Raw genomic sequence first — 105,844 nt, forward strand, 5'->3', positions numbered from 1 at the left:
AATCAGCCAGGACGGCCGGGGCAAGACTGTATCTGAGGATGGCGTCTGACTCGGCAGTCTCATCGGTGATGAGCTATTATAACCGAAATTTATGGGATCGCTATCAGCTCCTGTTTCTGGAATATGACTCGGAGGCGGCGATCCAGGAGACATTCGGGCGTTATCTTGATTTTTATCTGGAACAGACCAATATGTATCCGGCAAGACGGGAAAAGGTTTCTCTCTCCGGGGTACTCCGCATGACTGATGAGAATGGACGGTGGCTGGAGGAAGAGATCGCGGATTACATGAAGTACCGGGTCCCGGAACTTTTTGCATCCGGCAGCGGGCTCTTAAAAGAGGCGGAACAGGTAAAGAAAGCGGGAGATTTCCGAAATCTGTATGATTCCTGCAGAAAGTCCGGACGGGCAGTACGGAGACTGGAGAAGGCGGCCCGGGAGGTTGAAAATTCTTTGCTGGAAATGGAAACTTGTAAGAACCGATTCAGCAATGCAGCATCTGATGAGAGTGCGTCTGCGCTGAAAAGGAGTGCCAGGAAATTAAAGAAGGAATTCCAGGATTTCCCAAATCTTGTGGAACAGTTTGAACAGGAGATCAGACGGCTGGAGAAAGAGAATGAAGAATCAGGGTTCAAGACTGTGGAGGATGAAACAGCAGCGGAGACTCTCGGGCAGGAAATTTCCGCATGCGGGGAGGTCATAAAAAGCGCGAAGGAGCGTCTGCAAAGGTATCGGGAAGCAGAAACACAGGTGGAACGAAATCTGGAACTTTTAGAGGAAGCCTGTGGGTATCTCGAGATGGAGCCGGACACGGATGAAGAGGACGACGTGGACTGGGATGCGATCAGCCAGTGTGCTGATGAAATGGAGATCCCGGAGTCAGAGAACTCCGGACCGAAAGACGCGAAAAAAGTGGCTGCCCTGGAGAGACTGGAGGAGCTTTTTGACAAAGAGCTTTTTGAACAGCTGCTCCCGGCGGGAACGGAAGTTTCCGGGTGGGCAGTATCCTTAAACGGGATCCCATCTGCGGGAAAACATGAGACAGGATCTGAAAATACTGGATCAGGAGCGATGGGAATCCTGGAGACGGCAGAAAAGGAACTGCTTGTCAGCAAATATATTCCGCTTTATTTTGGATCATTTACGGACGGAACAGGGGAGGCGGATGCTGCTCTTGATTATGAGATGGAATATCTTCTCTCAGGGAAAAAATCAGACCGTGAAAACTTAAAAGAAGCGGTAAACAAGGTGCTTATGCTGCGCGGATCGATGAACCTTCTGTATCTGCTCAATTCTCCTGATAAAAAGGCGGAAGCAGAAGCGCTGGCAGCAGCAGTGACAGCGGGGATCATCCCGGCTCAGATGGCAGTCTCATTCCTGATCCTGACGCTATGGGCATTTGGGGAAGCAGTGCTGGATGTAAAGACACTTCTGGCCGGAGGCAGGGTCTCGTTCTGGAAAACGGATGCGACATGGAAAACAGGACTTTCCGGTCTGCTGGATCAGTCGTTTTTGGGAGAAACGGCAGAGAGCGGACAGGACGGGAGAAATTATACGGAATATTTGAGCTGCATGATGTTCTTTATGGACCGCGGGGTACGAAATTTCCGCATGATGGATCTCATCCAGTGGAATATCCGGATGGGACAGGCTGATTTTTCCGTAGCGAGCTGTGCGTATCAGATCGAGATCGAGGCGGAGGTCATGCAAAAGCATATGTTTTTTCAAAAAGAGGAATACAGAGGAACAGTACATGCGGCGGGATCATATTGACGGCTGGAACAGAATGCCGGGATCATGCTGCCGGAGCAGATCTGGAGTGAGGTTTGCGGGTTGCTGTAAAAATGCTGAGAAATTAAAGAAAGGAGGTGTGTGGACGTGCTCTTCTTTGCCGGTTTCTTTATGAAAATCAATATACGAAAACTCTTCTTTCATCAAAAAGTGTCTCTCCAGGTACACGAATATACGTTTTTAACCCCGCCGGCAAGGAGAGTACATCCATGCGCCTCCGGATTTCAGGCATCTATGACGGCAGAGGCAGCCATTGCGCTTCCGCTCGCGATATTTTTCTTCCTGGCACTTCTGCAGCCGGTATCCTGGCTTGACCGGCAGAGAAAAGTGCAGACCTGCACCGAGCGGATAGGGGAGGAGATCAGCCAGTATGGTCTTCTGATGGATACGGATCCTGAAGAAGAAAATAGCGGACTTCCCGCATTCTGTACAGACGCGGCAGCAGCACTCTGGATCAGGGGAAGAGTCGGGCAGTATGCGGATCATGTACTGGTAAAACAGGCAGAGGTGTATGGAGAAAATGGGGATATCACATTTGAGGTGGAGTACCGGGAAGATGTTCCTTTTTATGGGAGAATTCTTGGAAAACAACAGAGAAATGCAGCTGTAAAAAGGCGGACATGGATCGGATTGAGGGGAAAACTGAGAGAAAATGGGACCGGATTGGAGACGGACCGCGATTCGGACGAAGAGATCGTCTATGTGGGGGCCGGGATGGGGCGTTATCATCTTTTTCGTGACTGCCATTATATTTCCAATGAGTACCAGAGCGTGACGCAGATGGAAGCGGAAAAAGGCGGGAGCTATGGGAAAAAGCGAACGCCCTGCGCAGTGTGTGCGGGAAAGGAAAACGGATCCGGGATCGTCTATGTCACAGCAGCGGGGGAACATTACCATTTCGATAAAAACTGTGCATCTATGATCTCTTATGTCCGTGAAATGCCGCGCGGGGAAGCGGAACATATGGGACTATGTTCCTATTGTGCGAGAAAAAAGGGGGAATTGGAATGAGTCTGTTTTTTCTGTTTTTGGGGATCGCTGCGTGGCAGGATCTCAGAACAAGAAGTATCAGCCTGGAGGTATTGACTGCGGGTGCGGCAGCAGGGATGGCTGTTTGTGTGCTGGAAGGCCGTGTACTTGAAGAAATTGTTCCGGCGATGATCCCGGGGATTGCACTTTTGCTCATAAACCGGTTTGCGGATGGAATTATCGGGGAGGGAGATGGATTATTTTTTCTTGTGGCCGGTTTTTTCCTTGAATGGAAGGAGATAGTCTTGCTGTTGATCTCCGGACAGTTCTTTTGCGGTATTTTCGGACTTGCGATGGCGGTAAGTGTAATGACGATAGGAGGCGGAAACGGGAATCTGCGGAAAATGCGGCTTCCATTTTTGCCATTTCTGCTTCCGACTGCGTTGTGGATGGCGGTGATGAGAGTTTTATGAGGGAAAAAAGGCAAAAGAATCAAAAATACGATGGAAGTATGACTGTTGAGGCATCCATAGTCATGTCGGTGGTCATCCTGTCGCTGGCCTCATTGATCCGGTATGCCTATACCGTTCATGATACTGTGACAGGGGGTATGATCCTGGAAGAGACGATCGAGAGGGTGAGAAATAATGTTGATAAGAAAAAAACGCCAGATATGTTCGAAGCGGAAGGAACCCGGATGGGAAATCCGAGACTTTTTCTTGGAGAGTACACGATCGGCCTGAAAACGGGGATAACCGGGATTACAGGAGACGCATCGGCAGGAGACTGGCATCTGAGTATGGAGCGGACCGATTTTCAGCCGGCAACTTTCCTAAGAAAACAAGATGCCGCAAAGAAGATCATGGACAGGCTGGAGGACTGATGAGGACGGAATTTAAGAGAGAAATGAACCGGAATTATATGGTCCTGCATCCGGAAACGGAAATGAATGAAACATATTCGCTGCGCATGCTGTCAGAAAACCGGATCACAGGACTGCTTCCTTTCCGGGAAAAACGGGTCGATGGGGAAAGCTATCTTTATTTTAACATTACTTCAAAACAGGCACTTTCCAGGATGATGGAGTACCGCTTTTTTACAGCGAAAGAGATCCGGCAGATCATGGAAGATCTGCTCATGGCAATGGCATCTTTAGAAAAGTTTTTGATGGATGGAGACCAGCTTGCCCTGGATCCCGATCTGATCTATGTGGATCCGGATGATCTCAAGGCAAATTTTTGTTTTATTCCGGGAACGGAAGGATCGTTTGAAATAAATTTCCGCAAACTCTCCAGATATATTCTGGACCATGTGGATCATACGGACGGTGATGCGGTGATCCTTGCGTTTGCGTTGTTCAAAGCAGGAGAAAAGGAGAACTTTGGGATCGCGGATCTGGAATCATGTCTGAGGGCGGGTGGAAAAAACGACAGGGAAGCAGGAAAAATGGAAACATATGAGAGAAAAATTCAGGGAGGATGTATAGATGATAAGAGAGAATTACGGGCAGATCAGGAAGAAAAGCAACCAGTTCCGGGAGAATTTTATGTGGGAAAGCAGGAACGCAGAGAAGGAAAGAAATCGGGAAAATATATGGAACAGGTCCGGAAATCAGAGCAGGAAAAACAGGAGGACGCCGATGACACGGAAGAGCCGGGCATAAAATGGAGAATTTTGCAAGTTTTGCTGGGAATATTGCTGCCTGCAGTTCCGGCGGCTGTATTTCTTGCCGGTGGAATGGAACTGGTGATCCGTTTAAAATGGGGCATCTTAGCTGCATGGGGAATTCTTCTTGCCGGGATCTTTGCTGTGGAAAAAGAAACGGGCGGGAAGAAAGGAGAAGATGAGGAGGAGAACGGAGAGGACTGGGAGATCATGTTCCGGGAGGAAGAGGAGCTGGAGCGGGGAGAAATCCCGGAAGCGGGATATTCAGGCGCAGCAAAACACTTTTTTCAGGAAGAACGGGATCAGAATGATCGCGGGTCACAAACCGAGGAAAAGACCGGGCGGGAAAAAGACGCGGATGAGATGCATACGGTCCTTCTTACCGGGCGGCAGATCTATCCGGTGACAAGGCGGCTCGTACCGGAGAACGGAGGCGAAGATGTTCAGGTCGGATATTTTCCCTTTTTGATCGGGAAGAACCGGGAAATCTCGGACCTCTGCCTGAATCTTCCCCAGATCAGCAGGATCCATGCGAAGATCGAGGAAAGCGGGGACGGATATATCATCACGGATCTCAACTCCACGAATGGAACGAGTGTGAACGGTCATTTTCTGGAAACAAATGAAAGCATGACGATCTCTCCGGGGGATCAGTTATCTTTTGCGGATCAGAGATATCGTTTCTTATAGAAAACGGACAAGCATATATTGAGCCATCGTGGATTTTGCCGGTTCGGAATGGGAAGCATCGGAAGAATCCTGTTATAGTGAGGAGATATGGAGTGCCCGTGTACTGTAACAGTGGAAAAATAAAAACAGGGGTGGTGTTTTTCTGACATTTGGTCTATGATAAATCCATCAATAATGAAAGGAGGGGGTATCATGGCATTTCAGATACCGGAATATCATCATCCCGATTTTTCACAGGAACAATTTTTGAAGGCTCCTGACGCAAGATGGGAAGTTGTGGAGATGGATGGGGTAGCTCCTGAATATTTTCACAGCACATCCATGTTCCCAGAATATTTTAAGATCCAGGGGAAATGGGTTTTGGCGGAAGAAAGCCGCATGGATTCCAGCGTAGTGATCTGTCCGGATGGACATCTGGAAGTGGTTGAAAACCGGAATCTCAAAAAAGGAGATAAGGTGATCCTGGGACGGAGTGAAGGCTGTGAAGAGGGCATTTATGTCCACAGCACCGGATTTCAGACAGAGGAAGAGGCAGCACTTGCGGATAAGTTTGTGTTTCGCCAGGGCCGGAGCAGAGAGACCTCCTATGCGAGAGACTATGACCGCCTGATGGATCTCTTGCGGTATGAGAAAGAACATGGAAAGATCGTCTGGGTCATGGGACCGGCGTTCTCCTTCGACTATGACGCGAGAAACGCGATGCAGTCGCTGATCGAGAATGGATACGCACATGGTCTGATGGCCGGAAATGCGCTTGCGACTCATGATCTGGAAGGTGCATTGTTACATACTGCGCTGGGACAGGATATTTATACACAGGTTTCCCAGCCAAACGGACATTATAACCATCTGGATGTGCTGAACAAGGTGCGGAGAAGCGGATCGATCCCAAAGTTTATCGAGGAAAATCATATTGACAATGGGATTATCTACGGATGCGTAAAAAATCATATTCCATTTGTTCTGACCGGTTCGATCCGTGACGATGGTCCGATGCCGGAGGTGATCGGAGACGCGTACCAGGGGCAGAGTGCAATGCGGGATATGGTCAGGGACGCAACCTGCGTGATCTGCCTGGCAACTATGCTCCATACGATCGCGACGGGAAATATGACACCGTCATTCCGCGTGATGAAGGACGGAACGATCCGACCGGTCTATCTGTACACGGTCGATGCAGATGAATTTGTTGTGAACAAGCTCATGGATCGGGGAAGTCTTTCGGCGACGACCATCGTGACGAATGTACAGGACTTCATCACGATTATCGCAAAAGGACTTGGCGTCATGAAATAACAGCATGGAAAGGATGGAACCCATGGGAAGCCAATATGGAAAAAAGGCTTATGTAAATGGACTCCTGATCGCTCTGAATGTGCTGTTTTTCCTGTATCTTGAGATCACAGGTTCGTCGGAGGACGCGTATTTCATGTATACAAAAGGCGCAATGTACGCGCCGGCGGTCCTGGAGGACGGTGAGTATTACCGGCTTTTGACGGCAATGTTCATGCATTTCGGGATCCGGCACATCATGAATAATATGCTGGTCCTGTTTGTTCTTGGAGATAATCTGGAACGGGCACTTGGGCATGTGAAGTATCTGATCTTTTACCTGCTCTGTGGGATTGGCTCGAACTGGGTGTCGATGATGGCGCATACAGCTGATACAATGACAGTATCAGCAGGAGCGTCCGGTGCAATTTTTGGAGTGGTCGGTGGGCTGCTTTACGTGGTCACGATCAATAAAGGAAGATTGGAGGATCTGAATACAAGACAGCTTGTGGTCATGATCTTCTTTTCCCTGTATCTGGGCTATACAAGTACCGGTGTGGACAACATTGCACACCTGTCTGGCCTTGTAATCGGCATTATTCTTGCTATAATTTTATATCATAGGCCTAAGGGAGACCGATGGCCGAACGGAGGTATCATATAATGAAAGACTGTAATTGTATTTTCTGTAAGATCGCAAATGGTGAGATCCCATCTTCAACGGTATATGAGGATGAGGATTTTCGTGTAATCCTGGACCTTGGTCCGGCTTCAAAAGGTCACGCCCTGATCCTTCCGAAAGAACATTTTAAGGACGTTACCGAACTGGATCCGAAGATTGCCGCAAAAGTACTTCCTCTCGGGGCAAAACTTGGAACAGCAATGAAGAAATCTCTCGGCTGTGCCGGTTTTAACCTGGTTCAGAATAACGGTGAGGCAGCCGGCCAGACGGTATTTCATTTCCATGTACATGTAATTCCGCGTTATGAGGGTGGTCCGGTCATTGCCGGTTGGACACCGGGAGAGGAAAAACCGGAAGTGCTCGCTGAAACTGCAGAAAAGATCAAGAGTGCACTGTAAACGGTAATCAGAAAAGAGTTGAAGGAGATCATATGCCGCAGGACAAAGATGAACTGCTGCAAGTACTGATTACGCAATATACTCAAATGTATATGAAGCTGGCGTATGCGATCGGAGTGCCGTTTGACGATGTAGAAGATATTGTCATGGAGGCATTCTGGTCGTTCTACCGGGCGGATTATGGTGGGAAGCTGGAGAATAAAAAAGTCGTAAAGGCAATGTTGGCCCGTATTGTTGAAAATAAATGCATCGATTATTTCAGAAAAGAGAAACGAAGTATCAGGCCGAATGAGGATGAAGATCTGAGCGAGCTGGAGATCATCGCGGACTTTTCTGCACATGACCCGCTTCAGGCTGTGATCAGCAGAGAAAGCTGTGGTCAGATTTATGAGATCCTGGATGGATTACGAGAATCGTGGAAAGACGTTACGATCATGTATTTCATTCAGGGGCTGACGACTGAAGAAATTTGTGAGCGTCTTGAAATCACGAACGACATGTGTCGTTCGCGAATTTCAAGAGCGAGAAAATACTTAAGAGAAGAACTGCAAAGCCGTATTGACAAAGGTCATTTGTGATCCGCACAGTCGTTGATCAGTTTCATGATCGTATCGATCGCGTTATTTAAATGACTCTTTTCCATATTTTCAATAAATGTCCGGCGATTTTCATAAGTATCATGGATCGCGTCAAAAAGAGTATCATCCGTTACTTTCTCTTCTTCCAGGACTGTGGAATACCCCTGTTTTGCAAAAGAATTTGCATTCAAGATCTGATCTCCACGGCTGGCAGCGGCGGAGAGCGGGATCAGGACGTTTGGCTTTCTGAGCGCAAGAATTTCACAGATGGAATTTGCGCCCGCCCTGGAGACGATCAGATCAGCTGCTGCGAATAAGTGCTTCAGCGGACTGTCAACATATTCATACTGAACATAACCGGAAGTCCCGATCAGGGATTCATCCAGGTTTCCCTTTCCGCAGATGTGGATGACCTGGAACTGCTCTAAGAGCTTTGGAAGAATGCTGCGGACTGCGCCATTTACCTTGACGGAGCCGAGACTTCCACCGATAACCAGGATGATCGGTTTTGCAGCGGAGAGGTTGGTGTATTGGAGACCGGCAAGTCTGTCTCCCTGAAGAAGCTCCGCACGGATCGGGGATCCTGTGAGAACTGCCTTTCCCGCCGGAAGATATTTTAGAGTTTCCGGGAAGTTGCAGCACACCCACTTAGCAGATGGGATACAGAGTTTGTTTGCCAGACCCGGGGTCATATCTGATTCATGAATGATCGTCGGGATATGGTAGTGTTTAGCGGCGAGAACAACCGGAACCGCTACAAAGCCGCCTTTTGAAAAGAGAACATCTGGTTTGTATTTTCTTAAGATTTTTAACGCCTCCGCGTAACCTTTTAAGACGCGGAATGGGTCGGAAAAATTTTTAAGATCGAAATATCTGCGCAGTTTTCCAGAAGAAATTCCGTCATAAGGAATCCCTGCGTTTTCAATCAGTTTGCGTTCCATACCATTGTAGGAACCAATGTATCGAATATCGTAACCGGCTGCCTTGAGGGACGGGATCAGGGCGAGGTTCGGTGTAACGTGGCCGGCTGTGCCGCCGCCGGTGAGAATAATTGTTTTCATAAATGCCTCCATGGAATTTCCGGACAATTGTCCGGAGTTTCGGCTCCGGCAGGTTATGCGGGAACCCATGTGCGGTGATCAAGATACACGAGATTACCGATATTTTAATAGTAACGGCTGAAAAAGAAATGTCAACCCCTAAAAGAAACGAAGGAAGAAAAGAAGTGAGGTGCTGAATCATGGCAGACATGGAAAATCAGGAAGATCAGAAAATAAGTGAATGCCTTCAGGAAGCATTTGGATACTCCGATGAGCAGCTGTTAAAACAGCTGGATCATGTGAATGAAAATTTTAAGGATGTTTCTTTTGCCGGAGCCGAGGAGCGCCTTATGAAGCGGTTCATGGAGCGGAAAGCTGAAATGGAGCGGAAAGCCACTGAAGCAAAACCGGAAACGACGAAGTCAGATGCACGGACTGGAGCAATCCCGGAAATAACGGCAGGTGCTGAAGAATGTACATTGGTAGAAGAAAATAGACCGGAACTGTTGGAGCTGGAGAAAAAGCAGGATGAAAAGCAGAATAAAAAGAAGATTGTCCGGTTTGGGAAAAAGAAGGTCCTGGCTACGGCGGCGCTGGTTGCAGTGATCGCGGGGATGCTTGGGGGGACGGCGATTGAGAAGAAGAGTTATTTCTTTAGGAAATCTGGTAGTGCTGCAGAGATTTCATTAGATAATGATAAAAATTTACTAAAAGATTCCAAGTTGGAATCAATATACAAAGAGATAGAAGAAAAATTAGATATTCCAATACTGTTGTTTGGTTATTATCCATCAGGAATGAAATTTGATGGATATGATATGTATGAAGATGGCGTTGAAATCCGTTTTAGTTATAACGACAAATTTATTTACTTTATACAACGAAAAAAGGAGACTACATCATCGACGAGAATAGTATCAGATAGGGAGAATAAAAAAGTTGTTATAAACAAATGGATTAATCAAAAAATAGAATATTCTGTAAATTCTTTGGATGATGGATCTCAAGAATGTGGAGCAATTTTTCCCATTAAGAATTATTACTATTGTATTTATGGATCTATTCCGGAAGAAAAATTTAAAGAGATATTAGAATATTTATATTTTTCCTAAAAAACGGTCACATTTCTTTTTTGCATACGTTTATATTAATAAATAAAGTAAAGGAGAAATGAGCTATGAAAAAAGTTAGAAGATGTATCTATGGTGTGTTGGTGGGTATGGTAATGATGACGAATACGGCATACGCAATGCCAAATGTAACCTGGGGAGAATTGGCGCGCACAAATATGCAGAGTACTGTGTTGACTAATGGAGAAAGGACATCAACGAATATAACGGATAATATTACCAGAGGCAAAGTGTTTTCGACAGGAATGTTGGAAATCACTAATCAGCAGGATGGTACATTACATATTTCCGTAGATACATATGCACATGTAGTTGTTGACAAAATATATCAGACGGTATTTTTAGAGGTATGGGATGAAAAGAAAGAAGATTGGGTAAATGTTAATCACTGGGATTTTGTAAAAAGTATAGAAGAAGAACCGAGGTTATCATCCTACCATGTAGGTTTCACTGTATCAGGCTGTGAAGTCAACAAATATTACCGTGCACGGGCAATGCATCTTGTTGAGTGGGGAGATAACATGGAAGGAAAAGCCACTCAGACTGATGGCGTCCTTCTCACCGACCACGAGGTATAACTCGTAAATTTCGTATATTATTTCGGCCGAATAATATAAATACATGTTTGATAAAGGGAGATGGTTGATGGGAGGATACCTTAGATAAGGCCGACCGAGGTCGGTAAGAACAATGATTCCAAATTTATAAACTGAATGAAAGAGATAGCCCCGCGCAACACAACCTCTTGCGGGGCTATTTTTAAGCTTTATATCAGGCTCTATGTCAATAGTTGGCGGGATTCCTTAGAATCCTGCTGCATGGTTGATATAGAGCCTTTACTATTTCTGCGTATAAAATCGGTCAGATCAATAATATTCGGACTGATCAATATGTTCGAAGATGGATTACGCCTGCTGCTCTTTATACTGCTTTAAAGCTTTTGCAAGCTGGTCTGGACATGAAGTTGGGCGGCCGTTGCAGCTTACGCCTTCGACTCTTTTGATCACTTCGTCGATATCCATGCCCTCAACAAGAAGGCCGATACCCTTTAAGTTGCCGTTGCATCCGCCAACGAAGCTTACGTTTTTGAGTTTGTTGTTCTCTACGTCAAAATGGATTTCTCTGGAGCAGGTGCCCTGTGTCTTGTATACCATATAAAAACCTCCGTTTGTAAAAGTCTGGCCGTATGGCCGAATTGAAAGTATCCTTATTATACTCACAGCAGAGAATCATTGTCAAGAGAAGCACTGAAGTCCATTTTGTTGGAGACTCTGCCCGTACTATTCGCGGGACGGAAATTCGTTAAATGAACAATCCGCATCATACAGCTGCGGATGCGGATTTTGCCGATCCCTGATTCGGTGTATCGGAAAATTCCCGTTACAGTGTGAAGGCAGGGTGTATCAGCGACTTATATTAGTTCGCCAAAGATAACGATGAAAAGGAACTTTATTTGACCTGCGCCCCATTATCCCGTATAATGAAAACGATAAAGATGGTGAGAATCTGTCTGAAACTCAAACAGGATCGATATTTTGGTAAAATAATGTTATAACACGGAGGAATTCAAATGCTTGGTATTATCGGAGCAATGGAAGTAGAAGTTGAGAAACTTCGCGCAAAAATGACAGAGACAGAAATGAAGACAGTGGCCGGAATGAACTTTTGCAAGGGAAAACTGGAAGGAAAAGACGTTGTCATTGTTCGTTCCGGTATCGGTAAGGTAAACGCTGGTATCTGCAGTCAGATCCTTGTGGATCTCTATCAGGTTGATGGGATCGTGAATACAGGAATCGCGGGATCCCTGAGAAATGAGATCAACATCGGGGATCTCGTTCTCTCCACAGTGGCAGTACAGCATGATGTGGACGCAGGCGGATTCGGATATCCGGTCGGTGAGATCCCACAGCTCGGTGTAAAGGAATTTCCGGCTGATGAGAGACTTTTAACTCTTGCGGAAGAGGCGTGCAGAGAGGCAAACCCGGACATCAGCACCTTCAAAGGACGCGTTGCCAGCGGTGACCAGTTTATTGACAGTAAGGAAAAGAAAAAATGGATCTGTGACACATTTGACGCGTACTGCGCAGAGATGGAAGGCGCAGCTGTTGCACAGGCGGCATACTTAAATAAGATTCCGTACCTGATCGTCCGCGCGATCTCTGATAAAGCAGATGACAGTGCCCATATGGATTACGGTGAGTTCGAGGCAAAGGCGGTTGAACATTCTGTAAATCTCATGCTTGCTTTAGTAAAAAGACTTTGATCTTGTCATTACCTTAAGAACTCGTTTCCTGTCCACATTTGACGAACGATTCTTCCGTTCTCAATCTTCTCAAAATCATTCTAGCCCGCTATAATTAGTGGCATCATCTGGAATGATCCGGACGGAGAAAGGGGAACTGATTATGCTGGAATTTTTACAGACAGGGAGAATGCTCTATGTTCTGGCGGCAATCTGTGCGCTCGGGACACTCAGCAAGCTCGCAACAGGAAGCCTCTACAAAAGATTGATCAAAGAAACCGGAAATATGGCGCTGACGAAAGATAAGAACTTAAAGACGCTGAAACAGCGCATGGAAAATGTGTTCCTTATCAACCACGGGATCCGAAATGTAAACGCATACATAGAAAAACAGCTCTACGGATTCCGATTCCTCCATGTAAGTCTCGATGGCTGGGACAAACTGTCCGTGCAGGCGATGATCCTCTGCTTTATGGTCGGAGGAGTAACGGCATTTGGCGCATACTGGTATCGATGTGACAATTCCTACATCGTATTATATGGTGCGGCAGGCGTCTTTAGCGGATTGTTTCTTGCATTTGTGGACAATTGGATCGGGACGGGAATGAAACGGAAACAGCTTGCGGATCATTTGGTGGATTATGTGGAAAACTCACCGCATTTCTATAAAAGTGTGGATAACATCGTTTATGCCGGACAGGAGCGGAAAAAGGCGGTGGGAGCTTCTCCGGCTGGAGATTTTTCCGACAATGGTACAGGCTATGGGAGAACTCAGGAAAGTGTGAGAAATGGCAGAGGAAATGGACGTTTTTCTGTTCTCAGAAGGAAAAAAGACGCACAGATTTCTGATGAAAGCGATGAAACAGAGAATCTGGAAAATGAAAACCTTACAAGAACCGGGGATGCCGTGAAGCTGTCGCGGCTGGACGGAAAAACATCTGTGTCTGAAGGGAATGGAACCGGTCCGGCCGTAAATGGAAATAGTATCGGCAGTTCATCAAAAAAGCCAACAGGAAAAACCGACTATAATAGAAGCACGGGCCAGAATGCCCGGGATGCCGGCTCAAAAAGCATGGGGACGGGTGGAAAGGTATTGACGAGTGAGACGGAACTTGCCCAGAGCATCAACCACCTGAGCGAAAGCCTGAGGCAGATCGCCGCAAGCCGGGAACAGCCGGGAGAAAGTCAGAAAATGCCGGATGATCTTGAGCTGATACGGAACTCGATCCCGGCGGAAGAAATGGCGCTGCTGAAAACATTATTTAACACACTGATTTAGAATGCGAAGCATTGTCAAGGGTTTCACGAAGTGGTATAATAACGGACAGAGATTGTGAATTTCACACAAGAAAAGGAGACAGGGTTATGGGTAAAGAAATCGTATTTGATTATTCCAAGACAGCCGGATTTATCAGTGAAGAGGAAATGAAGAACATGAAGAGCATCGTTATGGGTGCAAAAGATGTCCTGACAGCAAAATCCGGTGCAGGCAATGATTATCTTGGATGGATCGACCTCCCGGTTGATTATGATAAAGAGGAGTTTGCAAGGATCAAGAAAGCGGCAGAGAAGATTCAGAACGATTCAGATGTACTTCTTGTGATCGGTATCGGCGGATCTTATCTCGGTGCCCGCGCTGCGATCGAATTCTTATCCCACAGCTTCTACAATGTGCTGCCGAAGGGAAAGAGAAAAACTCCGGAGATCTATTTCGTAGGAAACAGCATCAGCAGCAAATACATTCATGATCTTCAGGATGTACTGGAAGGAAAAGATTTCTCCATTAATATTATATCCAAGTCCGGTACGACAACAGAACCGGCGATCGCATTCCGCGTATTCAAGGAAATGCTGATCAGCAAGTATGGTAAGGAAGAGGCCAACAAGAGGATCTATGCGACCACAGACAAGGCAAAGGGAGCTTTAAAGAATCTGGCAAACGAAGAGGGATACGAGAGCTTCGTTGTTCCGGATGACGTTGGAGGACGTTTCTCCGTGCTCACAGCCGTAGGTCTTTTACCGATCGCAGTCAGCGGTGCGGATATCGATGCCCTGATGACGGGGGCAGCAGATGCGAGAAAGGTTGCTCTTGAGACAGAATATGAGAAGAACCCGGCTCTTTTATATGCCGCAGTCCGCAATATCCTGTTAAGAAAAGGAAAACAGGTGGAGATCGTAGCAAACTACGAACCGAGCCTTCATTATGTATCTGAGTGGTGGAAACAGCTCTTCGGCGAGAGCGAAGGAAAAGACCAGAGAGGTATCTTCCCGGCAGCCGTAGATCTGACAACAGACCTTCACTCTATGGGGCAGTTCATCCAGGATGGTGCCCGCATCATGTTTGAGACAGTTCTGAACGTGGAAGAATCCCCGGCGGAGATTGTTCTCCAGAAAGAGGACGTCGATACAGACAGCATGAACTATCTGGCAGGAAAGACCGTTGATTTTGTAAATAAGAGTGCCATGAACGGAACAATCCTTGCGCATACAGACGGCAGTGTGCCGAACCTTATGGTAAAGATCCCGGCGCAGGATGCTTACAGCCTTGGTCAGCTGTTTTACTTCTTCGAGTTCGCATGCGGCGTCAGCGGCTACATTCTCGGAGTCAACCCGTTCAACCAGCCGGGTGTTGAGAGCTATAAGAAGAACATGTTCGCGCTGCTCGGAAAACCGGGTTATGAGGAGGCAAGAGAGGCGCTTCTCAAGAGATTATAATAAAGAAATATAATATTAGACGTATTCGGCAAAATGTTGCCGGATAGGATGAGAAACGATAAAATAAAAACGGCTGATCTCCATGTGTCAGGGCAGAAATGACACAACGGGCAGATCAGTCGTTTTTTGATCACTCCTCGATCACCTGAAACTCCAGATAATCAAAGTCGATGGATTCGATAAAACTGTCTTTTGTAAACCGCGTCTTATCATGCAGCTGAAAATCGCGGATATTGGAATCGAGCCAGATCGGCTGGCTTAAGTCGAATTCGTGACAGATCTCATCCAGAGCCTGAAATACCATGGCGGTTCTCGACATGGAATAGTCGTTGTTGCAGGACACCATATCTTTGATCAGATGATTATCTTTCCATATTTTTCCCCAGATTCGGAACATAAAACAGTCCTCCATTCTTTTTCGTTCACGGTCATGATTTGAAAAACAGTATAACGGATTTTTTTAAGAAAGTAAAGCCACGTGAACAGCGGCAGCGCATTTTTGAAATTACAAAAGCACGTTTTGGCATCACACGGGACGGACATGCGAATTTTACTGAAAATGCCTTGTATCGCCTGAAAAATTGTAGTAATCTATACCTATATGGACATTTGATGACATACTTGAACCAAAGCCAGGAGGACAAAAGATGGGACAGCCAATTACAGATCATGCTGCCTTTTTTGCCAGCGCAGGACAGGCAGTTGAGGAACTGGAAGCTCTGAATACAGAGGTGGAGCAGCTCGAAGCGGATGAGAAGAAGTTAGAGAGTTCCCTCAAGGGAAAACAGCGTTCTGTTACAGAAACCATCAGCCAGACGGTGAAGCAGCGGAAAGAGGAGATCACAAAAAGCTACGATGCGGAGCTCGGGAAGGTGCAGGATCGCCTGAAAAAAGTAAGAGCGAAGCGTGAAAAAGCGAAAAACCAGGGTGTCAAAGAGCGGATCGAGGAAGATACCAGGGGGCTTGTGCGGGAAAATAAAGAACTTGCGGACCAGATGAAAACTTTGTTTAAAGCAAACCATGTTCCGGGATTCTGCCGTGGAAGTTACTATTACGCGCTCTATTTTACGAGAACATTTAAGGATTTTCTGGCACTTCTCATGACGATCATGACCTGCTTCCTCGCGATCCCGTGCGGAGCATATTTCCTGATCCCGGAGAGACGGACTATGTATCTCGTGGGAATCTATGTGGCGGCGATCCTGATCTTTGGCGGGATCTATGTAACGATCGGAAACATGACCAAGGTGCGCTATATGGAAGTGCTGAAAGAAGGACTTGGGATCCGGGCGAAGATCCGCGCGAATAAAAAAGAGATGAAGGTCATCGCGAAGACGATCCGACGGGATAAGAACGAGACGGTCTACAATCTCCAGAAATTTGACGATGAGATCGCCCAGCTCGACCAGGATGCGGCGGAGATCAACCGGAAAAAGAAGGAAGCACTTACGACCTTCGATACCGTGACACGGACGATCATCTCTGATGAGATCACGGCAAACAACAAAGAGGAGATCAACCGGATGGAGGACGAGCTTTCTTCTCTGGCAGAAAAACTTCGTAGTACGCGGACGGCTGCGAAGGAAAAAGCATTGTTCATTACGGATCACTACGAGGTTTATATAGGAAAAGAATATATGACGCCGGAGAAACTCGCGGCGCTTGCGGATATCGTGAGAAGCGGTGCGGCATCCAATATCAGTGATGCGATCTCGGTCTATAAGAGTCAGGGAGATACGGCAAAATAACAGCTGATGCACTGGCCGCAATAAAATATGGTCAGGAAATACTGAGCAGTTACAAAAAGGACAGAATTACAGGGAAAGGGACAAAAGATGACAAAGTATGGAATAAAACTTGCGCTTGCTGCCGCTGTATTTTGCATGGCGATGCCGTTCGCATCGTTTGCCGGGACATGGAAATCGGATGCAAACGGAATGTGGTATCAGTTTGACGATGGAACATATCCCAAGGGAAGATGGGCATGGATCGATACCGATAATGATGGAATGGCGGAGAGCTTTTACTTTGACTCCAACGGATATGTTCTTAGAAATACCACCACACCGGATGGTTACCAGGTAAACAGGATCGGTGCCTGGGTCGTTGGAGGCGAGGTAAAGCAGAAAGCCGGCGGCGAGACAAAGAACAGTACGTCAGGGAACGGCAGCAGTTCAGAAAATCAGAAGAATTCTAACAATAGCTACAGTAATGACCCGGAATGGTATTTGAAAGCAGATGGATTAAGCGAAATAGACATAGCGCAGTATCGTTATTACGAAAAATACTTTATTCTGGGCGCTCATAGTACAGATCTGGAGACAAAAGTAAAAGAACAGGTTGAACGGATCTCAACAAATCCAAATGATGCCACGGCATCCATGGAGATGGTCAGTGTAGAGATTCCTGTCTGGAGATTGAAGAATAATCAGAAAGTTGCCGGAACCGCCCATGTACAGGTTTTGAGTTCTATTGCAAACGACGTAAAAGAGATTTTTGCAGAAATCTATAATGGACCGGAGAAGTTCCCGATTGAGAGTGTCGGTGGATATAACTGGAGAAGCAACGGTGTGAAAAGTAAACATAGCTTTGGGCTGGCCATTGATATCAATCCGGACGCGAATCCGCAGATCGATACAGACGGTACGACTGTACTTGTCGGAAAAAAGTGGGAGCCGGGCGTAAATCCGTATTCTATTGGTCGTGACAGTGATGTTGTGAAAGCATTTGGAAAACATGGATGGAGATGGGGGATCGGAGCCAGCAGAGCAGATATGATGCATTTTGAGTATTAAATTAAATATGGGATGTTATGAAGGATCGGGTATCTGAGATACCTGGTCCTTTTTTGACATGTATAAATTGCTTGAATCCCGCCTATAATGTCTCATAGAAACCAACCAGGAAACGGAGTGTTCACGATGAGATTCGGGAGGCGGAAGATCACTTATTATGATACGGAAGCGGGATTTGAGGCGGAGAAATTTGCGGCGAGACTTCTGCTTCTTCTGATGAATGAGATGCGGGCATCCGGGCGCCGCAGGATCGTATTTTTATGCATCGGGACAGACCGGTCCACGGGGGACAGTCTGGGACCGCTCATCGGTTCAAAGCTGGCGGCGGAGGTGACCGGCGATGTGACGGTGATCGGGACGCTGGAACATCCGGTCCATGCGGTGAACCTTGACCGGACGATCGAGGAGATGGAAGAACATTACCCGGATGCGATCATTGTAGCTGTGGACGCCGCCGTGGGCCGTTGGGATCATGTGGGGCTTGTGACGCTGGAAAAAGGGCCGCTGCGTCCGGGACTCGGCGTGCGAAAGGAACTTACCGCCGTTGGCGACATTTCCATCACCGGGATCGTCGGCGGGGCGGAGAGCGGAGACCCATTATTTTTACAGAGCATACGCCTGTCCCAGGTCATGCGGCTTGCGGACTGCATCAGCCGCAGCATCTGCCTTGGATTGCGGATCATCGGGAGACGTGTCGAAAACTTTTCCGGTCAGACTGTGCCGTTTTGACATGTTTTGCAGATCTCCCATGCTATACTTCGGAAAGAATTCGACGAAGCGCGTTTACGTGGTTCGCGTAAATAAAGAGGCGGCCGGCCGCTGTCTGGACATGCCGGCTGCCTGAAGATAGAACGAGGTGGCAGCATGGGAGAATTATACAATCCGTTTCCGAAACTTCCGAAAAATATCCGCCAGATCGGTGATACGGACCAGGTGGTCCGGCTGTATGTGGAGGACTATGTAAATACATATTTGAAACGCCTGTATCCGGCAGGAAATCAGACGCTGCGTGTGGGACTTTTGCTGGGAAATACGGAAAACTATGACGGGACTCCGTATATCTTTATCGATGGCGCCATCGAGATGGAGGACGTGGAAGTATCCGGGGAGAAGGTGGAATTTTCCGAAAATGCCTGGAAAAAGGCGTATCGTGGGATCGAGGAGTCGTTTCCGAAGCGGACCGTTCAGGGATGGTTTATCTGCGGCACTCCGTCGAGCCAGCTGAGTCCCCTGAATTACTGGAAACTGCACAACCAGTACTTTAATGGGAAAAACAAGCTGATGTATTTAAATCATGGTCTGGAAGGTGAGGAAGCAGTCTATATCACTTCGGAGGACGGCTTTTACCGGCTGAAAGGACATTGCATCTATTACGAGAGAAATCAGATGATGCAGGATTACATGGTGACCAGGAAAGACGTGCGCCGGGTGGAATCCGGCTCGCATGAGAAGGTCATCAAAGATTTCCGGCAGCGGATGACGGTCAGGAAAGAACAGGCGGACGCAGGGCGGCATATGTCCGGGATCCTGGGGACGGCGTGCGGAGTCCTCACGGTGGCGGTCCTGGCAGGAGGTGTTGTGCTCGTCAATAATTATCACAAGATGCGGCAGATGGAGACGGTGCTGACTTCCGTGGTGCCTGCCGGGACGGCAAACTGGAGCGATTATCTGGACAAGCTGAATCAGGAACCGGATTTTGTCATTGAAGAGCGGCCGGGAAATGTATTTCCGACGGATGAGAGCAGGGAGACCGGGGAAAGTTACGCGGCGGAGACGATGGAAGCGACAGAGGCAGGCACGAACAGCAAATCTTCAGAAGTATCAGAGAGTACAGGAAATCCGGAGACAACCGGCGTGTTGGGGCAATCCGCTGCTTCAAGCCAGCCAGACAATCCAGATACAGCTGCTTCAACAGGAAAGCCCGGTACTGACGGGACCGAGACCGCTGCAGCGTCCGGAGCCGTGGAGGAAGCAGTTCCACCCACCAGTGCTGAAGCTCCGACCTCGCCACGTGTCGGTATGGGAAAAGAGGAAGGACAGGGCGACGCATCCGGTCAGGGAAAAGAGCCGGTGGACTACGCCGCCGCGGCCGCGAACGGCTATCGGATCTATGAAATCGGTGACGGTGAGACGTTATATGGGATCTGCTGGAAAGAGTACGGAAATTTAAAGCGGTTGTCCGAAATCTGCGCGCTCAATCACCTGGACGATGTGAACCATATCGTAGCGGGGCAGAAGCTGGTTCTGCCATAGAAATCGGGTATTTCCGCCTGCCGGAATGAACTGGAATAAAAACAAAGAATTTAATGCGCATCTCCTGAAAATGGTGTATACTAATCTATATATGTCCATTTTTCAGGAGATTTTTTATGAGTGATATGCAATCTATGGACAGAGAGAACAAAAAGAGGCAGCTCAGACAAAATATCGTACAGATGCCGGACGCCGTATCGGATGAACCGATGGATGACGAACGGCTTGCCAGATATAAAAAGAAAAAGCGGATCATCGCAGTTGCAGCCGCATGTTTCCTTGCAGCATTGGGATTTACCGGATACAGATATATGAATGAGTATGAATATACCAGCTACAGTGTTCAGTGGGAGCGCTCCATGCGGTATACTGATACGTCCAACGCGGATAAAGAAACACAGGCGCCGGAAACAAGTGCGGCGGCCGATGAGGGAACAGATGGGACCGATGAGACCGCTGCGGCAGAAAGCGCTGCCGGTACGGACACCGGAAACTCCGACTCTGCGGCAACTTCCGCGGCCGAAGTCTCAAAGACAGTCAGCGACAGCAGTTTTATCCGATTTGCCGTGTTCGGCGACAATATGATCAAGTACACAAAAGACGGTGCTTCCTACATTGATGCCTCCGGCAAGACGATCTGGACACAGAGCTATGAGATGAAGACCCCGATTATCAATATCAACGGGGATTATGCCGTGATCGCGGATCAGCAGGGAAATGAGATGTACATCTGCAACAAAGAGGGATGTACCGGAACCGCGAAGACACAGCTTCCGATCACGAAAGCGGCGGTATCGGCCCGCGGCGTTGCGGCGGCCGTAGTCGAGGACAGCACGGCGAGCTACATATTCTACTTCAAGAAGGACGGCGAGTCGCTCGGGATCAACATCAAGATGCTCCTTTCCGGTGACGGTTATCCGGTGGACATCGCACTTTCCCCCGACGGAAAACAGATCGTCATGTCCATCATGTACATGAAAAACGGCGCGTTAAAGAACAAGGTCGCGTTCTACGATTTCTCTGAGATCGGAAAGAATGTCAACAACCGTTTCATCGCCGCGTTTGAGGAAGAATTTGATGATAAGATGGTGGGGCGCGTCCGATACTTAAATGACCAGACCGTCTGTGCCTTTTCCGATAAAGGACTGACCTTTATCTCTGTAAAAAATGTGATACCGGACACAAATGTGATCTATGTTCCGGTAGAAGAAGAGATCCGAAGTATCTGCTACTCGGATAAATACGCGGCTGTCATTGTTGACAGCACATCCGGAAGTCCGTACCGGCTTGATGTATACAACACGGATGGAAAGAAAGTTACAAGCATTGATTTCGACTACGCCTACACGGGCGCTCTCATTGACGGGGACAGGCTTATCCTGTATAATGAGGAATCATGCAGGGTCTACAACCTGGACGGGCACGAAAAGTTTAACGGACAGTTCGATTATTCTGTATCGCTCGTCAGGGCTGGAAAAAATCGTACCAATTCTCTGATCACCGCAGGCAGCGAGGTGATGAAAGAGATTAATTTAAGGTAAATGGAACTGTGAAACTTCAACAGTTCCCAACACTTATGGATTATCAGGAGGAATGAAACAATGAACACAATCGACAATCTGGCGATCAATTCCATCAGAATTTTATCCGCAGATGCGATCCAGAAGGCAAATTCCGGACATCCGGGACTTCCGCTTGGCAGCGCACCGGCTGCTTATGAGCTCTGGGCACACCATATGAACCACAATCCGGCAAATCCGGAGTGGGCGAACCGTGACCGTTTTATCTTATCCGGCGGCCATGGCTCCATGCTGTTATATTCCCTGCTTCATCTGTTCGGCTATGGTCTGACAAAGGAAGATTTAATGAACTTCCGTCAGGTTGGTTCCCTGACTCCGGGACATCCGGAATACGGTCACACCGTAGGCGTTGAGGCGACAACAGGACCGCTCGGCGCAGGTATGGGAATGGCAGTTGGTATGGCGATGGCTGAGAAACATCTGGCAGCTGTATTCAACAAGGAAAACTATCCGGTTGTCGATCACTTCACATATGTACTCGGCGGAGACGGATGCATGATGGAGGGAATCTCCTCTGAAGCATTCTCCCTTGCAGGTACACTTGGACTTGGAAAACTCATCGTTCTCTACGACTCCAACCGTATTTCCATCGAAGGAAGCACGGACATCGCATTCCGCGAGAACGTGGAAGAGCGCATGAAAGCATTCGGCTTCCAGACGATCACAGTCGAAGACGGAACAGATATCGATGCGATCGGCGCTGCGATCGAAGTTGCAAAGGCTGATACGGAGCATCCGTCCTTCATCACGATCAAGACAGAGATCGGCTTCGGCTGCCCGGCAAAACAGGGAAAAGCCAGCGCGCACGGCGAGCCGTTAGGTGTTGACAATATCAAGGCAATGAGAGAGAACCTCGGCTGGAAGTATGAGGAGCCGTTCTTCGTACCGGAAGAGGTTTATGAGCATTATTCCCGTCTTGCAGAGGAAAAAGCAGACACAGAGGCAGAGTGGAACGCAATGTTCGCTGCATACTGTGATGAGTACCCGGAGATGGAGAAGCTCTGGGAGCAGTACCATACAGCTCCGGATGCGAAGGCACTGATCGAGAACGAGGCACTCTGGCTCACAAAAGACAAGGCAGAGGCAACACGTTCCCTGTCCGGCAAGATGATCAACATCTTAAAGGATGTTATGCCGAACATGATCGGCGGTTCCGCTGACCTCGCACCGTCGAACAAGACAGCAATGAAGGATGCAGGAGATTTCTCCGCAGAGAATCCGGCAGGCAGAAACCTTCACTTCGGCGTAAGAGAGCTTGCGATGACAGCGATCGGAAACGGCATCATGCTTCACGGCGGTCTCCGCGCTTACGTTGCGACATTCTTCGTATTCAGTGATTATGTAAAACCGATGGCAAGACTTTCCGCTCTGATGGGAGTTCCGCTGACCTTCGTTCTGACTCACGACAGCATCGGAGTTGGTGAGGACGGACCGACCCACGAGCCGATCGAGCAGCTTGCAATGTTCCGCGCAATGCCGAACTTCCATGTATTCCGTCCGTGTGACGCGACAGAGACATCTGCAGCATGGCTCTCCGCAGCAACATCCAAAAAGACACCGACAGCGCTTGTTCTTTCCAGACAGAATCTCAATCCGATCCCGGGAAGCAGCAAGGAAGCGTTAAAGGGCGGCTATGTCATCGACGACTGCGAAGGAACACCGGATGCGATCCTCATCGCAAGCGGTTCTGAGGTTGATCTTGCGGTCAAGGCAAAAGCAGAGCTTGCAAACGAAGGAAAGAAGATCCGTGTCGTATCCATGCCGTGTATGGATATCTTTGAGGAGCAGAGTGCGGAGTATAAAGAGTCCGTACTTCCGAAAGAGGTCAGAAAGAGAGTTGTCGTTGAGGCACTTTCCGACTTCGGCTGGGGCAAGTATGTCGGCCTCGACGGCGCTTATGTGACAATGAAGTCCTTTGGCGCAAGCGGCCCGGCAGCGAAGCTGTTCGAGAAATTCGGATTTACAGTTGAGAACGTTGTAAATACAGTAAAGACACTGTTCTAAATAACCCGAACGTGACGGTTCAGTCATGCAGCGATCCACATCGGAAGGCAGCATGGCTGAACTGACACGGTTTTAAGGGCACGCGGGATCTGAAAACGTGTTTGAAATGGATCCGGCAGATTCAGGAAAAAGGGGAACACACATGAGCTTAAAGTGTATTGGGATCGATATCGGCGGAACAAGCGTGAAGCTTGGTATCTTTGAGGAAGATGGGACTCTTGTAAAAAAATGGGAGGTCCCGACAAGAAAAGAAGAGGACGGAAAGTACATCCTGGGCGATATTGCGGCTTCGATCCGCAGAACAGTGAAGGAGAGCAGACTTGAACTCTCTGATTTTTCCGGCGCGGGAATGGGATTCCCGGGACCGGTTCTTCCGGACGGACACTGCGAAGTGTGTGTAAACCTTGGCTGGAAAGCCGGAAATCCGCAGCAGGAATTAAGCAGACTGCTGGACGGAATGCCTGTAAAGAGCGGTAACGACGCAAACGTGGCGGCTCTCGGTGAGATGTGGCAGGGCGGCGGAAAAGGATATAAGAACCTCGTCATGGTGACACTCGGAACAGGTGTCGGCGGCGGCATTATCCTGAACGAAAAGATCTGGACCGGCGAGCAGGGCGTTGGCGGCGAGATCGGTCATATCCATGTGATGGAAGGCGAGAAAGAGGCCTGCAACTGCGGCGGCCATGGCTGCCTGGAGCAGGTTGCTTCCGCGACAGGGATCGCGAGAACTGCAAGAAGAATGCTGGCGGCGGACAGCCGTCCATCCAGCCTCAGAAGCTTAAAGAATATCAGCGCGAAGAATGTGCTGGATGCAGCAAAAGCGGGGGATGAGCTTGCGCTCGATTCCCTCAACAAGTCCTGCTATTATCTTGGCTGGGTCCTTGCAACACTGTCCATGGTCCTGGATCCGCAGGCTTATATTATTGGAGGCGGCGTTTCCAAAGCCGGGACATTTCTGACTGACATGATCAAGAAATATCACGATGAATTATCTCCGATGGCGACAAAGAAAGCGGACATCGTCCTTGCAAAGCTTGGAAACGATGCCGGGATCTACGGAGCTGCGAAGCTGATCCTCGGATAAAAGAAGAGAGAGTCCGGTAAAACGGGCTCCCTTTTTACTGCCGGAAAAGGATACGAAGCGTGCCTGATGTGCATAGGCCTTGACTGTATGGGAGATAAAGAAAAATGTCCGCCATAAACGGACATATAAAATCCCTAAACATGAGGAGACCCCGGTCGCGACAACCGGGGCAATTATGAAAAATCTATGTGCAATTTGTCTAGTTAGCAAAGTCGAATGACTTTTTGTTTATGCAATAAGTATAAAAAACAAATATGAATAAATTATGAACGCACTATGAAGTTATTGTAACACATTCTCATTTGTGCGTCTGAGAAAAACGCATAAAGCTCCAGAAAAGGATATAAAGGGAAAACCTGCGAAAGGAATGCGACAGAGAAACTTTCTGGGGATATGCGCATGGAATGGAGAGGAGAAGATCAATGGCAGTTGAGGGACTGAAAAAAACACTTGTCCTTGGACACAGAAATCCGGATACGGATTCCATCTGCTCAGCCATCTGCTATGCAGGTTTCAAGCATCAGCTTACCGGCGAGAACTATGAGCCGTGCCGTGCCGGAAATGTAAACCCGGAGACACAGTATGTACTGGATTATTTTAATTTAAAGGCGCCGCGCCTTGTCGAGAACGTAAAGACGCAGGTCAAGGATATCGAGATCCGCAAGACAAAAGGCGTATCCCGCGGAATTTCATTAAAGAATGCATGGGGACTCATGCAGGAGAACAACGTCGTAACACTTCCGTGTGTGACGGAGGAAGGTCTCCTGGAGGGCGTTATCACTATCGGCGATATCACCAAGTCCTACATGAACTTATATGACAGCAGCATCATTTCCAAAGCATGCACAAAATATGCGAACATCCTGGATACGCTGGAAGGCAGCATGGTAGTCGGCGACTCCGAAACATATTTTGATCAGGGAAAAGTCCTGATCGCGGCTGCAAACCCGGATCTGATGGAAAACTACATCGAGAAACATGACCTTGTCATCCTCGGAAACCGTTATGAGTCCCAGCTCTGCGCGATCGAGATGGAGGCAGGCTGTATCATCGTTTGTGAGGGTGCGGGCGTTTCCTTAACGATCCGCAAACTGGCACAGGAGCGCGGCTGCGCGGTCATCACGACACCGTATGACACATACACGACCGCCCGTCTGATCAACCAGTCCATGCCGATCAGCTATTTCATGACGAAAGAGAATATCATCGAGTTCTCCGAGGAAGATTATCTCGACGATATCCGCGAGATCATGGCGAGCAAGAGACACCGTGATTTCCCGGTCCTGGATTCTGATGGAAAGTATATCGGTATGATTTCCAGACGTAACCTCTTAGGTGCAAAGGGAAAGAGCATCATCCTTGTGGACCACAATGAGAAGAGTCAGGCGGTAGAAGGTATGGAGAGCGCCGATATCCGTGAGATCATCGACCATCATCGTCTCGGAACAGTTGAGACCATGTCCCCGGTATTCTTCAGAAACCAGCCGTTAGGCTGTACCGCGACCATCATCTATCAGATGTATCAGGAAAATCATATGGAGATCGATAAGACAACTGCAGGTCTGTTATGCAGTGCGATCATTTCCGATACATTGTTATTCCGTTCCCCGACCTGTACAGCAGTCGATAAGGCAGCCGGCCTTGCACTTGCACAGATCGCCGGACTTGACATTGAAAAGTATGCGATCGACATGTTCTCTGCGGGAAGCAACCTGAAAGGAAAGTCTGACGGCGATATCTTCTATCAGGATTTCAAGCGCTTTACGGTAGGAAATTCCGTATTCGGAATTGGACAGATCACATCCTTAAACGCAGTGGAGCTGAAGGATCTGAGATCAAGAATGTCCGTATACACGGAAAAAGAACGAGAGCAGCATGAGATCGACATGATGTTCTTCATGCTCACCAACATCCTGACCGAGTCCACAGATCTGATCTGCACCGGACAGGGCGCGGAGCAGCTGATCACCACAGCGTTCCATGTGGCAGATGAGGATGTGGAAAATGTGAGTGCGCAGACCGGAATCGTGAAGCTGCCGGGCGTTGTTTCCAGAAAGAAACAGCTTGCACCGCAGATCATGATGGCATTGCAGCAGTAAAAGTTGAATAAAGGCGGGATCTGCAAATGGAAAAACGACAGTTTAAACCAGGAAATATGCTCTATCCGGTTCCGGCGGTCCTTGTGACAGCGGCCGACCGGGAAGGAAATTCGAATATTTTTACGGTGGCATGGGCGGGAACCATCTGCACAAACCCGCCGATGCTGTCGATCAGCGTTCGGCCGGAACGCCACTCTTACCATATGATCAGAGAGACCGGAGAGTTCGTGGTCAATTTGACGACCGAGTCCATGGTGTGGGCGACCGATTACTGCGGCGTGCGCTCCGGGCGCGATACAGATAAGTGGAAAGACACGGGACTGACGCCGGAGAAGGCAAATGTTGTCAATGTGCCGGTGATCAAAGAAAGCCCGGTAAACATTGAGTGCCGTGTTGTGAAAGTCGAGGAGCTCGGAAGCCATCACATGTTTATCGCTGATGTTGTGGCGGTGGATGTGGACGAAGCGTACATGGATGAGAAAGATACGTTCCATCTCTCTATGGCAAAGCCGCTTGCCTATTCCCATGGAAGATATTACGGGATGGGCGAGGAGCTGGGAAGCTTCGGCTACAGCGTGAGAAAGGCGGAGAAAAAGAAGATTCTGATCGGAAAGACCGCAGGAAAACAGGCTGGAAGAAAAGCGCCGGAAACGGGAAAGAAGACTGCGGAAAAAGAACTGCAGCCGCGCAGGAAAGCCGGAAATAAGGCCGGAGGAAAGACACCGGAAACCGGAAAAAAGACCTCGTCCGAAAGGAAAAACATCGGAAATCCAGGACGGAAGGCCGGATCAGGAGCCGGAAAACCGCGCAGACAGTAAAGATCTGGTGATCGGATCATGATGCGTGAACCGGAAAAATGACAGGATGTGTGACAGCAGAAAGGACTTTAGTGATGAAGAAGAAAAATATTCTGATGATCGGAATGCCGGCATCCGGAAAGAGCACCATCGGCGTGCTGCTTGCAAAGCGCCTTGGCTATTCCTTCGTGGATGTGGATCTTGTGATCCAGGAGAAGACCGGAAAACTTTTGAAGGAGATCATCGCGGAAGAAGGAGATGACGGTTTCCTTCGCGTTGAGGAGCAGGCGAACCTTGATCTGGATGTCGAAAAGTCTGTCATCGCGCCGGGCGGCAGTGTGATCTATGAGGCGAAAGCCATGGAGCACTATAAAGAGACCGCAACGATCGTGTATCTGAAATTAAATTACGAAGATCTGGAATCACGTCTCGGAAATCTTGTGGATCGCGGGGTTGTCTTAAAAGACGGAATGACACTCAGGGATCTCTACAATGAGCGCCTTCCGTACTATGAGAAATATGCGGATATCACGCTTGATGAGACCGGAAAAGAGTTCGGTGAGCTTGTAGACGAGCTGAGAGCCTATTTTGAAGGTCTGGAAAAATAAAAGGCGGATTTTTATGCATAGGCGGGGTCTGTATGATCCAATAGAAAAAGAGCCTGTATTGAGATTTGGCGAATAAATGGAGAAGCTCCGGTAAAAAGGCAGAAAGTGTTGATGCCTTTCTTTACCGGAGCTTTTACTTACGCGAACAACGAGCCAAAGTCCGCGCTTGCGCGAGACCTTGGCGACTGTCGCGATGTTTTGGCTCATTCGCACAGAAATCATGCAGAGCAGTCATAAAAACAGAAGAGCATGGAGACTGCGCTCAGAGTCCGAGACACTCGACACTTCTCTCCAAAATCCCTTTCATATATGCGATCGCGATCCCGTAATTTGTCATCGGGATCTCCTGGTCGGCGGCATTCCTTAAGCGGCTTCGCATTTCCCGTTCATTTAACATACAGCCGCCGCAGTGGATAATGAGCTTATAATGACAGAGAAAAGAAATAAGCCCGTACAAGTGTATGATACAGACCGAGTGTTAAATATGAAAGACTCCATGCAGTTCAAGAAGCTGCAGCGAGGGGATCAGACTTTCTTTTGCAGGGCATATATGTATGCCGGATAACAATTTCTTCCCTGTCAGAACATTCTTAAGGTCAGTAATAGCGAATTCGACTCTTTCCCGAAAGAATAGGAAACTTCTCGCAGGTCAGAGAACATAGAACTATCGTAACATATCAGAAAATAAAAATCAATTCCAGCCGAGCGAACAGGAAAAGATGTGGGAGTGATACTTTTTAAAGACAGAAATTTCCTGAATAAAAATCCCCGCCGCAAGAGAGAGGAAGTGCGGCGGGGCTGGTGCTGGTCCGGAGCAGGATTGGAGCCCTGGATCCAGTATTACAAAATAAAGGGAAAAATCATAACGATCAAGCAGGCGTGAACAGATATTAAATATCTTTGCCGATACTCTTCATATATTCCACGAAATCATCCCCGAATTTCAGCTTCATGCAGTCGAGTGTGAGCTTCACGCAGCGCTCATCCCCGAGTCTCGCATTGTTGAACGTCAGGTCGTAGTTGACCGGGTTAGTCCAGTAGTTGCCGCCGGTGTAATACTTGTAGTAATCCGCGCGGTACTTGTCTGTCTTCGTGATCAGGTGATGCGCCTCCTCGACCGTGATATCATCCATCCGTTCCATGACGCGCCGCAGTGTGTAGCTTCTCGGCGCCTCCACGTAGATGCTGACGACATTGTCATAATCCTTCAGGATATAATCGGCACATTTTCCGACGATGACGCAGGACTCGGAGGCGGCAAGTTTTTCGATGATGATCTTCTGATAGTCGAAAAGCCGGTCATCGGAAGTAAACTTTGAGAGCTCTCCGGTCGGTGCATGATGTTTCGGCAGTGCCTGAAGCTGTTTGGTGATCAGACTGCCGTTTAAAGTCTCGTCAGCTTCCCGGAAAAAGTGTTCCGGATAGCCGCTGTACTGGGACGCAAGTGTCAGGATCCGTTTATCATAGCTGTGGACGCCCAGCTCGTCAGCAAGCATAGCGGCGATGTCACGCCCGCCGGATCCAAATCCCCTGGCAACCGTGATAACAAAGTTTTTCATACAAGATCTCCCGTCCTTTCTGAATGGTGCATTAGTGAGACACATTATTTTGTGAAATTCAGAGTGATCGTTCCATCATCATTATATACAACAGCATCCTGATCCATCGTGATCGCGTCGATGGCAGCCAGATACTCTTCTTTTGACTTGAAGTACGGTTTTGCTTCCGCGATTACTTTCTTTCCGAGAGCAGCATCATCGGAGAGCAGCTTTGCAGCAGTCAGAACAAGGCATTCTGCCGGGTAGAGGCAGCCGAGCTTCTTATCCTGCACATAGTAATCTTTTCCATGACCGGTTCCGACAGACCCACCTGCGTGCGGGTGAACGACCGGCATGATTGCGGACACATCGCCCATATCGGTGCTGCCGGTTCCCCAGCCGCCCTCAACGACACTGTCAGGGCCTGCAACGGTCTCCATCGCCTCTTTCATGACAGCGGCCATATTTTTATCGTTGTTTAACGGGAAATAGCCCGGATGGTCATCCAGCTCCACGTTGCAGCCGATCGCGGCAGCGGAAGCGGCAAGTGCCTGGTTGACCTTGATATTGTATTTGCGGATCGCGTCGAAGGAAGCGCCGCGCACATAGGACTCCACTTTTGCAGTCTCCGGGATCGCGTTGACGGCGAGACCGGCTTCCGTGATGATCGGATGGAAACGGATGTGGTCATTGTCGGTAAAGGTCTCGCGGAGTGCATTGACGGCGTTTAAGGCGCAGGTTGCCGCGTAGAGTGCATTCCGGCCATTTTCCGGAGATCCGCCCGCATGTGAGGAAACGCCTTTGAATGTAATGTTCTTTGTGACGCAGCCATTGCAGCCGTCGCTGATGGAAAGTGCTTTTCCTTCCGCAAGCTTTCCGGAGTGGATCATCATCGCCATGTCCACACCGTCGAAATATCCGCGGTGAATGAACTCGACCTTGCCGCCGAAATATTTGATGATGCCCTGTTTCCTTAAACCTTCACGGAATCCGAGCTCGATCAGCTCCTCCGCCGGAACGGAGATAAAGCGGATCGATCCGCAGAGACCGTCGAGAGCGCCCGGCTCCTTCAAGGCAGCGGCTGTTCCGAGAAGAACCGCACACTGGGCATGATGGCCGCAGGCATGAACATAATGGGTTTCCGGATCGCAGCACGGGTGGTTTGCGACGATCAGGGAGTCGAGCTCTCCGAGGATCGCGATCTTCGGACCCGGTTTTCCGGTGTCGAGATCTGCGTAGAATCCCGGGATATTTCCGGCCTTTGTCAGGGTGTATCCGAGCTCTTCAAAGTGTTTTTCCATGTAAGCGGAAGTGTTCCACTCGCGGAATCCCGTCTCCGGGTGTGCCCAGATATAGTCTGCCGTGTCATAGATCAGTTTTTCATATTTTTCGACCATTGCGATCAGTTTTTTAGAATCGATCATCTTACATTACTCCTTTATGAAAGTATTCAGCCGTAAAGCTGTTTGGCAGTTGTTTTTCACGGATAGGAATTTTCTGAACTGAAAATTCCGCATGAGATGGCAGCAGGCAGGTTATTCGTATAAGAAACATGCCACCATATGTCCGTCTCCGGTGTCGACGAGTTTCGGGATCTCCTTTTTGCAGCGCTCCGTGCAGTGCGGGCAGCGGCCTGCGAGCGGGCAGCCGACCTGATCCCCGATCGGGCTCGGGATATCGCCGGTGAGCGGCAGGCGCTCTTTTTTCTCAAACGGGCTTTCCGGCGGGATCGCGGAGAGCAGAGCCTGCGTGTACGGGTGCTTCGGATCTGCGTAGATGCCTTCGGAGGTGTAGAACTCCATGACGCGCCCGAGGTACATGATCATGATCCGGTCACTGATATATTTGATGATGCCGAGGTCATGGGAGATGAACACATAGGTCAGGTTGAACTGCTTCTGCAGACGGCGGAAGAGGTTGATGACCTGTGCCTGGATCGAAACGTCCAGGGCGGATACCGGCTCGTCACAGACGATGATCTTCGGCTCCATCGAGAGGGCGCGCGCGATGTTCACACGCTGCCTCTGGCCGCCGGAGAACTCGTGCGGGTAGCGTTCCATGTGCTGGATGTCGAGTCCGACTTCCTGGAGATATTCTAACGCTTTCTGGCGGCGTTCCCTTGCAGTGTCACCGATGTGGTGGACCTTCATCGCCTCCTCGATCGAGTAGGAAGCCGTTTTTCTGGGATCCAGGGAGGAATACGGATCCTGGAAGATCATCTGGATATCCCTGCGGGCCGCTTCCCGGTCGTAGACAGGCATGTTCCAGAGATCCTTTCCGTTATAGGTGATCGTTCCGCCGGACGGCTTGTGGAGCTTTACAAGGCAGCGGCCCAGTGTGGACTTTCCGCATCCGGACTCACCGATGATCCCTAATGTTTCCCCTTCATAGATATCAAAAGACACATCGCTCAACGCGTGGAGAAGTTTATTCTTTTCCCCTAACTTTTTTCCGCGGATCACAAAATCCTTACTGAGATGATCGACGCTCATGATTACATTTTTCTGCATGTCTCATTCACTTCCCCTCGTGTTAATCTGTGCTCTCCGTCCTGTCTGTGGCACGCCACGAAATGTCCGGGAGCGACCTCCTTCAGCGGCGGTACCTGATTTTTACAGATCTCCGTGGCATAAGGACAGCGGTTATAAAAGTTGCAGCAGTAACCGGTAAGACGGAGATCCGGCGGTGTTCCGGGGATCGTCTTCAAATCCTCTTTCGCGGAGCTGCTGAGTTTCGGCATGGAGTCCAAAAGACCCCAGGTGTACGGGTGAAGCGGCTCTTGATAAAGAGTCTTTGTGTCCGCATATTCTACGGTATTTCCTGCATACATGACCATGACGGTGTCACACATCTCCCAGACAACGCCGAGGTTGTGGGTGATGAGCAGGATCGCGGTATTGAGCTTCTTCTGGAGGTCCTTTAAGAGCTCAAGAACCTGTGCCTGTACGGTCACATCCAGAGCGGTCGTCGGCTCGTCGGCGATGATGAGCTTCGGATGTCCGCAGACGGCCATCGCGATGATGACACGCTGGCACATGCCGCCGGAGAGCTCATGCGGATACGCGTCCATTCGTTTCTCAGCCTCCGGGATGCCGACAAGCTTTAATGCCTCAACGGCTTTGTTCCAGGCGTCCTTTTTGCTGATCTTTTCGTGTTCTCGGATCATCTCGACCATCTGGTGGCCGATCTTGAATACCGGATCTAAGGAGGTCATCGGGTTCTGGAAGATCATGCAGCACTCATCGCCTCGGAATTTTTCCATCTGGGATTCAGAAAGACTCCGGATATCAACTCCGTCGAAGATGATGGAGCCGTCCACGATCTTTCCTGTTTTTGCCGGCATGAGCCGCATGACGGAGGCGCTGGTGACGCTTTTTCCGGAACCTGATTCGCCGACGATCCCCATGGTCGTTCCTTCTTTCAGTGTAAAGCTGACGCCATCGACCGCTTTGGAAACGCCGCTCGCCTGGTAGAAATATGTTTTTAATCCATTTACTTTTAAGATTGCATCGTTTTCACTCATAGCCTGCACCTCCTACTGTTTCATTTTCGGATCCATGACATCGCGGATCCCGTCGCCCAACAGGTTGAAACCGATGACGGTCACAAGAATGAAGGCGCCTGCAGTTCCGGCTACATGGGGAGCTGTTGTCAGACAGTCACGGCCGACACGGAGAATGCTGCCCCAGGATGCGGTCGGAAGCGCGATGCCGAGTCCGAGGAAGCTTAAGGAAGCTTCGGAAATGATCGCACTTGCGATACGGAGTGTTGCGTACACGATGATCTGGGATACGCAGTTCGGTAAAATATGTAAGAATAAGAGTCTCACCGGGGAGACTCCGACAACGCGGCAGGCGTTGCAGTATTCCTCTTCCTTTACGATCAGGACCTGACCTCTCGTGACACGGGCAAATCCCGGAACACTCGCGATACCGATGGCCAGAATGACGTTCATGACGCCGTTTCCGAGAACGGTGATCAGGATCATGGCTAACAGGATAAATGGGAAAGAGAACATGCCGTCCATGACTCTCATGAGAACGGAATCGATCCATCCACCGAAATATCCGGCAGTGAGTCCGATGAGCACGCCGATGATGGCGCCGACGATCGTGGCACCGACTGCGACGATCATGGATACGCGGGAGCCGTAGATGATACGGGATAAGATGTCACGCCCGAGATCGTCCGTTCCGAAGAGATGTCCCGGCGTTCCGATCCCCTTAAACGGCAGAACAGGATTGATCGCATTCGGGTCATACGGCGCGATGAGAGGAGCAAACACGGCGAGGATGACCATGAAGGCAACGATGAAGAAGCCTACGAGAGCGGTCTTATTTCTGGCTAACTTATGCCATGCATTGTTGGCATTTCGTTCTTTTAAGAGCATTGCGATGTTGGCGTCTTTTCCAAGAGCATCGCCGGATGTGGAAGAAGCTGCGGCAGCAGCAGGTTTTTTCTTGAAGAATGTCATGGCATATCACCCCTTTTCCAGTTTTACTTTCGGATTCAGGATCGCATAAGCGATATCGACTAACATGTTGCAGAAGACGAACATGATCGCGGAGAAGAGAACGGTTCCCTGGATCAGGGAATAATCGCGGTTGTTGATCGCGGTGTTGATCATGGTTCCCATGCCCGGCCAGGAGAAGATTCCCTCTGTGATGATCGCACCGGTAAAGGTTCCGGCGATCTGAAGTCCGAGAACGGTGATCAGCGGCGGGAGTGCGTTCTTTAATCCGTGGATCAGGATGACTTTCATTTTCCGGATGCCGCGGGCTCTGAGACATCGGATGTAGTCACTGCTCATGATGTCGATCATGCTGGAACGCATGGTTCTCGCGAAAGTCGCCATCGGGATCGTCGCGAGACAGAAACCTGGCAGGATCATGTGGCTCACCACATCCCCGATGCCTTTGGAGATGTCGCCCATGCCCATGACAGGCAGGAGATTCATTTTAACGGAAAACTGGAGGACCAGCATAAGAGCCAGCCAGAAGATTGGCATGGACACGCCGACGAGCGTGATGACCATGACAATGTAATCGAAGATCGTATTCTGCTTTAAAGCAGCGATGATGCCGACGCTGGTTCCGATGATGAAAGCGAAGAAAAGTGCTGTCAGCGTCAGAGTCAGTGTATTCGGGATCCTGGAAGTGATGAGCGGAAGAACGTCCTGGCGGTAACTGTAGGAGTAACCGAAATCACCGTGGACGAGTCCGTTTAAATAGAGTGCGTACTGTTCCGGGAGCGGTTTATCGAGGTTCATCTCGGCTCTCATGGCTTCGATGTCCTCCGCATTTGCCTCAATGCCCAGGATCGCCACAGCCGGATCGCCGGGCAGCATTCTTGTCAGGCAGAAGGTCAGTGTAACGACGACCAGAAGTGTGGGGATCGTCTGCAATAATCGTTTGATGATGATCTTTCCCATAAAAATCCAATCCTTTCATGACTGTCCGGATCCATCATCGGGACTGTGAATGGGGGAACAGTCGATTTTTGCGAACATTTCTACAGAAAAAGGGAAACAAATCAGATTTGCTTCCCCTTTCTGCAGATTTTGTAATAGTTTTATTCTTCGATCCAGATATTGTTGAACGGTGTTGCGACTAACATCTGGTTATCAGCACGGAGAACCGCGTTATGTACTTTCGGGGATACTGCCCAGTTCCGGCACTCGTATGCGTAGTAGATACCGGTGTATTCGTTCATAACTTTCTCAATTGCTTCCTTGTAGTATTTGGCACGCTCAGCAGTGTCAGTGGAGCCAAAGCCTTTGTTGAGGAGGTCATCCATCTCCGGATCATTGTAGCCGCCTGCGTTGGAGGAAGCGTGGATGGTCTGGGAACTGAAGAACTTTCCAAGGAAACCGTAAGGATCCGGGTTGCTGTTCCAGCTTACGCCGTAGCTGTTTACGGTATCAGCCTGCCAGGAATCGACAACGGTTGCGGACCAGTCGGCCATCGTGGAGGACTTGATATCAAGTGTGACTCCGATCTGGCTCCAGTAGTACTGTAACATCTGCGCCATCTTCTCACGGTATGTAGTGGATCCGATGTAAAGGCTCATGGTGAAGCCATCCGGATAACCGGCCTCCGCGAGGAGTTTCTTTGCACCTTCCGGATCGTAGGAAGGTACGAGGTCATTGTAGGCAGTGTCATATGCGAAGGAGTATACCGGTAACGGCTGGTAAGCTCTCGTGCCCTCACCGTACTGATAAATGCCGGCTACCATGGAATCGATGTCGACTGCCATTGTGAGAGCTTTTCTGACATCTGCATTTGCAGTCGGACCATTCTGCATATTAAAGCGGACGTAGGTGACAGCGGAGCTTGCGGTCTGGAGTAAGAGACCTGCATCCTGGGCACGCTTGATCGCTTCGCCCTGGAGATACATCGCGATATCGACCTCACCGGTCTGTACTGCGTTGATCGCCTGATTGGAGTCGGAGATGATGCGGAATTCAATTCCATCGACGTTCGGCTCGGTCCCCCAGTAATTGTCATTCTTCTTTAAAACAACCTTTTCATCGGTTACCATCTCTTCGAGGGTGAATGGACCGGTACCAACGATATGGGAACCAAACTCATCTCCCCAGCCTTCGACTTCCTCTTTCGGAAGAATGACGTTTCCGATCTCAGCTAACTGGTTGATGAACGGTCCTGCAACGGACTTCATATGGATCACGACCTGAGTCGGACTTGTCACTTCGCAGTAATCGAAGAAGTCACGGCAGATACGGTCTGTGGTACTTTCATTTTTGCTTCGTTCGAGAGAGTACTTGACGTCCTCTGCAGTCATCTTTCTTCCGTCCTGGAACTTTCCTTTCTGGAAATAGACATCGTCTCTTAAGTTGATGGTGTAGGTGAGACCATCATCGCTGGCGGTGTAATCCGTCGCAAGACATGGAAGAAGTTCTTTGTAATCCTGATCCCAGATAAATAAAGTCTCCATGACGTTGTACATGATGTGGTTTTCATACATCGTGGAGTAGGATTTCGGATCGAGAGTCAGCGGGGAAGATGGCATGGACACTACCAGTGTTCCGCCCTTTACGGCTTCTCCGTCGGAAGAACCAACTGCGATACCGGAAGCAAGTGTCTGATCTGTGGATTTGGCATCCGGAGACACTGCGTTGGATGAGGCAGCAGCCGTCTCAGCGGTGGAACCGGCTGTTGTCTGGGAGGTCGTCTGGGAACCGCCGCATCCTGCCAGGGAAGATGCTGCCATAACGGCTGCGGCTGCAAGTGCGATCAATCGTCTTTTCTTCATAAGAATCTCTCCTCTCTCTTTTTTTACGAACGATCCGCCGGATCCTGGTACCGGTGAAATAAAACCGGCAGTCGCTTTGGAAGATCCGGGTAAAAAAGAAAGGCGCACTTCTGACAGAAGTTATCGCCTTTGATAAATGGGGGGATCGTTAATAAAATTATGTGCCTAAGAATAAAACCAGAACTTAAAAAAGTCAAGTATTTTTTACTTTTGCTTTACTTAATTCGGCGAAATGTTCAAAAAATAATAATTTTGTAACTTATGTATGTACATAATTGGAAAAGTCAGAATATTTTTTAGCATATAGTGCGATATGGTTACTTTTTACGGGGAGGAATTTTCTGAACTGAAAACTCCGTATGACACATATATTCCTACCAACGAAATGGGGAATAATATTATAAAGACAGTGACTGAAAACGTCCAATTAAAAATAATAGGGACTGGATATAAGAAATTCTAATGTAAATATTCTGAAAATGAAATTGACAGATGCAGAGAAGTGTGCTAATCTTGGAACCATAAAAATTAAAAACAAAAAGTCGATGAGCAAAGAGAGTACATTCGGAATGAAATCACAGAGAGCTGTCGGTGGTGGAAGACAGTATGGAGTTCCCTATGGAATGGGTTTGTGAGACGCCAGGTGAAAGAATTTCGAGTAGCTGCGGCCGTGATTCCTGCGTTAAAGGATAAGAGTATCGAAAGAGATTTCCGTACTCTGAAACGAGACAGATTGGTGGCAGATATTCCGATGTGGGATAGCTGCTTTTTTTGTTCTAAAGGATCGGATCGTCAAGGCAGGTGCAGATTAAGAATCGCTGTGGGCAATGACAGCCGGCTTTCAGAATGATCCAGGATCTGTAAAATCGGGTGGCACCACGAAAAATTTCGTCCCGGCATAGTGAGAACTATGTCCGGGATTTTTTGTTTCAAAAAAAGCCCCACCTTACTTATCCCTGCAGGAAGCAGTCGACAAAAACGAGGAGGAAATGATTATGAGAAAAATGACAGCGATCATGAACCTTGCTGCAGCCGCAGCTCTTGCAGGGATCCTGCTTACCGGGTGTTCCACAGAGGCGGACGAGACAACGGCGGCAACGACAGCAGCTGAAGCAGAAACAACGACAGCTGCAGTCGGAGAATCTGCAGAAACGACAGAGGGCGGTACCCTTTCCGGAAAGAAGATCTCCGTCATGACCCCGTACCTCACCTCCGTCACGACAAATCAGATGGCGGGATACATTAAGGAAGATCTGGAAGCGGAAGGCGCAGAAGTCTTTGTGATCGACACGGCGAACGACTTTGCAGAGCTTGCGAGCCGCATCGAGGATGTTGTTTCTTCCGGAACAGACGGGATCGTTCTTGTGAGCGCTGATCCGAACCAGGTTGCAAACCAGCTTCAGGACGCTTTTGACGCGGACATCCCGGTATTCGGATGCGACAGTGGATTTATCGATGGAATGCAGATCAATGCGACAAGTGACAATTACCAGATGGGCGAGCTTATTGTGAGATATTTATTTGACGATCTGATGGGCGGAAAGGGAACCGTGATCGCCCTGACCCACAGACCGCATCCGGGTGTTGTAAAGCGCTGTGAGGCATTTGATGACATTATCAAAGAGTATCCGGACATCAAGCTCATCACAGAGCAGCATGTACCGGCGGAACAGCCGATCAATGATGCACAGGACATCGTCGCAAACCTTTTAACCGCGAATTCGGAGAAAGATTCCATCACAGCCGTATTCGCGGCATGGGATGAACCGGCGATCGGTGCAACAAAGGCACTCCAGGAGGCAGGACGTGACGAAGTCATTGTCACAGGCGTTGACGGAAATGAGCAGGCGATCGAGATGATCAAGGACGGCACAAACTTAAAGGCGACCGTAAAACAGAACTTTGAAGGCATGGCTGATATCGTTTGTGAGCAGATGGATCAGTATTTTAACGGTGAGGAGATCGAAAAAGGCGAGATGTACGCGCCGGCGGAGCTGATTACACAGGAGAATGCACAGTAGGCCCGGGCGAATACACATGAGACTTACGCGTGAAAAGCAAGTGATCCCGGTCAGTAAAAGCAAAGAGGGAAAGGCAGTTGCTGAAAGCTTTTGCAGGTACTCAGAAAAATATGATCAAGGCAGGTGATACAGGATGTTGCTGGATGTAAGAAATACAGACAAGAAATTTAACGGCGTATATGCGCTGAAAGATCTCAACTTTTCTCTGGATGCCGGGGAGATCCACGGACTTGTCGGTGAGAACGGTGCCGGAAAGTCCACGTTTATCAAGATCCTCGGCGGAGTCTACAAAAGAGACGGCGGCAGCATCCTGTGGGACGGAAAGGAACTTCCGGAGGAGATCCGGCCGGAGGAGAGCAGGAATCTCGGGATCAATATCATCTTCCAGGATAATGTCCTGATCCCGGCATTCACGGGAGCGGAAAATATCTGTCTCGGAAGACCGTATCCGGTAAAAGGCGGGCTGATCCGGTGGAAGGAAATGGAGCGGGAAGCGGAGGAAAAAGCCGCGGAACTCGGGATCCGGCTGGATCTGAAGAAACCGGTCTCTGCGATGACTCCGGCACAGAAAAAATGCGTGGAGATCGTCCGGGCGATGATGAGCGACTGTAAGCTCCTGATCCTGGATGAGCCGACGGCATCGCTTTCCGATAAGGAGACGAAGCTTCTGTTTTCCATTGTGAGAAACTTAAAGGCGAAAGGAACCTCGGTCCTTTACGTGACGCACCGGCTGGAGGAGATCATGGAGCTGACTGACCGGGTGACAGTCCTGAGGAACGGGATGCTGGTATCTACTGTGAAGACGGAGGAGACGAGCCGGAAAGAACTGGTGCGGCTGATGAGCGGAAATGAGGCCGCGGACGGTGTTGACGGATCGGAAGAGCATGGGATTACAGAAAGAGAGGATTCGGCAGAAAAGAACGCAGGGCAGTCTGTGAGAGCGGGAGAAGCTTATCGCGGAGAAGGTAGAAACGCAGATGGGTGTGATGCGCAGGACATTGGAAAAACGGAAAAACAAGTTGGAAATGGGACTGTGACTGCACCGGGAAAAACTGCGTTGGAAGTCCACGGAATCCGCTCCGGGGACGGGATCGTCCGGGGCGTTGACCTGGAAGTAAAAACAGGACGGATCACCGGAATGTTCGGACTCTGTGGAAGCGGGCGGACGGAATTCCTCGAATGCATCTACGGAACGAGAAAGCTGGCGGGCGGCACGATCGCGGTAAATGGAAAGACGACCGCGCATCCGACCCCATCGGGATCCATTCGGCAGGGAATGGCGTTCATCTGCGAGGACCGGAGAGGAAAAGCAATGATCCCGTCCTTTTCGATCAAGGAAAATATGATGCTCTCTTCGATCGACCGTTATACGAAAAACGGGTGGTTCCGGAAGCAGGACGCAGGAATAAAAGCGGCGGAGATGATCGGGGCGCTAAAGATCAAATGCACGGGTGCCGGGCAGCCGGCAAAAGAGCTCTCGGGCGGAAACCAGCAGAAAGTCGTCTTTGCGAAGGCACTCCTCACGGAACCGTCGATCTGGATCTGTGATGAGCCGACCCAGGCGGTGGATGTGGCGACGAGACAGGAGATCCACAGACTGCTGAGAAAAGAAGCAGAAAAAGGGAAAGCTGTTCTCTACGTCTCATCGGATCTCACGGAGCTTCTGGAGATCGCCGACGAGGTTGCCGTCATGGCATATGGGAAAGTCCGGAAGACATTTGAAAATAAAGACCTGAAGCCGGCGGATGTGCTGGCTTGCTGTTATGAGGCGGAGAGAGAGGAAAACGACAGATGAGAGGAAAAGCATTAAAGAATTACGGAACGGTCGCTGCGCTGGTGGTGATCATCGGGATTTTTGGACTTTTAAGACCTGCGTCGTTTTTTACACTGAAAAACTTCCTTAATATAACTCGTCAGGCTGCACCGCTTGCGATCATTGCGCTCGGAGCAACCTTCGTCATGACGGTCAACGAATTTGATCTTTCAATCGGAAATATCGTGAGTCTTGGCGGCGTCATTGCTGCGCTTTTATCGATCCGGGGCGTTCCGGTCCCGGTCTGCTTCCTCGCGGCGGTCGCTGTGGGGATCGTGGTCGGAGGCGTGAACGGAGTGATCGTCGCGAAGTTCGGGATCCTTTCTTTTATCACAACACTTGGGATGGGAACGGTCCTGGACGGCGTGATTTACGGACTTACCGGTGGAACGACCGTATTTAACGGGATCCCGAAGAGCTTCACGATCCCAGGGATCTTAAAGATCGCAGACATCCCGTTCATCACGATCGTGGCGGTCGTGCTCTATCTGGTATTTCATATTTTTATGAACCACATGGCGGCAGGAAGAAAGCTCTATGCGATCGGCGGAAGTGAGGAGGCGGCGAAAGTTGCCGGGATCCGGATCTCCCGATACCGTGTCCTCGCGTTTACGCTGTGCGCTGCGCTTGCAGGACTTGCGGGATCCCTCGTGGCGTCCCGCGTCGGATCCGCGAATACGACAGCCGGGCAGGGATATTTCCTGCAGGCGTATGCAGCCGTATTTATCGGCTGTACGGTCTCAAAGAGCGGTGTCCCGTGCGTCGTCGGAACGTTAGTCGGAACGATCATCCTGGCAGTTCTGGCAAACGGACTTACGATCTTGCAGATGCCGAGTTTCATGCAGAACATCATCACCGGCGGGATCATCATTCTCGCGGTTGTGGTCCAGAAGCTTGGAGCGGGGAGGTAGATCATGTTAGCAGCAACCTTTGATATCGGAACGACGGCAGTCAAGGCTGTCGTTGTAAATGAAAACGGGGAAGCGGTTTTTACCGGAAGCTCCGTGATCCATACGATCGAGACAGAAAATTTTAAAGAGCAGGACCCGGATGAGTGGTATGAGGCATTCTGCGGACTCTCAAAAGAATTGTTTGAGATCATCCCCGCCGCGGAGATCGGTGCCGTCATCTTTTCCGGTCAGATGCAGGATGTGATCCCGGTCGGTGCGGACGGAAAGGCACTTGGAAACGCGATCCTCTATTCGGACGGACGTGCGGATGAACAGGCGCGGGCGATCATAAGGGAGGCGGCAAAGCGGAATGTGGTGCCGCTAGGAGATGCGTATATCGCGGAGATCACGGGAAACCACTTCGACGGATCGATGCCACTCGCAAAAATCCTGTGGCTAAAGGAAAACAAACCGGAGATCTATGAAAAAACCGCATGTTTCCTCATCAGTTCGAAGGATTATGTGATCACAAGACTGACCGGAGTGTTTGCCGGGGACATGACAGCGTGTTCCACGGCCGGGGCCATGGACCTCGATCGGAAGGAATGGTCGGAAGAGCTGATCGAAGCCGCCGGACTCGACAGGGACCGGTTCCCGAAGCTTTTTTGCGCACACGAATGTGTCGGGACTGTCACGGAGGCGGGCGCTCTTGAAAGTGGGTACGCCGTGGGGACAAAAGTTTACGCGGGAACCGGAGATGCGGGCGCGACGACACTCGCGAGCGGGATCCTGTCTCCGGGAGAGTATAATATCAACCTCGGAACATCCGGCTGGGTGGCAGCCGTCTCGGACCGGCGGATGGAGAGCGAAGGCGGCGGATTCAACCTGGCGGCGATGCAGAAAGATCTTCTGATCAACGTGGTTCCGTTCTTAAACGGCGGAAATGTCCACCGGCTGATCGCGAAGATCCTGTCCAGAGATCCGGACGGGACGCCGGATTTCGAATATATCTCAGAACTCCTGGAACAAGCGGAGCCGGGAAGTCACGGACTTTTCTTTCTCCCGTATGTGACGGGCGAGCGGTTCCCGATCATGGACAGCAGCGTCCGGGGAAGTTTCTTAGGACTTTCGCAGGAGACAACGGCGGCGGATCTGGCGCAGAGCGTCCTGGAAGGTGTGGCATTTTCCATCCGCCAGGGATTGGAGCTCTTTGACCAGCCCGCGAAAAAGATCACGCTGATCGGCGGCGGCGCGCGAGAGCGGCGATGGTGCTGGATCCTGAGCAATGTCATGGGACAAAAGATTTTTGTATACAAAGATCCGGACCTTCTTCCGGCGCTGGCGATCGCTTCGGCGGTATTCGTTGCGGAGGGCGTGATCCCGGACTATCAGGCATTTATCAGCACGCTGGAGAGCCGCGGACATTGCGATACCGTGGAACCGGATCCGGAGATCTCGGCGAGGTATCATGGGATTTACCAGAGATATAAGGGGATCTACCCGCTGGTGCGAGAGTTTTACTCGGAGAAATACTAATCAGAACGCAAAAAATGATCGACAAAGTCGATCTGAAACAATATCAGGCTACAAGAGGAGGAAACATCTATGTCAAAAGGCAGATTTGGCGCACATGGCGGTCAGTATATTCCTGAGACGCTCATGAATGCGGTACTGGAACTCGAAGAGGCATACAACCATTACAAAAATGACCCGGAATTCCAGAAAGAACTTACAATACTTTTAAATGAGTACGCAGGCAGACCGTCAAGACTCTACTATGCGGAGCACATGACAAAGGATCTCGGCGGAGCAAAGATCTATTTAAAGAGAGAAGATCTGAATCACACCGGCGCCCACAAGATCAACAACGTACTCGGTCAGATGCTTCTCGCGAAGAAGATGGGAAAGACCCGTGTCATCGCCGAGACAGGCGCAGGCCAGCACGGCGTAGCGACAGCGACGGCGGCGGCGCTCTTTGGCATGGAGTGCGAGATCTACATGGGCGTGGAGGATACGAAGCGACAGGCACTCAATGTATACAAGATGCGCCTTCTCGGAGCAAAAGTCCATGCGGTGACGACAGGAACCGGCACATTAAAGGATGCTGTTTCCGAGGCGATGAGAGAGTGGACGAACCGGATCGAGGACACCCATTACGTTCTCGGCTCCTGCATGGGACCGCACCCGTTCCCGACGATCGTCCGTGATTTCCAGGCAGTTATCTCCAAGGAGATCAAGGAGCAGATGTTAGAGAAAGAGGGACGTCTTCCGGACGCAGTTCTCGCCTGTGTCGGCGGCGGATCCAACGCTATCGGCGCATTCTACAACTTCATCGAGGATAAGGACGTTCAGCTTATCGGCTGCGAGGCAGCAGGACGCGGCGTGAACACAGCAGAGACAGCGGCGACCATCGCGACAGGACGTCTCGGAATTTTCCATGGCATGAAGTCCTATTTCTGCCAGGATGAATATGGCCAGATCGCCCCGGTATATTCCATCTCCGCAGGTCTTGACTATCCGGGAATCGGACCGGAACACGCAAATCTTTACGATACAGGACGGGCCCAATATGTGGCAGTTACCGATGATGAGGCGGTCGATGCATTCGAGTATCTCTCCAGAATCGAGGGAATCATCCCGGCGATCGAGAGCGCTCATGCCATCGCATACGCAATGAAGCTTGCACCGACGATGGGAAAGGATAAGATCATTGTCGTCAATGTTTCCGGAAGAGGAGACAAGGACTGTGCAGCAATCGCAAGATACAGAGGGGAGGATATTCATGAGTAAGATCGCAAACGCCTTCAAAGGCGGAAATGGAAAGGCATTTATCCCGTTTATCACCTGCGGTGACCCGTCCTTAGAGGTTACAGAGCAGCTTGTATACGCAATGGAGGAGGCAGGAGCAAACCTTATCGAGCTTGGAATTCCGTTCTCCGATCCGACGGCAGAGGGACCGGTGATTCAGGCGGCCAATACCCGCGCTTTGTCCGGCGGCGTGACCACCGACAAAATTTTTGCAATGGTTGAAAAAATTCGGAAAAATACACAAATTCCGATGGTATTCATGACATACGCGAACGTTGTGTTCTCCTACGGAACAGAGCGCTTTATTAAGAAGGCGTCTGAGCTCGGCATGGACGGACTGATCCTGCCGGATGTGCCGTATGAGGAGAAAGAAGAGTTTGATTCGGTATGCAAAAAGTACGATATGGATCTGATCTCCCTCATTGCCCCGACCTCCCGCGAGCGTATCAGTATGATCGCGAAAGAGGCGTCCGGCTTTGTATACTGCGTATCTTCGCTTGGCGTTACCGGAACGAGAAGTGAGATCACAACGGATATCGGCGCGATGGTAGAACTTGTGAAGAAAGCGAAGGACATTCCGTGTGCGGTCGGCTTCGGAATCTCCACACCGGAGCAGGCAAAGAAGATGGCAGGGCTTTCCGACGGTGCTATCGTTGGTTCCGCGATTGTGAAGCTCTGCGGAACGTATGGAAAAGATGCGGTTCCGTATGTGAAAGAGTATGTGAAGTCTATGTGTGACGCGGTGCATGGGATCTAAGAATCGTCCGGGAAACGCTCCGCGAGGATGTACAGTGATTTTGATAGGAATAAGCCAGTTTCGCTGACCAGAATCACACGCCAAGTCTCACGGTCGTTCGACTTAAATGCAGAAGAATGTTGTCGAAATGGTAATTGGGAACATGCACTTTTGCGAGGTAAAGTGTTTGCGCTATACCGTACTTTGTGCTAAAATTAAATAACGAACTGTCAATTCTGCGGTGCAGGGACTCCCTTGCACCGCAGTTACTTGTGCAAAGGAGAATGATGCATGCCAGTAGGAATTATCATCAACGCCCTGTCCGTCGCCATCGGTGGTGTGGTCGGGGCTTTATTTGGGCATAAGCTGCCCACAAGGATCAATTCGGAGCTCACGAAGATCTTCGGCGTCTGCTCTATGGGAATGGGCGTAAGTTCCATCGGCCTTATGAAAAATATGCCCACCGTTATTTTTGCGGTGATCATTGGAACCGCGTTTGGACTGGCGGTGAATCTCGGCGGGATCATCAACTACGGCGCGGCGTGCATGGAGAAGCCGGTCGGAAAGATTTTCCCGAATAAGAATACGTCCATGTCCAGAGAAGAGTACATGACGATGCTCGTGACGATCATCGTGCTGTTCTGTGCCAGCGGAACGGGAATTTATGGTTCCCTGGACTCCGGAATGAGCGGTGACCACACGATCCTGATCTCCAAGTCCATCCTGGACTTCTTTACTGCGATGATCTTTGGAGGAACCCTGGGAATGGTGGTTGCGGCTGTTGCGATCCCACAGTGCATGATCTTTCTCGCGATCTTCGCTGCGGCGAAGTTCATCTTTCCGCTTACCACACCGGATATGATCGCGGACTTCAAGGCCTGCGGCGGTTTCCTTCTTCTGGCCACAGGTTTCCGCATCGCAAAGATCCACAACTTCCCGGTTGCTGATATGATCCCCGCCATGGTGCTCGTCATGCCGGTGAGCTGGTTCTGGGGGAATGTGGTGGTGCCGATGCTGTAAATAAAAAAGCTTTTTCAGTACATGTTTTAGAGGAATAAAACTGATGCTGAAAAAGCTTTTTTGTTTGCGTGGAAGTTCAAATAGAACTTCCTATGTATGAGAAAATGATATAAAAATGGGAGGACTCAATCGACCGGAAGAAATTCTGCTGGGAGTATGATTCTTTGAATCGGCATATCAGGATGGGAAAGGCGTTCCAGAAGCTGCTTTCCTGTTGCGCGCCCCATTTCGGCAACTGGCTGCTTGATCAGGCTCATATGCTGAAGACCATACTGTGCCTGTTCACTGTCTTTGTAACCGATCAGATCAATATCATGGTGGGGGCGGATTCCACGCTGATTTAAGATCATCATAGTCTCAATCGCCATAATATTATTGGAAATAACCAGAGCAGTACAGCCAAGCGCCAGAAGCGCATCGAGATTCTCAACTACCAGAGAAGTCATAGACGTTCCAGTACGGATCAGGGCTTCAGAAAAGATTCCATGTTTTTCCATCGTATCGCGATAGGCATCAAGACGTTCTTTTGTTGTGGAAATGCGGGGAATCCCGGTGATGAATCCGATTTTAGAATGTCCTTTCTTTATAAGGTATTCCACTCCATCGGACATGGCCTGATAGTTTGCGGAGATCACGGAATCATAGGGAGCGCCTAAAGGGGAGCGGTCAACTAAGACAACAGGAATACTGGGAGGAACGATTCCTGAAATATCAGAGTAGTTTTCAACCGTAGAGGCCAGAACAAAACCATCGACAATACCGCTGGATAAAATTCTCAGGTTGTCGATCTCGCGCTCTTTCGTTTCCTTTGTATTAATAACGAGCAGCTTGAAGCCTTCTTTGGAGATAACGTTTTCAACTTCCTCGATCATTGTCGCAAAGAAGGGATTTGAAATATCAGGTACAATAAATGCAATTAAATTTCTCTTTCCCGTCTTAAAACTTCGTGCAGTCGCATCAGGACTGTAGTGAAGTTCTTCGATACTTTTTAGAACGAGCCGTTTCGTTTCTTCTTTTACATAACGGGTATTATTGATGACATGGCTGACGGTGGCAGTAGATACGCCGGCAAGGGCAGCGACATCACGAATACTAACTTTTGACATATGCATTTATTCCCCCTTCACAACACTGTAAAACGTTTAACATAAGTATATCACCCAAAAATATTGATGTCAATTAAATAAAACAAGACAAATTAACCATAACGCAAAACTGAAGAATATGTAAAAAGTACACAAAAAAGCGAAAAAGTATTTGTAAATTAGTAATAATTGACAATACATATATGGCGGGGGTATAATGAAGCCACAGAACAAGTTAAACGTTTACGCAAACGTTTGACAGAACGAGTAATGGTCCATCGGGGACTATATAACAAAAAAGGAGAGGACGATATGAAGAAGAGTGCGAAACGAATTTTTGCAGGCGCTATGGCAGCGGCAATGATGCTTTCGTTGACAGCATGCGGCGGAGGCAGTTCAACGGAAACAACGGCGGCGGCAACAACGGCAGCAGCTGGAACTGAGACAGCAGCACCGGCAGGTGATCAGGAGAAGGTTGTTAAAATTGCATATACTTCAGACCCGGGTTCCCTTGGAACATTCGATGAGGGATCTTCCAGCGGACGTTGGACAGTTCTGGCGTATACATATGAGAACCTGATCTATATGGGTGGTGATGGTGAGTACTACGGAATACTTGCGAAAAACTGGGCAAAGAACGAAGCGGAATCTACTCCGACAAACGCGGTATGGGATATCGAACTTTACGATTATATTAAAGATACAGCGGGAAACAATATTACCGCAGACGATGTAGTATTCAGCTTTAACGAGTGTCTTGAAAATGGTAAGGGAAACCAGCATACAGCATTGACCGGTTCCCTTGTATCAATTGAAAAGACCGGCGATTATACAGTAAAACTTGTGTGCAATAGTGAGGCAGCAGGAGAAGTTGAGAATATGCTGACTCAGGTTATGATCGTTTCAGAGAAAGCATACAAGGACAGCGGAGACTGCATGAGAACCATGCCGGTTGCAACCGGTCCATACAAGGTTGAGTCCTGGGTAACAGGTTCTTCCCTCACTCTTGTAAAGAATGAAGACTATTGGCAGAAGGAAGATCTTCGTGCTGAGTGTCAGGAGCAGAATGTCGATAAGATCGAATATTATTTCGTTACAGAGTCCTCTCAGATCGCAATCGGACTTGAGACCGGTATTTATGATGTTGCGACCTCTCTGAACTATTCAAATGCAAGCCGCTTTATGGAGGGCGGAGAGAGTGCTGCGAACTTTAATGTAGAAGAAGCCCGCGATAACTATATTCAGCAGATGTGGATCAACCGTTCTACAGAAAGTCCGTTAAACGATCTTAAAATTGCGCAGGCTGTTCTTTACGCGATTGACCAGCAGGGACTGATCAATGTGGTTATGGAAGGCCATGGTGAGCCGGTTTACTGCTATGGCAGTGATTTAAACATTGGATTCCAGGAAAAATGGAAAACAGAGGATTATTATAACTATAATCCGGAAAAAGCAAAAGAACTCTTAAAGGAAGCCGGAGTTGCTGATGGAAGTCTGAAACTTACAATTCTTTGCGATACAGATGAGGTTCGTGTAAAGACTGCACAGATCATTCAGGCATACTTAAAAGAAGTTGGAATTGACAGTGAGGTTACATCCTTTGAACAGGCTCTCTGGAATACATACCAGACAGACCCGGCTAAGTTCGATCTTAATATTTCCTATAACGGGGCAACCGGTTATATTACCCGTATCTGGAACCAGTTAAACAGCACACGTTACGCAGAGCATAACATGGCAATGGTAAGAGATGACAAACTGGACAATCTCCTGATGACAGCGGCTGTTTCTCAGGACGATGCGGACATTGATGCTGCAAAGCAGTACATGGTTGAAGAAGCTTATCATTATGGTCTCTTCCATAAAGACAACTACTATATTACAAACAAGAATAAGATTACAAGTGCAAAATACAGCATCCGTTCCAACTTCCTTCCGGGCGCATCTACTTACGTTTGGAACTAAGCTTATGGAATAAAAATGAATGAAAATTGCAATGCAGTTTTTATAGTTACATGACAACAATCATCGGCGTGCAGGAACCATATAGTTGGATTCGGCACGCCGATTCCTAAAAACAGAGGTATTTGGGAGGAAGAAGAATGATCAGATTTATTGGCAAACGAATTCTGCAGATGATACCTGTAGTACTGCTCGTTGCGACATTGATCTTCGGTATTCTGTACCTGGTTCCCGGTGATCCGGCGCAGATCATGCTGGGGAGTACAGCGTCGGAATATGAACTTGCGGAGATGAGAGAACAGCTTGGTTTAAACAGACCATTTATTGTGCAGCTTGGAGAGTTCTTATCAGACGTATTTCTTCATTTTGATCTGGGTGAATCTTATCTGACAGGTGCTCCGGTTGCGGGAGAAATTATGCAGAGACTTCCAAGAACACTGATTCTGGGAATTGCCTCAATGGTATTAGCGTTTGGTATCGGAATCCCGCTTGGCGTAACGGCAGCGGTTCACCAGAATGGCTGGGGAGACAGAATCAGCATGATCATTGCGCTTCTCGGCGTTTCTATTCCGACATTCTGGCTTGCAATGCTGTTTGTACTCTTATTTTCATTAAAACTTGGCTGGTTCCCGGCAAGCGGAATCGGCGGTTGGGAGTATTATGTACTTCCGACAGTTTCACTTTGTTTCGGTGGTCTTGCCACTCAGGCACGACAGGCGAGATCAAGTATGCTTGAGGTCATCCGTGCGGATTATGTTGTCACAGCACGTTCAAAGGGACTGACCCAGCGAGAAGTTATCTTAAAGCATGCACTCCCGAATGCATTGAACCCGATCATTACACTGGCAGGAACTAACCTTGCGGTTATTTTCGGCGGTTCCATTGTTATCGAAAACGTATTCTCATTTCCGGGAATCGGCCAGTATATGATTACGGCGATCAATCAGCGTGACTATCCGATCGTTCGTGGCTGCGTTGTCATGCTTGCAGTAGTATTCGCGGTAATTATGCTGTTAGTTGATCTCTGTTACGCGTTTAATGATCCGCGAATTAAGGCGCGTTACGAGAATCAGGGCAAAAAGAAGAAACCGAGCAAGGAGGGAAAATGATGGCGAAGGACAATACATATAAAAAAGAAAATGCGTTTCTGGTCCTCGCAAAACGGATGTCCAGAAACAAAAACGCAATGTTTGGTCTGACATTATTTGTGATCCTGGTTCTGGCGATTATCATTGTCCCGATCGTTTCTCCGTATCAGTATGATAAGATGGACGTCATGGCAATCAAGCAGGGACCGTCATCTGCGCACCTGTTTGGCACAGATGATCTCGGAAGAGATATTTTTACCAGAGTCTTTTACGGCGGAAGATATTCCTTAAGTATCAGTATTGCGGCAGTATTATTTTCAACCGCTATCGGTACAGTCGTTGGAGCGATCGCAGGATATTTCGGTGGTGCAGCCGATACGGTCATTATGAGACTTCTGGATGTTATCCAGGCAATTCCGTCGATGCTTTTAACGATCATTATTTCCGCGGCTCTCGGTGTTGGAATTGATAAAACAATTATTGCGATTGCAGTCGGAACGATTCCTGGCAATGTCCGCCTCTTAAGAGGAACGGTTATGCAGACACGTGAAAACCAGTATCTGGAAGCTGCAGAAGCAATCGGCTGCAGTACCGCAAGAAGAATTATGAAGTATGTTATTCCCAACAGCTGGTCTCCGTTGATTGTCTCTGCGACAATGGGCGTTGCAAAAGCGATCCTGGAACTGGCAGCTTTGAGTTACATAGGTCTTGGCGTACAGCCGCCGACTCCTGAATGGGGAGCAATGCTGGCAGGCGCAAGAGGATTCCTTCGTGATTATCCGTACATGCTGATTTTCCCTGGATTATTTATCGCAATTTCAGTTCTCTGCCTGAACATGTTTGGTGATGGACTGCGCGATGCACTTGATCCGAAGTTAAAGGACTAAAGAGGGGGACATGTTATGAGCGAAAAATTTTTAAAGGTGGAGAATCTCGTTGTTGAGTATCGTACAGGTGGAAAAGTTGTACATGCGGTCAACAATGTTTCCTTTGAATTGGAAAGAGGAAAAACTTTAGGACTTGTGGGCGAGACCGGCGCAGGAAAGACAACCATTGCGAAAACGATTCTTCGTGTTCTTCCGGACGCTCAGGCGAAGGTCAAGAGTGGAAAGGTCATTCTGGATGGTGTGGATCTTTTATCTCTCAGCGAGGCAGCAATGAGAAAGGTCCGCGGCGGACAGGTCACGATGGTATTTCAGGATCCGATGACAGCGTTAAACCCAATCATGAAGGTTGGAGAGCAGATTGCGGAAGTAATTCGAAAACATCAGACAAGAGAAGATAAAACCGCAAGAGAGATGGCCGAAGATATGCTTGCTATGGTTGGTATTCCGAGAGAACGTTATGGAGAATACCCGCATCAGTTTTCAGGTGGAATGAAGCAGCGAGTTGTTATCGCAATGGCACTGGCCTGCAATCCACATCTTCTTCTGGCTGATGAACCGACGACCGCGTTGGATGTAACGATTCAGGCTCAGGTTCTCGATATGATGGATGACCTGAAGAAGAAATACAATACAGCCATGATCCTGATCACCCATGATCTCGGTGTTGTTGGAAGAATGTGCGACAATGTGGCAGTGATCTATGCCGGTGAAGTTTTGGAATATGGTTCAAAAGAGGAGATATTCCTTCACCCGCAGCATCCATACACCATCGGCCTTTTCGGAGCAATTCCGGATCTTTCTGTAGATACGCGGAGACTTGCCAATATTGAAGGACTCCCACCGGATCCGACAGATCTTCCGACAGGATGCTGTTTTAATCCGAGATGTCCGCATGCGACGGATAAATGCAGAACGATAAAATTCCCGTTGACAGAAGTAAGACCGGGGCATTTCTGCAGCTGCCCATATTGTGAAGCAGCAGAAAAGGAGGATTAGTATGGCACTTGTAGAGGTAAAAAACTTAAAAAAATATTTCTATGGTCCCAAAGGTGCTGTTCATGCGGTAGATGACGTAACGATGAATATTGATGCCGGAGAGACAATGGGTGTTGTAGGAGAATCCGGCTGTGGAAAGTCAACGCTTGGAAGAACGATCATCCATCTTCAGAAGAGTACGGGGGGATCTGTTCATTTTAATGGAAAAGATATTACAAATCCGACACCGCAGGAACTGAAAAAATTGAGAAGTGATGTTCAGATCATTTTCCAGGATCCGTATTCATCCCTGAATCCTCGAATGACAGTCGAGGATACGATTAAGGAACCGCTCTTAATTAGTGGAAAATGCGACAAGCAGAATGTAGACGCAGAGACAGAACGTCTGATGGATATGGTGGGTATTGCGAGACGAATCAAGATGAGCTACCCGCACGAACTGGATGGCGGAAGAAGACAGAGAGTAGGAATTGCGAGAGCGTTGGCTCTGGATCCAAAGTTCATCGTATGTGATGAGCCAGTATCCGCACTGGACGTTTCCATTCAGGCACAAATTTTAAATCTTTTGATGGATCTGCAGGAAGAACATGGACTTGCATATATGTTTATTACGCATAATATGTCTGTAGTACGCCATATTTCACATAATATTTCTGTTATGTATCTTGGACAGCTGGTAGAGACAAGTCCGACAAAAGAATTGTTTGCGGAGCCGCTTCATCCGTATACAAAAGCTCTTTTGTCTGCGATTCCGACAACAGATATTCTGCATCCAAAGGAAAGAATCGTATTAAAGGGAGAGATCACATCTCCGATCGACCCGCCGCCGGGATGCCGGTTTGCAGATCGCTGCGTTTATGCGACAGAAAACTGCAGAAAGCCACAGAAACTTGAGGAGATCAAACCGGGCCATTTTGTATCCTGCTGCAGAGTTCGTGAGATCAATTCTCTTTAAAAGTTGTGAGTTGGATAAACAGGGAGGTCATCATGGAAAAATATCAGAGCTTTCATTTCAGTCCGCTTAATAACCGTTCGATGCTGATGCCCAGAATTCCAAAAGGAACAGAGTATCATGTGGACAGCAGCAGGCTTGTAAACCCGTTTGAACCGATTCCGGAGGAAGTACTGAAGGGAAGAGCTCCATATAGCCTGTTGAATTCCGGATTTTTCAAGAAGGAGATAGAACTGGAAGGCGCAAAACGGCCGTATGGACTTTATGCACCGCAGAATCTTTGGTCAAAAGGTGCCTGCGCAGTGATCTTTGCGGAAAGTGGTGTTACAGCAGAAGAATTTATAAAGACAGGAAACTGGAAACAACTAGCAGATAAATATCTTGTCTCGCTGCTGATCCTGGAGAGCCCGAAGTGGGAAAAAGAACAGATTGAAAGAGAATTTGACTATGCATGGACGACTGTTTATCACGAATTCAGTAAGAGACCAACGGTCGATATCTGTGAGTCGTTTTTCTATCCGATCGGTTTGGGGGACGCCGCTGGCATAGCTGCCGCGTTTGCGCTTACATATAGTGCGACATTTCCGGCATTTGCGGTATGCGGAGACTGCAGCGTGGATCCAGAACTCCTTAATGTGTTGAGAAAATTACCGTCCGATGGAATTGATACATGGAAGAAAACAGAAATTGCAATGCCGGGATTTCTCATTGATAAGAAGGGAAATGCTGAAGCTGTATTCGAGTATATAAAAGAGATCAACCGCGTGAAAGAAGAAAATCTGATCAATCAGTATGGAAGCGTATATCTGGAGCAGCCGAGACGCGGAGCTTATTATGTAAACGAGCAGCCGATTTCGCAGGTATGGCTTGCGGATGAAAATAGTACAAAGAAATTTGACCAGAATGAAATAAATGAAGCAATGCTTCGGTTTGTCCTTCGTTTTTCCCTGTGGGGCGGATCTGGAAATAACCATCTGCGGCCGAAGAGAAGCTGGGAGGAAATCGGAGTAATAAGAGTAGAGAAAGAAATCGCAGGACTGCCAAGGTACTGGGATATCTATGTACCTTCCTGCTATAGGCCGGATGACAAAAAGGAATATCCGCTTGTTGTAGCAATTCATGGATTTTCCTGCAGCCCGGAATATTTTGAACAGACAAGTGACTGGCACCGGCTTGCCGAGGAACGTGGATTTTTTGTAGTTTATCCAGCCGCGTATCCGAGAAATGTAGGGAGAAGCAGATTTCCACTTCCAGGCTGGTGTGTTTGGCCGATCGATCAGGAAGGTGTGGACGAATCCGAATATTTCAAGGTAATGCTGGATGATATGGAAGAAAAGTATCCGATCGATAAGAAACGGATTTATGCGGTCGGACATTCTAATGGCGGACGGATGACACAGAGGCTTTCAAGGACAATGCCGGAACGATTTGCGGCATTTGGGCCGACGGGTGCACTGGGCGGCAAGTCGGCGGACGCAATCGAACCGATCGATGATCATATGAAATGCCCAATTGCGTTTATGATGGGCGAGTATGATATGGCTTCTCCGTCAGTGGAGGAAGGAAGTATTGCCCGAGAGACTTTGAAAGCATACTGCCGTGCAAACCATATGACGCCGCAATTTGAAAACTGGTATGATAATGGAATTTATCATACGTTGGTGATGTATGATAAGGATCATGTTCCTATGATCCGATATACGATCATGAAAGGCTGCCCGCATACATATACCGGAGAGATGGCACAGCTTACCTGGGATACATTCTTATGCCATTTTACAAGAGAGGCTGACGGAAGTATTCAATATCATGGATAATGACTGCTGCAATGCAGGAAGAGGTAAAGATTATGGGAAAATATGAGAGCTTTCATTTTAGCCCGGAAAATAACCGATCGATCTTAATGCCACGGGCACCAAGAGGAACAGAATATCACCCGCCGAAACGGAACAGACACAGAGAATTGTTTCCGCCGATCCCGGAAGATAAATTAAATCATAGCAGCCCGTATTATCAGTGTAATCTTGGAATTACAGAAAAAACGATCGTGATAAATGGTCAGGAGCGGAAATATGCAATCTATGTGCCGGATGGAATGATCTCAAAGGGAGCAGGGATTTTTGTATTCCCGGAAAATGGGACGAACGCGGAAGCATTTATTCATTCTGATAACTGGATCGCGCTGGCGGAAAAATATCATACAGCTTTGGTAGTATTTGAAAGCAGCCAATGGGACAGAGAACAGATTGATAAAGAATTTGATTATGCGTGGGAGATCATCACATTAGAGTTTGTGCAGCGGCTGACAGTCGATATCTGTGAATCCTATATGTATGTTATGGGATTCGGTGCCGGTGCGGAAATTGCCGCGGCATTTGCACTGACGTACAGTGCGACGTTTGCAGCTTTTGCGGCTGATGGAAACTGTGCGGTAGATCCTGAATTGCTGGAGATACTCGGAAAACTTCCATCGGATGGAGATTTGACATTAAAGAAAACAGATATTGCGATTCCCGGATTCCTGATTGACCGAAGTGGAAAAGCAAAGGAAACATTCGAATATATGAAGACGATTCTTCGGGCTAAAGAAGAAGGTCTGGCAAATGCATATGGAGAAGTTTATCTGGAGCAGCCGGAGCGCGGACAGTATTATGTTAATGCACAGCCTGTTGCACAGGCATGGCTTGGAAATTCCGAGAGTGTGAGTGAGGTATCACGGGAAACACTTAATGAAGAAATGATAAAATTTGTCCTGCGGTTTTCACGCTGGGGCAGTTTTGGAAATAACTGTTTAAGGCCTATGAGAACGCAGGAGGAGATTGGGGTTGTACGAGTAGAACAAATCGTAGAAGGTCTGCCAAGATATTGGGATATCTATGTTCCGTCCGGATATCGATCTGGAGATGGAAAAAAGTATCCTCTCGTTGTGGCGATTCACGGCATGTCCTGCAATGCAGAATATTTTGAACGTACCAGTGACTGGTATCGCCTTGCAGAAGAGAGAGGTTTCTTTGTATGCTTTGCGTCAGCATATCCTTATAATGACGGACTGGCAAAATTTCCGGTTCCGCACTGGGCGTTGGAATCAATGGGAGTTCCGCTTCATGATGAGGTGCCTTATTTTGAGAAAATGCTGGATTACATGGAAAAGACATATTCGATTGATCCATCCAGGATCTATGTGACAGGACATTCTAACGGTTCACATATGACGCAGGAACTGGCGCGGAGGATCCCGGAACGGTTTGCAGCTTTTGCTCCAACCGGGGCAATGGACGGGTGGGATCCACAGGTACGGCCATTGGAAGGCTGCGCACAGAGACCGGTATGGTTTATGCTTGGAGAATATGACATCGCTTCCGTATCGCTGGATCCGGGTACAATTGCGAGAGCAACACTTGAAAATTACTGCCACAGCAACGGAGTAGAACCGGGGTTTGAGAATTGGTACGATAATGGAAAATATCATACATTGGTAATGTATGATCAAAATCATGCTCCGATGGTGTGCTTTACAGTCATTCGAAGCTGCCCGCATACATACACAGCAGAAATGGCGCAGCTTACGTGGGATCACTTTATGTGCCATTTCCGCAGAAATGAAGACGGAAGTATCCGCTATGACGGCTGAAACAGAAAAACAACAGAGAAGGCAGGCTGACAGAGAATATAGAGGTGAAAGTGGATGGGCGACAGGTACATTTGGGGAGTGCAGCTTCTGGTAGAAGATGTGCCCGGTGCGAAAAGATGGCTTTGTGAAAATTTGTTTTTTGTGGAAGAAGAACATAAAGGGATGATTTGTCTGCGTAATGGAAATTTCCGGTTGGTTTTAAGAGAAGACAGGGAACATCTCGCAGACAAATACGGGCCGGATGATATGTGTCTGGGATTCCGACATATTGCGTTGGAGACACATGACATCGAGGCGGCGATTGCATATTGCGAAAGCCGGGGATTAAATCTGCAGCTCGGAGAAAACGGAGGACCGCGGTATAGTGGAAAAGTATATGGAACAGGAATGAATTATTTCAACATTATATCGGGATATGGATTTACGATAGAGGTCAGCCAGAAGCTGCACAAAAAGATTCCGCCGAACAGGACACCGATCTGTGGTCTTGAACATGTGGGACTACAGGTTTCAGACCTGTCTGCTGCAATTCAATTTTATGAGAATCTGGGATTCACCGCGTGCTTTGATCCGGTTGTAAATCATGTGGACGGACATACGATTCTCTGCTGTATGGTTGCTGCCGGTGAGACGGTAATTGAGATTTATAAATTTCATGATTTACCGGAACTTTCTGTCCAGAGACATCCGGTAATTGAGAGGCTTATTCTCGGAGGAAATGACTACTTGTCCGGGACAGCTCTGGAGAGAGTAAAATTTATGGAGGAGAAGGCATGTACGATATAACAGCACTGGGTGAAATCCTGATTGATTTTACGTATCAGGGAATCGGCAGAAACGGACAAAAACTATTTGCACAGAATCCAGGTGGAGCGCCGGCGAATGCGTTGACATCAGCGGCTCGTTTTGGGGCAAAAACCGCATTTCTGGGAAAAGCCGGAACGGATATGCATGGACGGTTTTTAAAGGAGATTTTAGAGAAGGAACAGATCGATACGAGAGGCTTTATCCTGGATGAAAGATATTTTACAACGCTCGCGTTCGTGGATCTGTCACCGGAAGGAGAACGTACCTTCTCATTTGCGAGAAAGCCAGGGGCAGATACGCAGATCACAGAGAAAGAACTGGATATGGAAATTCTTGGGAACACGAAAATATTCCATGTTGGTTCTCTGTCTTTGACGTCGGAACCGGCACGCAGCACTACGTTTGCAGCAATAAAGGCAGCCAAGTCAGCAGGCGCAGTCATCTCTTATGATCCGAACTACAGAGCAACGTTGTGGGAGAATGTGGAAACAGCAAAGCGCGAAATGAAAAGTTTGATTCCATTTGTGGATGTAATGAAAATTTCGGATGAGGAAACAGAACTTCTAACAGATGAGAAGAAACCGGAGCAGGCTGCAAAAGTGCTGATGGAGAAGGGAGTAAAACTTGTAGCAGTTACCCTTGGAAAAGACGGCGCATATATAGCAAATGCAGAAGGCGGAAAGAGAGTTCCCGGATTTGAAAGTAATGTGGTAGATACGACCGGAGCTGGAGATGCATTTTGGGGAACATTTCTTTATAAACTCAGTCAGTCAAATGAATCCATCAAAAAAATTACATTAGATATGGCGGTAGAATATGCCGGATTTGCAAATGCAGCGGCATCACTATGTGTAGAAAATTTCGGTGGAATTCCATCGATGCCGTTGCTTGCAGATGTAGAGAAGCGAATGAAAATAAAATAAGATTGTTTGGTGCGGGAGTCTCTGAAATGTGGGACTCCCATTTTTATGCGATAAGAAAATAATGAAATAAAAACAGATGACCATTTTGCTGATGTCAGCAAAATGGTCATCGCTGGGAAGAAGACTTTTTTATTGTACAAATAAGCGTTACGACTGCGCACCCAAAGCAGTCGATCAGCACGTCCGTAAACCGTCCTGCGCGGCCCGGGACGAAGAGCTGATGGAATTCGTCGGTGCAGGTGTAGAGGAAGACGATGGCGAGAGCGGTGAGAAGACGGCGTTTCATATTTAATGGCTGGTATGTAAAATGAAGTCCGAAACGGACGGTGCAGTAAAATACAAGATATTCCGTTATGTGGGCGGTTTTCCGGACGGGGAAACTCATGAGTTCGATGAGTTCGGCATACTGTGCCGGATTCCCGCGGAAGAAACCGAGTTTCGCCCCGATCAGCAGGATCAGTCGGCTCACGGAATCGTTCATTTCCGTGGATTCGACGGCCGGCTTTGAGGAGAACCAGAAGATCGCGGCGGCGACAAAGAGTGCCGGAATCCAGGCGAGCAGGCGAAGATAGATTGATCGGTTGTTGTTGAAAGCATTTTCTGATGAAAATGCAGGAGTCGTTTTTGGTTGCTTGTTATTCATTATCATTTCTATATAAAATCTTATTTACAGTCTGTATCGTTCGCAGCAATGGCCTTGAGGGCAGGAAATTCGAAGCAATACAATGGTTACGTTGTTTCATGGCAGATGCCAGCCGAGGTTTTTGCCCCAATTTCTTACAGGGAAACATCCTCCTTCGCCCGCGCCCGTCGATCCATGATCGAGTGGATCACTGGGACCATGAAAATTGCAACAATTCCACCTGCAAATCCATTATTATATAAATTCATGCCTCCATACACAATTCCGACATTTAAGGCGACGGAGGAGTGAAGGAATCCGGCGAGAAGTCCGACAAACACACCGAATTCTCCGGAGATGGGTGCCAATGTGGTCGAGAATAAAAGCGCCAGGATCGGTGACGGGGCATTGATGGTCCAGTGTTTCGTAAAACTTGCGAGGAGAACGCCGAACATGATCGGAGCGATGTTTCGGATATGTTTTCCGGTTGCGGAGAAGCCGATGATCGTGAAGATCCCGCCGATCGTCGGTCCGTTTAACTCGCCGCCGACTCCGAGAACAAAGATTGTTGCGAACAGCCCGTTGAGCGCCATGTTGAGGACGGTTGCAGCGCCGCCGTTGTCACGGAGATAGTCGGTTCCGCCGATCCCGGAACAGGATAAGATCTTCCAGTAAGAGTCTCCAACGTTCTTTCCGCCAAAGAGGAACGCGGCTGCGATCATGGCAATAAAGAGACCGCAGAGGATCGCAAACAGAAGCTGGTTGTTGCCCTCAGACCAGATCAGGCGGGATTCGGTGGTGATCCCGAAGGATTTCAGCACGGATACGATAACAGTGGCGATGATACCGGAGGAGAATCCGACGTTATAGAGCGAGTAGCCCTTATGCGCATAGTGGACATGGGTGGATAACGGCGGCAGCACGAAACCGATGATGAGCCCGACCGCGAGACTTGCAATGAGCCGGACTGCATAGGGCAGATCCGAGATATACATGATCTGCGTGATGATCGGGGACAGGCTGGTGCCGTAAAAACCGATGTAAATGTAGCTGGACATGTGTTTTTTGTGATAGTGGGAATAGAGGTATACGCCCAGAAGAATTGCCCAGATATTTAAAAGGTTCTTTCCAAAAAGGGAAAACCCGAACATCAGGCAGCTCGACGTGATCGTGTGTCCGTCCATCTCCATTCCGAGAAAATAGATCGTCCAGATGCAAAGAAGAGTCAGCAGACCGGCGTTAATAAAGGAAGTCCCGATCCCGCCGATCAGAAAGTAGTCTGTGATTAGGAAATCCGGTTCTTTGATGATCGTGATGAGACCGGGGATGATCTCAGTGACAGGCTGCAAAAACAGGCCGACGATCATGAAATAAATAGGGATCAGAGACAGAAGCCGGAACTTCTGAAGTCTTGTGAGTGGGTGGGAAATTGTCATGTACGTGTCCTTTCGAGAAAATAATATATGTGGGAGTATGTGAATGCACCATGTGTATCTTGAGATCATGAAGAAAATCTGGAAAACAGTGAATGCACGTTTTTTAGTATACCGTAATAATGGGAAAATAGGAAGAGTTTCCGCAGGGGACGGATGGAAAATGTGGATATTTTGCTCCGGGTTTCAAAAAACAAAAATAACCGCCCCTGTCCTTAGAAAACAGGAGCGGTTATTTTCGATAAACGTGTGAAATAAAATAAGATGCCAACAGAATATCAAACAGAGAACATCTTACTGGATAAACAGCGTATTCACATCCAGCTCGTTCTCGATCATGCCGGACTCATACATGAAGTCAGCAGTCTTCTGGAAACCTTCTTTGTCGGCGTCGGTGATCTCTGTGGAGAAATCGTAGTAGCCGTACATCTCTTTTACAGCGTCCACGTCGAGGTCAAGAGCTGCGGCAACAGTCTCCATGGTCTCGTCCTGGCTGTCAGACATGTAGGATGCGATCTCGTCCTGTGCAGCATTTAATTTCTCGATGACATCCGGATGCTCATCGTAGAACTTCTGGGTTGTTGCAACAGCGATCAGGGCGCTGATCAGGCCTTCACCGTCTGCAACGAGGTGGTAGCCCTGCTGTTCTGCGTTGTAAGCAGTTGCGCCTGCGAGCAGGGCAACATCAACGCTGCCGCCGTCAAGACCTGCCTTTGCGTCCGGGATGGTCATGTTTACATAATTTACATCGTCAAGAGTCATGTCTGCCTGAGCAAGGTAGGAGACAAGGAGCTCATGAAGGTTGGTACCGGTCGGTCCTGCGATCGTCTTGCCCTTTAAGCTCTCCGGAGTTGTCAGAGTCTCATCTTTGGAGTACATGCAGAATGCCTTCGGGGAACGGCTATACATGTTTAACACCTTGATGTCAGCGCCGTTTGCAGCAGAAAGGATCACGGAAGTTGCGCCTACTGCGTAAAGAACCTGAACATCGCCGGAAGCAAGAGCCTGTGTCTGGTCAGCACCGGAAGTAAGCTCTGCATACTCAACCGGAACGCCGAGCTCTTTCTCGAAGATTCCCTGGTCTTTTTCGATGATGGTCGGTACGTTTAACGGGGATGTCACATAAGTAACGGTGAGTTTGTCGATGGAAGTCGCTGTGTCAGATGCTGCAGCGGAAGTTTCCGCTTCTGTGGAAGCAGCTGCGGTTGTCTCTGCTGCAGAAGCAGCCTCTGTCTCTTTGCTTGTGGATCCGGAGCAGCCCGCAAGGGAAAATGTCATGCACGCCGCAAGTCCTAATGCGATCAGTTTTTTCATTTTGTGTTGTCCTCCTCATAATAAGTAGAAAATTAAATGTATGTGATATGCCTGAGTTGCAGGCGGATATCCATAAGAAGTCAAGAGATATTCGCAATCTGCTTTTGTTGCTTGTTCATAATCAAATAGCTGTTGCGCAACTTGTCAGAGATGGCTTGCTCCATCCCGATATAAGTAAGTCCCCGCCCATTGCTTATGCAATGCAGAGGTGTCCCTGACTTTGTTAAATTGAATTTTATATAAAATATATCTAATTAAGAAAATTCAACTGCTCTATAATCTCTCTCTTGAGCGCAATAAACTCCTCATCCAGCAGATTCCGCGCTCCGGCCGCTGCCTTTACCGGATAGACATGTTTCACGAGACCTTTTTCGATCACAACGATCTGGTCACCCAGGATCAGTGCTTCGTCGATGCTGTGGGTCACGAACATGATGCTGGAATGTTCCTTCTGCTGAACGCGGAGAAGTTCCCTCTGCATCTGTTCCCTCGTGAAATAGTCGAGAGCCGCAAATGGTTCATCCATCAGGATGAAGGTCGGTTCATATGCCAGTGCCCGCGCGATAGCCGCGCGCTGTTGCATGCCGCCGGAAAGCTGTGATGGGTATGCCTTTTCAAAGCCGGACAGGTTCACCGTGGAGACGATGTCCTGGATCTTCTCCTGATCGACCTGATTTTTCTTCAAACCGAAAATAATATTGTTCCAGACATTGAGCCATGGCATGAGCCGCGGTTCCTGGAACACAAAGGCGGTCTTGTGGGCGCCGTCCCAGCGAACCTCACCGCTGTCGGCGGATTCCAGACCGCCGGTGAGCCGCAGCAGAGTCGTTTTTCCGCAGCCGCTCTGACCTAAGATCACGGTGATCTTTCCTTCCGGGATTTCGAGATCGACGCCGTTTAAGACAGGAAACGTCCGGCCGTCAACCTGATATGTTTTATGAATGTCTTTTAATCTAATTCCAGCCATTTTCACCGGCTCCTTTCAGAAAGATGCTGATGAGAAGACCGAAGATCCGGTCTGTCAGATAACCTGCGATGCCGATGGTGAAGATGCCGACGATGACCTTGTCGGTCCGGGACATCTGCTGGGCAAACAGGATCATGTGTCCCAGACCGGTGGACGCTGCGACCATCTCCGCACCGATGATAGCGCGCCAGCTGTAGCCCAGACCGATGCGCATTCCTACGAGAATGTCCGCCATGGCGTAGGGCAGCATGATGCGGAAAAATTTTTGGCGTTCTGTGTAGCCAAACATGGTTCCAACCTCCAGAAGCTTCCGGTCACAGCCCGTAAATCCCTTGACGATGTTTAAATACATCGGGAAAAAGGAGGCCAGAACGATGATGACCGTTTTTGTAGTTTCGCCGATTCCGCACCATAAAATAAGTAGCGGGATCATGCTGAGCGGCGGTACGTTCTTGAAGAACTGCACCAGGTACTCATAGTAACCTGCGGAGGCCGGAATCATCGCCCGCAGCATGCCGAAGGCAAATGCCAGGATAAAGGCGATTACAAAGCCTTTTCCAACGCGCAGGAAGCTGATCCTTAAGTCACGGAAGAGTTCACCGCTTTGCAGCATTTTGCAGAAGCTCTGGAAGACCCGCCCCGGGGACGGGAGCACATAGGAACTTAAGATGCCTGCGCGGCAGACGATATACCAGACGGCAAAGACCGCAAGGATGCCGATCAGCGGCGGGAAATATTTTTTAAATTTTTGATTCATCGCACTCCATCTCCTCTGTGGCAGCCCTGAACACAGTACAAAAGCTCGATCAGCTTTGCGCTTTTCCAGTCATTTCCGGTCACATAGGACTCAATAGCCGGACGGCCGGATCGGCTGACAACGGAAAACGGCAGATTCTTAAAGAATCCCGGTGGGATCGGGCTTGCGTCCGGCGCGGGTTCCATCGGTTCGCCGATCGATGCGAGAAAGCGGTTCCATGGTACAAAATGAGTGTCTTTTAATTCCAACTTATTTCCCATGTCGGCTAAGATCCGGCATGGCGTTGTGATGATCTTTTCACCGTTCGCAAGATCCGGACGTTCTGCCAGTTCTCTCGCACAGTGGATCAGGATCGGCTCAATATCCGCGATCCGGATTTCAGGCTGCAGGGAATGTACCAGAGATACCGCTGCCGGACATCTCGCGTCCGCAAAAGTTCCATCTGCATGTTCCAAAAGCTCCCGGTACTTCCGAAGCACGATCTCGCCCCAGTCCCCCTGGCAGGTGACCCGTGTCAGCTGATGCCTCCGAAGCAGCCCCTCAAGCGCCGCCCCCGAGATCATCCTCTCCGATACCGGATTGATCCATAAATATGTCAAAGTAAAACTCCTTTCAATTAGCTGTAGCTAACTAACGGTATTCAGCATAGCAGATGAGTAGGGAAATGTCAATTGGGAATGGAGGTCTTTTATAGTTGAGGAGAATTTTAACTTGACAATCATAATATATAATGACATAATGACTATATAATAACATGTCAATAAATACCAAGGAGGAAAGTGAATATGGCTCCTAAAACAATATTAAGCAATGAGGATCTTGGAAAAAAAATAAAAGTCAGGCGCAATGAACTTAGACTCACAATTGAAGAAGCGGCTTCGCGAGCGGGCGTAGGTGTAAAAACCTGGTGCCGCTATGAATCAGGAGGCTCTATTCGAAAAGATAAATGTAAAGGAATTTGTAAGGCTCTAAACTGGCGCAGTTTTCCTGACAATGCAGGCAGTGAGCCGGGGAAAAATTTGATTGAAGAATACAAGGGACATGAAGCATGGTCACAGTTTTTAGCAGATAACTATGGAGTTAAAGCAGCTGTGTCTTTTGCCGTAGGCAGTGATGTCCTGCTTGATTATATTGAACAGGATCTATCAGATCTTGCATCTATGCCTGTGGGTTCTCATATTGGTCAATTAAACACATCGTTTATTAAGATGGATCTTCCTGCACAGTTTCTGATGAGATATACGTATGATTTTCTTTATCAAATGAAATGTACACTTGTTCATTTGCGCAGAAGTTTAAGTACTGGGAGAATGGTTAAAGCACATACAGTTATGGAAGAACTCATTATTTATTTATGTAATGAGGAAGCAATGGCGTTTATGGAAGTCAGCGATGAACGGGTAGCAACAGATAGTAAAAATTTGGGCTATTCAGAGGACTGGGTTTTTGACATGTTTGATGATGAAGATATTATTACTTTTTTATATTCCAATAGTAATTTAGAGGAAGATCATCCGTATTTTTTCACGCATTGGAATGAACAGCAATTTTATATGGATAATGAATAAGAGATAGTGTAAGATTTAGGGAGATAGTATGAATAAAAATGATACAATGAAATGGGAAGACATTTATAAAGTCTGGAAATGGGAAATGTGTAAATTTCCTGTTTTATCAGCTCAAAAGTACTGTTTAAAAACAGAAATTTCTAAACCGCGATTTGGACCGTGTTACAGCTTCAACTGGATTGAAAAAGAAAGAGAGAAGGAATCTATTGAATCTGATGTAGCGGCCCTAACTTCAGGACGAATGGAAATTGAAGCAGGGTGGAGCAAAGGAACAATTAGAACGGCTGCCTTGTTATGTTCTTGTGAAAAGGAAGAAGAGTTTGCTGCTGTTTGGATTTGTGCATTTGTGCTTTCTTTGACGCGGGGAAGATCAGGCGGAGATGAGACTCATAGAAATGCATTTAACTTGGAATATGAGGCAGCTCCTGTGTTTGCGAGAAAATATGGCTATTGGCATTCAAATTCAAGAGAATTTTTCCCGGAATTTTATATTCCTATGGAATTGTTTTGGGAAGATAAAAAATTGTCAGTATCCGCTCTTGTAAAATTGGCAGCACTCAATGCAGCAGTGGTAATAGGAAATTATACTCCTGTTGAGTACAAAAAAATATAACCTGTTAAATATGAAAGCAGCTGAAGAAGGGAAAGCCAATAAAATTAAAATAGGAAGTGAATGTATGGATATTAAAAGGCATGTTTACCAGACATTACTCAAATGGAAAAATGACAATTGTCATACGACACTAGAGGTTAATGGTGCGAGGCAGGTAGGAAAGACGTATATCATTAACAAATTTGCAGATGAAAATTTTAGTCATAAAGTGTATATAAACTTATTTGAACTGAGCGGAGAACAGTTCCTTTCCTGCTATCAAAAGGCATGCGATTGGCAGCCGGGAGAGGGACCGCGCCCTCAAGCTCCGCTACATGATGCATTTCGTCTGTTTGATGAAAATTTTTCAGACACAGAGGACACCGTTATTATCATAGATGAAATTCAAGAGTCAGCAGAAATTTATAACCGAATTCGTGAATTCACACGACAGTTTCGGTGCCGCTTTATTGTTACAGGCAGCTATCTTGGAAGAATCTATGAACCGGAATTTCGGTATTCAAGTGGGGATGTTACAAGTATTCAAATCTATACCTTATCATATGAAGAATTTCTGGAAGCAGCGGATACGGATCTATTTGAAAAATATAAGCTGCTTGGAAAAAAACTGGATTCAGTGACAGGGGCAGAATTAAAATCATGGTATGATATATATTGTCAAATTGGTGGTTATCCATCTGTTGTTCGTGAATACTTAAATTCGAAAAGTATAGAGCGAGCACGGAGTGAATTGATTAGAATCATTGATACCTTTATGAATGAATCAATTCGTTATTTTACAGATGTTCTTGACACCCAGGTATTTACGGATATTTTTCTTTCAATTTGCAGGATACTTGGCAGAGAAAAAAAGGGACTTGAAGAAGATAGTATCAGTGAAGAACTTCAAAAATTGGTAACAAGAGACTATTCCAGCAATATTAGTAAGGCAGTCTGCAACCGGGCAATTAGTTGGTTACGTTTTTGCGGCGTAATTGGATTTTGTGGGAAAATTATAGAAATGGACATTCTAAATTTTAAACCAGGATGCAGATGTTATTTTATGGATCTGGGATTAGCAAGTTATTATATGGCGCGAGTTGGGGCTGCACAAACAGAAATTGCAGGCATGCTGAGTGAAAACTTTGTATATATTAATTTGAAGAAGCGGCAGGATTTTCCAGAAGAAATTGCCTTTGAAATGCCAGCATTTGCGACTTTTAAGGGTGGAGAAGTAGATTTTGTGGTACAAGGTCTGAAGTCCTCCCGGAGATATGCAATAGAAGTGAAAACTGGAAAACATATTGGAAATACGGCAAAAAAAGTATTGGAATCGGGAAAAGCTGATTGTTTATTGTATTTGAAAGGTGATACGTTAGGGGGGCAGGAAGGAAAAATAGAGACCGTACCCATTTATCTTCTGGAAAAATTGAATTTTTAACTTGAAATCTTAGAAAGGCAGTGATATACTTTCAAACGTTGCTAAGCCCGCAAAAACCAAGGTCTTAAAGGGCTTTCGCCGATTCCCGGCGTAAGGTCATATACTTGCAGTATATGCCTTCCGCGGCATTCGTCAGATGTACATGCGAGCATGTCCGCCTGACTCATTGCTGCGCGAAAATGAATCGAGTGTTCGTGACCTTCCACTCGTAAAACAAAACTAAAGGAGAAACTGAATATGAAAAACAACGCAACAAACAGCCCGGTACTGACACTTGTATACGGGGCGGCTATCGCGGCGATCTATGTGGTGCTGACGATGGTGTTCCTGCCGATCAGCTTTGGACCGATCCAGTTTAGGATCTCTGAGCTTCTCTGCGTACTTCCGTACTTTACCCCGGCGGCAATTCCGGGACTCTTTATCGGATGCCTGCTTGCCAACTTTCTTGGCGGCGCGGCGGCTCTCGATGTGATCTTTGGAAGTATTGCGACCCTGATCGGTGCGGTAGGTTCTTACCTGCTCCGGAAAAACCGCTATCTGGTATCTGTTCCGCCGATCCTCGCGAACATGATCATTGTTCCGTGGGTGCTCCGCTTCGCATACGGTTCTGAGGACATGATCTGGTTTTCCACGATCACAGTCGGAATCGGAGAGATCCTGGCTATCGGTCTTCTTGGTCAGATCCTGTTATCCGTTCTGATCCGGTATCAGCATGTGATTTTTGGAAAAGCTGCAGCGTAAAATTAGTGATCCCGTATCTGTTGGATGAAAAATCCAGTAGATGCGGGATTTTTTATGGAACAGGAAATTTCGAGAAATTCCCTGTTCCATAAAAAGGCACTAACGTGCCAAAGATGCGCACTCGCGCGAAGATGTAGATTGTCGCAAGTGACCGCGCGAGGGGCTGTGAAAAAACATAGCCTATAAAAAAGAAGGGCCAAATGATTTCTCATTTTTTCACACGCCCTTTTTATATAGAAAGTGCTGCACAGAAAAGAAAAGATCTGCGTGAATTTCGCCGCATGTTAATTTTTCCACGAGGATAGATTTTCTTTTGCTTTTGTGATATCATGTGTAAAAGACCGTGCATATTTAAGCACATATTTTTTATGTGCTTAAATGTACACAGTATAAAAATATCTAAAATAGAGATCAAATATCCGAAAGGAGACTGCGATGTATCAAATCGATTTTAATAAACCAGAACATATTCACTTTATCGGCATTGGCGGAATCAGCATGAGCGGACTGGCTGAGATCCTGCTGGAGAGAGGATTCACAGTAAGCGGCTCTGATGCCCATGAGTCCGAGCTCACCGACAAGCTCACCGCCCACGGCGCAAAGATCGTCTACGGGCAGCGGGCGGAGAACATTACCGACGATATCGACGCTGTTGTATACACAGCGGCGGTTCACCCGGATAACCCGGAGTACGCGGCGGCAGCGGCAAAGAATCTCCCGATCCTCTCCAGAGCGGAGCTTCTCGGACAGCTCATGAAAAACTATGAGAAATCCATCGCTGTGTCCGGAACCCACGGAAAGACAACGACAACTTCCATGCTGACTGAGATCCTGATGGATGAAAAGAAGAACCCGACGATCTCCGTCGGCGGAATGCTGGACTCCATCGGCGGAAATATCCGTGTCGGCGGACCGGAACTTTTCGTGACAGAGGCCTGCGAGTATACAAACAGCTTCCTGTCCTTTTTCCCGAATATGGAGATCATATTAAATATAGAAGCAGACCATCTCGATTTCTTTAAAGATATCGAAGATATCCGCCATTCATTCCGCAGATTTGCGGAACTTCTCCCGGAAAACGGAATCCTCATCATCAACAGCGATATCCGTGACTACAGAGAGATCTGCGACGGACTTCCGATCAAGGTGATCACCGTCGGAAGCGACCCGGAAAAGAGCCATTACAGCGCCGCAGACGTGACATTCAACGAGAATGCCTGCGCAACCTATACTCTTTTAGAGGACGGAAAAGCCATTGACACGATTACTCTCGGTGTACCGGGGATCCACAATGTATACAATTCCCTGGCGGCCATCGCAGCGGCTCACGAGCTGGGAATCCGCGGCGATGGGATCAGGAACGGACTCTTAAGATTTACGGGTACACACCGCAGATTTGAGAAAAAAGGCATGATCGGCGGCGTGACCGTCATTGATGACTACGCGCATCATCCGCAGGAGATCGCGGCGACTCTGGCAGCGGCGAAAAATTACCCGCACCGTGAGATCTGGTGCGTCTTCCAGCCGCATACATATACGAGAACCAAGGCGCTGATGGATGACTTCGCGAAGTCCTTATCCGCAGCGGACCATGTGGTTCTCGCGGACATCTATGCAGCCCGGGAGACGGACAATCTGGGAATCAGCTCTGGGACATTGGCGGAAAAGATTGCCGCGCTGGGGACGGATACCCACTATTTCCCGAGTTTCGACGCGATCGAGACATTCCTTCTTGAAAATTGTGTCAACGGCGACCTGTTGATAACTATGGGGGCCGGAGATATTGTAAAAGTGGGCGAAAAGCTCCTTGGACAGTAAGTTATCCACATTATCCACAGAGTTTTCAACAGAAATCTGTTGAAGACCCTGTGGATTTTTTGATTTACATAACTGAAAATCGGGAAATGCCGGAAAGCCGGGAAAAATAAGGAATTATGGGGATTTTAAGAGCTTTTTTGACAGTTATGTAATGCGTTTATCCACGTTATCCACATTATCCACAATTAGAGTAGTGGATAATTCCGGCTATTTCATTTTTTTAGGGCGTATGGTATGATATTTGCAGATAGGACGTGAATATGTTACTTTGCACGGGTAGGAATTTTCTGAACTGAAAATTCCGTATGATACCGTTGTGGTCGCGGATTTTGCCGATTTGGAATGCGAAGCATCGGCAAAATCCTGTTACAGTGCGCGGGCACTGAAGTGCCCGCGTACTGTAACGTGAATATAAAGGGTGAAAAGAATGAGCTTGGGCTATAAAAACAACATCAATGCGGCGGTGACCGCCGTTTCCAATACTTTTATCGACGAATATATGGGGACAGCCAGCGGAGAATATGTAAAAGTGTATCTGTATCTTCTGCGCCATGAAGGTGAGAACATAGAGATCCCGGATATCGCGGATGCGCTGAACCACACAGAGGCGGATGTCCGCCGCGCTCTGGCATACTGGGAGCGGACCGGTGTCCTTGCACCGGAAAGAGAATCCGTGGAAGAGCAGGAGACTGCGGTGACGCGGGAGATGGCAGAAGAGACAGAAAATTCAGGCGCGAGGTTCGCAGAAAACCGTCAGAATGCGGGATCTGCGCCCGGACGGGGAGAAATGAACGGACAGAAATCAGGGGCGGAGGTTCCGATGGACGAAGGGGCATCCCAGGATGTGCCGTCCATGGAAAAACCTGCGATCCCGGATGCAGGAAACAGTTACGACCGTATGAAACGCCTTTCCTCCGATGAGGAATTCTCCGCGCTTCTCTACGCGGTTCAGCAGTATCTCGGAAAGACATTCAGCGCGATCGAATGTGAGAAATTTGCCTACTTTTACGATGTACTGCACATGTCATGCGAGCTTCTCGAATATCTCGCGGAATACTGTGCTGAAGGCGGCCACACGAGCATTCGCTACATAGAGAAAGTAGCTTTAAAATGGTATGAGGAAGGAATTCATACTAAGGATGAGGCGCGAGAATACTCTATAAGATACTCAAAAGATATGTCTGCGGTTAAGAAAGCATTCGGCATCATGGGAAGGATTCCCGGAACTGCGGAGCAGGAATTTATGCGCCGCTGGTTTAAGGAATTTGGCTTCGATTCCGCGATCGTCACGGAGGCATGCAACAGGACGCTCACGGCCACAGGATCGGCGAGTTTCCCGTATGCGGATAAAATCCTCACGGGCTGGAAAGAAAACGGCGTGAGGACCTTACAGGACGTCGCAGCCCTGGATAAACGCCGTCAGGAAAAGCAGGCGAAGAAATCCACGGCAGCACCGAAGCAGAACCGGAACACGTCCTCAAACCGCTTCAATAATTTTGAGCAGCGGTCCTATAATTATGATGATTATGTCTGGGCGGATATAAAAAGCAGAAAGTAACTTTCCGGCAGATGAGCGCACTTGCTGCGCGGCACATGGAAAAGACAGGCAGGAAGGAAAAATCCCGGGGACGGGATCGACCTGGAAAAGAAGGAGGAAGTGCGGATGGCACTCAGTAATTCCCAGTATGATGCGATCATGCGGGTCTACAACCAGAGACAGTTTCAGGATAAGCGGGACCAGGATCAGCGGGTTGCTGAAGTTTTTGAAAAGATTCCGCAGGTAGAGGCGCTGTCCGACGAGCTTGCGGCGACGATGGCCCAGGCGGCGAGAAAGCTCCTTGCCGGTGACCGGGCGGCAGCGGACCAGCTGAAAAAGGACGCGGAATTCTTAAAGGAGCAGAAAGCGCTCTATTTAAAACAGAACGGATATCCGGCAGATTATCTGGAACTCCAGTATGTCTGCCCGGATTGTAAGGATACGGGCTATGCAGATGGAAAGAAATGCCACTGTTTCCGGCATATGGAAATTGAGATCCTTTACGATCAGTCCAATATCCGCGAAGTCCTGGAGCGCGAGAATTTTGATACCCTGTCCATGGAATACTATGACAGGACCCATGTGGATGAGAAGACGGGAATGACCGTCTACGACTATATGTCCATGATGATCAGGGAATGCAAAGAGTATGTGGAAAACTTCAAAAATGAAAAGGAAAGTATCCTGTTTACCGGAAATACCGGCTGTGGTAAGACGTTTTTGAGCAACTGCATCGCGAGAGAACTGATCCGCAGGTACTATTCCGTTGTCTATCTGACAGCGACGGATATGTTCGATATTCTGGCGGGCAGCCGGTTTAATGGAAATGATGACGATGAGGCGAAGGACCGGGCCGCTTATATCCTGGACTGTGACCTTCTGATCATCGATGATCTGGGAACGGAGCTGATCAATACCTTTACGGCGTCGCAGATGTTCTACTGTGTGAATGAGCGCCTGAACCGGAACAAGGGAACGATCATCTCCACAAACCTGACACTGGGGGAACTCCAGGATGCATTCACGGAGCGCGTGACTTCGAGGATCATGAGCAAGTATAAGATCATACCGCTGATCGGTGACGATCTCCGCCTGGTGAGAAGAGGATTTGTGCGGAGAGGCTGATAAAGCTTCAGGAAAAGCGGAGCTGGCGCTGTGAGAAAACAGCATTGTGAGGTGCCGGATCCAGATGCCGGATAAAATTAATCGGAAAATGGGAAATCCTGTCAGAACGGGTCGGAAATCCGGTTGACGGTATGGATGGTTGGTGCTATAAATGAGATGTATCGCGAATGCCCGGTTGGATTCTGCAGAGAAAGCGGGCGGAAGTGATCCAGATGCCGCAAAAATGAAGGGGAAATCCGGAAACGCAGGATCCGGATGCGGCGGAAAATATCAAAAAATGAAAATTATCAGGGAGGAACAGGAATGCTGTACGAAGAAAAGCAGATTGAGACAATACCGGTTGGACCATTAGGTCTGATTCCGCTGAAAAGCTGTGAGGATCTGGGTAAGAAGGTAGATGCCTGGCTGGTCGAGTGGAGAAAAGAAAGAGAGAGCGAGCATAAGACCACGATCGCTTTTGCTGGATACCAGAAAGATTCCTATATTATCGGCGCAAAGACTCCGCGTTTCGGCTCTGGTGAGGCAAAGGGAGAGCTGACAGAGTCTGTCCGCGGTGATGACCTCTATATTATGGTAGATGTCTGCAATTATAATATGACATACACGATGAACGGCTTAAAGAACCACATGTCTCCGGATGACCACTATCAGGATTTAAAGCGTGTGATCGCAGCCGTAGGCGGAAAGGGCAGAAGGATCAATGTGATCATGCCGTTCCTCTATGAGAGCCGTCAGCATAAGAGAACCGGTCGTGAGTCCTTAGACTGCGCGATGGCGCTCCGCGAGCTCGTTGACATGGGCGTTGAGAACATCATTACGTTCGATGCGCATGATCCGCGCGTCCAGAATGCGATCCCATTAAAGGGCTTTGAGACGGTACAGCCGATCTACCAGTTTATCAAATACCTGTTAAAGAACGAGAAGGAGCTTGAGATCGACAGTGACCACATGATGGTCATCAGCCCGGATGAAGGCGGTATGGGACGCGCAGTCTTCTTCGCAAATGTTCTCGGACTGGATCTCGGTATGTTCTACAAGAGACGTGACTACACAAAGATCATCAACGGCCGCAACCCAATCGTTGCCCATGAGTTCCTCGGCGCAAGCGTGGAGGGCAAAGAAGTGATCATCGTTGATGATATGATCTCTTCCGGTGAGAGCATGCTCGACACCGCCAAAGAGTTAAAGAGAATGAAGGCAAGAAAGGTCTTCATCTGCACGACATTCGGTCTCTTTACAGGCGGATTAAAGAAATTTGATGAGTACTACGAGAATGGCATCATCGACCGCGTCCTGACGACAAACCTTATCTATCAGACACCGGAGCTGCTCTCAAAACCGTACTATATCAATGTTGACATGAGTAAGTACATTGCTCTTATCATCGACAACTTGAACCACGACGCATCCTTGAGCGATCTCTTAAACCCGACAGGAAGAATCAACCGCCTGTTGGCGAAGTACCGCGCCGGGGAGAGATAAGAATATTGGCAGTGAACGAACCGCAGTGAATTAGAAATTATGTGACCATATAAGAATGCCTGTCCTTTACCGGAAATTTTTCGGAGAAGGACAGGCATTTCTTTATTTCTGGGACTCTTGCGAAAGATTCAGCTTTCATCATAGTGAGATTGCGATGAGATATGGTACTCTTTGATCCTATATTGCAGGCAGCGCCTTGAGATGCCAGGATATTCGGCTGTTTTGGCCCGATAACCGGAACAGTATTGGAAACAGGAGATACTGAAAATCCCTTGGAAAATGAAGTGGGAAAAAACATTAGACTAATTCACGAATCACCCGGGCTACGAGAGTACGGGAAAGAAGGACTGGCTTCTGGGTCAGAGCCTGGATACGCTCCTTCATTTCGATGGTGTATCCGATGCAGTCTAAAAGGATCAGATCCGTATCAGCGGGGATCTCCTTTGCAGCTGCAAAAACAGCGAGAGGATCACCGTATGGGGATACAGAGGTCACGTGGAGAGAGTCACAGCAGTCTTTCCACTTTCCGGGCATCTGTTCCTCCTGCGCCTTTGTAGGAATGATGACCGACAGATTTTTTACGCCGATGGCCGGGATCAGTCCCTTTAAGATATGGTCAGGGAAGACAAGAGGGACATTGGAGTGAAATTCAGCCGGAAATTCTCCGGTGCAGAGGAAAAGGATCAGAGAAACGCCCTGCTGTTCGAGATCGTCAATGCAAAGCTGCAGGCGGGGAAGAATGTAGGATTCTCCGAATGTTGCTGAGGTTCCGTCCGTGAGTCTGGACACAAGGACGTTTTCACCGGGACGCGGAACAAACTTTGCGATCTCTCCCTTTGAAAGTCCGTCCAGTGCTCCGGCCTGAATGATCTCAACCGAGTCTCCGAGGATGGGCTGGATCTCAGGAATCAGGTCAACTCTGGGAGACTGGCCGACAGTAATCGCGCCGATTTTTTTCATAGTGATACCCCTTTCAGAATCATTGGTTTGAGGGCTGCCTGTGGCAGTCCACAGGTACATGATACCTTTGCTCAGATATCATCAATATATCACATTTGCAGCCTCAAAACCAGATAAACATTGGGCTTTCCATCTATCAATCCGCACCTTTCGTATATTTCTGTCTCTTCCGAACGAACGTTGAGGGTGTCATTCCGAGGCTCTCTGCGGCCTCACGGACGTTTCCGTACTTTTCGTAGGCATGGTTGATATATTCCAGTTCCAGCTCTTCCATAGCAGTCTTTAAGTCCTTCACGGGATCCAGGACTCTCGACTTTGTCTCCGGGCGTTCCTTTACCGGAAATAAGTGGAGTGCATCAGGACCGATCTCATCCTCATTGCTGATAATGACGGCACGCTCGATGATGTTTCTGAGTTCACGGATATTTCCCGGCCAGTTGTAATCCTGCATCATTTTTGCGGAGAGAGGAGAGAGATATTTTTTGAAATCATACTTCCGGTTCAGAGCCTGCAGGAACGACTGGGCCAGAGGCAGGATGTCGAACGTAAAGAATCCGCAGGTACAGTATCTGTTAAAACGCATGGAGCTCGTGGGAAGTGATGAATTTACCCCGTCCAGAGGCGGAAGAGCAACGATCTACTTTAAAGACGGAACGCATGCAACCAATACGACCTATCTTCTTGGTCATGAGATCGATATCGATGAGACATTCGGGGACGTAACAGGAAAATATAAGGAGATCATGATCCCGAGAGTCGGAGAGGAACATGCAGATGCGATCTATGCAAGTCTGATGGAACTGGATATGGTTCCGGATGTCAGAAAGATGACTGGAAAATTCTAAGAGACGGAAAGAAGGTTACATTTATGGAACTGGAAGAAAAGAAGAAGATCATAGAGGAAATTCTGAAATACCCGACCGGAAATATTTCTGACGCGATGGATAATCTGGGAATCCGGAGGGGTGCAGTGATCGGACTTCATGCGATCGATCCGAAACAGGAGAAAGCAGCAGGTTTTGCGCTTACGATCCGCCAGGCACGCCGCAGTACGGCGTATGACGGAAAAAATCAGGCACGTCAGGGCGGAATTATCGATACAGAGACAAAGCCGTATGATATGCTCGTGATCGATATGGCAGGAATTCAGAATGTCAGCACAGGCGGTGCGCTCCTTGCTCTGCGGGCAAAAACGCGCGGAGTTTCCGGAGAACTGACGAACGGCTGCCTGAGAGATGCGGACGAGGTCGCAGAACTTGGATTTCCGGCATACTGCGCGGGAACATGCCCGGTAAAGAGTGCGCGGGATATCGAGACAGTCGGCGTTAATATTCCGGTCATGATCGGAGGCGTCCAGATCCTTCCGGAAGATTTGATCCTTATGGACAGCACAGGCGCTGTCGTGGTTCCCGGCGGCCGGATCCAGGAAGTCCTCGCAGAGGCAGCAAAGATCAATGCCCGTGAAGCCAAAATGGAAGATCTGATCCGGCAGGGAATGTCGATCGTAGAGGCGCGGAAAGTAAAATAAAAGAAAAAAGAATAAGAAATAAGAAAGAGCGGCAGGACCATGTGTGGTGGGACTGCCGCTTGTTTTGATAGAATAGAAACCCAACCGGATTGATATGCCTCTCAAAACATGGTATAATAATGTGCAGCTTGCAGAGAGGAGACCACGATGAAAAAAACATATTTGTACATGGGCATATTGGGAGTGAGCGTTGCTCTGGCGGCTGGCTGTCAGAAGGCAGATACGGCAGAGACCACGGTAACTGTGGAAACAACAGCAGAACAGAGTACGGAGACAGAAAGTACGTCTCCTGCTGAGAGTGAGACATCGGATGACGCGGAGATACTGAAGAATTATCATCTCCTTCAGGGTGTCATCGTAAAGACGGATTCTGAAAAGGGCACTTTCACTGTAAAGACTGATGACGGTGCGGAATATACGCTCGCAACGGAAAATATCCATGATGTGGAGACGGAGATCGCGGATGACAGTGTTGTAGCGATCGGATATATCGGAGAGGAACTTCATGACAGCGATCAGCTGAAAGATGTTGAGCTGGTGATCGCGGCTCCGGGCGATGATGACTGGACGATCGCATATGCGGAAGGAACAACGACCGCCAACGCGATGAGCACATTTACCATGGTGACAGCGGATGGAACCGAGATGGGATTTATGAAAGATGGCTGCCCGATGGATGAAGATGCTTTAGGCGGAGACAGCGGTGCGAAGGTTGGAGTTGTCTATATGGATTCCGAAGATGTGAGCTTTCCGCTGGAGATCAAGAAATTAGAGGAATAAGGCTGAGGCGATCAGCGACAGGTAAAGTAGGATCGATAAAAGCCGGAAATAAAAAAGGCGGATATTTGCTGCTTTTCATGGCGGGAGTCTTCAGATTCCCAAAGTCTGAATGATACTGTCATGGCAGCGAATCATGCCGATGATATAACAGGAAAGGAATGAGGTCTTAAGATGGCAGATTTATTTCACCGTGTAAGTATTCGAAAATTCAAAGACGAAGCAGTTTCCAGTGAGGATATCGGATATATCCTGGAAGCGGCGATGGCAGCCCCGTCGGCAAAGAACCAGCAGCCGTGGGAGTTCTATGTGATCCAGAACCGTGAGGTATTAAAGAAGCTTGGAGAGTCCAGCCCGTTCTCGGGTCCGGCAGGAAACGCACCGGTTGCGATCGTGAGTGCATATCGCGAGGACTGCGAATTGCCGGAGTTTGCACACATCGACATGAGCATCGCGATGGAGAACCTGTGGCTTGCAGCTGATGAGATCGGACTCGGCGGCGTATGGCTCGGTGTTGCACCGCGTGAGGACCGCATGAAAGAGGTCGAAGAGATTGTCGGGATCCCGGAAGGACAGCGCGCATTCGGAATCTTCGCAATGGGCTATCCGGCTGAGGAACGCACCCAGCAGGATCGGTTTGATCAGAGCAGGATCCATTATGTGAGATAATTAAGAAGAAACGAAAAGGGGACAGCCTGAAGAGGATATTGCCTTAGAAGTCAGATTTTAAAACCTGACGCATGAAGCACAGTATACTCTTTGGACTGTCCCTTTTTTATATACGGGCTAATCTGAAAACCGGAGTAACAACGTTTTGGAAATCAGACCATCGTCGGGCAGACGGGAATGGAATCGAGTTCTTCCTGTTCAGACAGTTTGAGATTTCTGATATCGATATCGGTCTGGATATCCAGAAAATATTTGTCAGACACACCGAAATACTTGGCGAGGCGGAGAGAAGTATCTGCGGTGATCTTACGGCGGTCATGCAGAATGTCCTGGATCCTGGAGACAGGGACATGGATATCCTGCGCGAGGCGGTAGGCGGAAATGCCGTAGGGTTTCATAAACTCTTCGATTAAAATTTCGCTGATGGTTGGAGTTGTGATATAGTTTGGCATAAAAAGATCTCCTTTCATTTTAAACTATGTGATGATCATGAATGGTAATCAACTATTTCGAGGTCAAAAAAATCATTTCCTATAATTCTAAAACAGATGCGGTATTGTGCATTAATTCGAATGCTGTATTGCCCTTCGCGATTTCCATGAAGCAATTCCAGATGATTGGCAGGAGGAATTCTTAAATCTTCTAGGGAAGTAGCATTGTCGATCATGATTAGTTTTCTCAGAGCAATTCTCTGAATGGACTGTGGTAGTTTCTTTGAAAATTCCTGATTATAGATTTTTTCAGTTTCTTTATCTGCGAAGTTTTTTATCATATTTATGTACCTCAATTATACCTGTTTTGCATGTACATGTCAAACAGAAAACAAATGTTATAAAGTGACTTTGATAAATAAAGTGAAATAGATAATATGGATGTCATGTTTAGAAGTAATGATTGTATAAAAAAGAAATTAAAAGGAATGTAGAAAATTTATGCGATACAAGATTATAGGACCAGAGGATTCAGAAGATGGTGAGCAATAGTGTAAGCTACCCTGATAAGAATTGCAATAGAAAACGAAAATGTTTAAGAAACATTTTATATGTGTTATATGTAAAACTGAAATGCAGGAGACTCCTGCATTTCAGCCTTGCACATTTTACAGATTCTTCTCGAAAAACTCCTCCGCATTCCGGAACAGGATCCCTTCAGCCAGTTCTGTTGACATCCCCTGATCAAGGAAATATTCATACAGCGCAGCTGCTTTTTCAGGACTGTTCAGGTATGTAGGGAGAGTCGCACCGTCGAAATCGGAGCCGAGGGCGAGATTTTTGTATGCACCGAGATTGAAAAAGTGCTCGATGTGGCGATAGAGGTCCTCCGGGGAATCGCCGGTGCCGCCGTCGGTGATGAAGCTTTTACAGTAATTGAGACCGATCAGGCAGCCGCGGCGGACCATTTCGCGGATCATGTCGTCCGTGAGATTTCTCTTGTGGGAGCAGACAGCTCTGGCGTTGGAGTGGGTCGCGACGAACGGACGGCGGGCGGTCTCAAAGAGATCGGCATATCCGGCATCATTTAAGTGGGAGACATCGACGAGAATTCCGCAGTCTTCCATCTCATGGACAGCCTGTCTGCCAAAATCTGTCATGCCGTGTGTGGTCGTATGACCGGAACCGAGTTCGTTTTCGCCGTTCCAGGTGAGCGTCATGCAGCGGACGCCATCATCCGCAAGCTTTTTTACGCGGGTGATGTTACCGGCAAGCGCGGAGCCGTTTTCGATGGTCAAAAAGGCTGCGGTTTTGCCGGAATTCCACGCAGCCTTCATATCGGAAGCGGTGTGGCAGGGAGTGACGCGGTCACAGAATTTCTTCATCTGCCGGTTGAAGTTATCCCGGTTCGTCTCATAGTAATCGATCGCGGCCTGCCCGCGGTATTCGTCAGGAATGAATACCGCGTAGAACTGTGCCCAGTGGACATCGGCCGGGATCGCGGATAAAGAAAGAACGCGACCCGGGTCATCCAGAGTGTCCGGGTCGGAGTTCTTGTAGATGCAGTCTGTGAGAGTGTCACAGTGCAGGTCGATCAGTGCGTAAGAATTCATGGAAGATTCCTCCTGAAAATGGATTATTTTAAGCTAAAGTCGGTAATTTTGCGGAGCCTAACATAGCAGCGCTGGATGATCGTGGCTTGTAGTTGATGATTTTGTAAAAATGCTTCAGTCAGGTGCTGTTGCATTGATATTTTGGCAATGGCCGCCTAAAATCACGCTGAGAGCTGAGAGCTGAGAGCTGAGAGCTGAGAGCTCTAATTCTGTCTTCGAATTTCGCCCTTTAAAATGATCGGGTAGCGGATCAGCTTCCCGGAATCAAGATTTTCCTTGTTCATATCCACCGCCGTGATCTGATGATTTTCATAAGTTGTATAGTAATAGGTTCCGGTCTCCGCGCTGCAGCAGGAGGTGTAGATCGTGATCTCATACTTTCCTTCCGCGACCTCACAGCATCCGCGCTGCTGGTCCACAGACCCTAAAATGTGGAAAAACTGGCTGACGCTTTCTTCCTCGCTGTCACCGGAGACAGAGTGTGCACGGGTAAACGCCACACGCGCAAAGCGGGACTGGGAGGAGAGATCGCCCGGGAGTCCGAGGGCACCCATGCCGCGGCTGTAGGTGGAAAGCGGTGCATCCGGCGCGAAGTGGTTCTCCGGCTGGCGCGGGGAGAGACTGAGGTAATTATTTAAATGGAACATCTGCATATCAAACGGCGGATTGTTTGTCAGAACTCCGACCGGATCGTCATGAACATGGAGTCCGTCTTTCATGGACTCGACAACGATCGCCTCGTCTTTGTCTGCGATGATCCAGTGAAGGCTGGCCGCCGGCAGCTGGGGATTAAACGGGGTCCCGACAAGGTTCATAACGGCGAGTTTTTCTTTCGCCTCGCTGACGGTCGCGCACTGGCTTAAGATCCACGGAATAAATTCGAACTGGGCGACATTTTCAACCCCGTCTTTCATATCCGCATATGCCGCATTGCCGACAAAGTTGAGTCCGGCCATGCCGAGCCCTTTTTCGTTCATGGCATCGTAATATAACGGATAATCCCCGGCGATATGTGCCATGCCGATGATCGCATAGTGGGAGTCGTGCGTGCCCATATGGCGGAACGGGATCGGGTAATTGCGCGGGGTGATCGTGATCTCTTCTCCATAGGAAAATTCATAGTCTAAGGTTCGTCCGAAGTAAAATCCTTTTGTTTTGTAAGTTGCTGCTGTACACATAAGAGAAAACCTCCATTCCTGTTGTGAACAAAGAACTGTCGTAACTGTGAGGGTACTGAGCAGTTACGAATTGCCAATAGAAGACTGCACAGATGCCCGGACAGATACCGAACTGTCTGCCAAAGGTGCAGAATGGACTGCATGTCTTCTGAAATGAGTTTCGAATCAGTAAGAAATCGTCTGCAGCTGCTGATCCGCCTGGACTCGAACGCGAAATGACGGCAAAAGCGGCTGCACGTGTGGACAAAGAATGCCCGTACTGTAACAGTATACCGCATTCCCTGAAAAAATTCATTAAAAAGAGCTTTACAAAAACACTTTAGTATGGTAACATGATAACACGATGAAAACAGAGAAACAAAATCGAATAAAAACGCGACATTCGGTTTTAGGATAGGAAAAAAGTCAACGGAAACCGCCTGATCAAGGGCAGGCAGATATGAGGAGGACAATTATTATGAAGAAAAGATTATTAAGCGCAGTTATGGCATCCGCAATGGTACTTTCTCTCGCAGCATGCGGAGGAGCAAAGACAGAGACAACCGCAGCAGAGACATCTGCTGAGTCCAAAGAGGAGACAACCGCAGCTGATACATCCGCAGCAGAGGAGACAAAGACAGCAGGCGGCACACTGATCGTTGGTTTTGACCAGGATTTCCCGCCAATGGGATTCGTTGGTGATGATGGAGAGTACACAGGATTCGACCTTGACCTTGCAAAGGAAGTTGCAAAACGTCTTGGCTTAGAGTACAAGGCACAGCCGATCGCCTGGGACTCCAAGGATATGGAGCTTGAGTCTGGAAATATCGACTGCATCTGGAACGGATTCACGATCACAGGCCGTGAGGATGATTACACATGGACTGAGCCGTATATGGCAAACAAGCAGGTATTCATTGTAGCAAACGATTCTGATATCAAGAGCCAGGCTGATCTCGCCGGAAAGAATGTGGAGGTACAGGCAGATTCTTCCGCTGAGGCAGCATTAAAGGAAAATCCGGACCTCACAAACACCTTCGGACAGCTTTTAACAACGGCTGATTACAACACAGCGTTCATGGATCTGGAACAGGGCGCTGTTGATGCCGTAGCGATGGACGTTATCGTTGCAGGATATCAGATCAAACAGAGAAACGCAGATTTCAAGATCCTTGACGATTCCCTTTCCGAGGAAGAGTACGGTGTTGGCTTCAAGAAAGGCAACACAGAGTTAAGAGACAAGGTTCAGGCAACTTTAGAGGAGATGGCAGCAGACGGAACACTTGCAAAGATCTCTGATGAGTGGTTCGGTGAGGACGTTACAACGATCGGAAACAAGTAAAAACACGCTTTGCGAGTTTCCCCTTGTTATCGCGACAGTCGCCAAGGTCCCGCGTAAGCGCGGACTTTGGCTCGTTGTTCGCATAAATAAATGATATTTGACACATATGTCAATATCATATAAAATGAATGCAGGACTCAGATTACGGGAACCGGTTGACAGTTCCCGTAATTTGTCTTGTTTAAAAAGAAACTTTACAAAAGCACGGTCAGATGATATGGACCGTGAAACCATGAAGGAAAGCAGGTAAGATCGTATGGGTAAAATGACAATCGGGCAGATGATCGCTCAGCTCGGAAGCGGTATGCTGATCAGTACGCAGATCTTTGTGATCACGCTGCTGTTCTCCCTGCCGCTCGGACTTGTTGTAGCGTTCGGGCGCATGTCGAAAAACCGCGTGATCAGCATGATCGTAAAATTTTATATCTCGATCATGCGTGGAACTCCGTTAATGCTGCAGCTGATGGTCGTTTATTTCGGACCATACTATCTGTTCCATATCAAAGTCGGGAGCAGCTATCGTCTGACAGCGACATTCATCGGCTTTGTGATCAACTACGCCGCGTATTTTGCGGAAATCTACCGCAGCGGCATCCAGTCCATGCCGGTGGGACAGTATGAGGCAGCACAGATCCTGGGCTACAATAAAGCACAGACATTTTTCAAGATCATTCTGCCGCAGGTCATCAAGCGGATCCTGCCGTCGATCACGAATGAGGTTATCACACTTGTGAAGGATACTTCTCTGGCGTTCACGCTGAGCGTTGCCGAGATGTTCTCGATCGCGAAGGCGCTGGCGGCTTCCCAGACAAACATGATCCCGTTTGTGGCAGCCGGAATCTTCTATTATGTGTTCAACCTGATCGTGGCGGTCGTTATGGAGTGGATCGAGAAGAAACTGGATTATTACCGGTAGGATGGAGGTGTTCGGATCATGAATCTGTTAGAATTAAATCATGTGGAAAAATCATTTGAAAATTTATCCGTGCTGAAAGATATCTCCATCAGCATCGGTGAGGGCGAGATCGTATCCATCATCGGACCATCCGGATCCGGAAAATCAACGCTGCTTCGCTGTGCGACGATGTTAGAAAAAATGGATGGCGGCGAGATCGTCTATCTTGGGAAAAAGGCTGCATGGACAGACAAGGACGGACGTGTCGTTTATGCGGACAAAAAGGAAATGAAGGAGATCCGGAGCCAGTATGGCCTCGTATTCCAGAACTTTAACCTGTTCCCGCATTATTCGGTCTTAAAGAACATCACGGACGCACCGATCCATGTTCAGAAGCGCGATAAGGAGATTGTATATAAGGAAGCGAGAGAGCTTTTAAAGAAGATGGGTCTGTCGGACAAAGAAGATTATTATCCGTGCCAGCTGTCCGGCGGACAGTGCCAGCGTGTGGCGATCGCAAGAGCCCTGGCGCTGAACCCGAAGATCCTGTTCTTCGATGAGCCGACCTCTGCGCTCGATCCGGAGCTGACGGCGGAGGTGCTGAAGGTGATCCGTTCCCTGGCAGATTTAAATATCGCCATGGTGATCGTCACCCACGAGATGGCGTTTGCGAGAGATATCTCCCACCGCGTGATCTTCATGGAAGGCGGAGTGATCGTGGAAGAAGGAACGCCGGAGAAGGTATTCTCCTCTGACAATGAGAGAATGAAGAGTTTCCTCGGAAGATATGGGGAGATCCTGTAGGACCTTGCGATCGGGAATGTGAAACATCGGGAAAACCCACCTATAGGAAAAACTGAAAAATATGATTTACAACCGGAGATAGGTATTGTATAATTTTCGACGGGAATGAAGTTCTCCCATGGGAAACCAGAACCGCTTATGATGAGCTGATGACTTCTGTGATGACGGGCTGTCCGGGACGGCGCTTTTTAGCGTGTGCTGCGGGGCTTAAGTCACAGGAGAGTCAGCTCTTTTTTTTGTGCAGCAGGAAATTCCGATGGAACTTCCTGCCGCGCAAAAAGGCACATTTTTTCGGGAAAATATTTTCTCATTAATAAAATTGGGAGCAATCGTTTCGTATGGAATAGGAACTTTAAAAATGGAATTTTGAGTAACAGTTTCCCAAATAAAAGCAGAATTGTGGAAGGCACGTTTTTGCAGAAAAAAGGAGAAAAATTATGTTGACATCACTTGCACTGATCTTTCTGGTGGGACTTTCCGCGGCGGCGATCTGCGGATATCTTCACCTGCCGCGCATTATCGGAATGCTGTTTACCGGCATCATCCTGGGACCGCATGTCCTGGGACTTCTCGATGATAAGATCTTATCGATCTCCTCGGAACTTCGCCAGATCGCGCTGATCATCATCCTGTTAAAGGCGGGACTTTCCCTGAACCTTGCGGATCTGAAGAAAGTCGGGCGTCCGGCCGTCATGATGGCTTTTGTACCGGCGAGTTTTGAAATCTGTGGATATCTTCTCTGCGCTCCGATGATCCTGGGGATAACGAGAATTGAGTCTGCTGTCATGGGTGCGGTCCTCGCGGCTGTTTCCCCGGCGGTCGTTGTGCCGCGGATGGTACAGCTGATGGAAAATAGATATGGAACGGAAAAGAGTATCCCGCAGATGATCCTGGCTGGGGCATCGTGCGACGATATCTTCGTGATCGTCCTGTTTTCCACATTTGCCGGCATGGCACAGGGAGGAACGGCAGATTTTACACAGTTTTTGAATATTCCGGTGTCCATTGTGCTCGGAATCCTGCTGGGCGCTGCTGTCGGGTATCTTCTCAGCCTTTTCTTTGAGACTGCTTATGCGAAGGAACATTATGTGAGAAACAGCATGAAAGTCATTGTGGTCCTCGGGCTTTCGTTTCTCCTGATGGCGGTGGAAACATGGGCAAAACCGTATGTCTCCGTCTCCGGACTTCTTGCGGTTGTCAGCATGGCATGCGTCCTCAAAATGAAATGTCCGAAATCAGTTTCCGGAAGACTCTCAGAGAAGTTTGGAAAACTCTGGATCGCAGCGGAGGTAGTCCTGTTTGTGATGGTCGGCGCTGCAGTGGATATCCGGTATACGGCGACTGCAGGAGGCGCGGCTGTGGTGATGATCCTGCTTGCACTTATTTTCCGGGCAGCCGGAGTCTGCGTGTGCATGGCGGGAACCGCGCTGAACAAGAAAGAGCGCCTGTTTACCGTGATCGCGTATCTGCCGAAGGCAACAGTCCAGGCGGCGATCGGTTCTGTTCCGATGGCGATGGGGCTTTCCTGCGGACAGATTGTTCTCTCAGTGGCGGTTCTCGCGATCCTGATCACGGCGCCGCTCGGGGCGATCGGGATGGATGTGACGTATCGGAGACTGTTAAAAAGACAGGAATAGTAAAAACATCTAGAGAACATTTCAGGGTTCACAAAACGGGAATGATGAGATATAATGAATGGCACAAAGATAGTAGGAAAATAGATGTTCAGAAACTGAAAGGAGGAGAACAATGGATTTCGAAAAATTATGTGCAGAGAGATATTCGCTTAGAAAGTTCAGCGACCGTCCGGTCGAAGCAGAAAAGCTGGAGAAGGTTCTGGAGGCAGGCCACAATGCACCGACGGCTCATAACCTTCAGCCGCAGCGAATTCTCGTGATGCAGAGCAAAGAGGCACTGGAAAAAGCGGAAGAGTGCACCGCGTGCAAGTTCCACCCGCCGGTGATCCTGGTTGTCGCTTATGATCCGGCGAAGGCATGGAACCGTGAGGGCGATATGAAGAATCATGGCGAGATCGACGCAACGATCGCAGCGACCCAGATGATGCTGCAGGCTGCGGATCTCGGTCTTGGAACCTGCTATGTCGGCATGTTCAGCCAGGAAAAGCTTCATGAGACATTCTCGGAGATGAAGGGACTCGTTGCGACAGCGATGCTCCCGCTCGGTTATCCGGCGGAGACGGCACATCCGTCAAGACTTCACGCAGATAGAATGCCGATCGATGAGATGGTGGTTCGCCTGTAGTTCTGATGTCCGGGATTCGCAGAATTGCAGAATGGCATTAGAATAAGAATACGAAGGAAAACAGGTCTGTCAGGGTGAAAAGTGACAGACCTGCCTGTTCACCTGCGTGTGCGCGTGAAGAAAACTTTTGTACGTATAAAAAATACGCATGCGGAGCTTTTTGTGGTACACTGGCAGACAGCATCGAACGACTGCCCGTGTGTGCACACGGCAGGACATTCAAAAAATGGAGGAACACAGATATGGAATACAAAGTTTCCGAAAAGGTTCAGAAGAAATTTGACACCCTGACAAAGGATGCAAAGGTCCAGAAAGCGTTACAGTTCATGGAAGAGGACCAGGATACCGTGATCGACAAACAGATCGAGCTGACACTGATCCCGGCTCCGACAAACCATGAGCAGAAGAAAGCTGCGAGACTTCTTGAGATGTTTAAGGAAGAAGGACTCACCGACTGCCATATCGACGAGTACGGCAACTGCGTTGGTATCCGGAAAGGTACCGGCGGCGGAAAGACAGTCCTTGTGGAAGGCCACATGGATACGGTATTCCCGCTTGACACGAAGCTTGAGATCGTCCGTGAAGACGGTTTTATCAAGTGCCCGGGCATCGTGGATGACACAAGAGGATGTGCGACGGTCCTCTCAACAATCCGTGCGCTGAACGCAGCCGGAATCCAGACAAAGGGAGATATCCAGTTCGTCGGAACTGTCCAGGAGGAAGGAACCGGCGCTTTAAAGGGAATGCAATATTATGTAAACCATCATCCGGAGCTGGATGCCAGCATCTCCGTTGACGGACCGGGATTTGAGGAGATCACCTACGAGGCAACCGGAATCCAGACATATGAGATCAATTTCCATGGCGTCGGCGGACATGCATGCGGAGCTTTTGCAAAGGTTGCGAACCCGATCCATGCGGCAGGACGCGCGATCGCAAAGATCGCTGAGATCCAGGTTCCGAAGGAGCCGATGACCACGTTTGCGGTTACAACGATGCAGGCAGGCAGCTTTGAGGCTGTCCATGCGATCGTTCCGGTCGCACAGATCCGCTTCAACTTCCGCTCCAACTCCCAGGAAGAACTCGAGAAACTTCGCAAGAAGATCTTTGATGCAATCGATGAGGCATGCAAAGAGGAGACCGAGCGCTGGGGTATGGACACCATCACATATGACGTAAAACATATCTGTGATGTCAATGCCGGCCACCAGGATCCGCATGCACCGATCGTAGAGGGCGCGATGGCGGCAGCAGAGTACCTTGGATGTGCGGAGCCGAAGCTCGGAAACGGCGGTTCTACAAACTGCAACCGTGCACTGGAAGCAGGACTTCCGGCCGTCTGCCTCGGAATGGGCGCAGATTACGATATCCATGCGCATATGCTGTCTGAGCAGTTTAAAGTCGAGGGAGCTTATAAGGGCTGCCAGCAGACACTGCTCCTGGCACTTCTCTGCGCAGGAACGGATGTAGTGGAAAGTATCATCGAGAAATAAGATCGTAACTGTTCAGTACTCTCGCAGTTACATAAGAATGTCAGAAAAAGGTACGGAATTGTTATATTCTGATCGAAACAGCGCAGGTTTGTCCTATATGGACGGACCTGCGTTTCGTTTTTGCGGAACAGGAAATCCAGGGATTTGTTCTGCAATACGGAATGAACTTTAGAGCCGCACTTTTGCCGTAGAAAAGCAAGGAAAAAGCAAGAAATAATCACCTTGACACCCTCTTATTGGTTAGCTACAATAGATGGTAACAGTTGGGATTGCGCAGATTTTTACCCGGAATTGTGTTGCAAGCTTGCTTGCATAAGCAATTCTGGGTGAAAAGCTGCATAAGGGCGACGCCCGGAGCTTCTTGAAGGCCGCAGGCATTCAAGAAGAGAGCAATCCGCCCCGTTGCAGGATGCTCAAGCAAGCTTGCTTGCATAAGCGCTTTTATCCGAAAAGATGCATAAGCCCAATTGTAAAAATAATAAAGGCAGGACAGAAACATGAAAAAATTAAGAATGCTTCTTCCGATCGGCGCTGTGATCGGTATGCTGGCGGTGGGAACAGCGTTTCCTGCAATGGCGGCTGTTGTTGATACGGACATGGCCAAGTTTGTGCGCGGCACAACGATCAATGCGGTAGATGTGTCAAAGCAGACAGCGACACAGGCGAAAGGCTATCTTGAAGGCTACTTCAACGAGCATTACGAGATTAAAATACAGGACGCGGACGGAAATCTGGAGACCTTAAAGGGAACAGATGTTGGATATCATCTGGATGTCACCGGCAGCGTTGATGATATTTTAAAGGAGCAGAATGACGCAGGAAGAAAGACAGGACCGGGCTCTGACCAGAGTTATACCGTGACTGTGAAGGCGACGGTCGACGATGAGAAGCTTGCCGCAGCGCTTGCAAATCTGCACTGTGTAACGGCGGCAACACCGACCTCGAATGCGTATATCTCTGCTTATGAGGAAGGAAAACCGTTTACGATCGTTCCGGAAGTTCAGGGAAATGAGCTTGATATGGACAAGCTGAAAGCAGCTGTCAAGGATGCGCTTTTAAACCAGAAAAAGCAGATCAAACTGACAGATCATGACTGCTACAAAAAAGTCACGGTGAAGTCAGATGACGCAGCCCTGGTACAGCTCTGTGCGACCTTAAATGCGTATAAGGACATCAAGATCACTTATGATTTCGGTTCAAAGAAAGAGACTCTGGATGGTATGGAGCTGGCAAAATGGGTGACCGGGACAAATGGAAATGAGATTCAGGTGGACCGTGAGAAAGCCGCTGCATATGTGAAATCTTTAGCGGATAAGTATGACACTTACGGAAACCACAAATATAAGACGACATCCGGCCGCGATGTTGTCGTATATGGAAAATACGGCTGGAAGATCAATCAGGCTGCAGAGACGGATGCGCTGGTAGCGGCTGTGAAAGCATGCCAGACGACCGATCGGGAACCGATCTACGAGAGCCGCGGTGCGACCCACGACGGATATGACTTCGGACAGACCTATATCGAGGTGGATCTTGCGACCCAGCATCTCTATTTCTATAAGGACGGAAAAGTGATCATCGACAGCCCGTTCGTATCCGGAAACGTGTCAAAGAATTATACGACGCCTCCGGGACTGTTTGAGCTGTATTATAAGCAGACAGACCGCGTATTAAAGGGAGAAGATTACGCGACTCCTGTAAAATACTGGATGCCGTTCAACGGCGGGATCGGACTTCATGATGCGAACTGGAGAAGCAAGTTCGGCGGTACGATCTACCAGACAAATGGTTCTCATGGCTGCATCAATCTGCCGCCGAAAGTAGCAGCGCAGGTCTATGAGAATGCGTATAAGGGAATTCCGATTATCTGCTGTAACTAGGGAAATTTGCAGAGTATGAGAGAGTGAGTGGGGTTTGAACTGAGAAAGCGGATCCTGCGCATCTGGAATTCGAAAAAATAATAGAAAACTGTTGGGATAAACAGCAGGAATGAAAACACCGGAAGGGAAAACAAAAATGGATAAACAGCAGGTTTTAAATCAGTTAAGAAACGCGAAGGAGATCTATGTGATCATGTCTCTGTGCACAAGAATGCCGTATGTGGTATGCGACAAGGAGACATTTGATGATGAAGTCCTGATCTACTTCACGGAGGAAGATGTTAAGCGCGAAGGTAAGCGCCTGGTTGAAGAAAAGATCCCGGTACAGATCGCAAAAGTGGATGCGAACCAGATGCTCCACTTCTACGGAAACCTTTACACGATGGGCGTGAACTGCCTGATGGTGGACCAGTACATGGATAGCGAATGCCGGATCCAGCTTCCGGAACTCGTAAGCCGTCCTGGCCAGAATAAGCCGGATGCTCCGGAAGACGAGAAGAAGACATGGATCGAGAATCCGAGCCTTCATCTGACAGCCCTGTACTTCATGCAGGAGCTCCGCAGACAGAAATTTGAGACAATGCCGGAAGAATTAAAGGAAATGCAGGAGGAGATCCTTGCGGACTTCACCAAGGGAACCTACATTACCGCATTCCAGGAAGGCAGCGGCGTTCCGTTATTAAAACAGAAAAACGGCGATGCGTACCAGCCGATCTTTACAGATATCATCGAGTTCGGCAAATTCAATGCGAAAAACCAGTTTAAGGCGATCGCGGTTACAGCGAACAAGATCCCGAGCATCCTCGTAAAAGAGGCAAAGGGCGTTGTTGTAAACCCGTTCGGCGTAAACCTTCAGATGCCGATCACAAGGCGTACCGTGCCGAATCCGGAAGCGGCTGCACAGGCAGGCACACCGGAAGAGGTCCAGGCAACTCAGGTGGAAGTGAAGGCGGACAGCGAGAGAGCCGGAGCACAGGAAGAAGCCGAAGCTGAGAACAAGACTGAAAACTAAATAAAAGTAACGGTTCTGTTACGGGATCAGACTCCGGCGTGTTCGCGTCACTGGGAATAGTGCGCAGGATGCGGCGGAGTTTGTGATTGCGCGGGATGAGGAGGATGACAGCTGTGGAGAGCGACAGAAGGAAGATCGAAGAAGCATATTTAAAAGCGGTGGATATCGGTTATTCCTACCATCTGGCGAAAAAGATGGAGGAGTTTAAGAGTAATCCGGTCCTTGGTTACCGTACAGCGGGATCGAAAGCGGAATTTGATACCGGGGAATTTCTGAAAGAGGAAATGGAGCGGATCGGGCTTTCAGATATCCATAAAGATGAACTCTGCCTGGATTCCTGGGAGTTCGAGAAGGCAGTCCTGCGTTTTGCGGACCGGGATGGAAAGGAACATGAATTCCAGCTCGGTGCCTATCAGACGGAGTTTGTGACGGATGGATGGAAGGAATATCCACTGGTCTACGCAGGCCGCGGAAAGGAAGCGGACTACGACGGCGTGGATGTGACGGGATGTCTTGTGATGGTGGACATCAACCAGAGAGATGAGTGGTGGATCAACTATCCGGTCTATCAGGCTCATTTAAAGGGTGCAGCGGCGGTGATCGCAGTTCAGGATAACGGTTATGCGGAGATCGACAGCGAGGCGCTCAATGCCCAGGATATCGCGGGCCCAAAGGATGCCCCGGCATTTTCCATGTCAAAGAAAGATGCGGAGATCCTGAAGACTGCGTTAAAAGAGACTCCGCGGATTACAGTGCAGTTTGATGCAAAGTCTGTCGTGAAGGAAGATATGCCTGCCTACAATGTATGGGGAACGATCCCGGGAAAGTCGGACGATATGATCCTGCTCAGCGGCCACTATGATTCCTATTTTGACGGATTCCAGGATGACAACTGTGCGATCGCGCTGATGTTCGGGATCGCAAGGACGCTGTTAAGGATCGGCTATCAGCCGGAAAAGACCATCGTATTCTGCTGTATGGCGGCGGAAGAGTGGGGAATTGAAAACTCCAAGTACGACTGGTCGACGGGGGCATGGCAGCAGGTCTTTAAGATCCGGCCGGAATGGCAGGGAAAGGTGATCGCGGACCTGAATTTTGAGCTTCCGGCCTATGCGCATAATCCGTGGGATGCGATCCGGTCTACCTATGAATATGAGGATTTTCTGAAGGAATTTGTAAAAGAGTTTCCGGTGGACGCAAAAAAGGTCTACCCGGAAGGTCTCGGCGTCCAGTGCCCGATCGAGACCTGGTCGGATGATTTTTCCGTCGCGATCTCAGGAATCCCGTCGATGGTGAATGAATTCAGCAGTGCGGAGTTCATGGAGACACATTACCACTCCCAGTTTGATAATGACGAGTATTATAATGCGGATGTATTTCAGTTTCACCATGAGCTCTACGGACTTCTCGTCATGGCGTTTGACCGGGTAAAAGTAGCTCCGGTGAATGTCGGACGGACGCTTCAGGCGCTCCAGGAGAGCGTCAGACCGGTTACTGGCCGGGAAGATGAAAAGGGCATCAGGATCCTGCTGGAGCGGACGGCAGAGGCGAAGAAGATCGCGGATGCGGTATATAAAAGAGTGAAAGAGATTAATGAGATCTCCCGGGACGATGAATGCAATTTGCGAAATGTGGAAACCGGAGAAAAGAGTGCCGGATGGAGCGGCAAAGCTGCTTTCGGCAGTATGCCGGAAGCGGAGAAAAGAGAGCTGGCCGGTCCGGAAAATACAAAATATGCTGCGCTTCAGAGGCAGCTCCTGTATTTGTTCCGCAAATGCCAGGACTATTTTGTCCGTCTCAACTGGCACGATGAGGTCCTGTTCCCCCACGAGGCCGCCCAGAGCAATCTGCGCCATATCGGCGATGCAGTGCGCAGTCTGGAAAATAAGGACGTCAGAGGGGCTCTTGACGCCTTGTACCTGGTGGACAACAATCAGTATGCGTTCCAGTTTGACGATGAAGTATATCACTATTTTACGGAATATGTCCTGAACCAGGAAAAAGACCGGCTGCAGTGGGGAGCCGGACGGATCGTCCATCATGTGGATCTCTCGAAAGAGGTCAAGAGTCTCAAAAAGAAGATCGCCGAGGGCGGACATGACGTGACGGAAGAGCTTTGTGCACTGAAAAAAATGGAGGAAGAGCAGCTTGCTTGCTTTGACGATGACATAAGATATATGACCCAGGCCGTGGATACCCTGACGGATGGGTTAAAAAAAGCGAAAGAGGTGTTGGATTTTTAGTTATGGACAGCCAGATATTGTACCGGGTACAGAGAGAAGATCTGCCCCGGCTCCAGAAAATGCTGGTAGAATGTTTTGCCAGAGACCCGCTTTATGAGACTCTGATCCCGGATGCCGAGACGAGAAAGCGGCTGATGCCGGAACTTTTTGAGTGTGATCTGAACGAGTTTTATGAGACATGTGAAATTTTTGCGGATAGCCCGGAGTTAAACGGACTCCTGGTTGTCTCCGATGAGGCGGAGGAATATGATCCGGTCCGCTTTTACCTTACAGAAGCGTGGGCGTCCTTAAAGACAGATGAGTATCTGATCAAGGAGGACAAGAGCTTAAAGACGCTCTGGAACTTTATCAAGGGCCGCGACTACTTAAACTCCCATTGGACGGCCCAGCTTCACCAGGAAAACCGCTTACATATCATCTACCTTGCGGTGAGTCCGAGTGTACAGCATCACGGGGTTGCGGAAAAACTGATGGATGATGCGATCCGGTATGCCGGAGAGCACCGGATGATGATCTCGTTGGAGACGCACAATGAGAAGAATGTGGCGTTCTACGCGCATTTCGGATTTAAGGTGTTCGGGATCGTGGAGAAAGGCATGGGACTGAAGCAGTATTGCCTGGTGAGAGAAATTCAGTAACCTAAAGAGGACTTATCCGGCCATGGCGGCTCTGCGGTGCACCGGAAACGGTCAGGAAATTTCATAACAGATAAAAAACAAGGACCTCAGCGATTGGCAGCCGCTGAGGTCCTTATTTTTATGGTATATATTGAGGAATAAACTTGCCCTTATTGGCAAATTGGGCAACTATTTCATGATCGCATCACCCGATATACAGGTGATGCAGGATCAAAGATTTTGATTATCTCTGTACACGTCCGGATCCGTCGCCGCCAGCTAATTTCTTAACTTCGTCTACGGAAACCATGTTCATGTCGCCTTCGATGGAGTGCTTTAAGCAGGATGCAGCTACTGCGAACTCGATGATGCTCTGAGCATCCATGTCGCTTAAGCAAGCGTAGATCAGTCCGCCGCCGAAGCTGTCGCCGCCGCCTACACGGTCAACGATGTGCATAGCGTACTTCTTGCTGAAGTAGTAGTCCTTGCCATCGTATAACATAGCGGACCAGTTGTTGTCGTTAGCGGAGATGGACTCACGAAGCGTAATAGCAACCTTCTGGAAACCGAAACGGTCAGCAAGCTGTTTTGCAACGTCCTTGTAGCCCTCGTGGTTTACAGCGCCCTTTGTAACGTCTGTGTTGGAAGCTTTGATACCGAATACATCGGAAGCATCCTCTTCGTTTGCGATGCAGACATCAACATATTTGCAAAGCTCGCCCATAACCTCGCCTGCTTTTGCCTTTGTCCAGAGTTTGTTTCTGTAGTTTAAGTCGCAGGAAACAGTGATGCCGAGTTCTTTTGCTTTCTTACATGCTTCAAGGCAGATAGCAGCAACAGTGTCGTTTAATGCCGGTGTGATACCTGTGAAGTGGAACCAGTCAGCGCCCTCGAAGATCTTAGCCCAGTCGAAATCTTCCGGAGTTGCCTCGGAGATTGCGGAATGTGCACGGTCGTAGATAACCTTGGACGGTCTCTGGGAAGCACCCTTCTCAAGGAAGTAGATACCTACACGGTCGCCGCCGCGGGTGATAGTGGAAGTATCAACGCCGTATCTTCTTAACTCGTTTACAGCTGCCTGGCCGATCTCGTGCTTCGGAAGCTTTGTAACGAATGCTGCATCAAAACCGTAGTTTGCAAGGGAAACAGCTACGTTAGCCTCGCCGCCGCCGTATGTTGCGCCGAAGTTGTTAGCCTGAACGAAACGATAGTATCCCTCCGGAGCGAGACGGAGCATGATTTCACCAAATGTAATAACTCTCTTGGACATGAGGATTCTCCTTAAAATTAATATGATTTATAGTCATGGACCGCGCGGAGCAGGGAAAGCGGTTAGCAGAGTCCCTGGTTACGCGGTATAAATTACGATTTTTATAACGGAAGATGAAGCTTATTTCTGTACCAGATGTACTGCGAAGCCGCCGATCTCGTCTGCGAGATAGATTGCTGTCATCTTGTCGCCTTTGAACTTAGCGGACTCTTCGTTGAACTTGTAGCCCATCATCTCAAGGTAGTTCTTTGCTCTTACTACAGAGTTTGTAGCAACAGCGATGTGACCCTTTGCGCCAAGTCCTTTGGACTTCATAGCCTCAACAGCTTTTCCTGCGAATACAGAGCTGTTGCCAACTTTCTTTGTGAATCCGAACAGACCGTCAAATGCATCAGCAGTCTTTTCAGCTTCAGCTTCGTTGTCGCAGTTGATTCCGATGTGAGCAAGCTCAAAGCCGAGCATTGTCTGAACAGCTTCCTTTGTGAGGTCGCGGATCTTATCGAACTCACCGGCAGCTACGAGGTCTTTCTTAACCATCCAGCTTCCGCCGCAAGCAAGGATCTTGTCAAATGCAAGATAGGAGTTGATGTTCTTAGCGTTGATTCCGCCTGTCGGCATGAATTTCATCTGTGTGTACGGAGCAGCCATAGCTTTGATCATGTTGATTCCGCCAGCAGCCTCAGCCGGGAAGAATTTAACAACATCAAGACCAAGGGAGATAGCCATCTCAACGTCGCTCGGGTTGGAAGTACCCGGAGTTACCGGAATTCCTTTATTTACACAGTATTTAACAACTTCCGGATTTAAGCCCGGGCTTACGATGAATTTTGCGCCTGCGTTTACTGCACGGTCAACCTGCTCTGTTGTAAGAACAGTACCAGCTCCGACTAACATATCCGGGAACTCTTTTGCCATAATACGGATGGACTCTTCAGCAGCTGCTGTACGGAATGTAACCTCAGCGCACGGAAGACCGCCCTCGCAAAGTGCCTTTGCAAGCGGTGCTGCGTCCTTTGCATCGTCCAGAACTACAACCGGAACGATACCAATTTTCTGGATCTTCTCTAAAACTTCGTTCATGATTCCTGTCTCCTTTTGTTTTTATAAATTTAGGAAATTCAGTTTTAGTCAATAATCAAGTCATATTGAGTTTTAATACCGAGTTTCATAATGCGGAACCATGTTTCGCATTGCGGTATCATCTAAATTAGATTATACTCACGCGATTCAAATTGTCAATAGCGAAAAAGCCTAATTTTACTGGATTTTCTGAGTAAAACTGCCGAAAAACAAATCGCTTCATTTTATAATGGAAGTGTGGTAAACTATAAAAAGTAAAAAAGGCAGCTGCCTGATGGGTTTGTGTATTTAACACGCCGGCCAAAACAGCTGCGAGAGATGATGAGCAGGTTAGAAAGGAAAAAATAATAATATATGGATATACAGTTTCATAAGCTGAGCGCTGAGAATTTTGAGAAGCTCAGCAAGTATTACGGAAGACGCCACGACAATACATGCGACAGCGTGATGCTCGACAACTTCCTCTGGGCGGACTATTATCATGTCCACTTCTGCGAGAGAGACGACAGAGCAGTTCTCTGGACGATGAAGATCATGGGCAAGATGTATGCGTCTCTTCCGGTATGCGCGATCGAGGATATGTCCCACTATTTCAATGAGATCGAACGGTATTTCAATGAAAATCTTCATCTGCCGCTGGAGATCTATCTTGCGGATCAGGAAGCTGTGGACTATTTAAACCTCCCGGCTGAGCGATATTCCGTGACGGAACTCCCGGACGCGAAGGACTATCTTTACAGCGCTGAGGCGTTAAAGACACTGTCAGGAAAGGCACTCCACAAGAAGAAAAATAACCTGAACGCCTTTAAGAAGGCATATGACGGACGGTATGAATACAGGACTCTCTGCTGTTCCGACGGCTGTGAAGTATGGAAATTCCTGGACAAATGGAGAGAAGGAAAAGGACAGGAAGTCGAGGGACATCTGGATTATGAAGTGGAAGGGATCCATGAGATCCTGAGAAACTGTTCGATGTTATCGGTCCGCATGGGCGGGATCTATGTGGATGACCAGTTAGAGGCGTTCTCGATCGGAAGCTATAACAGTAAGGAAAAGATGGCGATCATTCATATTGAAAAGGCAAATCCGGAGATGCGGGGTCTTTACCAGATGATCAACCAGCAGTTCCTGATCCATGAATTCCCGGACGCGGAGATCGTAAACCGTGAGGACGATATGGGTCTTCCGGGGCTCAGACAGGCAAAGATGTCCTATGCGCCGATGGGATTTGCGAGAAAGTATCGGATTAAGCAGCTCGATTATCAGGCAGGAAGCGCGGAGTAAACTATGATACGGTATTTGGAGACAGAAGAAAAGGGAAGATGCCTGGATCTCTGGAGAGAGGCATTCCCGGAAGATTCCACGGAATTTTGTGATTATTATTTTAAGGAAAAGATGAAGGACAACCGGGTCCTTGTACGGGAGGAAAACGGTGAGATCGTGTCTATGGTCCACCGGAATCCGTACCGGATCTATATGCGGGGAAATGAGGCGGTCTGTGATTACATTGTCGGTGTCTCAACGCTGGTTTCTGAGCGCCACAAGGGATATATGAGAAGTCTCATGCTGGCGATGCTGCGGGATATGCAGGAAGAGCGCATGCCGTTTACCTTTCTGATGCCTGCAAGGGAATCCCTGTACCGCCCGTATGATTTCCGGTATATTTATGATCAGCCGCGCTGGGTCCTCAAATATAATCCCCATATCCACAGGGAGCCATGTGATCTGAAGACACTTGGAGCAGATCTTGCGGAATGGCAGACAGCGTGGTTAAAGAGGCAATATGAGGTCTTTGCGATCCGTGATGAGGCATATTTACAGCGGATGGAGAAAGAACTTGCCAGCGAGAACGGAACCTGCACACTGCTCTACGACGACGACTGGTTTATCGGAATGCAGAGTGAGTGGGGCTTAAAGGAGCGGGAGATGCGTTATCTCTATACCGGAGAGCACTACCGGAGTGAGGCGGGGCAGAAACCGGCGATCATGGCGAGGATCGTCTGCATGCCGGAGTTTGTGACAAATATCCACCTCTCAGAAGACTGCCCTCAGGACGAGGTGACAGTGGAGATCGGGATCAACGACCTCTTCGTTCCTCAGAATCAGGGGGCGTGGCTATGGCATCTGACGAAGTATGGTTCCAGGATGACGCAGGAATCCAGGTTTATCGCGAAAGGCAAGATGGAGGTCCTGACGATCTCGGAACTCACGGAGTGGTTGTTCGGATACCGGACGCCGGCTCAGGTAAAGAAGATCCCATATGGGGAATTTATCGAGCCGTTCCATGGAGTGTTCCTGGACGAAGTCGTGTGATACCGGACTCACGGGGGGACAGGTGCGGAGTGATATCGGCCGAATATGTGAAATTGTGAACGGTTGATTGAGAATACTTTTATAATAGGAAGGAGAAGATCTGTCATGACAGAGCGGGAAACATTAAAAAAGTGGCTGGATGAGAGCAGCAACATTGTATTTTTCGGTGGGGCAGGTGTGTCCACGGAGAGCCATATTCCGGATTTCAGGAGTACAGACGGACTGTACAACCAGGAATACGATTATCTGCCGGAGACGATCCTCAGCCATTCCTTCTATATGAGAAAGCCGGAAGAATTTTACCGGTTCTACCGGAATAAGATGCTGTTCCCAAATGCGGAGCCGAACCGGGCGCACAAAGCGTTGGCAAAGCTCGAGGAGATGGGAAAGCTGAAGGCAGTCGTAACGCAGAATATCGACGGACTCCATCAGAAGGCGGGAAGCAAAGAAGTTCTGGAACTTCATGGTTCGGTTCTGCGGAATCACTGCACCCGCTGCGGAAAATTTTACGGTCTGGATGCGATCTTAAATTCCACAGGTGTGCCGAAATGTACCTGCGGAGGAACAATCAAGCCGGATGTTGTGCTCTATGAAGAGGGATTGGATTCGGAGACGATCGAAAAGTCTGTAAATTATATCGCAAATGCGGATGTTCTGATCATCGGAGGAACTTCCCTGACTGTATATCCGGCGGCAGGACTGATCGATTATTACAGAGGACATAAGCTGATCCTGATCAACAAGTCGGTGACGCCGATGGACAGCCGCGCCGACCTTGTGATCAGCGGACCGATCGGGGAAGTGCTCGGGGATGCAGTCGGAGTCTGAGTACGGAAATCGGGGATACAAAAAATAAAGGACCTGAAAACAGGGACTGCAGGTGTTTATGATGGAATAGAAAAAGCCGGAAACATACATAAGGGATTCATCCGATGAAAGGAAAAGATATGGTCCGGCAGGAGACGGGGAGGAGACAGAATGTATCAGGCAGCAGAAGATCGTTATGATTTGATGGAATATAAGCGCTGTGGAAGAAGCGGGTTAAAACTCCCGCGGATCGCGCTGGGACTGTGGCAGAATTTTGGACTGGAAAAGACGATCGCAGACCAGGAGGAGATTCTGTGTCATGCGTTCGACTGCGGGATCACACACTTTGACCTCGCGAATAACTACGGTCATCCGGCGAATGGACTTGCGGAGAAAAACTTTGGCCAGGCGTTGAAGGACTGCCTCGGTACATACCGCGATGAGCTTGTGATCTCCACAAAAGCCGGCTATGATATGTGGCCGGGACCGTATGGCAACTGGGGATCCAGAAAGTATCTGATGGCGAGTCTTGACCAGAGCCTGAAACGCATGGGACTCGATTATGTGGATATTTTTTACCACCACAGACCGGACCCGGAGACGCCTCTTGAGGAGACAATGGGTGCGCTCAGTGATATCGTCCGCAGCGGAAAAGCACTTTATGTCGGACTTTCCAACTATAAAGAGGAAGAGACGAGAAGAGCGGTGAAGATCCTAAAGGAGAACGGAACTCCGTGTCTGATCCACCAACCGCGCTACAACCTGTTGGAGCGCTGGGTGGAGGACGGACTGCTCTCCGCGCTTGATGAGAACGGCGTCGGCTGTATCTGCTTTTCCCCGCTGGCGCAGGGTGCGCTGACGGATAAATATCTGAAGGGGATCCCGGCGGACTCCCGCGCTTCGCGTGCAGGAACGACCGTCGCACAGAGATACCTTTCGGATGAACAATTAGAAAAAATCAAACAATTAAATCAATTTGCTGCAGAGCGTGGTCAGACACTGGCGCAGATGGCGATCTCATGGATCTTACGCCGGCCGGAGGTGACGACGGTCCTGGTCGGAGCGAGCCGGGTTTCCCAGCTGGACAATAGTCTTGCGGCGTTAAAAAATATAGCTTTCTCCGAGGATGAGCTGAAGAGGATTGACGAAATTCTGGCATAGGCTGCTGGTTGTTACTTTTTCCAGTTACAGTGCGCGGGCATGGAGTGCCCGTGTACTGTAACTGCTGGTCCGGGACGGAAAAAAGACAGGAGACAGAACGATGGTATATGAAGTAGGAGATATTGTAAAATTAAAGAAACCGCATCCGTGCGGCAGTCAGGAGTGGGAGATCCTGCGCGTGGGCGCGGACTTCCGCCTGAAATGCATGGGCTGCGGCCACATGGTGATGGTTACGAGACGATTGGTGGAGAAAAACACCAGAGGACTCCGGAAACCGGACGGGACGGAAGTGAAGTAAATGGAGACTGGAAGAGAAACACTAAAACAGCAGGCATACCGGATCATAAAAAATAAGATCTTATATTGCGAATATGCCCCAAATGAGGTCCTGAATGAAGAATTACTGCTTCAGGATACGGGATATAGCCGGGCGCCGATTCGAGACGCTCTGGGCCGGCTGGAACAGGAACATCTTCTGGTGATCATGCCTAAAAAGGGAATTCGCATCTCGGATGTGAATATGAATGATATCAGTTCTGTGTTTGAAATGCGATGCATGGTAGAACCATATGTGATCCGGATGTATGGAAACCGTCTGGATAAGGAAAAACTGAGGGAATATAAGAAAAAGTTCGAAACTGATATTACGCCGGAGAAAGTTATGGATGCGGCGAAAGAAAAACGATTGACCGAAATGTTTACTCTGGATGATGAATTCCATCAATATATTGTTCGGAACAGTCCTAATCCATATATGTGGATGTCGATGGAGCTGATCTATAATCAGAATACCCGTCTTCGCGTTCTTACAAGTCTTGACCTGAATCGATTGATGCAGTCAAAACCGGAACATGCGGAGATTATTGATGCTCTTCTTGAAGATCGATATGAAGATGCTGCAGATAAGATGAAAAATCATTTAAGAAAAGCAAAACAAGGATCTCTTGACACGTTTGCGTCATATGGAGACTGGCTCCGGAAGAAAGAGCAGGATCCTATCGGATTCAGACCATAAGAAATATTTTTTGAGACAAATCAGAAATGAAAGCGACTGCTGATCGGAATATACGATCGTGGTCGCTTTTTGCTTGACTGCATTTGTTTTGTGCATATCGCCAAATATGTAGACAAAAAATATGTAAATATGTCAAATTGACAAATACAAAATGTGAGAGTATGATGAAATTATCTGATACATGTAACAGAAAAACGACCTGAAGGAGTTCTGACGATGAGCAAAATGGAAGATGAAATGACAGCGTTTCAGATTGATGAGCGGGATAATGTGGCAACGGCTCTGAAAGTGCTGGAACCGGGGACCGTAAGACTTCTTGGCGACAGCCGGGAAAAAAAGCTTTCAGTCAGAGAAGAGATCCCTGCGGGACATAAGGTGGCATTGACAGATATTGCGGCTGGAGAAAATATCGTAAAATATGGGGTTGTGATCGGTCGTGCAACGAAAGATATCCGTCAGGGGACGTGGGTTCATCTGCATGTCATGTGCAGCATTTATGACCAGCGGTCCAGCCACCTTGATGTGCATACAGGAGCGCCGAAAGATACACGCTATGAATAATGGAGAACGGACATGAATCACACAGAAAATTCCTGGATGGGCTATAAGAGAAAAGACGGCAGAAAAGGGATCAGAAATCGTGTACTTGTGATCTATACAGTAAAATGTGCAGAGCATGTTGCAAGGAAAATCGTGGATGAAGTCCATCATCCGGAAGTGGAACTTTTAGGATTTGATGGTTGCACGGATAATCAGTATGCTGTAAATATGCTGATCAGTCTGATCCGTCATCCAAATGTAGGTGCGGTGCTTACGGTTGGACTCGGATGCGAATATGTTCAGCCGGAATGGCTGGAAAAGATCGCACTTCAGGAAGAAAAAATTTCATCCTGGATCCGGATCCAGGATGAAGGAGGAACGGTTCCGTCGATCAAAAAAGGAGTCGCCTGGGTTCGTGAGGCGCTGAAAGAGCTGGAGAATACTCCGAGAGTTCAGATGGCGCTGCAGGATCTGGTAATCGGAGCAGAATGCGGCGGAAGTGATTATACGAGCGGACTTGCCGGAAATGTTGTAGTCGGCCGCCTTTTTGATCAACTTGTAAAAGCCGGAGGTACCGCGATCTTTGAGGAGATCGTTGAGGCAGTCGGCCTTGACTGGCTGCTGACATCCCGTGCGGCATCTGAGACCGCGAAAGAGGAGATCCAGTATACATACGACAAGGCACTGGAGTATTGTAAATCCGTGCGCCAGTATTCGGTGAGCCCCGGAAACTTTGCCGGCGGTCTCTCGACGATCGAAGAAAAGAGTATGGGAGCGGTGATCAAAAGCGGTTCCAGTCCGATCGAAGGAGTGATCAAAGTCTCGTGCCCGCCGAAAAGACATGGCCTTTGGCTTTTGGATTCGACACCGGATCCCTATTGGATGCAGTTCGGGATCACAAATCCGAATGACTCGGAAGGTCTGATGGATCTGATCAGCTGCGGCGCTCACATTGTCTTTTTAGTTACAGGAAGAGGAAATGTTGTCGGAAGCGCAGTAAGCCCATGCATCAAGATCACGGGAAACCGGGAGACATTCCGACGAATGAATGGGGATATGGACTTTGACGCCAGTCCTGTTCTGTACGGAGAATGTACACAGGATGAACAGGCGGACCGGCTGATGGATTATGTGGTACAGGTAGCAAAGGGAAATCTATCTAAAGGTGAAGAATTGGGACATCGGGAATACTTTGTGCCATATAAGTATCAGGAAAAAGAAGTTGCATTTCGAAAATGTGAAAAGACAGAAATATAGGGGATCTGGAGGAAATCATGGCAGCTTTTACAGAACAGCAGAAAACAGAATTTTCTATGCAGAAATGGTATGATCTTTCCGGAAAAACAGCAGTTGTGACGGGAGGAATCACCGGTCTGGGACTTGCGATCACAAGATGTCTGGTCAGTGCCGGCGCAAAAGTGATCGCATTGAGCCGGACAGATGAGAAGAAGGGAAATGAGATCCTGAAGGAATTTGGCGGAAAAGCAGTTTTCTACCAGTTTGATATCACAGATACGGATCATGCACAGGTAATCGCAGACAGAATTCAGAAAGAACAGGGACCGGTTGATATTCTGGTGAATAATGCCGGAAATCACTGCAAGAAATATATTTGGGATATGAGCGTGGAGGACTATAAAAATGTCCTGGATGTTCATCTTGTCGGTGCATTTGCATTGACAAAGGCCTTTATCCCGCAGATGAAGGAACGGGGCTGGGGAAGAATTATTTTCCAGGCCAGCATGACAAGCTATATTGGACAGCCGCAGGTATGTGGCTATTCTACTGCAAAAGCAGGATATCTTGGTCTGATCCATACCTTGACAGCGGAGGTGGCGGAATACGGGATCACAGTGAATGCGATCGCACCTGGCTGGATCGATACTCCGATGTTCCACAAAGCCGTGGACAATGATCCGCCGCGTCTCGCGAAGATCCTGGGGCGTATTCCAGCAAAAAGTGTTGGAGATCCGATGGATGTCGGTATGTGCGCAGCATTCCTTTGCAGTGATGCGGCGAGATATATTTCAGGTACATGTATTCCGGTTGACGGCGGGGCACTGATCGGATTCTAAGATGATTTGCCCCTGTAACATATCAAGAAAAGGAGAAGAAGAGATGAAACTGAAGAAAATCACAGCACTCACAATGGCAGGAAGTATGGCAGCACTCAGTCTGACCGCATGCGGAGGCGGAACATCTACAACCGCAACAACAGCTGCAGCGGCAGCAGAGACAACCGCAGCGGCAGCAGATGCAACAACTGCAGCAGAGACCTCCAATTCGGATGCAATTGTTCTCCAGGTCGCATTTGAGAACTCTATTTCCGAGCCGATCGGACAGGGTATCGTAAAAGCACAGGAACTTCTGAAGGAAAAATCCGGCGGAACGATGGAAATCCAGATCTATCCGGATTCACAGCTGGGCGATAAGTCTTCCCTGATCGACTCCATGTTGTTGGGTGAAAATGTTTGTACCGTAGCAGATGGTGCATTCTATGCAGATTACGGGGTTCCGGATTTCGGTATCGTATTTGGACCGTTCCTCTTTGATTCCTGGGATCAGTGCTGGACATTGATCGAATCCGACTGGTACAAAGAGCAGCGCGATAAGCTGGAAGAAAAAGGTCTGAAGCTGGTTGCCTCCAACTGGATCTATGGAGAGCGTCATACTCTGACAACTGTTCCGGTCAATACCGTTGATGATTTAAAGGGACTTAAGATCCGTGTACCATCCAACGAAATTCAGTCCAAGGGTTTTGATGTTTTAGGAGCAACTTCCACAGGTATGGCACTTGGCGATGTTTATCAGGCTCTTCAGACAAAGACGATCGATGGTGCGGAGAACCCGCTTGCAACTCTGTACGGAAGAAAACTTCACGAAGTTGCTAAGTATTTAATCCTTGATGGACATGTAAAGAACTTCACAACATGGGTTGTATCTGCAGATTGGTTCCATAGTCTGACGGATGAACAGCAGGGCTGGGTTCTCGATTCCTTCAAGGAAGCAGGAGAATACAATAATGAAGTTCAGCAGGCAGCGGATGCAGATTATCTCCAGAAGATGAAAGATGAGGGAGTAACCGTTGTAGACCCGTCCGAGGACGTATTAAAGGCATTCAAGGAGAAAGCACAGCCGTTCTACGATTTAGGATCTGAGTTTGGCTGGAGCGATGGCCTTTACGATACAGTCAAGAAGGCTATGGGCGCTGAATAAAAATATCGATAGCAAGGGGAAACTCGCGAAGCGTGTTTTCACTTGTTCTGAGCGGAAAAAGAAGGGGCTGTCGCATTAGCAAATATTTTTTGCTGGGCGGCAGCCCTGCTTTATGCCCAAATGGCATCGAAATCGGTTACGTTTTCGATGCCATTCTTTATAAACGCAGTTCATTCCCAGGCATCCCTTTCGGCATGCCTTATTTCAGGCTGTTTTGTTTTCAACTATCAAAATCTATGCCCTTTTTAATGGAAAAAGATAACTTCCCGTTCTTCCGGTCTGAATCTTGCAATGAAGCTTATTGATATTTCGTCCCATCGCCAGAAGAATGCTCTCTGCCAGTGCATTTGCCTTTCCACGATACAGATATCTTCGAAAATTCATGTCCTCTTTTACGTCAGCAAAAGAACCTTCGGCCTGAATACTGCGATTCATACGGAGCATCGTTCCATACTCACTTGTGATCCGTTCCAGATCTTCTGCGCGTTTCTGGCTCATTGTTTTTGAAACCATCAGCACTTTATTGCGCTTTTCCATAGGTG

The 105,844-nt window shown here is 48.5% G+C and carries 99 protein-coding genes, 1 pseudogene, 1 riboswitch and 1 other annotated feature (1 of these 102 cut by a window edge); of the genes and pseudogenes, 72 read left to right on the plus strand and 28 right to left on the minus strand.

The window, feature by feature from the left end; all coding sequences use genetic code 11:
• Positions 1-1,772, plus strand: the 3' portion of a protein-coding gene (locus V2546_RS07140) for a DUF5702 domain-containing protein (RefSeq protein ID WP_329751937.1). The gene continues 79 nt to the left of window position 1, outside the view; 1,772 of the gene's 1,851 nt are visible here — the last part of the coding sequence; the start codon falls outside the window, past its left edge; the stop codon is at positions 1,770-1,772.
• Here V2546_RS07140 and V2546_RS07145 read toward each other — a convergent pair.
• Positions 1,764-1,937 carry a hypothetical protein gene (locus tag V2546_RS07145; RefSeq protein WP_182426478.1) on the minus strand — a complete coding sequence of 58 codons (174 nt, stop codon included), beginning with the start codon at positions 1,935-1,937 and terminating at the stop codon, positions 1,764-1,766. The genes V2546_RS07140 and V2546_RS07145 overlap by 9 nt on opposite strands.
• A gap of 87 nt (positions 1,938-2,024) precedes the next feature.
• Between V2546_RS07145 and V2546_RS07150 the strand changes: the two genes are divergently transcribed.
• From V2546_RS07150 to V2546_RS07185, 8 genes are all read left to right on the plus strand, one after another.
• The gene (locus tag V2546_RS07150; protein WP_329751938.1) at positions 2,025-2,801 is read left to right on the plus strand and encodes a hypothetical protein; all 777 of its coding nucleotides are present in this window, start codon (positions 2,025-2,027) and stop codon (positions 2,799-2,801) included.
• The gene (locus tag V2546_RS07155; RefSeq protein ID WP_329751939.1) at positions 2,798-3,232 is read left to right on the plus strand and encodes a prepilin peptidase; all 435 of its coding nucleotides are present in this window, start codon (positions 2,798-2,800) and stop codon (positions 3,230-3,232) included. Before V2546_RS07150 ends, V2546_RS07155 begins: the two co-directional genes overlap by 4 nt.
• Positions 3,229-3,642, plus strand: a complete 414-nt coding sequence (locus V2546_RS07160) for a hypothetical protein (RefSeq protein WP_142410687.1) — start codon at positions 3,229-3,231, stop codon at positions 3,640-3,642. Before V2546_RS07155 ends, V2546_RS07160 begins: the two co-directional genes overlap by 4 nt.
• The gene (locus V2546_RS07165; protein WP_329751940.1) at positions 3,642-5,114 is read left to right on the plus strand and encodes a DUF6382 domain-containing protein; all 1,473 of its coding nucleotides are present in this window, start codon (positions 3,642-3,644) and stop codon (positions 5,112-5,114) included. Before V2546_RS07160 ends, V2546_RS07165 begins: the two co-directional genes overlap by 1 nt.
• Positions 5,115-5,306: 192 nt before the next feature.
• Positions 5,307-6,410, plus strand: a complete 1,104-nt coding sequence (locus V2546_RS07170) for a putative NPN-dependent ornithine cyclodeaminase (RefSeq protein WP_118513628.1) — start codon at positions 5,307-5,309, stop codon at positions 6,408-6,410.
• Between the two features lie 22 nt (positions 6,411-6,432).
• Positions 6,433-7,050 carry a rhomboid family intramembrane serine protease gene (locus tag V2546_RS07175; RefSeq protein ID WP_118297588.1) on the plus strand — a complete coding sequence of 206 codons (618 nt, stop codon included), beginning with the start codon at positions 6,433-6,435 and terminating at the stop codon, positions 7,048-7,050.
• The gene (locus tag V2546_RS07180; RefSeq protein WP_118321469.1) at positions 7,050-7,466 is read left to right on the plus strand and encodes an HIT family protein; all 417 of its coding nucleotides are present in this window, start codon (positions 7,050-7,052) and stop codon (positions 7,464-7,466) included. Before V2546_RS07175 ends, V2546_RS07180 begins: the two co-directional genes overlap by 1 nt.
• Before the next feature lie 32 nt (positions 7,467-7,498).
• A complete protein-coding gene (locus V2546_RS07185) occupies positions 7,499-8,044 on the plus strand; it encodes an RNA polymerase sigma factor (protein ID WP_118321468.1) in 546 nt (181 codons plus the stop codon).
• On the opposite strand, the gene V2546_RS07190 is transcribed toward V2546_RS07185, so the two are convergent.
• Entirely contained in the window at positions 8,035-9,105 is a 1,071-nt protein-coding gene (locus tag V2546_RS07190; RefSeq protein ID WP_329751941.1) for an undecaprenyldiphospho-muramoylpentapeptide beta-N-acetylglucosaminyltransferase, read from the minus strand. The two genes, V2546_RS07185 and V2546_RS07190, sit on opposite strands and share 10 nt — an antisense overlap.
• Before the next feature lie 179 nt (positions 9,106-9,284).
• On the opposite strand from V2546_RS07190, the gene V2546_RS07195 reads away from it, so the two are divergent.
• Together V2546_RS07195 and V2546_RS07200 are read left to right on the plus strand one after the other, a co-directional pair.
• The gene (locus V2546_RS07195; RefSeq protein ID WP_329751942.1) at positions 9,285-10,196 is read left to right on the plus strand and encodes a DUF4367 domain-containing protein; all 912 of its coding nucleotides are present in this window, start codon (positions 9,285-9,287) and stop codon (positions 10,194-10,196) included.
• A 65-nt stretch (positions 10,197-10,261) separates the two neighbouring features.
• Entirely contained in the window at positions 10,262-10,792 is a 531-nt protein-coding gene (locus V2546_RS07200; RefSeq protein WP_118650706.1) for a DUF6147 family protein, read from the plus strand.
• A 327-nt stretch (positions 10,793-11,119) separates the two neighbouring features.
• Here V2546_RS07200 and V2546_RS07205 read toward each other — a convergent pair whose 3' ends face one another.
• Positions 11,120-11,368: a TIGR03905 family TSCPD domain-containing protein gene (locus tag V2546_RS07205; protein WP_118297582.1), complete on the minus strand. Its 249-nt coding sequence runs from the start codon at positions 11,366-11,368 to the stop codon at positions 11,120-11,122.
• Between the two features lie 416 nt (positions 11,369-11,784).
• Here V2546_RS07205 and V2546_RS07210 point away from each other — a divergent pair, with 416 nt between their 5' ends.
• The 3 genes from V2546_RS07210 (at position 11,785) to V2546_RS07220 (ending at position 15,171) form a co-directional block, all read left to right on the plus strand.
• Positions 11,785-12,477, plus strand: coding sequence for a 5'-methylthioadenosine/adenosylhomocysteine nucleosidase (locus V2546_RS07210; protein ID WP_118297581.1), 693 nt, complete (start codon positions 11,785-11,787; stop codon positions 12,475-12,477).
• 142 nt (positions 12,478-12,619) lie between these two features.
• The gene (locus V2546_RS07215) at positions 12,620-13,735 is read left to right on the plus strand and encodes a hypothetical protein (protein WP_329751943.1); all 1,116 of its coding nucleotides are present in this window, start codon (positions 12,620-12,622) and stop codon (positions 13,733-13,735) included.
• An 86-nt stretch (positions 13,736-13,821) separates the two neighbouring features.
• Entirely contained in the window at positions 13,822-15,171 is a 1,350-nt protein-coding gene (locus V2546_RS07220) for a glucose-6-phosphate isomerase (RefSeq protein ID WP_329751944.1), read from the plus strand.
• A 130-nt stretch (positions 15,172-15,301) separates the two neighbouring features.
• Here the strand turns inward: V2546_RS07220 and V2546_RS07225 are convergent, their stop codons facing one another.
• A complete protein-coding gene (locus tag V2546_RS07225; protein WP_118297578.1) occupies positions 15,302-15,568 on the minus strand; it encodes a hypothetical protein in 267 nt (88 codons plus the stop codon).
• Between the two features lie 250 nt (positions 15,569-15,818).
• Between V2546_RS07225 and V2546_RS07230 the strand changes: the two genes are divergently transcribed.
• From V2546_RS07230 to V2546_RS07275, 10 genes are all read left to right on the plus strand, one after another.
• On the plus strand, positions 15,819-16,919 hold the full coding sequence (locus tag V2546_RS07230) for a hypothetical protein (protein ID WP_329751945.1): 1,101 nt from the start codon (positions 15,819-15,821) through the stop codon (positions 16,917-16,919).
• A gap of 87 nt (positions 16,920-17,006) precedes the next feature.
• Complete coding sequence (locus tag V2546_RS07235) at positions 17,007-17,966, plus strand: M15 family metallopeptidase (RefSeq protein ID WP_329751946.1); 960 nt, start codon at positions 17,007-17,009, stop codon at positions 17,964-17,966.
• 126 nt (positions 17,967-18,092) lie between these two features.
• Positions 18,093-18,695 (plus strand): spore protease YyaC, encoded by a 603-nt coding sequence (gene yyaC, locus V2546_RS07240; RefSeq protein WP_215701907.1) that lies wholly within the window; start codon positions 18,093-18,095, stop codon positions 18,693-18,695.
• A 135-nt stretch (positions 18,696-18,830) separates the two neighbouring features.
• Positions 18,831-20,219 carry a LysM domain-containing protein gene (locus V2546_RS07245; RefSeq protein ID WP_329751947.1) on the plus strand — a complete coding sequence of 463 codons (1,389 nt, stop codon included), beginning with the start codon at positions 18,831-18,833 and terminating at the stop codon, positions 20,217-20,219.
• Positions 20,220-20,335: 116 nt separating this feature from the next.
• Entirely contained in the window at positions 20,336-21,760 is a 1,425-nt protein-coding gene (locus tag V2546_RS07250; protein WP_329751948.1) for a DUF5711 family protein, read from the plus strand.
• A gap of 60 nt (positions 21,761-21,820) precedes the next feature.
• A complete protein-coding gene (gene tkt / locus V2546_RS07255; RefSeq protein WP_118531437.1) occupies positions 21,821-23,803 on the plus strand; it encodes a transketolase in 1,983 nt (660 codons plus the stop codon).
• A 142-nt stretch (positions 23,804-23,945) separates the two neighbouring features.
• On the plus strand, positions 23,946-24,887 hold the full coding sequence (locus V2546_RS07260; protein ID WP_118297710.1) for an ROK family glucokinase: 942 nt from the start codon (positions 23,946-23,948) through the stop codon (positions 24,885-24,887).
• 422 nt (positions 24,888-25,309) lie between these two features.
• Positions 25,310-26,986, plus strand: coding sequence for a putative manganese-dependent inorganic diphosphatase (locus V2546_RS07265; protein WP_118531439.1), 1,677 nt, complete (start codon positions 25,310-25,312; stop codon positions 26,984-26,986).
• 26 nt (positions 26,987-27,012) lie between these two features.
• Complete coding sequence (locus V2546_RS07270; protein WP_329751949.1) at positions 27,013-27,804, plus strand: flavin reductase; 792 nt, start codon at positions 27,013-27,015, stop codon at positions 27,802-27,804.
• Positions 27,805-27,878: 74 nt separating this feature from the next.
• The gene (locus V2546_RS07275) at positions 27,879-28,391 is read left to right on the plus strand and encodes a shikimate kinase (protein ID WP_118297709.1); all 513 of its coding nucleotides are present in this window, start codon (positions 27,879-27,881) and stop codon (positions 28,389-28,391) included.
• Between the two features lie 262 nt (positions 28,392-28,653).
• Here the strand turns inward: V2546_RS07275 and V2546_RS07280 are convergent.
• The 8 genes and pseudogenes from V2546_RS07280 to V2546_RS07315 all read right to left on the minus strand — a co-directional run.
• Positions 28,654-28,827, minus strand: a pseudogene (locus V2546_RS07280) ([FeFe] hydrogenase H-cluster maturation GTPase HydF); the annotation flags it as partial.
• A 454-nt stretch (positions 28,828-29,281) separates the two neighbouring features.
• Positions 29,282-29,950, minus strand: coding sequence for a cytidylate kinase-like family protein (locus V2546_RS07285; protein ID WP_118531443.1), 669 nt, complete (start codon positions 29,948-29,950; stop codon positions 29,282-29,284).
• A 44-nt stretch (positions 29,951-29,994) separates the two neighbouring features.
• A complete protein-coding gene (locus V2546_RS07290) occupies positions 29,995-31,353 on the minus strand; it encodes an amidohydrolase (protein WP_329751950.1) in 1,359 nt (452 codons plus the stop codon).
• 111 nt (positions 31,354-31,464) lie between these two features.
• A complete protein-coding gene (locus V2546_RS07295) occupies positions 31,465-32,439 on the minus strand; it encodes an ABC transporter ATP-binding protein (RefSeq protein ID WP_118297569.1) in 975 nt (324 codons plus the stop codon).
• On the minus strand, positions 32,424-33,452 hold the full coding sequence (locus tag V2546_RS07300; RefSeq protein WP_118297568.1) for an ABC transporter ATP-binding protein: 1,029 nt from the start codon (positions 33,450-33,452) through the stop codon (positions 32,424-32,426). The genes V2546_RS07295 and V2546_RS07300 overlap by 16 nt, the downstream gene beginning before the upstream one ends.
• 12 nt (positions 33,453-33,464) lie before the next feature.
• Positions 33,465-34,403 (minus strand): ABC transporter permease, encoded by a 939-nt coding sequence (locus V2546_RS07305; protein WP_243121918.1) that lies wholly within the window; start codon positions 34,401-34,403, stop codon positions 33,465-33,467.
• 6 nt (positions 34,404-34,409) lie between these two features.
• Positions 34,410-35,360 carry an ABC transporter permease gene (locus V2546_RS07310; RefSeq protein ID WP_118297567.1) on the minus strand — a complete coding sequence of 317 codons (951 nt, stop codon included), beginning with the start codon at positions 35,358-35,360 and terminating at the stop codon, positions 34,410-34,412.
• Between the two features lie 140 nt (positions 35,361-35,500).
• Positions 35,501-37,201: an ABC transporter substrate-binding protein gene (locus V2546_RS07315; RefSeq protein WP_118297566.1), complete on the minus strand. Its 1,701-nt coding sequence runs from the start codon at positions 37,199-37,201 to the stop codon at positions 35,501-35,503.
• Between the two features lie 536 nt (positions 37,202-37,737).
• Positions 37,738-38,100: a binding site (T-box leader), on the plus strand.
• A gap of 96 nt (positions 38,101-38,196) precedes the next feature.
• Here V2546_RS07315 and V2546_RS07320 point away from each other — a divergent pair.
• From V2546_RS07320 to V2546_RS07350, 7 genes are all read left to right on the plus strand, one after another.
• Positions 38,197-39,222 (plus strand): substrate-binding domain-containing protein, encoded by a 1,026-nt coding sequence (locus tag V2546_RS07320; protein ID WP_329751951.1) that lies wholly within the window; start codon positions 38,197-38,199, stop codon positions 39,220-39,222.
• Between the two features lie 133 nt (positions 39,223-39,355).
• Positions 39,356-41,017 carry a sugar ABC transporter ATP-binding protein gene (locus tag V2546_RS07325; RefSeq protein ID WP_329751952.1) on the plus strand — a complete coding sequence of 554 codons (1,662 nt, stop codon included), beginning with the start codon at positions 39,356-39,358 and terminating at the stop codon, positions 41,015-41,017.
• A complete protein-coding gene (locus tag V2546_RS07330) occupies positions 41,014-41,946 on the plus strand; it encodes an ABC transporter permease (RefSeq protein ID WP_329751953.1) in 933 nt (310 codons plus the stop codon). The genes V2546_RS07325 and V2546_RS07330 overlap by 4 nt, the downstream gene beginning before the upstream one ends.
• A gap of 3 nt (positions 41,947-41,949) precedes the next feature.
• The gene (locus tag V2546_RS07335; RefSeq protein WP_329751954.1) at positions 41,950-43,461 is read left to right on the plus strand and encodes an FGGY family carbohydrate kinase; all 1,512 of its coding nucleotides are present in this window, start codon (positions 41,950-41,952) and stop codon (positions 43,459-43,461) included.
• A 69-nt stretch (positions 43,462-43,530) separates the two neighbouring features.
• Entirely contained in the window at positions 43,531-44,715 is a 1,185-nt protein-coding gene (gene trpB / locus V2546_RS07340) for a tryptophan synthase subunit beta (RefSeq protein WP_329751955.1), read from the plus strand.
• The gene (trpA, locus tag V2546_RS07345) at positions 44,708-45,490 is read left to right on the plus strand and encodes a tryptophan synthase subunit alpha (RefSeq protein ID WP_329751956.1); all 783 of its coding nucleotides are present in this window, start codon (positions 44,708-44,710) and stop codon (positions 45,488-45,490) included. Before trpB ends, trpA begins: the two co-directional genes overlap by 8 nt.
• Before the next feature lie 270 nt (positions 45,491-45,760).
• Complete coding sequence (locus tag V2546_RS07350; RefSeq protein WP_329751957.1) at positions 45,761-46,489, plus strand: DUF554 domain-containing protein; 729 nt, start codon at positions 45,761-45,763, stop codon at positions 46,487-46,489.
• Positions 46,490-46,614: 125 nt separating this feature from the next.
• On the opposite strand, the gene V2546_RS07355 is transcribed toward V2546_RS07350, so the two are convergent.
• Positions 46,615-47,601 (minus strand): LacI family DNA-binding transcriptional regulator, encoded by a 987-nt coding sequence (locus V2546_RS07355; RefSeq protein WP_117515177.1) that lies wholly within the window; start codon positions 47,599-47,601, stop codon positions 46,615-46,617.
• A gap of 285 nt (positions 47,602-47,886) precedes the next feature.
• Here V2546_RS07355 and V2546_RS07360 point away from each other — a divergent pair, with 285 nt between their 5' ends.
• From V2546_RS07360 to V2546_RS07400, 9 genes are all read left to right on the plus strand, one after another.
• Complete coding sequence (locus tag V2546_RS07360; protein WP_329751958.1) at positions 47,887-49,539, plus strand: ABC transporter substrate-binding protein; 1,653 nt, start codon at positions 47,887-47,889, stop codon at positions 49,537-49,539.
• Between the two features lie 137 nt (positions 49,540-49,676).
• Positions 49,677-50,645, plus strand: coding sequence for an ABC transporter permease (locus V2546_RS07365; RefSeq protein WP_117515180.1), 969 nt, complete (start codon positions 49,677-49,679; stop codon positions 50,643-50,645).
• Positions 50,642-51,511: an ABC transporter permease gene (locus tag V2546_RS07370; RefSeq protein WP_142410662.1), complete on the plus strand. Its 870-nt coding sequence runs from the start codon at positions 50,642-50,644 to the stop codon at positions 51,509-51,511. The genes V2546_RS07365 and V2546_RS07370 overlap by 4 nt, the downstream gene beginning before the upstream one ends.
• Positions 51,512-51,526: 15 nt before the next feature.
• Complete coding sequence (locus tag V2546_RS07375; RefSeq protein ID WP_329751959.1) at positions 51,527-52,507, plus strand: ABC transporter ATP-binding protein; 981 nt, start codon at positions 51,527-51,529, stop codon at positions 52,505-52,507.
• 1 nt (position 52,508) lies between these two features.
• Positions 52,509-53,462 (plus strand): ABC transporter ATP-binding protein, encoded by a 954-nt coding sequence (locus tag V2546_RS07380; protein ID WP_117551933.1) that lies wholly within the window; start codon positions 52,509-52,511, stop codon positions 53,460-53,462.
• A 32-nt stretch (positions 53,463-53,494) separates the two neighbouring features.
• Complete coding sequence (locus V2546_RS07385) at positions 53,495-55,276, plus strand: CE1 family esterase (protein WP_117515188.1); 1,782 nt, start codon at positions 53,495-53,497, stop codon at positions 55,274-55,276.
• A 32-nt stretch (positions 55,277-55,308) separates the two neighbouring features.
• Positions 55,309-57,090 (plus strand): alpha/beta hydrolase-fold protein, encoded by a 1,782-nt coding sequence (locus V2546_RS07390; RefSeq protein WP_329751960.1) that lies wholly within the window; start codon positions 55,309-55,311, stop codon positions 57,088-57,090.
• 192 nt (positions 57,091-57,282) lie between these two features.
• The gene (locus V2546_RS07395; protein ID WP_329751961.1) at positions 57,283-57,876 is read left to right on the plus strand and encodes a VOC family protein; all 594 of its coding nucleotides are present in this window, start codon (positions 57,283-57,285) and stop codon (positions 57,874-57,876) included.
• A complete protein-coding gene (locus tag V2546_RS07400; RefSeq protein ID WP_329751962.1) occupies positions 57,864-58,820 on the plus strand; it encodes a carbohydrate kinase in 957 nt (318 codons plus the stop codon). The genes V2546_RS07395 and V2546_RS07400 overlap by 13 nt, the downstream gene beginning before the upstream one ends.
• A gap of 106 nt (positions 58,821-58,926) precedes the next feature.
• Here V2546_RS07400 and V2546_RS07405 read toward each other — a convergent pair whose 3' ends face one another.
• From V2546_RS07405 to V2546_RS07430, 6 genes are all read right to left on the minus strand, one after another.
• A complete protein-coding gene (locus V2546_RS07405) occupies positions 58,927-59,463 on the minus strand; it encodes a VanZ family protein (RefSeq protein WP_329751963.1) in 537 nt (178 codons plus the stop codon).
• Positions 59,464-59,597: 134 nt separating this feature from the next.
• A complete protein-coding gene (locus V2546_RS07410) occupies positions 59,598-60,878 on the minus strand; it encodes a DUF1576 domain-containing protein (RefSeq protein ID WP_329751964.1) in 1,281 nt (426 codons plus the stop codon).
• A gap of 291 nt (positions 60,879-61,169) precedes the next feature.
• Positions 61,170-62,189, minus strand: a complete 1,020-nt coding sequence (locus V2546_RS07415) for an NrtA/SsuA/CpmA family ABC transporter substrate-binding protein (RefSeq protein WP_329751965.1) — start codon at positions 62,187-62,189, stop codon at positions 61,170-61,172.
• Between the two features lie 250 nt (positions 62,190-62,439).
• Positions 62,440-63,156 carry an ABC transporter ATP-binding protein gene (locus V2546_RS07420; protein WP_215701890.1) on the minus strand — a complete coding sequence of 239 codons (717 nt, stop codon included), beginning with the start codon at positions 63,154-63,156 and terminating at the stop codon, positions 62,440-62,442.
• Positions 63,143-63,913 (minus strand): ABC transporter permease, encoded by a 771-nt coding sequence (locus V2546_RS07425; protein WP_329751966.1) that lies wholly within the window; start codon positions 63,911-63,913, stop codon positions 63,143-63,145. The genes V2546_RS07420 and V2546_RS07425 overlap by 14 nt, the downstream gene beginning before the upstream one ends.
• Positions 63,910-64,512: a hypothetical protein gene (locus V2546_RS07430; protein WP_329751967.1), complete on the minus strand. Its 603-nt coding sequence runs from the start codon at positions 64,510-64,512 to the stop codon at positions 63,910-63,912. Before V2546_RS07430 ends, V2546_RS07425 begins: the two co-directional genes overlap by 4 nt.
• A 186-nt stretch (positions 64,513-64,698) precedes the next feature.
• Between V2546_RS07430 and V2546_RS07435 the strand changes: the two genes are divergently transcribed.
• From V2546_RS07435 to V2546_RS07470, 8 genes are all read left to right on the plus strand, one after another.
• Positions 64,699-65,481: a helix-turn-helix domain-containing protein gene (locus V2546_RS07435; RefSeq protein WP_215701887.1), complete on the plus strand. Its 783-nt coding sequence runs from the start codon at positions 64,699-64,701 to the stop codon at positions 65,479-65,481.
• A gap of 28 nt (positions 65,482-65,509) precedes the next feature.
• Entirely contained in the window at positions 65,510-66,094 is a 585-nt protein-coding gene (locus tag V2546_RS07440) for a hypothetical protein (RefSeq protein WP_215701886.1), read from the plus strand.
• Positions 66,075-67,514, plus strand: a complete 1,440-nt coding sequence (locus V2546_RS07445) for an ATP-binding protein (RefSeq protein ID WP_486463573.1) — start codon at positions 66,075-66,077, stop codon at positions 67,512-67,514. Before V2546_RS07440 ends, V2546_RS07445 begins: the two co-directional genes overlap by 20 nt.
• A gap of 237 nt (positions 67,515-67,751) precedes the next feature.
• Positions 67,752-68,255: a QueT transporter family protein gene (locus V2546_RS07450; protein WP_117503557.1), complete on the plus strand. Its 504-nt coding sequence runs from the start codon at positions 67,752-67,754 to the stop codon at positions 68,253-68,255.
• Between the two features lie 435 nt (positions 68,256-68,690).
• Positions 68,691-70,073 (plus strand): UDP-N-acetylmuramate--L-alanine ligase, encoded by a 1,383-nt coding sequence (gene murC / locus V2546_RS07455; protein ID WP_118531507.1) that lies wholly within the window; start codon positions 68,691-68,693, stop codon positions 70,071-70,073.
• 427 nt (positions 70,074-70,500) lie between these two features.
• Positions 70,501-71,631 (plus strand): DnaD domain protein, encoded by a 1,131-nt coding sequence (locus V2546_RS07460; protein WP_243022289.1) that lies wholly within the window; start codon positions 70,501-70,503, stop codon positions 71,629-71,631.
• A gap of 105 nt (positions 71,632-71,736) precedes the next feature.
• Complete coding sequence (locus V2546_RS07465) at positions 71,737-72,735, plus strand: ATP-binding protein (RefSeq protein ID WP_118531606.1); 999 nt, start codon at positions 71,737-71,739, stop codon at positions 72,733-72,735.
• Between the two features lie 303 nt (positions 72,736-73,038).
• A complete protein-coding gene (locus tag V2546_RS07470) occupies positions 73,039-74,217 on the plus strand; it encodes a ribose-phosphate pyrophosphokinase (RefSeq protein WP_329751968.1) in 1,179 nt (392 codons plus the stop codon).
• Between the two features lie 297 nt (positions 74,218-74,514).
• On the opposite strand, the gene V2546_RS07480 is transcribed toward V2546_RS07470, so the two are convergent.
• Together V2546_RS07480 and V2546_RS07485 are read right to left on the minus strand one after the other, a co-directional pair.
• The gene (locus V2546_RS07480; RefSeq protein WP_329751969.1) at positions 74,515-75,177 is read right to left on the minus strand and encodes an AroM family protein; all 663 of its coding nucleotides are present in this window, start codon (positions 75,175-75,177) and stop codon (positions 74,515-74,517) included.
• Positions 75,178-75,313: 136 nt separating this feature from the next.
• Positions 75,314-75,760, minus strand: a complete 447-nt coding sequence (locus tag V2546_RS07485) for an AAA-type ATPase lid domain-containing protein (protein WP_215701864.1) — start codon at positions 75,758-75,760, stop codon at positions 75,314-75,316.
• On the opposite strand from V2546_RS07485, the gene V2546_RS07490 reads away from it, so the two are divergent.
• From V2546_RS07490 to V2546_RS07505, 4 genes are all read left to right on the plus strand, one after another.
• A complete protein-coding gene (locus tag V2546_RS07490; RefSeq protein ID WP_329751971.1) occupies positions 75,714-76,022 on the plus strand; it encodes a hypothetical protein in 309 nt (102 codons plus the stop codon). The two genes, V2546_RS07485 and V2546_RS07490, sit on opposite strands and share 47 nt — an antisense overlap.
• Before the next feature lie 23 nt (positions 76,023-76,045).
• Positions 76,046-76,705 carry an RraA family protein gene (locus V2546_RS07495; RefSeq protein ID WP_329751972.1) on the plus strand — a complete coding sequence of 220 codons (660 nt, stop codon included), beginning with the start codon at positions 76,046-76,048 and terminating at the stop codon, positions 76,703-76,705.
• Between the two features lie 147 nt (positions 76,706-76,852).
• A complete protein-coding gene (locus V2546_RS07500; RefSeq protein WP_329751973.1) occupies positions 76,853-77,485 on the plus strand; it encodes a hypothetical protein in 633 nt (210 codons plus the stop codon).
• A gap of 171 nt (positions 77,486-77,656) precedes the next feature.
• Positions 77,657-78,151, plus strand: a complete 495-nt coding sequence (locus V2546_RS07505) for a nitroreductase family protein (protein ID WP_118531523.1) — start codon at positions 77,657-77,659, stop codon at positions 78,149-78,151.
• Between the two features lie 152 nt (positions 78,152-78,303).
• Here the strand turns inward: V2546_RS07505 and V2546_RS07510 are convergent, their stop codons facing one another.
• From V2546_RS07510 to bsh, 4 genes are all read right to left on the minus strand, one after another.
• Complete coding sequence (locus tag V2546_RS07510) at positions 78,304-78,603, minus strand: HigA family addiction module antitoxin (protein WP_118531525.1); 300 nt, start codon at positions 78,601-78,603, stop codon at positions 78,304-78,306.
• A gap of 35 nt (positions 78,604-78,638) precedes the next feature.
• Positions 78,639-78,923 carry a type II toxin-antitoxin system RelE/ParE family toxin gene (locus V2546_RS07515; RefSeq protein ID WP_215703484.1) on the minus strand — a complete coding sequence of 95 codons (285 nt, stop codon included), beginning with the start codon at positions 78,921-78,923 and terminating at the stop codon, positions 78,639-78,641.
• A 327-nt stretch (positions 78,924-79,250) separates the two neighbouring features.
• A complete protein-coding gene (locus V2546_RS07520) occupies positions 79,251-80,195 on the minus strand; it encodes a membrane dipeptidase (protein ID WP_329751974.1) in 945 nt (314 codons plus the stop codon).
• Positions 80,196-80,398: 203 nt separating this feature from the next.
• Positions 80,399-81,373 carry a choloylglycine hydrolase gene (gene bsh / locus V2546_RS07525; RefSeq protein WP_215703483.1) on the minus strand — a complete coding sequence of 325 codons (975 nt, stop codon included), beginning with the start codon at positions 81,371-81,373 and terminating at the stop codon, positions 80,399-80,401.
• Positions 81,374-81,830: 457 nt separating this feature from the next.
• On the opposite strand from bsh, the gene V2546_RS07530 reads away from it, so the two are divergent.
• The 10 genes from V2546_RS07530 (at position 81,831) to V2546_RS07575 (ending at position 93,921) form a co-directional block, all read left to right on the plus strand.
• Positions 81,831-82,694, plus strand: a complete 864-nt coding sequence (locus tag V2546_RS07530) for an amino acid ABC transporter substrate-binding protein (protein WP_142410862.1) — start codon at positions 81,831-81,833, stop codon at positions 82,692-82,694.
• Between the two features lie 256 nt (positions 82,695-82,950).
• Positions 82,951-83,610, plus strand: coding sequence for an amino acid ABC transporter permease (locus V2546_RS07535; RefSeq protein WP_118297336.1), 660 nt, complete (start codon positions 82,951-82,953; stop codon positions 83,608-83,610).
• Positions 83,611-83,628: 18 nt separating this feature from the next.
• Complete coding sequence (locus V2546_RS07540; protein WP_329751975.1) at positions 83,629-84,393, plus strand: amino acid ABC transporter ATP-binding protein; 765 nt, start codon at positions 83,629-83,631, stop codon at positions 84,391-84,393.
• Positions 84,394-84,485: 92 nt separating this feature from the next.
• Positions 84,486-84,559: riboswitch (Fluoride riboswitch) on the plus strand.
• Positions 84,560-84,830: 271 nt separating this feature from the next.
• On the plus strand, positions 84,831-86,030 hold the full coding sequence (locus V2546_RS07545) for a cation:proton antiporter (protein ID WP_118531535.1): 1,200 nt from the start codon (positions 84,831-84,833) through the stop codon (positions 86,028-86,030).
• A gap of 112 nt (positions 86,031-86,142) precedes the next feature.
• Complete coding sequence (locus V2546_RS07550) at positions 86,143-86,655, plus strand: nitroreductase family protein (RefSeq protein WP_118531537.1); 513 nt, start codon at positions 86,143-86,145, stop codon at positions 86,653-86,655.
• A gap of 242 nt (positions 86,656-86,897) precedes the next feature.
• Positions 86,898-88,148, plus strand: a complete 1,251-nt coding sequence (locus tag V2546_RS07555; RefSeq protein WP_118531539.1) for a M20/M25/M40 family metallo-hydrolase — start codon at positions 86,898-86,900, stop codon at positions 88,146-88,148.
• Positions 88,149-88,645: 497 nt separating this feature from the next.
• Positions 88,646-90,028, plus strand: a complete 1,383-nt coding sequence (locus V2546_RS07560) for a L,D-transpeptidase family protein (protein WP_329751976.1) — start codon at positions 88,646-88,648, stop codon at positions 90,026-90,028.
• A gap of 136 nt (positions 90,029-90,164) precedes the next feature.
• Positions 90,165-91,040, plus strand: coding sequence for an SseB family protein (locus tag V2546_RS07565; RefSeq protein WP_329751977.1), 876 nt, complete (start codon positions 90,165-90,167; stop codon positions 91,038-91,040).
• A 113-nt stretch (positions 91,041-91,153) separates the two neighbouring features.
• A complete protein-coding gene (locus V2546_RS07570) occupies positions 91,154-93,283 on the plus strand; it encodes a M28 family peptidase (RefSeq protein WP_329751978.1) in 2,130 nt (709 codons plus the stop codon).
• A gap of 2 nt (positions 93,284-93,285) precedes the next feature.
• Positions 93,286-93,921 (plus strand): GNAT family N-acetyltransferase, encoded by a 636-nt coding sequence (locus V2546_RS07575; protein ID WP_117468983.1) that lies wholly within the window; start codon positions 93,286-93,288, stop codon positions 93,919-93,921.
• 223 nt (positions 93,922-94,144) lie between these two features.
• On the opposite strand, the gene V2546_RS07580 is transcribed toward V2546_RS07575, so the two are convergent.
• Together V2546_RS07580 and V2546_RS07585 are read right to left on the minus strand one after the other, a co-directional pair.
• On the minus strand, positions 94,145-95,170 hold the full coding sequence (locus V2546_RS07580) for a sugar kinase (protein ID WP_021905128.1): 1,026 nt from the start codon (positions 95,168-95,170) through the stop codon (positions 94,145-94,147).
• 120 nt (positions 95,171-95,290) lie between these two features.
• Entirely contained in the window at positions 95,291-96,250 is a 960-nt protein-coding gene (locus V2546_RS07585) for a bifunctional 4-hydroxy-2-oxoglutarate aldolase/2-dehydro-3-deoxy-phosphogluconate aldolase (protein ID WP_329751979.1), read from the minus strand.
• Positions 96,251-96,604: 354 nt separating this feature from the next.
• Between V2546_RS07585 and V2546_RS07590 the strand changes: the two genes are divergently transcribed.
• The 10 genes from V2546_RS07590 to V2546_RS07635 all read left to right on the plus strand — a co-directional run bounded on the left by V2546_RS07590 (position 96,605) and on the right by V2546_RS07635 (position 105,302).
• Complete coding sequence (locus V2546_RS07590; RefSeq protein ID WP_329751980.1) at positions 96,605-97,534, plus strand: phosphatidylglycerol lysyltransferase domain-containing protein; 930 nt, start codon at positions 96,605-96,607, stop codon at positions 97,532-97,534.
• A 3-nt stretch (positions 97,535-97,537) separates the two neighbouring features.
• Entirely contained in the window at positions 97,538-98,563 is a 1,026-nt protein-coding gene (locus tag V2546_RS07595; protein WP_329751981.1) for a GNAT family N-acetyltransferase, read from the plus strand.
• Between the two features lie 105 nt (positions 98,564-98,668).
• Positions 98,669-99,391 carry an NAD-dependent protein deacylase gene (locus tag V2546_RS07600; protein ID WP_329751982.1) on the plus strand — a complete coding sequence of 241 codons (723 nt, stop codon included), beginning with the start codon at positions 98,669-98,671 and terminating at the stop codon, positions 99,389-99,391.
• A gap of 150 nt (positions 99,392-99,541) precedes the next feature.
• Positions 99,542-100,531 carry an L-glyceraldehyde 3-phosphate reductase gene (mgrA, locus tag V2546_RS07605; RefSeq protein ID WP_329751983.1) on the plus strand — a complete coding sequence of 330 codons (990 nt, stop codon included), beginning with the start codon at positions 99,542-99,544 and terminating at the stop codon, positions 100,529-100,531.
• Between the two features lie 100 nt (positions 100,532-100,631).
• On the plus strand, positions 100,632-100,829 hold the full coding sequence (locus V2546_RS07610) for a DUF951 domain-containing protein (RefSeq protein WP_015552966.1): 198 nt from the start codon (positions 100,632-100,634) through the stop codon (positions 100,827-100,829).
• Positions 100,830-101,546, plus strand: a complete 717-nt coding sequence (locus V2546_RS07615) for a GntR family transcriptional regulator (RefSeq protein WP_329751984.1) — start codon at positions 100,830-100,832, stop codon at positions 101,544-101,546.
• A 216-nt stretch (positions 101,547-101,762) separates the two neighbouring features.
• Positions 101,763-102,107 carry a UxaA family hydrolase gene (locus V2546_RS07620; RefSeq protein ID WP_346011286.1) on the plus strand — a complete coding sequence of 115 codons (345 nt, stop codon included), beginning with the start codon at positions 101,763-101,765 and terminating at the stop codon, positions 102,105-102,107.
• Between the two features lie 12 nt (positions 102,108-102,119).
• Positions 102,120-103,343: a UxaA family hydrolase gene (locus tag V2546_RS07625; protein ID WP_215703477.1), complete on the plus strand. Its 1,224-nt coding sequence runs from the start codon at positions 102,120-102,122 to the stop codon at positions 103,341-103,343.
• A gap of 17 nt (positions 103,344-103,360) precedes the next feature.
• Positions 103,361-104,161 (plus strand): SDR family NAD(P)-dependent oxidoreductase, encoded by an 801-nt coding sequence (locus V2546_RS07630; RefSeq protein ID WP_329751985.1) that lies wholly within the window; start codon positions 103,361-103,363, stop codon positions 104,159-104,161.
• A gap of 43 nt (positions 104,162-104,204) precedes the next feature.
• A complete protein-coding gene (locus tag V2546_RS07635) occupies positions 104,205-105,302 on the plus strand; it encodes a C4-dicarboxylate TRAP transporter substrate-binding protein (protein ID WP_329751986.1) in 1,098 nt (365 codons plus the stop codon).
• A 234-nt stretch (positions 105,303-105,536) separates the two neighbouring features.
• On the opposite strand, the gene V2546_RS07640 is transcribed toward V2546_RS07635, so the two are convergent.
• Positions 105,537-105,844 (minus strand): transposase (locus V2546_RS07640; RefSeq protein WP_329751987.1); only part of this gene is annotated, 308 nt, incomplete at its 5' end.

The sequence above is a fragment of the Clostridium sp. CM74B_53 genome, from assembly GCF_036318045.1.
GTDB lineage: Bacteria > Bacillota > Clostridia > Lachnospirales > Lachnospiraceae > Pilosibacter.

Excerpts from the sequence above, each read along its gene's own strand:
- V2546_RS07150 (WP_329751938.1), top strand. The coding sequence starts at position 2,025 with ATGACGGCAGAGGCAGCCATTGCGCTTCCGCTCGCGATATTTTTCTTC.
- V2546_RS07155 (WP_329751939.1), top strand. The coding sequence starts at position 2,798 with ATGAGTCTGTTTTTTCTGTTTTTGGGGATCGCTGCGTGGCAGGATCTC.
- V2546_RS07160 (WP_142410687.1), top strand. The coding sequence starts at position 3,229 with ATGAGGGAAAAAAGGCAAAAGAATCAAAAATACGATGGAAGTATGACT.
- V2546_RS07165 (WP_329751940.1), top strand. The coding sequence starts at position 3,642 with ATGAGGACGGAATTTAAGAGAGAAATGAACCGGAATTATATGGTCCTG.
- V2546_RS07170 (WP_118513628.1), top strand. The coding sequence starts at position 5,307 with ATGGCATTTCAGATACCGGAATATCATCATCCCGATTTTTCACAGGAA.
- V2546_RS07175 (WP_118297588.1), top strand. The coding sequence starts at position 6,433 with ATGGGAAGCCAATATGGAAAAAAGGCTTATGTAAATGGACTCCTGATC.
- V2546_RS07180 (WP_118321469.1), top strand. The coding sequence starts at position 7,050 with ATGAAAGACTGTAATTGTATTTTCTGTAAGATCGCAAATGGTGAGATC.
- V2546_RS07185 (WP_118321468.1), top strand. The coding sequence starts at position 7,499 with ATGCCGCAGGACAAAGATGAACTGCTGCAAGTACTGATTACGCAATAT.
- V2546_RS07190 (WP_329751941.1), bottom strand. The coding sequence starts at position 9,105 with ATGAAAACAATTATTCTCACCGGCGGCGGCACAGCCGGCCACGTTACA.
- V2546_RS07195 (WP_329751942.1), top strand. The coding sequence starts at position 9,285 with ATGGCAGACATGGAAAATCAGGAAGATCAGAAAATAAGTGAATGCCTT.
- V2546_RS07200 (WP_118650706.1), top strand. The coding sequence starts at position 10,262 with ATGAAAAAAGTTAGAAGATGTATCTATGGTGTGTTGGTGGGTATGGTA.
- V2546_RS07205 (WP_118297582.1), bottom strand. The coding sequence starts at position 11,368 with ATGGTATACAAGACACAGGGCACCTGCTCCAGAGAAATCCATTTTGAC.
- V2546_RS07210 (WP_118297581.1), top strand. The coding sequence starts at position 11,785 with ATGCTTGGTATTATCGGAGCAATGGAAGTAGAAGTTGAGAAACTTCGC.
- V2546_RS07215 (WP_329751943.1), top strand. The coding sequence starts at position 12,620 with ATGCTGGAATTTTTACAGACAGGGAGAATGCTCTATGTTCTGGCGGCA.
- V2546_RS07220 (WP_329751944.1), top strand. The coding sequence starts at position 13,822 with ATGGGTAAAGAAATCGTATTTGATTATTCCAAGACAGCCGGATTTATC.
- V2546_RS07225 (WP_118297578.1), bottom strand. The coding sequence starts at position 15,568 with ATGTTCCGAATCTGGGGAAAAATATGGAAAGATAATCATCTGATCAAA.
- V2546_RS07230 (WP_329751945.1), top strand. The coding sequence starts at position 15,819 with ATGGGACAGCCAATTACAGATCATGCTGCCTTTTTTGCCAGCGCAGGA.
- V2546_RS07235 (WP_329751946.1), top strand. The coding sequence starts at position 17,007 with ATGACAAAGTATGGAATAAAACTTGCGCTTGCTGCCGCTGTATTTTGC.
- yyaC (WP_215701907.1), top strand. The coding sequence starts at position 18,093 with ATGAGATTCGGGAGGCGGAAGATCACTTATTATGATACGGAAGCGGGA.
- V2546_RS07245 (WP_329751947.1), top strand. The coding sequence starts at position 18,831 with ATGGGAGAATTATACAATCCGTTTCCGAAACTTCCGAAAAATATCCGC.
- V2546_RS07250 (WP_329751948.1), top strand. The coding sequence starts at position 20,336 with ATGAGTGATATGCAATCTATGGACAGAGAGAACAAAAAGAGGCAGCTC.
- tkt (WP_118531437.1), top strand. The coding sequence starts at position 21,821 with ATGAACACAATCGACAATCTGGCGATCAATTCCATCAGAATTTTATCC.
- V2546_RS07260 (WP_118297710.1), top strand. The coding sequence starts at position 23,946 with ATGAGCTTAAAGTGTATTGGGATCGATATCGGCGGAACAAGCGTGAAG.
- V2546_RS07265 (WP_118531439.1), top strand. The coding sequence starts at position 25,310 with ATGGCAGTTGAGGGACTGAAAAAAACACTTGTCCTTGGACACAGAAAT.
- V2546_RS07270 (WP_329751949.1), top strand. The coding sequence starts at position 27,013 with ATGGAAAAACGACAGTTTAAACCAGGAAATATGCTCTATCCGGTTCCG.
- V2546_RS07275 (WP_118297709.1), top strand. The coding sequence starts at position 27,879 with ATGAAGAAGAAAAATATTCTGATGATCGGAATGCCGGCATCCGGAAAG.
- V2546_RS07285 (WP_118531443.1), bottom strand. The coding sequence starts at position 29,950 with ATGAAAAACTTTGTTATCACGGTTGCCAGGGGATTTGGATCCGGCGGG.
- V2546_RS07290 (WP_329751950.1), bottom strand. The coding sequence starts at position 31,353 with ATGATCGATTCTAAAAAACTGATCGCAATGGTCGAAAAATATGAAAAA.
- V2546_RS07295 (WP_118297569.1), bottom strand. The coding sequence starts at position 32,439 with ATGCAGAAAAATGTAATCATGAGCGTCGATCATCTCAGTAAGGATTTT.
- V2546_RS07300 (WP_118297568.1), bottom strand. The coding sequence starts at position 33,452 with ATGAGTGAAAACGATGCAATCTTAAAAGTAAATGGATTAAAAACATAT.
- V2546_RS07305 (WP_243121918.1), bottom strand. The coding sequence starts at position 34,403 with ATGACATTCTTCAAGAAAAAACCTGCTGCTGCCGCAGCTTCTTCCACA.
- V2546_RS07310 (WP_118297567.1), bottom strand. The coding sequence starts at position 35,360 with ATGGGAAAGATCATCATCAAACGATTATTGCAGACGATCCCCACACTT.
- V2546_RS07315 (WP_118297566.1), bottom strand. The coding sequence starts at position 37,201 with ATGAAGAAAAGACGATTGATCGCACTTGCAGCCGCAGCCGTTATGGCA.
- V2546_RS07320 (WP_329751951.1), top strand. The coding sequence starts at position 38,197 with ATGAGAAAAATGACAGCGATCATGAACCTTGCTGCAGCCGCAGCTCTT.
- V2546_RS07325 (WP_329751952.1), top strand. The coding sequence starts at position 39,356 with ATGTTGCTGGATGTAAGAAATACAGACAAGAAATTTAACGGCGTATAT.
- V2546_RS07330 (WP_329751953.1), top strand. The coding sequence starts at position 41,014 with ATGAGAGGAAAAGCATTAAAGAATTACGGAACGGTCGCTGCGCTGGTG.
- V2546_RS07335 (WP_329751954.1), top strand. The coding sequence starts at position 41,950 with ATGTTAGCAGCAACCTTTGATATCGGAACGACGGCAGTCAAGGCTGTC.
- trpB (WP_329751955.1), top strand. The coding sequence starts at position 43,531 with ATGTCAAAAGGCAGATTTGGCGCACATGGCGGTCAGTATATTCCTGAG.
- trpA (WP_329751956.1), top strand. The coding sequence starts at position 44,708 with ATGAGTAAGATCGCAAACGCCTTCAAAGGCGGAAATGGAAAGGCATTT.
- V2546_RS07350 (WP_329751957.1), top strand. The coding sequence starts at position 45,761 with ATGCCAGTAGGAATTATCATCAACGCCCTGTCCGTCGCCATCGGTGGT.
- V2546_RS07355 (WP_117515177.1), bottom strand. The coding sequence starts at position 47,601 with ATGCATATGTCAAAAGTTAGTATTCGTGATGTCGCTGCCCTTGCCGGC.
- V2546_RS07360 (WP_329751958.1), top strand. The coding sequence starts at position 47,887 with ATGAAGAAGAGTGCGAAACGAATTTTTGCAGGCGCTATGGCAGCGGCA.
- V2546_RS07365 (WP_117515180.1), top strand. The coding sequence starts at position 49,677 with ATGATCAGATTTATTGGCAAACGAATTCTGCAGATGATACCTGTAGTA.
- V2546_RS07370 (WP_142410662.1), top strand. The coding sequence starts at position 50,642 with ATGATGGCGAAGGACAATACATATAAAAAAGAAAATGCGTTTCTGGTC.
- V2546_RS07375 (WP_329751959.1), top strand. The coding sequence starts at position 51,527 with ATGAGCGAAAAATTTTTAAAGGTGGAGAATCTCGTTGTTGAGTATCGT.
- V2546_RS07380 (WP_117551933.1), top strand. The coding sequence starts at position 52,509 with ATGGCACTTGTAGAGGTAAAAAACTTAAAAAAATATTTCTATGGTCCC.
- V2546_RS07385 (WP_117515188.1), top strand. The coding sequence starts at position 53,495 with ATGGAAAAATATCAGAGCTTTCATTTCAGTCCGCTTAATAACCGTTCG.
- V2546_RS07390 (WP_329751960.1), top strand. The coding sequence starts at position 55,309 with ATGGGAAAATATGAGAGCTTTCATTTTAGCCCGGAAAATAACCGATCG.
- V2546_RS07400 (WP_329751962.1), top strand. The coding sequence starts at position 57,864 with ATGTACGATATAACAGCACTGGGTGAAATCCTGATTGATTTTACGTAT.
- V2546_RS07405 (WP_329751963.1), bottom strand. The coding sequence starts at position 59,463 with ATGAATAACAAGCAACCAAAAACGACTCCTGCATTTTCATCAGAAAAT.
- V2546_RS07410 (WP_329751964.1), bottom strand. The coding sequence starts at position 60,878 with ATGACAATTTCCCACCCACTCACAAGACTTCAGAAGTTCCGGCTTCTG.
- V2546_RS07415 (WP_329751965.1), bottom strand. The coding sequence starts at position 62,189 with ATGAAAAAACTGATCGCATTAGGACTTGCGGCGTGCATGACATTTTCC.
- V2546_RS07420 (WP_215701890.1), bottom strand. The coding sequence starts at position 63,156 with ATGGCTGGAATTAGATTAAAAGACATTCATAAAACATATCAGGTTGAC.
- V2546_RS07425 (WP_329751966.1), bottom strand. The coding sequence starts at position 63,913 with ATGAATCAAAAATTTAAAAAATATTTCCCGCCGCTGATCGGCATCCTT.
- V2546_RS07435 (WP_215701887.1), top strand. The coding sequence starts at position 64,699 with ATGGCTCCTAAAACAATATTAAGCAATGAGGATCTTGGAAAAAAAATA.
- V2546_RS07440 (WP_215701886.1), top strand. The coding sequence starts at position 65,510 with ATGAATAAAAATGATACAATGAAATGGGAAGACATTTATAAAGTCTGG.
- V2546_RS07450 (WP_117503557.1), top strand. The coding sequence starts at position 67,752 with ATGAAAAACAACGCAACAAACAGCCCGGTACTGACACTTGTATACGGG.
- murC (WP_118531507.1), top strand. The coding sequence starts at position 68,691 with ATGTATCAAATCGATTTTAATAAACCAGAACATATTCACTTTATCGGC.
- V2546_RS07460 (WP_243022289.1), top strand. The coding sequence starts at position 70,501 with ATGAGCTTGGGCTATAAAAACAACATCAATGCGGCGGTGACCGCCGTT.
- V2546_RS07465 (WP_118531606.1), top strand. The coding sequence starts at position 71,737 with ATGGCACTCAGTAATTCCCAGTATGATGCGATCATGCGGGTCTACAAC.
- V2546_RS07470 (WP_329751968.1), top strand. The coding sequence starts at position 73,039 with ATGCTGTACGAAGAAAAGCAGATTGAGACAATACCGGTTGGACCATTA.
- V2546_RS07480 (WP_329751969.1), bottom strand. The coding sequence starts at position 75,177 with ATGAAAAAAATCGGCGCGATTACTGTCGGCCAGTCTCCCAGAGTTGAC.
- V2546_RS07490 (WP_329751971.1), top strand. The coding sequence starts at position 75,714 with ATGTCGAACGTAAAGAATCCGCAGGTACAGTATCTGTTAAAACGCATG.
- V2546_RS07485 (WP_215701864.1), bottom strand. The coding sequence starts at position 75,760 with ATGCGTTTTAACAGATACTGTACCTGCGGATTCTTTACGTTCGACATC.
- V2546_RS07495 (WP_329751972.1), top strand. The coding sequence starts at position 76,046 with ATGGAACTGGAAGAAAAGAAGAAGATCATAGAGGAAATTCTGAAATAC.
- V2546_RS07500 (WP_329751973.1), top strand. The coding sequence starts at position 76,853 with ATGAAAAAAACATATTTGTACATGGGCATATTGGGAGTGAGCGTTGCT.
- V2546_RS07505 (WP_118531523.1), top strand. The coding sequence starts at position 77,657 with ATGGCAGATTTATTTCACCGTGTAAGTATTCGAAAATTCAAAGACGAA.
- V2546_RS07510 (WP_118531525.1), bottom strand. The coding sequence starts at position 78,603 with ATGCCAAACTATATCACAACTCCAACCATCAGCGAAATTTTAATCGAA.
- V2546_RS07515 (WP_215703484.1), bottom strand. The coding sequence starts at position 78,923 with ATGATAAAAAACTTCGCAGATAAAGAAACTGAAAAAATCTATAATCAG.
- V2546_RS07520 (WP_329751974.1), bottom strand. The coding sequence starts at position 80,195 with ATGAATTCTTACGCACTGATCGACCTGCACTGTGACACTCTCACAGAC.
- bsh (WP_215703483.1), bottom strand. The coding sequence starts at position 81,373 with ATGTGTACAGCAGCAACTTACAAAACAAAAGGATTTTACTTCGGACGA.
- V2546_RS07530 (WP_142410862.1), top strand. The coding sequence starts at position 81,831 with ATGAAGAAAAGATTATTAAGCGCAGTTATGGCATCCGCAATGGTACTT.
- V2546_RS07535 (WP_118297336.1), top strand. The coding sequence starts at position 82,951 with ATGGGTAAAATGACAATCGGGCAGATGATCGCTCAGCTCGGAAGCGGT.
- V2546_RS07540 (WP_329751975.1), top strand. The coding sequence starts at position 83,629 with ATGAATCTGTTAGAATTAAATCATGTGGAAAAATCATTTGAAAATTTA.
- V2546_RS07545 (WP_118531535.1), top strand. The coding sequence starts at position 84,831 with ATGTTGACATCACTTGCACTGATCTTTCTGGTGGGACTTTCCGCGGCG.
- V2546_RS07550 (WP_118531537.1), top strand. The coding sequence starts at position 86,143 with ATGGATTTCGAAAAATTATGTGCAGAGAGATATTCGCTTAGAAAGTTC.
- V2546_RS07555 (WP_118531539.1), top strand. The coding sequence starts at position 86,898 with ATGGAATACAAAGTTTCCGAAAAGGTTCAGAAGAAATTTGACACCCTG.
- V2546_RS07560 (WP_329751976.1), top strand. The coding sequence starts at position 88,646 with ATGAAAAAATTAAGAATGCTTCTTCCGATCGGCGCTGTGATCGGTATG.
- V2546_RS07565 (WP_329751977.1), top strand. The coding sequence starts at position 90,165 with ATGGATAAACAGCAGGTTTTAAATCAGTTAAGAAACGCGAAGGAGATC.
- V2546_RS07575 (WP_117468983.1), top strand. The coding sequence starts at position 93,286 with ATGGACAGCCAGATATTGTACCGGGTACAGAGAGAAGATCTGCCCCGG.
- V2546_RS07580 (WP_021905128.1), bottom strand. The coding sequence starts at position 95,170 with ATGTCCAAGAGAGTTATTACATTTGGTGAAATCATGCTCCGTCTCGCT.
- V2546_RS07585 (WP_329751979.1), bottom strand. The coding sequence starts at position 96,250 with ATGAACGAAGTTTTAGAGAAGATCCAGAAAATTGGTATCGTTCCGGTT.
- V2546_RS07590 (WP_329751980.1), top strand. The coding sequence starts at position 96,605 with ATGGATATACAGTTTCATAAGCTGAGCGCTGAGAATTTTGAGAAGCTC.
- V2546_RS07595 (WP_329751981.1), top strand. The coding sequence starts at position 97,538 with ATGATACGGTATTTGGAGACAGAAGAAAAGGGAAGATGCCTGGATCTC.
- V2546_RS07600 (WP_329751982.1), top strand. The coding sequence starts at position 98,669 with ATGACAGAGCGGGAAACATTAAAAAAGTGGCTGGATGAGAGCAGCAAC.
- mgrA (WP_329751983.1), top strand. The coding sequence starts at position 99,542 with ATGTATCAGGCAGCAGAAGATCGTTATGATTTGATGGAATATAAGCGC.
- V2546_RS07610 (WP_015552966.1), top strand. The coding sequence starts at position 100,632 with ATGGTATATGAAGTAGGAGATATTGTAAAATTAAAGAAACCGCATCCG.
- V2546_RS07615 (WP_329751984.1), top strand. The coding sequence starts at position 100,830 with ATGGAGACTGGAAGAGAAACACTAAAACAGCAGGCATACCGGATCATA.
- V2546_RS07620 (WP_346011286.1), top strand. The coding sequence starts at position 101,763 with ATGAGCAAAATGGAAGATGAAATGACAGCGTTTCAGATTGATGAGCGG.
- V2546_RS07625 (WP_215703477.1), top strand. The coding sequence starts at position 102,120 with ATGAATCACACAGAAAATTCCTGGATGGGCTATAAGAGAAAAGACGGC.
- V2546_RS07630 (WP_329751985.1), top strand. The coding sequence starts at position 103,361 with ATGGCAGCTTTTACAGAACAGCAGAAAACAGAATTTTCTATGCAGAAA.
- V2546_RS07635 (WP_329751986.1), top strand. The coding sequence starts at position 104,205 with ATGAAACTGAAGAAAATCACAGCACTCACAATGGCAGGAAGTATGGCA.